At 46.2% G+C, this 115343-nt stretch carries 112 protein-coding genes and 2 pseudogenes (2 of these 114 only partly in view); 64 read left to right on the top strand and 50 right to left on the bottom strand.

The window, feature by feature from the left end; translation table 11 throughout:
* Nucleotides 1-828, bottom strand: partial view of a L,D-transpeptidase family protein gene (locus IPP74_11450; GenBank protein ID MBL0319886.1) — the 5' portion only. The gene continues 102 nt to the left of window position 1, outside the view; the window shows 828 of its 930 coding nt (coding positions 1-828); the start codon lies at nucleotides 826-828; its stop codon lies off the left edge, out of view.
* A 220-nt stretch (nucleotides 829-1048) separates the two neighbouring features.
* On the opposite strand from IPP74_11450, the gene IPP74_11445 reads away from it, so the two are divergent.
* The 3 genes from IPP74_11445 to IPP74_11435 all read left to right on the top strand — a co-directional run bounded on the left by IPP74_11445 (nucleotide 1049) and on the right by IPP74_11435 (nucleotide 2692).
* Nucleotides 1049-1600, top strand: a complete 552-nt coding sequence (locus IPP74_11445) for a DUF4402 domain-containing protein (GenBank protein ID MBL0319885.1) — start codon at nucleotides 1049-1051, stop codon at nucleotides 1598-1600.
* 99 nt (nucleotides 1601-1699) lie between these two features.
* Nucleotides 1700-2254 carry a DUF4402 domain-containing protein gene (locus IPP74_11440; GenBank protein MBL0319884.1) on the top strand — a complete coding sequence of 185 codons (555 nt, stop codon included), beginning with the start codon at nucleotides 1700-1702 and terminating at the stop codon, nucleotides 2252-2254.
* Nucleotides 2255-2338: 84 nt separating this feature from the next.
* Nucleotides 2339-2692, top strand: coding sequence for a DUF4402 domain-containing protein (locus tag IPP74_11435; GenBank protein MBL0319883.1), 354 nt, complete (start codon nucleotides 2339-2341; stop codon nucleotides 2690-2692).
* A 224-nt stretch (nucleotides 2693-2916) separates the two neighbouring features.
* Here the strand turns inward: IPP74_11435 and IPP74_11430 are convergent, their stop codons facing one another.
* Complete coding sequence (locus tag IPP74_11430) at nucleotides 2917-3468, bottom strand: DUF4402 domain-containing protein (protein MBL0319882.1); 552 nt, start codon at nucleotides 3466-3468, stop codon at nucleotides 2917-2919.
* A 183-nt stretch (nucleotides 3469-3651) separates the two neighbouring features.
* Here IPP74_11430 and IPP74_11425 point away from each other — a divergent pair, with 183 nt between their 5' ends.
* From IPP74_11425 to IPP74_11415, 3 genes are all read left to right on the top strand, one after another.
* Complete coding sequence (locus tag IPP74_11425; protein MBL0319881.1) at nucleotides 3652-4152, top strand: hypothetical protein; 501 nt, start codon at nucleotides 3652-3654, stop codon at nucleotides 4150-4152.
* A gap of 129 nt (nucleotides 4153-4281) precedes the next feature.
* Complete coding sequence (locus IPP74_11420; GenBank protein MBL0319880.1) at nucleotides 4282-5199, top strand: hypothetical protein; 918 nt, start codon at nucleotides 4282-4284, stop codon at nucleotides 5197-5199.
* Between the two features lie 2 nt (nucleotides 5200-5201).
* Nucleotides 5202-7976 carry a hypothetical protein gene (locus IPP74_11415; protein MBL0319879.1) on the top strand — a complete coding sequence of 925 codons (2775 nt, stop codon included), beginning with the start codon at nucleotides 5202-5204 and terminating at the stop codon, nucleotides 7974-7976.
* Nucleotides 7977-8072: 96 nt separating this feature from the next.
* Here the strand turns inward: IPP74_11415 and IPP74_11410 are convergent, their stop codons facing one another.
* On the bottom strand, nucleotides 8073-8726 hold the full coding sequence (locus IPP74_11410; GenBank protein MBL0319878.1) for a hypothetical protein: 654 nt from the start codon (nucleotides 8724-8726) through the stop codon (nucleotides 8073-8075).
* 386 nt (nucleotides 8727-9112) lie between these two features.
* On the opposite strand from IPP74_11410, the gene IPP74_11405 reads away from it, so the two are divergent.
* The 11 genes and pseudogenes from IPP74_11405 to IPP74_11355 all read left to right on the top strand — a co-directional run bounded on the left by IPP74_11405 (nucleotide 9113) and on the right by IPP74_11355 (nucleotide 21974).
* Entirely contained in the window at nucleotides 9113-11770 is a 2658-nt protein-coding gene (locus IPP74_11405; GenBank protein ID MBL0319877.1) for a filamentous hemagglutinin N-terminal domain-containing protein, read from the top strand.
* An 11-nt stretch (nucleotides 11771-11781) separates the two neighbouring features.
* Nucleotides 11782-11970 (top strand): hypothetical protein, encoded by a 189-nt coding sequence (locus IPP74_11400; protein ID MBL0319876.1) that lies wholly within the window; start codon nucleotides 11782-11784, stop codon nucleotides 11968-11970.
* Complete coding sequence (locus IPP74_11395) at nucleotides 11954-15199, top strand: hemagglutinin repeat-containing protein (GenBank protein MBL0319875.1); 3246 nt, start codon at nucleotides 11954-11956, stop codon at nucleotides 15197-15199. Before IPP74_11400 ends, IPP74_11395 begins: the two co-directional genes overlap by 17 nt.
* 21 nt (nucleotides 15200-15220) lie before the next feature.
* Nucleotides 15221-15940 (top strand): hypothetical protein, encoded by a 720-nt coding sequence (locus tag IPP74_11390; GenBank protein ID MBL0319874.1) that lies wholly within the window; start codon nucleotides 15221-15223, stop codon nucleotides 15938-15940.
* Nucleotides 15941-15951: 11 nt separating this feature from the next.
* Entirely contained in the window at nucleotides 15952-16179 is a 228-nt protein-coding gene (locus tag IPP74_11385) for a hypothetical protein (GenBank protein MBL0319873.1), read from the top strand.
* Nucleotides 16180-16202: 23 nt separating this feature from the next.
* Nucleotides 16203-17259 (top strand): annotated as a pseudogene (locus IPP74_11380) (IS3 family transposase).
* Nucleotides 17260-17413: 154 nt separating this feature from the next.
* Entirely contained in the window at nucleotides 17414-17815 is a 402-nt protein-coding gene (locus IPP74_11375; protein ID MBL0319872.1) for a hypothetical protein, read from the top strand.
* Nucleotides 17816-18574: 759 nt separating this feature from the next.
* Nucleotides 18575-19453, top strand: a complete 879-nt coding sequence (locus IPP74_11370) for a hypothetical protein (protein MBL0319871.1) — start codon at nucleotides 18575-18577, stop codon at nucleotides 19451-19453.
* A 10-nt stretch (nucleotides 19454-19463) separates the two neighbouring features.
* The gene (locus IPP74_11365; GenBank protein MBL0319870.1) at nucleotides 19464-19796 is read left to right on the top strand and encodes a hypothetical protein; all 333 of its coding nucleotides are present in this window, start codon (nucleotides 19464-19466) and stop codon (nucleotides 19794-19796) included.
* 44 nt (nucleotides 19797-19840) lie between these two features.
* On the top strand, nucleotides 19841-20527 hold the full coding sequence (locus IPP74_11360) for a hypothetical protein (protein MBL0319869.1): 687 nt from the start codon (nucleotides 19841-19843) through the stop codon (nucleotides 20525-20527).
* A gap of 664 nt (nucleotides 20528-21191) precedes the next feature.
* Nucleotides 21192-21974, top strand: a complete 783-nt coding sequence (locus IPP74_11355; protein ID MBL0319868.1) for a Crp/Fnr family transcriptional regulator — start codon at nucleotides 21192-21194, stop codon at nucleotides 21972-21974.
* On the opposite strand, the gene IPP74_11350 is transcribed toward IPP74_11355, so the two are convergent.
* Complete coding sequence (locus tag IPP74_11350; protein MBL0319867.1) at nucleotides 21934-23766, bottom strand: hypothetical protein; 1833 nt, start codon at nucleotides 23764-23766, stop codon at nucleotides 21934-21936. The two genes, IPP74_11355 and IPP74_11350, sit on opposite strands and share 41 nt — an antisense overlap.
* Nucleotides 23767-24019: 253 nt before the next feature.
* On the opposite strand from IPP74_11350, the gene IPP74_11345 reads away from it, so the two are divergent.
* From IPP74_11345 to IPP74_11315, 7 genes are read left to right on the top strand one after another with little or no spacing between them, the layout of a single operon-like run.
* Nucleotides 24020-25672, top strand: coding sequence for a hypothetical protein (locus IPP74_11345; GenBank protein MBL0319866.1), 1653 nt, complete (start codon nucleotides 24020-24022; stop codon nucleotides 25670-25672).
* 22 nt (nucleotides 25673-25694) lie between these two features.
* A complete protein-coding gene (locus IPP74_11340; GenBank protein MBL0319865.1) occupies nucleotides 25695-26102 on the top strand; it encodes a response regulator in 408 nt (135 codons plus the stop codon).
* Nucleotides 26103-26110: 8 nt separating this feature from the next.
* Nucleotides 26111-27313 carry a response regulator gene (locus IPP74_11335; protein ID MBL0319864.1) on the top strand — a complete coding sequence of 401 codons (1203 nt, stop codon included), beginning with the start codon at nucleotides 26111-26113 and terminating at the stop codon, nucleotides 27311-27313.
* A gap of 46 nt (nucleotides 27314-27359) precedes the next feature.
* The gene (locus tag IPP74_11330) at nucleotides 27360-28292 is read left to right on the top strand and encodes an NAD-dependent epimerase/dehydratase family protein (GenBank protein MBL0319863.1); all 933 of its coding nucleotides are present in this window, start codon (nucleotides 27360-27362) and stop codon (nucleotides 28290-28292) included.
* Complete coding sequence (locus IPP74_11325; GenBank protein MBL0319862.1) at nucleotides 28289-29167, top strand: hypothetical protein; 879 nt, start codon at nucleotides 28289-28291, stop codon at nucleotides 29165-29167. Before IPP74_11330 ends, IPP74_11325 begins: the two co-directional genes overlap by 4 nt.
* 1 nt (nucleotide 29168) lies before the next feature.
* Nucleotides 29169-31505 carry a hypothetical protein gene (locus tag IPP74_11320; GenBank protein ID MBL0319861.1) on the top strand — a complete coding sequence of 779 codons (2337 nt, stop codon included), beginning with the start codon at nucleotides 29169-29171 and terminating at the stop codon, nucleotides 31503-31505.
* On the top strand, nucleotides 31492-33840 hold the full coding sequence (locus IPP74_11315) for a hypothetical protein (GenBank protein ID MBL0319860.1): 2349 nt from the start codon (nucleotides 31492-31494) through the stop codon (nucleotides 33838-33840). The genes IPP74_11320 and IPP74_11315 overlap by 14 nt, the downstream gene beginning before the upstream one ends.
* Nucleotides 33841-33848: 8 nt before the next feature.
* Here the strand turns inward: IPP74_11315 and IPP74_11310 are convergent, their stop codons facing one another.
* From IPP74_11310 to IPP74_11295, 4 genes are all read right to left on the bottom strand, one after another.
* Nucleotides 33849-34241, bottom strand: a complete 393-nt coding sequence (locus tag IPP74_11310) for a type II toxin-antitoxin system VapC family toxin (GenBank protein MBL0319859.1) — start codon at nucleotides 34239-34241, stop codon at nucleotides 33849-33851.
* Nucleotides 34228-34440, bottom strand: a complete 213-nt coding sequence (locus tag IPP74_11305) for an AbrB/MazE/SpoVT family DNA-binding domain-containing protein (protein ID MBL0319858.1) — start codon at nucleotides 34438-34440, stop codon at nucleotides 34228-34230. Before IPP74_11305 ends, IPP74_11310 begins: the two co-directional genes overlap by 14 nt.
* 155 nt (nucleotides 34441-34595) lie before the next feature.
* Nucleotides 34596-35588 carry a quinolinate synthase NadA gene (gene nadA, locus IPP74_11300; GenBank protein MBL0319857.1) on the bottom strand — a complete coding sequence of 331 codons (993 nt, stop codon included), beginning with the start codon at nucleotides 35586-35588 and terminating at the stop codon, nucleotides 34596-34598.
* Nucleotides 35589-36023: 435 nt separating this feature from the next.
* Complete coding sequence (locus tag IPP74_11295) at nucleotides 36024-37580, bottom strand: prepilin-type N-terminal cleavage/methylation domain-containing protein (protein MBL0319856.1); 1557 nt, start codon at nucleotides 37578-37580, stop codon at nucleotides 36024-36026.
* Nucleotides 37581-37833: 253 nt separating this feature from the next.
* Here IPP74_11295 and sdhC point away from each other — a divergent pair, with 253 nt between their 5' ends.
* The 8 genes and pseudogenes from sdhC (at nucleotide 37834) to IPP74_11255 (ending at nucleotide 46698) form a co-directional block, all read left to right on the top strand.
* Nucleotides 37834-38253, top strand: a complete 420-nt coding sequence (sdhC, locus tag IPP74_11290; GenBank protein ID MBL0319855.1) for a succinate dehydrogenase, cytochrome b556 subunit — start codon at nucleotides 37834-37836, stop codon at nucleotides 38251-38253.
* 14 nt (nucleotides 38254-38267) lie between these two features.
* Nucleotides 38268-38650 (top strand): annotated as a pseudogene (gene sdhD, locus IPP74_11285) (succinate dehydrogenase, hydrophobic membrane anchor protein).
* 27 nt (nucleotides 38651-38677) lie between these two features.
* Entirely contained in the window at nucleotides 38678-40495 is a 1818-nt protein-coding gene (locus IPP74_11280; GenBank protein ID MBL0319854.1) for a succinate dehydrogenase flavoprotein subunit, read from the top strand.
* Between the two features lie 27 nt (nucleotides 40496-40522).
* The gene (locus IPP74_11275; GenBank protein MBL0319853.1) at nucleotides 40523-41317 is read left to right on the top strand and encodes a succinate dehydrogenase iron-sulfur subunit; all 795 of its coding nucleotides are present in this window, start codon (nucleotides 40523-40525) and stop codon (nucleotides 41315-41317) included.
* 433 nt (nucleotides 41318-41750) lie between these two features.
* Entirely contained in the window at nucleotides 41751-43010 is a 1260-nt protein-coding gene (locus IPP74_11270; GenBank protein ID MBL0319852.1) for an ATP-binding protein, read from the top strand.
* A gap of 77 nt (nucleotides 43011-43087) precedes the next feature.
* Nucleotides 43088-43954, top strand: a complete 867-nt coding sequence (locus IPP74_11265; GenBank protein MBL0319851.1) for a hypothetical protein — start codon at nucleotides 43088-43090, stop codon at nucleotides 43952-43954.
* Nucleotides 43955-44053: 99 nt separating this feature from the next.
* Nucleotides 44054-45547 carry a hypothetical protein gene (locus IPP74_11260; GenBank protein MBL0319850.1) on the top strand — a complete coding sequence of 498 codons (1494 nt, stop codon included), beginning with the start codon at nucleotides 44054-44056 and terminating at the stop codon, nucleotides 45545-45547.
* 788 nt (nucleotides 45548-46335) lie between these two features.
* Nucleotides 46336-46698: a hypothetical protein gene (locus IPP74_11255; GenBank protein ID MBL0319849.1), complete on the top strand. Its 363-nt coding sequence runs from the start codon at nucleotides 46336-46338 to the stop codon at nucleotides 46696-46698.
* A gap of 103 nt (nucleotides 46699-46801) precedes the next feature.
* Here the strand turns inward: IPP74_11255 and leuC are convergent, their stop codons facing one another.
* The 17 genes from leuC to alr form a co-directional block, all read right to left on the bottom strand.
* Nucleotides 46802-48223: a 3-isopropylmalate dehydratase large subunit gene (gene leuC / locus IPP74_11250; GenBank protein ID MBL0319848.1), complete on the bottom strand. Its 1422-nt coding sequence runs from the start codon at nucleotides 48221-48223 to the stop codon at nucleotides 46802-46804.
* 210 nt (nucleotides 48224-48433) lie between these two features.
* Nucleotides 48434-48832, bottom strand: a complete 399-nt coding sequence (gene rplS, locus IPP74_11245; protein ID MBL0319847.1) for a 50S ribosomal protein L19 — start codon at nucleotides 48830-48832, stop codon at nucleotides 48434-48436.
* 19 nt (nucleotides 48833-48851) lie between these two features.
* Nucleotides 48852-49631: a tRNA (guanosine(37)-N1)-methyltransferase TrmD gene (gene trmD / locus IPP74_11240; protein ID MBL0319846.1), complete on the bottom strand. Its 780-nt coding sequence runs from the start codon at nucleotides 49629-49631 to the stop codon at nucleotides 48852-48854.
* Nucleotides 49609-50139 (bottom strand): 16S rRNA processing protein RimM, encoded by a 531-nt coding sequence (gene rimM / locus IPP74_11235; GenBank protein ID MBL0319845.1) that lies wholly within the window; start codon nucleotides 50137-50139, stop codon nucleotides 49609-49611. The genes trmD and rimM overlap by 23 nt, the downstream gene beginning before the upstream one ends.
* Nucleotides 50140-50206: 67 nt before the next feature.
* Nucleotides 50207-50515: a 30S ribosomal protein S16 gene (gene rpsP, locus IPP74_11230; protein MBL0319844.1), complete on the bottom strand. Its 309-nt coding sequence runs from the start codon at nucleotides 50513-50515 to the stop codon at nucleotides 50207-50209.
* 23 nt (nucleotides 50516-50538) lie between these two features.
* Nucleotides 50539-50664 (bottom strand): 50S ribosomal protein L36, encoded by a 126-nt coding sequence (gene rpmJ / locus IPP74_11225; GenBank protein ID MBL0319843.1) that lies wholly within the window; start codon nucleotides 50662-50664, stop codon nucleotides 50539-50541.
* A 97-nt stretch (nucleotides 50665-50761) separates the two neighbouring features.
* Nucleotides 50762-51070: a transcriptional regulator gene (locus tag IPP74_11220; protein MBL0319842.1), complete on the bottom strand. Its 309-nt coding sequence runs from the start codon at nucleotides 51068-51070 to the stop codon at nucleotides 50762-50764.
* 28 nt (nucleotides 51071-51098) lie between these two features.
* Nucleotides 51099-52997, bottom strand: coding sequence for a glycosyltransferase (locus IPP74_11215; protein MBL0319841.1), 1899 nt, complete (start codon nucleotides 52995-52997; stop codon nucleotides 51099-51101).
* Nucleotides 52982-54010, bottom strand: a complete 1029-nt coding sequence (locus IPP74_11210; GenBank protein ID MBL0319840.1) for a hypothetical protein — start codon at nucleotides 54008-54010, stop codon at nucleotides 52982-52984. Before IPP74_11210 ends, IPP74_11215 begins: the two co-directional genes overlap by 16 nt.
* Nucleotides 54011-54018: 8 nt before the next feature.
* Nucleotides 54019-54516 carry an ATP F0F1 synthase subunit B gene (locus IPP74_11205; GenBank protein MBL0319839.1) on the bottom strand — a complete coding sequence of 166 codons (498 nt, stop codon included), beginning with the start codon at nucleotides 54514-54516 and terminating at the stop codon, nucleotides 54019-54021.
* Between the two features lies 1 nt (nucleotide 54517).
* The gene (locus IPP74_11200; protein MBL0319838.1) at nucleotides 54518-54997 is read right to left on the bottom strand and encodes a hypothetical protein; all 480 of its coding nucleotides are present in this window, start codon (nucleotides 54995-54997) and stop codon (nucleotides 54518-54520) included.
* 20 nt (nucleotides 54998-55017) lie between these two features.
* Nucleotides 55018-55242 carry a F0F1 ATP synthase subunit C gene (locus tag IPP74_11195; GenBank protein ID MBL0319837.1) on the bottom strand — a complete coding sequence of 75 codons (225 nt, stop codon included), beginning with the start codon at nucleotides 55240-55242 and terminating at the stop codon, nucleotides 55018-55020.
* 29 nt (nucleotides 55243-55271) lie between these two features.
* The gene (locus IPP74_11190) at nucleotides 55272-56018 is read right to left on the bottom strand and encodes a F0F1 ATP synthase subunit A (GenBank protein MBL0319836.1); all 747 of its coding nucleotides are present in this window, start codon (nucleotides 56016-56018) and stop codon (nucleotides 55272-55274) included.
* 27 nt (nucleotides 56019-56045) lie between these two features.
* Complete coding sequence (locus IPP74_11185; protein ID MBL0319835.1) at nucleotides 56046-56384, bottom strand: AtpZ/AtpI family protein; 339 nt, start codon at nucleotides 56382-56384, stop codon at nucleotides 56046-56048.
* 519 nt (nucleotides 56385-56903) lie between these two features.
* On the bottom strand, nucleotides 56904-57698 hold the full coding sequence (locus IPP74_11180; GenBank protein ID MBL0319834.1) for an ATP-binding cassette domain-containing protein: 795 nt from the start codon (nucleotides 57696-57698) through the stop codon (nucleotides 56904-56906).
* A 7-nt stretch (nucleotides 57699-57705) separates the two neighbouring features.
* A complete protein-coding gene (locus IPP74_11175; GenBank protein MBL0319833.1) occupies nucleotides 57706-58482 on the bottom strand; it encodes an ABC transporter permease in 777 nt (258 codons plus the stop codon).
* A 50-nt stretch (nucleotides 58483-58532) separates the two neighbouring features.
* Complete coding sequence (alr, locus tag IPP74_11170; GenBank protein ID MBL0319832.1) at nucleotides 58533-59675, bottom strand: alanine racemase; 1143 nt, start codon at nucleotides 59673-59675, stop codon at nucleotides 58533-58535.
* Nucleotides 59676-59852: 177 nt separating this feature from the next.
* Between alr and IPP74_11165 the strand changes: the two genes are divergently transcribed.
* The 3 genes from IPP74_11165 (at nucleotide 59853) to gshA (ending at nucleotide 62431) form a co-directional block, all read left to right on the top strand.
* The gene (locus IPP74_11165; GenBank protein ID MBL0319831.1) at nucleotides 59853-60374 is read left to right on the top strand and encodes a TrbC/VIRB2 family protein; all 522 of its coding nucleotides are present in this window, start codon (nucleotides 59853-59855) and stop codon (nucleotides 60372-60374) included.
* A gap of 66 nt (nucleotides 60375-60440) precedes the next feature.
* A complete protein-coding gene (locus IPP74_11160) occupies nucleotides 60441-61214 on the top strand; it encodes a 16S rRNA (uracil(1498)-N(3))-methyltransferase (protein MBL0319830.1) in 774 nt (257 codons plus the stop codon).
* 14 nt (nucleotides 61215-61228) lie between these two features.
* On the top strand, nucleotides 61229-62431 hold the full coding sequence (gshA, locus tag IPP74_11155) for a glutamate--cysteine ligase (protein MBL0319829.1): 1203 nt from the start codon (nucleotides 61229-61231) through the stop codon (nucleotides 62429-62431).
* Between the two features lie 169 nt (nucleotides 62432-62600).
* Here the strand turns inward: gshA and IPP74_11150 are convergent, their stop codons facing one another.
* The 3 genes from IPP74_11150 to IPP74_11140 all read right to left on the bottom strand — a co-directional run bounded on the left by IPP74_11150 (nucleotide 62601) and on the right by IPP74_11140 (nucleotide 66266).
* Nucleotides 62601-64010 carry a glutamate--tRNA ligase gene (locus IPP74_11150; GenBank protein MBL0319828.1) on the bottom strand — a complete coding sequence of 470 codons (1410 nt, stop codon included), beginning with the start codon at nucleotides 64008-64010 and terminating at the stop codon, nucleotides 62601-62603.
* A gap of 55 nt (nucleotides 64011-64065) precedes the next feature.
* Nucleotides 64066-64830, bottom strand: a complete 765-nt coding sequence (locus IPP74_11145) for a trypsin-like peptidase domain-containing protein (protein MBL0319827.1) — start codon at nucleotides 64828-64830, stop codon at nucleotides 64066-64068.
* Between the two features lie 443 nt (nucleotides 64831-65273).
* Nucleotides 65274-66266: a hypothetical protein gene (locus IPP74_11140; protein ID MBL0319826.1), complete on the bottom strand. Its 993-nt coding sequence runs from the start codon at nucleotides 66264-66266 to the stop codon at nucleotides 65274-65276.
* Nucleotides 66267-66492: 226 nt separating this feature from the next.
* On the opposite strand from IPP74_11140, the gene IPP74_11135 reads away from it, so the two are divergent.
* The 5 genes from IPP74_11135 to dapE all read left to right on the top strand — a co-directional run bounded on the left by IPP74_11135 (nucleotide 66493) and on the right by dapE (nucleotide 74735).
* Nucleotides 66493-67281 carry a DUF2793 domain-containing protein gene (locus IPP74_11135; GenBank protein ID MBL0319825.1) on the top strand — a complete coding sequence of 263 codons (789 nt, stop codon included), beginning with the start codon at nucleotides 66493-66495 and terminating at the stop codon, nucleotides 67279-67281.
* 1 nt (nucleotide 67282) lies between these two features.
* Nucleotides 67283-68428 (top strand): hypothetical protein, encoded by a 1146-nt coding sequence (locus tag IPP74_11130; protein ID MBL0319824.1) that lies wholly within the window; start codon nucleotides 67283-67285, stop codon nucleotides 68426-68428.
* 262 nt (nucleotides 68429-68690) lie between these two features.
* Nucleotides 68691-71033 (top strand): hypothetical protein, encoded by a 2343-nt coding sequence (locus IPP74_11125; GenBank protein MBL0319823.1) that lies wholly within the window; start codon nucleotides 68691-68693, stop codon nucleotides 71031-71033.
* A gap of 260 nt (nucleotides 71034-71293) precedes the next feature.
* Complete coding sequence (gene fliD / locus IPP74_11120) at nucleotides 71294-73399, top strand: flagellar filament capping protein FliD (GenBank protein ID MBL0319822.1); 2106 nt, start codon at nucleotides 71294-71296, stop codon at nucleotides 73397-73399.
* 190 nt (nucleotides 73400-73589) lie between these two features.
* On the top strand, nucleotides 73590-74735 hold the full coding sequence (dapE, locus tag IPP74_11115) for a succinyl-diaminopimelate desuccinylase (protein MBL0319821.1): 1146 nt from the start codon (nucleotides 73590-73592) through the stop codon (nucleotides 74733-74735).
* On the opposite strand, the gene IPP74_11110 is transcribed toward dapE, so the two are convergent.
* Both IPP74_11110 and IPP74_11105 read right to left on the bottom strand, forming a co-directional pair.
* Nucleotides 74719-76962, bottom strand: a complete 2244-nt coding sequence (locus IPP74_11110) for a hypothetical protein (GenBank protein MBL0319820.1) — start codon at nucleotides 76960-76962, stop codon at nucleotides 74719-74721. The two genes, dapE and IPP74_11110, sit on opposite strands and share 17 nt — an antisense overlap.
* Before the next feature lie 163 nt (nucleotides 76963-77125).
* On the bottom strand, nucleotides 77126-77533 hold the full coding sequence (locus tag IPP74_11105; GenBank protein MBL0319819.1) for a hypothetical protein: 408 nt from the start codon (nucleotides 77531-77533) through the stop codon (nucleotides 77126-77128).
* A 72-nt stretch (nucleotides 77534-77605) separates the two neighbouring features.
* Between IPP74_11105 and IPP74_11100 the strand changes: the two genes are divergently transcribed.
* The 4 genes from IPP74_11100 to terL all read left to right on the top strand — a co-directional run bounded on the left by IPP74_11100 (nucleotide 77606) and on the right by terL (nucleotide 81975).
* Nucleotides 77606-77890 (top strand): hypothetical protein, encoded by a 285-nt coding sequence (locus IPP74_11100; GenBank protein MBL0319818.1) that lies wholly within the window; start codon nucleotides 77606-77608, stop codon nucleotides 77888-77890.
* 34 nt (nucleotides 77891-77924) lie between these two features.
* Nucleotides 77925-79400, top strand: coding sequence for a hypothetical protein (locus tag IPP74_11095; protein ID MBL0319817.1), 1476 nt, complete (start codon nucleotides 77925-77927; stop codon nucleotides 79398-79400).
* 59 nt (nucleotides 79401-79459) lie between these two features.
* Entirely contained in the window at nucleotides 79460-80176 is a 717-nt protein-coding gene (locus IPP74_11090; protein MBL0319816.1) for a 1-acyl-sn-glycerol-3-phosphate acyltransferase, read from the top strand.
* A gap of 374 nt (nucleotides 80177-80550) precedes the next feature.
* On the top strand, nucleotides 80551-81975 hold the full coding sequence (gene terL / locus IPP74_11085) for a phage terminase large subunit (protein ID MBL0319815.1): 1425 nt from the start codon (nucleotides 80551-80553) through the stop codon (nucleotides 81973-81975).
* Nucleotides 81976-81999: 24 nt separating this feature from the next.
* Here the strand turns inward: terL and IPP74_11080 are convergent, their stop codons facing one another.
* On the bottom strand, nucleotides 82000-83055 hold the full coding sequence (locus tag IPP74_11080) for a hypothetical protein (GenBank protein ID MBL0319814.1): 1056 nt from the start codon (nucleotides 83053-83055) through the stop codon (nucleotides 82000-82002).
* A gap of 185 nt (nucleotides 83056-83240) precedes the next feature.
* Between IPP74_11080 and IPP74_11075 the strand changes: the two genes are divergently transcribed.
* Both IPP74_11075 and IPP74_11070 read left to right on the top strand, forming a co-directional pair.
* Complete coding sequence (locus IPP74_11075; protein MBL0319813.1) at nucleotides 83241-83951, top strand: TerC family protein; 711 nt, start codon at nucleotides 83241-83243, stop codon at nucleotides 83949-83951.
* Between the two features lie 4235 nt (nucleotides 83952-88186).
* On the top strand, nucleotides 88187-88684 hold the full coding sequence (locus IPP74_11070; GenBank protein MBL0319812.1) for a TIR domain-containing protein: 498 nt from the start codon (nucleotides 88187-88189) through the stop codon (nucleotides 88682-88684).
* Here the strand turns inward: IPP74_11070 and IPP74_11065 are convergent.
* The 9 genes from IPP74_11065 to IPP74_11025 all read right to left on the bottom strand — a co-directional run bounded on the left by IPP74_11065 (nucleotide 88681) and on the right by IPP74_11025 (nucleotide 95696).
* Nucleotides 88681-89271, bottom strand: coding sequence for a TIR domain-containing protein (locus IPP74_11065; GenBank protein ID MBL0319811.1), 591 nt, complete (start codon nucleotides 89269-89271; stop codon nucleotides 88681-88683). The genes IPP74_11070 and IPP74_11065 overlap by 4 nt on opposite strands.
* Before the next feature lie 2 nt (nucleotides 89272-89273).
* Nucleotides 89274-90698, bottom strand: a complete 1425-nt coding sequence (locus tag IPP74_11060) for an SIR2 family protein (GenBank protein ID MBL0319810.1) — start codon at nucleotides 90696-90698, stop codon at nucleotides 89274-89276.
* Between the two features lie 20 nt (nucleotides 90699-90718).
* On the bottom strand, nucleotides 90719-91450 hold the full coding sequence (locus IPP74_11055; GenBank protein MBL0319809.1) for a GIY-YIG nuclease family protein: 732 nt from the start codon (nucleotides 91448-91450) through the stop codon (nucleotides 90719-90721).
* Between the two features lie 45 nt (nucleotides 91451-91495).
* Nucleotides 91496-92653 carry a DNA cytosine methyltransferase gene (locus tag IPP74_11050; GenBank protein MBL0319808.1) on the bottom strand — a complete coding sequence of 386 codons (1158 nt, stop codon included), beginning with the start codon at nucleotides 92651-92653 and terminating at the stop codon, nucleotides 91496-91498.
* Nucleotides 92654-92712: 59 nt separating this feature from the next.
* Nucleotides 92713-93945, bottom strand: coding sequence for a tyrosine-type recombinase/integrase (locus IPP74_11045; protein MBL0319807.1), 1233 nt, complete (start codon nucleotides 93943-93945; stop codon nucleotides 92713-92715).
* Between the two features lie 86 nt (nucleotides 93946-94031).
* The gene (locus tag IPP74_11040) at nucleotides 94032-94391 is read right to left on the bottom strand and encodes a hypothetical protein (GenBank protein MBL0319806.1); all 360 of its coding nucleotides are present in this window, start codon (nucleotides 94389-94391) and stop codon (nucleotides 94032-94034) included.
* Between the two features lie 2 nt (nucleotides 94392-94393).
* A complete protein-coding gene (locus IPP74_11035) occupies nucleotides 94394-94762 on the bottom strand; it encodes a helix-turn-helix domain-containing protein (protein ID MBL0319805.1) in 369 nt (122 codons plus the stop codon).
* Complete coding sequence (locus IPP74_11030; protein MBL0319804.1) at nucleotides 94755-94985, bottom strand: hypothetical protein; 231 nt, start codon at nucleotides 94983-94985, stop codon at nucleotides 94755-94757. Before IPP74_11030 ends, IPP74_11035 begins: the two co-directional genes overlap by 8 nt.
* 126 nt (nucleotides 94986-95111) lie before the next feature.
* A complete protein-coding gene (locus IPP74_11025; protein MBL0319803.1) occupies nucleotides 95112-95696 on the bottom strand; it encodes a helix-turn-helix transcriptional regulator in 585 nt (194 codons plus the stop codon).
* Between the two features lie 94 nt (nucleotides 95697-95790).
* Here IPP74_11025 and IPP74_11020 point away from each other — a divergent pair, with 94 nt between their 5' ends.
* The 4 genes from IPP74_11020 to IPP74_11005 are packed head-to-tail and all read left to right on the top strand — an operon-like array spanning nucleotide 95791 to nucleotide 97734.
* Nucleotides 95791-96072 carry a helix-turn-helix transcriptional regulator gene (locus IPP74_11020; protein ID MBL0319802.1) on the top strand — a complete coding sequence of 94 codons (282 nt, stop codon included), beginning with the start codon at nucleotides 95791-95793 and terminating at the stop codon, nucleotides 96070-96072.
* Nucleotides 96069-96395 carry a ribonucleotide reductase gene (locus IPP74_11015; protein ID MBL0319801.1) on the top strand — a complete coding sequence of 109 codons (327 nt, stop codon included), beginning with the start codon at nucleotides 96069-96071 and terminating at the stop codon, nucleotides 96393-96395. The genes IPP74_11020 and IPP74_11015 overlap by 4 nt, the downstream gene beginning before the upstream one ends.
* A complete protein-coding gene (locus IPP74_11010; GenBank protein ID MBL0319800.1) occupies nucleotides 96392-97162 on the top strand; it encodes a YdaU family protein in 771 nt (256 codons plus the stop codon). Before IPP74_11015 ends, IPP74_11010 begins: the two co-directional genes overlap by 4 nt.
* Nucleotides 97162-97734, top strand: coding sequence for a hypothetical protein (locus IPP74_11005; protein ID MBL0319799.1), 573 nt, complete (start codon nucleotides 97162-97164; stop codon nucleotides 97732-97734). The genes IPP74_11010 and IPP74_11005 overlap by 1 nt, the downstream gene beginning before the upstream one ends.
* Before the next feature lie 44 nt (nucleotides 97735-97778).
* Here the strand turns inward: IPP74_11005 and IPP74_11000 are convergent, their stop codons facing one another.
* The 5 genes from IPP74_11000 to IPP74_10980 form a co-directional block, all read right to left on the bottom strand.
* The gene (locus IPP74_11000; protein ID MBL0319798.1) at nucleotides 97779-98087 is read right to left on the bottom strand and encodes a hypothetical protein; all 309 of its coding nucleotides are present in this window, start codon (nucleotides 98085-98087) and stop codon (nucleotides 97779-97781) included.
* Nucleotides 98088-98110: 23 nt separating this feature from the next.
* Nucleotides 98111-98776: a copper-binding protein gene (locus tag IPP74_10995; protein ID MBL0319797.1), complete on the bottom strand. Its 666-nt coding sequence runs from the start codon at nucleotides 98774-98776 to the stop codon at nucleotides 98111-98113.
* Nucleotides 98777-98801: 25 nt separating this feature from the next.
* On the bottom strand, nucleotides 98802-99536 hold the full coding sequence (locus IPP74_10990) for a copper resistance protein B (GenBank protein MBL0319796.1): 735 nt from the start codon (nucleotides 99534-99536) through the stop codon (nucleotides 98802-98804).
* The gene (locus tag IPP74_10985; protein ID MBL0319795.1) at nucleotides 99526-101127 is read right to left on the bottom strand and encodes a copper resistance system multicopper oxidase; all 1602 of its coding nucleotides are present in this window, start codon (nucleotides 101125-101127) and stop codon (nucleotides 99526-99528) included. The genes IPP74_10990 and IPP74_10985 overlap by 11 nt, the downstream gene beginning before the upstream one ends.
* A gap of 94 nt (nucleotides 101128-101221) precedes the next feature.
* Nucleotides 101222-101563: a hypothetical protein gene (locus IPP74_10980; protein ID MBL0319794.1), complete on the bottom strand. Its 342-nt coding sequence runs from the start codon at nucleotides 101561-101563 to the stop codon at nucleotides 101222-101224.
* A 391-nt stretch (nucleotides 101564-101954) separates the two neighbouring features.
* Between IPP74_10980 and IPP74_10975 the strand changes: the two genes are divergently transcribed.
* A complete protein-coding gene (locus IPP74_10975) occupies nucleotides 101955-103196 on the top strand; it encodes a site-specific DNA-methyltransferase (protein ID MBL0319793.1) in 1242 nt (413 codons plus the stop codon).
* A gap of 1 nt (nucleotide 103197) precedes the next feature.
* Here the strand turns inward: IPP74_10975 and IPP74_10970 are convergent, their stop codons facing one another.
* Nucleotides 103198-103662 (bottom strand): DUF3489 domain-containing protein, encoded by a 465-nt coding sequence (locus tag IPP74_10970; protein MBL0319792.1) that lies wholly within the window; start codon nucleotides 103660-103662, stop codon nucleotides 103198-103200.
* 147 nt (nucleotides 103663-103809) lie between these two features.
* Here IPP74_10970 and dcm point away from each other — a divergent pair, with 147 nt between their 5' ends.
* Nucleotides 103810-105060 carry a DNA (cytosine-5-)-methyltransferase gene (gene dcm / locus IPP74_10965; protein MBL0319791.1) on the top strand — a complete coding sequence of 417 codons (1251 nt, stop codon included), beginning with the start codon at nucleotides 103810-103812 and terminating at the stop codon, nucleotides 105058-105060.
* On the opposite strand, the gene IPP74_10960 is transcribed toward dcm, so the two are convergent.
* The 4 genes from IPP74_10960 to IPP74_10945 are packed head-to-tail and all read right to left on the bottom strand — an operon-like array spanning nucleotide 105057 to nucleotide 106055.
* Nucleotides 105057-105260 carry a hypothetical protein gene (locus tag IPP74_10960; GenBank protein ID MBL0319790.1) on the bottom strand — a complete coding sequence of 68 codons (204 nt, stop codon included), beginning with the start codon at nucleotides 105258-105260 and terminating at the stop codon, nucleotides 105057-105059. The genes dcm and IPP74_10960 overlap by 4 nt on opposite strands.
* 10 nt (nucleotides 105261-105270) lie before the next feature.
* A complete protein-coding gene (locus tag IPP74_10955) occupies nucleotides 105271-105525 on the bottom strand; it encodes a hypothetical protein (protein MBL0319789.1) in 255 nt (84 codons plus the stop codon).
* A 13-nt stretch (nucleotides 105526-105538) separates the two neighbouring features.
* On the bottom strand, nucleotides 105539-105859 hold the full coding sequence (locus IPP74_10950; protein MBL0319788.1) for a hypothetical protein: 321 nt from the start codon (nucleotides 105857-105859) through the stop codon (nucleotides 105539-105541).
* Between the two features lies 1 nt (nucleotide 105860).
* Nucleotides 105861-106055, bottom strand: coding sequence for a hypothetical protein (locus tag IPP74_10945; GenBank protein ID MBL0319787.1), 195 nt, complete (start codon nucleotides 106053-106055; stop codon nucleotides 105861-105863).
* Nucleotides 106056-106550: 495 nt separating this feature from the next.
* On the opposite strand from IPP74_10945, the gene IPP74_10940 reads away from it, so the two are divergent.
* From IPP74_10940 to IPP74_10885, 12 genes are all read left to right on the top strand, one after another.
* Nucleotides 106551-107093, top strand: coding sequence for an elements of external origin (locus IPP74_10940; protein ID MBL0319786.1), 543 nt, complete (start codon nucleotides 106551-106553; stop codon nucleotides 107091-107093).
* Nucleotides 107041-109056 (top strand): phage terminase large subunit family protein, encoded by a 2016-nt coding sequence (locus IPP74_10935; GenBank protein MBL0319785.1) that lies wholly within the window; start codon nucleotides 107041-107043, stop codon nucleotides 109054-109056. The genes IPP74_10940 and IPP74_10935 overlap by 53 nt, the downstream gene beginning before the upstream one ends.
* 9 nt (nucleotides 109057-109065) lie before the next feature.
* Nucleotides 109066-109299, top strand: coding sequence for a hypothetical protein (locus tag IPP74_10930; GenBank protein ID MBL0319784.1), 234 nt, complete (start codon nucleotides 109066-109068; stop codon nucleotides 109297-109299).
* A complete protein-coding gene (locus IPP74_10925; protein MBL0319783.1) occupies nucleotides 109292-110830 on the top strand; it encodes a phage portal protein in 1539 nt (512 codons plus the stop codon). Before IPP74_10930 ends, IPP74_10925 begins: the two co-directional genes overlap by 8 nt.
* Nucleotides 110802-112010: a S49 family peptidase gene (locus IPP74_10920; GenBank protein MBL0319782.1), complete on the top strand. Its 1209-nt coding sequence runs from the start codon at nucleotides 110802-110804 to the stop codon at nucleotides 112008-112010. The genes IPP74_10925 and IPP74_10920 overlap by 29 nt, the downstream gene beginning before the upstream one ends.
* Nucleotides 112011-112074: 64 nt before the next feature.
* On the top strand, nucleotides 112075-112449 hold the full coding sequence (locus IPP74_10915; GenBank protein ID MBL0319781.1) for a head decoration protein: 375 nt from the start codon (nucleotides 112075-112077) through the stop codon (nucleotides 112447-112449).
* A 2-nt stretch (nucleotides 112450-112451) separates the two neighbouring features.
* Complete coding sequence (locus IPP74_10910; protein MBL0319780.1) at nucleotides 112452-113489, top strand: major capsid protein; 1038 nt, start codon at nucleotides 112452-112454, stop codon at nucleotides 113487-113489.
* Nucleotides 113490-113501: 12 nt separating this feature from the next.
* The gene (locus IPP74_10905; GenBank protein ID MBL0319779.1) at nucleotides 113502-113747 is read left to right on the top strand and encodes a hypothetical protein; all 246 of its coding nucleotides are present in this window, start codon (nucleotides 113502-113504) and stop codon (nucleotides 113745-113747) included.
* The gene (locus tag IPP74_10900) at nucleotides 113744-114049 is read left to right on the top strand and encodes a hypothetical protein (GenBank protein ID MBL0319778.1); all 306 of its coding nucleotides are present in this window, start codon (nucleotides 113744-113746) and stop codon (nucleotides 114047-114049) included. The genes IPP74_10905 and IPP74_10900 overlap by 4 nt, the downstream gene beginning before the upstream one ends.
* On the top strand, nucleotides 114046-114705 hold the full coding sequence (locus IPP74_10895) for a hypothetical protein (protein ID MBL0319777.1): 660 nt from the start codon (nucleotides 114046-114048) through the stop codon (nucleotides 114703-114705). Before IPP74_10900 ends, IPP74_10895 begins: the two co-directional genes overlap by 4 nt.
* Nucleotides 114692-115132 (top strand): acyl-CoA transferase, encoded by a 441-nt coding sequence (locus IPP74_10890; protein ID MBL0319776.1) that lies wholly within the window; start codon nucleotides 114692-114694, stop codon nucleotides 115130-115132. The genes IPP74_10895 and IPP74_10890 overlap by 14 nt, the downstream gene beginning before the upstream one ends.
* A gap of 26 nt (nucleotides 115133-115158) precedes the next feature.
* Nucleotides 115159-115343: the beginning of a hypothetical protein gene (locus IPP74_10885; protein ID MBL0319775.1), read on the top strand. 490 nt of this gene lie beyond the right edge of the window; the window shows 185 of its 675 coding nt (coding positions 1-185); its start codon is at nucleotides 115159-115161; its stop codon lies beyond the right edge, outside the window.

Here is a 115343-nt window from a genome sequence, read left to right as displayed (position 1 = left end):
TGTATCGCCTTCGAGTTGTTTTACAGCAGCATAAATTGTCGGTGAATTGTTGGCTGAGTGAGGCTTACGATATTCGGCAATTTTATCGCCTTGGGTTTGTGTTGGTGTGACTTGTAAATATAAAGTGCCATTTTCCCATCCCAGCTTATAAGGAGTATCTATGATGGTGATGGGCGTACCTACCTTAACAGCCTTGAATAAGATTTCAATATCTTCTGGATAAAGGCGAATACAGCCATGGCTGGAGCGTTTACCAATACCATTGGGGCGGTTGGTCCCGTGAATAGCAAAACGGTTCCATCCAAGTGAAAGGGCGTATTGACCCATTGGGTTATCCGGTCCAGGTGGAACGATTTCGGGTAAATCAGGATTTTCATCACGGATTGATTGTGGTGGAATCCAGCTAGGGTTACTACGTTTATTGGTAATGGTGGTAACGCCAGTAGGGGTTTGCCAGCCATCGCGGCCGATACCAACTGGAAAAGTCATAACGGTATGGTCATCACTAAAATAGAATAACCTGAGTTCTGATAAATTCAGTACGATACCTTGCCGTTGCTCTGGCAGGATATGGGACGTGGTGAGTGAGAGAATAGTACCTGGTTTGGGAATCCAGGGATCGACTCCTGGATTAGCAACGAGGAGCTCGACGATACCAAGGTCAAAACGCCGGGCAATTGCATAGAGATTATCTTCTTTTTTCACAACGTAATGGTCGACATTGCCAATAACATCGCTTTCAACCGGATAGGTAGACGCATGGCTTGTGCTACCTAAAAACAGGAAATAATTAAAGCAAATAAAAAATAAATATGAGCGTATAACCATATTTCTATTTTATCATTTTATGTAATAACTGGTTTGATTGTAGTCAATTGTGGGTTTAAATAAATGGATTTCAATCAATGGGGCCACACAATTTCAAACAAAATAGAAAAACTCAATTTCATTGGCTTTTTATTAACTTTATTTTATTATACTGTTTAAATGTTGCTATTTAATACAAAATAGCAAAATAATATTGTTATCTGATTTAAAGGAGATGAAAATGCAATTATTAAAATCAAGCTTTTTAAGCAGCGCATGCGGTCTAGCTATGTTATCTTTCGTGGCTACTGCACATGCGGCAAGTATCACAACAGACGCTAACGTTAATATCGTTATTCCAGTATCCATCACTCAAGTAGCCGAAATGGATTTTGGTATCGTGGCTCGACCTAGCGGTGTGACTTCAAGTGTCGTATCACTCGGAACCAATGGTAGCAGGTCAATATCTGGCGGTACTGGAGCACTCGTTAGCGGTGGAACTCCCGCTGCAGCCAGTTATAATGTGTTTGGTACAAATACTTATCTCGTTGATATTAGCGTGAGCAACCTTTCACAACCTGGCACTGGCCTGACACTCAGTAACTTTATCGGTAAATTTAATGCCGGTTCTGATATTAATATTGATGTGGGTGACGGTGGACAGGCTACTTTGACTGCTTTGTCAGAAACCACGGGAGATCTCTTAAAAGTTGGCGCTGACTTGACTGTTGCGAACACCGCAACAGCTGGTGCGCATGTAGGGACTTTCGACCTTATCATTAATTATAACTAAACTGTAGGCCATTTATCAGGGAAAGGTTTTTACCTTCCCCTGATAGCCCTACTGCCAAAAATGCACTGAAATATCAATTCAAATAACGAGAGATGAAAAATGAACATTAAAACAAGACCTATCCTTTCTGCACTATTTTATGGTTATGCACTACTCTGCTGTGCACCGGAAGTGTACGCAGCTTCAATCGTCACCAACGTTGCGATCGATGTTTTATCGCCCATTAGCATAACCCAAACAACAGCTATGAATTTGGGTCGCGTTATGCGCCCCACAGGCGGAACCCCCAGCGCAGTTACCTTATCAACAGCCGGGGTAAGGAGCATTTCAGGTGGAAATGGAGCACTGGTATCAGGAGGCACCATCAATGCTGCAAGCTATAAAATATTTGGCTCAAGCACCTATCTGGTCAATCTTAGCGTGACATCCATAACAAATCCAGGAACTGGCTTAACATTAAGTAACTTCTTTGGAAAATTCAACGCCGGAAGTGACACGAATATTGATTCAGGCGCCGGCGGTCAAGCAACGCTGACAACATTGGCTGAAAGTACAGGGGATGTTTTAAGTGTGGGAGCTAAATTGACGTTAACTAGCTCGTCCATTGCGGGATCATATACAGGTAACTACACACTTAATGTTGACTACCCTTAATACGATATCGCACTCATAAATTATTAATAATATCGTGATATCATTTAATATAAATAATTATAAATAACGAACAATGGAAAACGAATGTTGCCCCGAGTAAGCTATTCTGTACTTAAAGTGATTGCGGTGTCCGGCTTGTTTTTATACACAAACGATGTTGGGGCAACTAACTTTACCGGAACGGGTGCTATTAATATAGCAGAACCGATTGTTTTAGCCAAAAATTCTGACCTTTCTTTTGGAAAAATATTACGCTCTAACACAAACTCCTGTATCGTAACGATTGATACTCTCAGTTCGCGCAGTATCTCAGCAACAAACTGTAGTTTATTGGGATCTACTTTTAATGCAGCGAATTATTCTTTCGTTGGTGCTGCCGGATTTCTGCTCAATATGAACATTAGCCCTATTTCTCCCCTGGATCAACTATCGCTTTAAGTAACTTTACGGTAAGATTTGCAGGTATTCAAGAATACGCATTGGGAACACCTTCTAATGGTATCATACTGTCGTTTCTTACGTCATCTGGTACGTTTTCTATTGGTGCGCGAGCAACCGTACCTAATAATGTTTCTGGTTTAAAAACGGGATCTTATACTTTAAATGTAAATTATTATTAACCACGCAGATGAAGATGCGCTAGCCGCATATTTCATGAAACATTATTGATAATTGATACTAATCGTATATGTAATTGCGTAGAAGCCTGCAACAACATTAGAACTCACTGTCACTCCTCCTCCAATATAATAGTTGCCGCTAACGATACCTGTTCCACCTACAGAATTATGCGTAAGCGAAGCAGAACTAGTGCATACAGGCAAGGCACCCGATGTTTCACTGCGGATCATGAAGTCAGCACAGACCCAAGAAAGCCCGGTAGGCGTTGCATTTGGTGTAATAGAAAAAGACAATAGTGCGCCATCATAAGCATTAACAGCTAATACCCCAACTCGGAAAGGATCAGAAATCGGTATCGTTCCACCATTTCCTGATCCTAGAATTTGCTTATTTCCGGTTACCGCATCTATAGTGATGCGATTGGAACCCGTGGTTGGCCTGATGATACTACCAAAATGAATGGGCTGCGTCTCAGAGATAGTGATAGGAGGGTATAGAACCACATTCCCATGTAGTACTGCAGAAACTGCATACGCTTCAGAATGAAGTTGGCTCACACAGAGAGCCAAGCATACGAAAAAACCCTTCTTCATAAAACACTCATGTCATATTAATTTAAATTTAACATTATATTTTAAAAGTAAATTTTTTATAAATATAATCACTTAAAAAATTATATATATTTTTAAATCACATTGCTTATTAGAAGCGAATAAATTAATCATTCAATAATGAATTCAATTTAATATACAATTATCAATATGGAGTGACGTGTTATGAAGATTGCAATCTCAATTATTTTTATCTTTGTATTGTTGTTATCCAATAACGCCTGGGCTACGCTCGCCTTTAATTCAGCGCTTCAAACAGAAATTAATTTTGGCGCAGCACTCCTCCCAACTTCTGGTACGACACAGATTGTCGTTACTCCCAACGGCACCCTGGGAGGCGGAACAACGGCAACGATGATATCGAGCCAGAGCGGTACCGTTACCAATGGAAGCATCTATATCTACCGCACCGCCGCCACCGCTAGCACCCTCATGCAAATTAGTTTTACGAATAATGGGAATGTGCCAGGGCTTACCCTATCTAATTTTACTGGCGTTTGGCGTGGTGTATCGTTCACAAACACAGGGACCAACCTCGTTATTCCCAGCACCAATTCGACCGGAGCAGCCAATCAATTAGTATGGGGCGCAACTCTAACCATAGCCAGCACCGCAGTTTCTGGACCACGAAGTCCTAATTACACGCTTGAAGCGCTTTATCAATAATACCTGACAACGATGATTGCACCATACCATCCGTTAATCTTAATATCCAAATAAAGTCATGAATAATTAATCATCTGCTAAAGAAATTATGAAATTATAATAATACCTTGAATGAACACGGAGACTTAAATGTTTAGCCATACGTATAAAACACCCTTCTTGTTGGCCCTGATCACTGCAATATCCGTAGCGCAATTCAGTATGGCCGAACCGGTAACGGATCAAGCCACACCGACAGTAGGTATTATTCCAAACGCTTCTGAGGCAGAAGCTGGAAAAGGTAGCTTATTATTGACTCCCGGGCGCATTGTGCTGGAAGGCAAGGAACGCACAGCTGAAATCACGTTAGCGAATAATGGATCTGGCCCTGCTGATTTTAGAATTAGCTTAGAAAACAAAAGAATGAAGGAAGATGGCTCAATCCTGCCAGCAGGTGAAACGCAAGAAGGTGATATGTTCGCTGATCAAATGATCCGTTTTGCTCCCAAGAAAGTACGGCTTGAACCAGGCAAGAGCCAAACTATTCTAGTTTCAGTAAGAAAACCCCGAGATTTGCCAGACGGTGAGTATCGAACCCATATGAAATTCATGCTTATTCCTGAGCACAAACCAGAAACAGAGGGCGGACCTGTAGATGATGATAAAAACGTCAGCATTTCCATTCAAGCCAATATCGGTATCACTATTCCTATTATTGTACGCCAAGGAAAACTGGACGCAACGGTTACGATGGACAAGCTTGCCTTAGGTCACGATGAAAGTGGTAAACCGACTATAGAGTTTTCTCTTAACCGGACAGGAGGCGCGTCTACTTATGGTGATCTCGCCATTCAGTATGTCAATAAATCAGGGAAAACGGTTTTATTAAGAAAATTGTCCGGTGCTGCTGTCTATACCCCCATCACCATCCGTACATTTAAATTTCCCCTGGATCTTCCTAATAATTTAAAGCTCTCTGACATGACAGCTTTAAAAGTTTCTTTTGTTACACATGCCAACAATGATGAATTAGGCGATGTGTTAGCATCACAACAAATCAAGTTATAGCTATGCCTCAACGCTCCATATCACTTTTGGTTATTTCTTGTCTTATCAGCTCTTCATGGCCTGCTTTTGGGTATGAAGAAACCGATAAGAATAAGAATGAAGCGGTAGAGACAAATAATTTTTCTGAAGATGACCTTTTAATTTTGTTTATTACACTCGATGGAACACCGATTAAACAAATGATTGACGCTTATCAGAGAGGCCCTGATTTCATGATCCCTTTGGGTGCCCTTGCCGAAGCATTAGATTTTCCTATTAAAGTAAATGCCAAAGAAGGAAAGGCCGAAGGTTGGTTTATCAAAGAGGATAAAACACTTCTCTTAGATATAAACGCTTCCCAAATAACGGTAGCAGGCCACAGATTTCCTCTACAAAAAGCAGATACGATTACGAAAGAAGATGAAATCTATATTGATTCCAAGAAATTGGATGAATGGCTAGGTATCCCGGCGGAGGTGAAACTCTCAGACGTGATGCTTGATCTCAAACCTAAAGAAAAATTACCGCTGCAATTAAAAATGCAGCGTATTTTGAAAGCAAACAATGAGCGTGCCCGCCCATCGGCGGAACAAGTTTTTGATCGCTTGCCAGAACCCTATAAACCCTATGATGTTCCCTTCATAGACCTGAATCTATCCGGTCAATACGCTAAAACAGCGACACCAGAATTCAGCCATAATTATTCTATTTTATCGCAAGGGGACTTAGCGTATATGACTTCCCGGTTTTTCGTTGCCGGTGACGAAAAAAAAACTCCCTCTGCTGTTAATTTTAATCTCAGCAAAGTCGATTTAGACGGGAACATGTTAGGTTTTATGAAAGCAAAACAAGTCTCCGTTGGTGATATTAACGCAGTTAATCACCATCTTGTAAGCTCATCCACTGAAGGAGTGGGATTTCAAATATCTAATATCGAACCGCAACGTAGTTTCCAGTTTGATACTAAAGATTTTATCGGGCAAATCCAGCCTGGATGGGATGTAGAACTTTATAGGAATGACCAGTTAATTGATCTCCAAACGAGTGGTCCTGATGGGCGTTATGAATTTAGAAATGTCGAGCTTGTTTTTGGTACCAATGATTTCCGCTTGCTCTTTTACGGACCCCAAGGTGAGATACGCGAAGAGCGATCAAGCTATACTATAGATGAAACGATTATCGCCAAAGGCAGCTTTGATTACGATCTATCTGTTGATAAAAAATCACAGTCCCTTTTTAATATCAATGAACGTGGGCAGACTCTCACTCATGATAATAGTGTTCGCTCTGTTTTTTCAGGAGCGTATGGATTAACGGAAAACATTACGGGAACATTCGGGTTTGCCCAATTGCCGATCGACAATACAACCAATGTAAGTAATTATCTTACCACGGGGATGCGTACCAGCTTAGGAGGATGGCTTACGAATGCCACGGCAGCATGGGATGCCGAGAACCATGGCTATGCCGCCGACCTGACAACCCATACCAGTATTAAGAATGTTAATATTCGTGCCGGACACAAGATCACTGATAATTATCTCAGTGAAACAGAAAGAGATCGTGACCTTAAATCCAGTTCCGACCTATTGTTGACGGGCACTTTAAATCCGAAAAGCTCTCACGCTGTGCAATATTCGCTTAACGGACGATACAACAGGTATGATGAGCGTAATGAATTACGGTTATCGAATCGGCTTTCCACCCTCTATTCGGGTTTATTATTTAGCCATAATATTGAATATGACAAAATCGACAAGAGTGACCTTACGTTTGGAGAAGCTAGCGTCCGAGGGATTTATAATCGTTATGTTATCCGGTCTGCCGCAAACTATGACCTCAAACCAGAAAAGAGATTCAAAGAACTTTCTCTAGGCCTCGACCGCAACCTCAATAATGATCTTATTATGCAATCTTCCATCCACAAACAGTTTGTTGATGAAAAAGCAACGTCATTTGATGGATCACTCACGAGAATATTTGACCATTATCGACTCTCAACCTCTTTTCAGGTAGATGATCAGGGAGGGGTAGGAGTAGGTGTGAGTCTATCGCTAGGGATAGGACGCGATCCACGCTCCAATAAATGGAATTTCTCAGGACGCCCTTTTGCCTCAACCGGAGCGGTGTCTGCTGCGGCCTACTTGGATAATAACTATAACAGCACATACGATGCCGGTGATGAATGGCTGGAAGATGTCGATTTTGATATACGTGGCAGGGCTAAATCTGTTTCAGATTCAGAGTCAGGTTCTAAAAATAAATTTGTTACGGAACTACCCCCTGGCAGAATTACCAATGCCGCCATTAATTCTTCATCACTGCCCGACCCTTATCTCGTGCCCACCAAGACTGGGTATGGGGTTTTACCGCGTCCGGGACATGTGACTATCCTTGATTATCCTGTCATTGCAACCGGCGAAATTGAGGGCACAATTTATAAGGAGAAGGATGGCGGAATATTAAAAGAGCTTGGCGGTGTTGAGATCGAACTACTCGATACGGAAGGCAAGCTTGCTTACGAAACGGTGTCCGATTTTGATGGAGCTTATTTATTCAGTAAAGTAAAACCTGGAACCTACCGGTTGAGCATAAAACAAGAGTATCTTTCGCTGAAGAAATTAACATTCAGTGCTATAGATGATATCCAACTAACCAGAGAAAAAGATAGCATAACAGGAATTGATATCCATCTCGTTCCAGAGGCTGTTGCAAAAGAGGTGTCAGCAACGGTTGACAATAATAATATAGTTTACCACCAGGCTGTGCCCACAGATGAAGGACCCCTTACACAATAAATAGGCTTTAACAGCTGCAAGACGGGCTGAAGCTTCCATCATATCCACCATACCCCACCATACGACCATTACCGCCACGTGAGAACAGGCTGAACACTAGGCGTGAACGGTAGTTTTACCGGTTTTAGTAAGCCTGAAATAGACATAAATCAATCCACTGATGGTTGCGGCAAATAAACACCAGACGGATACCAGGTTTTTATAGTAAAAATGAAATGCGATGGCAAAGGATAGAAGATTAGCTACACCAATCCATTGGATATTGCGTTGGCTGGAGACGAAAAAACACATACAGGTACAGATTAAATAGGCAATCAATACCTCATTGCCTACTGTAAGGGGGGAGTCATAAAGGACAGAATGGCTGGACACGCTGGATGTGATATTAAATTCTATGCTACTCTTGAGAGTATAAAGAGCAAAGCATCCACCCATGAGTATAAACGCGGCCATGATGTGTTTTCTCTTTGTTTCGGTTTCAATGTTCCACAGGCTGAACGCAGGCCATATTGGCCAGATCATACCGGCAAAAACCACATAAATATGTGTTAACCAAACGTGTTGCGTGCGTGATCCACCATATAACAACACTAACCATAATAAGCCTTCAATAAATTGCTGTGCCGCGAATAAAAGCGGCATCATCGCTAATGGCAATTCGTCTTTCGTGGTTGCCTTTTTTAAGGCTAGAACGCCAATTCCGGTTAGAAAAATACTTGAGGCAAAACTTATTTCTGGGGAAAAACACATGTATGGGCGCTCCAAAATAGTGGGTTACTCGTGAGCGGCCTCATTGATTTTCCTTGGGTTTCCGCCAAGGAGAGGGGCATCCCGTTTTGAATATAGACGATAGGTGTTCTTTTGCCTAATGGTTCTTTATTGGCATCTAGAATTCCTGTCTTCGTCAATGGGACACCCGAAAAAAGACTTTAGAGATCGATCGCCGATGGCAGGAATTCACGGGCAGAGATGTAATTCATGAAGAAGGAAAACAGACATTCGCTAACTTACATACAAAAATGCGCCAATCTCCCTTTTAACTTTCGGTTGAAAATAATCCCTTTGTTTCCAACTTTATACCATGGTATACAATTTCCCCTCTGTGGGAAATAGCCATTAATTCACATTCGGTGTTTATGAGAAAATTGGGACAAGAATTGCTAAGAAAATTACATCATTCTCTTGTATTGCTGCTGTCTGCGCTACTGGTTCTGCAGCCGATGTTAGCCCCCATCGTCTACGCACAAACGGTGATTACGCCAGACACCGCCGCGCCCATAGCCAATCAACCCGCGGTTGCAGAATCTCTTAATCACACACCGGTGGAAAACATTGCCACACCTAATGGAGGCGGAGTTTCTCACAATAAGATTGGGGAACTACAAGTTGGTAACGAGGGGTTGATTGTTAATAATTCAGCCAGTTCAGGAATATCAACGATTGGTAGCATTGTGGTTGGCAATGGCAACCTTACTTCCGGTAATGAAGCACGCATTATTATTAATGAAGTAACCGGAACGAATCCATCTTCCTTGCAAGGCCCAACGGAAATATTTGGCAGAGAAGCCGAGTATGTCGTAGCTAACCCCAACGGCATCAGCTGCAATGGCTGTGGGTTTCTCAAAACGCCTAAAGTCACGTTAACGACCGGAGTGCCCCATATGGATGGCGCAGGCAATATAGACCATATCACCGTTGATAAAGGGACTGTTTTAATCGAAGGCAATGGAGCTGATGCCAGCCAGACCGATTCCTTTGATATCATCGCCCGTGCTACACACATTCACGCTGCTATTTATGGCGGTAATACAGTGCGCGTCACAACGGGCCGCAACCAGGTCAATTATCAAACGGGTGTGGCCACTCCACTTGCTGCTACGCAACAATCCGAAGCAAGCAAGCCCACCATTGCGATTGATGCATCTGCTTTGGGTGGTATGTATGCAGGAAAGATTTATCTTAAAAGCACCGAAGCAGGCGTTGGTGTTAATAATGGCGGCATCTTGCAAGCCAGTAACGGTAATTTAGAAATCACCGCCGATGGTGAACTTGTGCAGGCCGGCACTGCTTCTGCTACTGCAGAAGTGAAGCTTACCTCAACAGCCAGCAAAGTGACCCATACCGGCAGAACCTCTGCTGGTGGTTCTGTAACCGTGAATGCACATAGTGATGCAACATTAGGTGGTCAATATATCTATGCTGGTGATCAGATTAATCTCACTGCCGGCGATCAACTCACCTTAGATGGCTCAGGCGCTGATTCAGGCTTTGCGTTTCTAAAAGCTACCAGCATAACAGGCAATGCAGCCGATATTAACGTAATGCGTGTACTCACAAGTGGTACTGAACAATCCATTTCGATGACAGCTGCCAGCCTCGATATAAGCGATAGCGATATACTGGCGAACTCGGTGGTGTTTATTTCCACTGGAGCAACCACTATCACGACCAGTCAGATTGTGGCTAATGACGGATTGTCCTTAACTAATGGCAGTTTCAGCGCCACGAACAGCACCTTACTAGCCGACACCCTCTTGCAAAACGTAAGCGGCAATTGGTTAAATGATACATCGATTATATCGATGCTGGGTGACTTGTCTTTAACAGTCGGTGGAACCTTTACCAATCAAGGAGAGCTCTCTTCGGCAACGCATATCGATATAAGCGCACACGATTTAAACAACTCCGCAACCGGTGTCGTCGCTTCCAACGGTGATGCGTTACTCGGTGCTACCCATAACCTGACAAACCAGGGTGTACTCTATACGCACGGCAATATGAACATAGAAGTTGGAAATCACCTCCTCAATGACCAGGGTTACATCCTGGCAGAAACGGGCAGTTTATGGATAGGCGGTTTAAACAATACCCGCATGGTCTTATTAGAAAACCAAAGCGGTTTAATTCAATCGGGTGGTTTAATGACCTTAGTCGCAGACACTCTCAGCAACCACCGCGTCGGGAATCCTTCCTTTATTGAGGATGCAGGCGATATCGAGTATTTTGATATCCGCTTAGGCCATGGCAATGACGATATGCTGGCACATACCGGCAGTGATAATCAATGGCTGATTTTTAATGCTGATCCGTATTTAGACGGCATTAAATTCATGGTCGATAATAACTCTACCTGGCAGGCCGATCCCAACCTTCCTCCAGGTGTAGCACGTCAGGTCATTACAGAAACAGAAGATTTTACCGAGCGGGCGGGCCAAATTATTTCTCAGGGCAACCTGGTAGTAGACGCCTCTACACTCAACCAGCAGGTCAGTTACATCAGCGCCAGCGGCGATGTTGATTTAGGCAATACTACTGTCACCAATACCGGGATGGATATCAACAGTATCTTGCGCTATACCTGCATGACTTCCGGCTGTTTACCGCATATCTATAATCCCGTCATCAATGAATATGACCTGGTTGGCTCGATCGCTCCACTTGAAACGTTTGACCTCGTCTATCAATCCGGCCATGTCGCCAGCACCATTGAAGCCGGTGGCACATTAACGTTGGGTGGTAATTTGGTGAATAACCAGACATCGCTTCCAATAAGCGGCGTATTAATTACCCCACGTATCGATCAATCTTCGGTGGTTTCCCCTGGAGTGAATGTCAGCGTAGGTGGTTTATTTGGAGTAGCATCTGATCCTAACTCGCCCTACTTGATCACCACCCAAATACCAAACATTAATCAAAATGGCTATGTGGGTTCCAGTTACTTATTAGATCAACTCGGTTATCAGCTTGACCACACCATCTTATTATTAGGCGATCCTTTTACGAAACGCAATTAATTGAAGATGCCTTGCTTAAAAAACTAGGCACACGTTTTATTACCCCTGGTATTACCGATGCTAACGCACAAATCACCCAGCTTTATGATAATGCCAAAGAGCAAATGGGTAGTTTAAATTTATCGGTTGGTATTGCCTTAACCGATTCACAGCAATCGCTTTTAACCAAAGATATTGTGGCTGGTGCAGCAAACCATTAACGGTAAACAAGTGTTAGTGCCTACTGTATATCTAGCCAGTAGCGATGCCCAATTAAAAGACATTGCACAAAACACCGGCGCAACATTAAACGGCCATGATATTGCCTTAACAGGCAACAGCATCACCAACCAAGGTGGTCTACAAGCTCAGCATAATCTAACCATCAACTCAAGCACCGTTTCAAACCAAGGTGGATTAATCAAAGCGGGTAATAATCTAGATATCACCGCAGACACAATCAGCAACAGCGCATCCGTAGGATCAAGCAGTTATGGCAAAAGCACTTTTGAAACACTGCAACATCAAGGAACCCTTGCCGCAGGAAACAACGTAAACCTCACCACCAGCGGCGATATCAATTTTAACGGCGGTGTGCTGGATGCCGGTGGAACCGGCAGCTTAACGTCGACCAACGGCAACATCATCATCGACAGCCAGGCCTTAAACAACCACACCGATGCGTCCTATCGCCACAGCCATTACACCAGCGACAGCACCTTGCAAATTGGCTCCTTATTAAGCGGCCAGCAGCTGGTGTTAAATGCCGCCAACGACATCACCATCAAAGGCAGCGATGCGCAAAGTGCTGGTGATATTAATTTAACCGCACAGAATGTCACCATCGGTGCCGAAACCGAAAGCTACCATTACCACGAAACCAGCAGCAGCAAAGGCTTTATGAGTTCTAGCAAGAAGGAGGTCAAACAGGATCAGGAAAGCTTGCGAGGTTCTACGTTAACGGCAGGAAATAACATTAACATCAATGCCAATGATAATATCAACGTTACCGCCTCTTACGCAGAAGCAGGTAACGATATCCATTTACTAGCCGATGCGGATAACAATGAAACGGGCGGCATTACCATAGAAGCTGGTAAAGGTTATGAATCCAGCTACGTGTATAAAAAGGACAGCGGTTTCACCGGTGGACTTTCTGGCATGAGTTTTGGGGTGAGCTACCAACAAACCAAAGACAGGATCAACAGCTACCAGGAAACCTTACCCTCGATGATGGTAGCCGGCCATGACATTACGATGGATGCCAGTGATGATATCAACATTCTCTCTAGCGTCGTGAATGCTGGCCATGATGTTATCCTCAACAGCGATAATAACATTAACCTGTTGGCACTGGATGCTGATAACAGCTACGCCGAATCGCATAAGATGACTAGCATCGGCGTAACCGTTGCTATTCAGGAAGGATTTACCGGCTTGATTGATTCTGTAAAAGGATTAGGCGATAAAGGTTCTGGCAGCTATGCAGGAATTCAAACGGCGGCGGATGCCTATAAGGGAGCTTCGCAATTTGCATCGATGTATAACGCCAGCAAAGGCTTTACTGACCCATCACAATTACTGCCTAGCATTTCTGTCAGCCTCGGCATCTCCAGCAGCTCCTCTAAATATGAAACTAGCGGCAGCAATTTTACGCAGACGCAAATTACCGCCGGACATGATTTTATTAGCCATAGCGGTAAGGACACGACTGTAAAGGGAGCGAATATTCTGGCACAGAATGTGAATATGGATGTAGGCGGCGACCTCACCGTAGAATCAGTACAAAACACCCAGGAAACCAGTAAAAGCGAACATAGCGGCGGCATGAGTGTGGGTATTAGTTATGGTGTTAATGGTCTATCACCAACATTTGGTGCGAATGCTTATAGCGGCAGCGGTGATGGGCACAGGAAGTGGACGGATAATGTCACATCGATTATTGGCACGAACTCAGTTGATATTGATGTCACCGGTAAAACAACCCTAACAGGTGCTATGATCGCGCAAGCAACTCCACAAGAAGACGGCACTTACATAGACGGCGGCAACCTCACCTTAAACACAGGCTCACTGGAAGTGAGCGATTTAACCGATGAAGATATTTGGCATTATGAAGGCGCTGGAATGGCCGTTGGCTTTGGCGGCCCTCCAGGACAACCGGTCTTTGGATCAGGTTCTAACTTATCCTCATCCTATACCCCATCCTTAAAGATCGAAGATGACACCAAAATCGGCGTCACCCACGCCACCATCGGTGCAGGAACCATCACCATAGCAGGCCAGGCGGCAACCGATGACCAACTGAATGGCGTTAACCGCGATGTAAACAAGGTTCAGGAAATCCTGGTGGATGAGCATGATCATCTAGATATAGAAATCCCGCTGAGTGGGTTTAAAGATATTACAGATATGGTGAATGATATTGCGGCTAAAATTAAAGCTGGCGCGACCAAAGCAGAGATTGCTAAAATACTGGCCGATTCTGGATTAACACCTGAAAAGAAACAGGAAGCTTTGATTCAAGCACTTGCAGGGGCAGCGATTAGTGAGAAGGATTTAAAGGAAGCTAAAGCACTTACGAACGATTTGATGCAAAATGGTGTGAGCGAAACAGGAGTGAGCAAAGAAATAAATGACCAGATTAATGGTATGGGTCTTACAGATCGCTTGGCACTTTACCTTGCATTAAAAGATTATGGTAATAATGACCCCAAAGCTGTAGCGTTACGGCTAGCAGTAATCGGTACTTTTTCGGATAATCAGATCAGTGGGTTTTATGATGCACAAGGAAAAAAAATCCCCGATCTTTCCGAGCGGCTTGTGGATAATTTGAAAAACAATCAGACATTTATTAATAGTTCACAGAATTTTAAAAATTTATCCGATGATGATATAATAGAGTTGGCAAGGCTCGTTTCAAACGATATGGCATCCATATTAGGGATGCCTGCCATCGGTAAAATAGTGATATCAGAAAAAAATAATGAAGGGGATATGAATTATCTTGATGATACAGTAACAATTGATCGAGATTTTTTGTTGAAAAATCCAGATTTCTCTACATTTGTTTCAATGATATCGCATGAAACAACACACGCTTATCAACATAATGCAGAGGTGAGTCTTTTGAGTAGTGATTATGGTTATACCAAAACAAACATTGCCTGTACGTCTTTGGGATTATTTTGCAGCAATGCCTCTCCGTATTCATCCATTGATGATTCTTCCTTGAATTCTGATGCGATGCTGCAGGCCGTTATTTTTGGAATTAATCAAGATAGTCATAATTATATCAAGCTGTTAAAAGAGCCTAATTCAGGTGATGAAATAAGCAAAGATGAGTATGAAAAAAGCAAAGCTGATTACGAAAAACAGCCTATTGAGTCAACGGCGTATAAAGTACAGTCTGATGTAAAAAAAGCAGTTAGCGCATGGTTGAAGCCTTAAATAAATGGAGCTAAATAACAAATGAATAAATTTATAAAAATCATTAATTCTCTTGTTATAATATTTGTTATATGCATATGCAGAAACTCTTTTTCTGAGGAAAGATATTCTTATTTTGTGGAAAAACAAACAAGCTATATTTATCCAGTAAAAATTGGGATTAGATATTGGGGTAATCTTATATATGGAATACCTGGAAAAAATAGCGATGATTACTTAAAAGAAGAATTGAAACAACCAAGAAGTTATTTACTTAAAGATAAACAGAGGTTAATGAACCTAAAGAAGACAGATTCAAAAGACCAAATTCTAGGAACTTATAAGGGATTTAGAGGGGGATATTATGAATATTTGATGCGTCCTGATAGCGGGAATGAAGGATACGAAAATTGGGAAATGGATGGTCCATTGGATTGTGGTTATCTTATCATCGATAAAGATGGTTTTATTTGGCCTTTTCTTAAGAAGGGACCCGCTGAATGGCTGTTATACAGTGACATAAGTCTTATCAATCGATCCGGTTCGGTTAGTCGTCATTTTCCATTGTCAACCTATGACCAGAACGGGAAACTTATACCAAGAGAAGGACTTGATCAACATAGCCATTATGCTGGCCAAACATTCGAATCTAAAGATCCTTATTTTGCACATGGTGTTATTGGATATTTAAAAGATAGAGATTTTGAAATAACAGGCGTAGAGGAGAATGTTGATTTTAATCCTAAAGATTTCAAGGAATAATAACACTTCTTTTGAATCTCAATCAGCCTTTTAAGTTATCACAAGATGGTACTAATTATATCAAGCTGTTAAAAGAGCCTAATTCAGGTGATGAAAAAAGCCTAGCTGATTACGAAAAACAGCCTATTGAGTCAACGGCGTACCAAGTGCAAGGTAGTGTCAAGGCAGCAGTTAACGCATGGTTAGATCCTTTGACGTGCTCCCCAAAAATTGGTCCACAAAAAAGTAGAGTCTGTTAACTTTAACCTAAAAGGAGCAGACTATGAAAAAGCGTTACACGGAAGATCAAATCATTCGCATACTTCACGAGCATGAAAGCGGTACTGGAACAGGAGATTTATGCCGGAAATATGGGATAAGTTCAGCAACATTTTATAAATGGAAATCGAAGTACGGTGGGCTTGGTGTATCGGAAGCAAGCAGATTGAAGGCGCTTGATGAAGAGAACCGTCGTTTGAAGAAGCTTTAGCTGAGGCTGAATTAGACAAAGCGATATTGAAGGAAGCCCTGTCAAAAAAGTGGTAAAGCCTGCATCTCGGCGTTTGTTGGTAGAAGATATCTGCCAAACGAAAGGTTTATCAGAGCGTCGCGTTTGCAGGCTATTAGGATTTGCTCGCAGCACCCACCGTCATAAGTGGAAGCATGATGATAGTGAGCTGCTTGCCGTCCTAAAGAAACTTGCGCACGAGCGTTGCCGTTTTGGTTACCGTCGTTTGGCTATTTTATTGAAACGATAAGGTTATGTTATCAATTTGAAGAAAGTTTACCGATTATACCGAGAAGAAGATTTATCTGTTAAACGTCGCAAGGGCAGGAAACGCGCATTGGGAAGCCGCGTTCCCTTGCCATGCTCTCGCCGATTGCACGAAGTGTGGTCACTTGATTTTATGAGTGATGCTTTAGCAGATGGCAGAAGATTCCGTATCCTTGGGATTATGGATCACTATAGCCGCCAATGCCTTAACCTCGTTGCAGACCTGTCGATTGGTGGTCACCGGGTTGTACGTGAACTTGACGTTCTGATAAAGCGGTATGGGAAGCCCGGGACAATCATCAGTGATAATGGTACGGAATTGACAAGTAAAGCGGTGTTAATGTGGGCAGAGCATCATGGGATCAAATGGCACTATATCCGTCCTGGAAAGCCTTCAGAGAATGGTTTTACAGAAAGTTTAAATGGGAGGATCAGAGATGAATGTTTAAATGAACATTGGTTCACGAGTTTGCGGGAGGCACGGGTAATGATTGAAGAATGGAGGCAGGATTATAACCATGTGCGCCCCCATTCCAGCCTGGGTTACCAGACACCCGCACAATTCGCCGCGATCAACACCGCATTGGGCATGCCCAATGCGGTGTTGATCGCGAAACCAAAAGCAGTTATAAAGAACTCAAGACCCTACTTCTAACTGGTACAACAATTGGGAGCACCTCAAAAATATCAGCAGGTGGACGGTCAATGGAGAAGAAATAATGTTTAATTCGTTGATTGAAGATATAAAAAGGAACTTTAATTTTCTTATATTGAATTATGGATTTAAAATTGATGAAGTGAGATATGATGAAACTGATTTTGGAAACGCATATGTAGAATATAAGAATCAGGATATAACTATTCGGATTATCCGTGAAAGAGGAGAATATTTTATGGATATAAATAAGAATAGAACTGATGAGTGGTTCTCGTTTTTTTATTTTATTAAATTGATCTCGCCTCAAGAACTAGTTAGCAAAAATATTGATATACTTTCAATTCAACTTAGTGAACATATAAATCAAATTATTATCCAAATGAATGAAAATAATTATAATGCAACATCTGAATCCTTGAAAAGAATAACATCAGAATACACAAGCGCGATGTTTAAACATTGATTAAGGCATTGGCGGCTATAGTAATCCATAATCCAAAGGATACGGAATCTTCGATCATCCACTAAAGCATCACTCATAAAATCAAGTGACCATATTTCGTGCAATCGGCGAGAGCATGGCAAGGGAACACGGCGTCCCAATGCGCGTTTCCTGCCCTTGCGACGTTTAACGGATAAGTTTTCTTCTCGGTATAATCGGTAAACTTTCTTCAGATGTATGGCATTATAGTGGTGCTGGCCTTGCTGCAGGTTGGAGCTTTGGCGGCAATAATGGTGGCACTGGCACACCGGCAAAACCGGTAGCGGGCACCAACACGTCTCTACCTTCGTCATTAACCTCTTCTGTACGTATTGATGATGATAAGACAATTGGTATAACCCATGCCACGGTTGGTGAAGGAACCATTACGATTAATGGCGAACCAGCAACCACTGATGAACTTAACGATTTAAATCGTGATGTAAATAAGGTTCAGGAAATTGTTAAAGATGAACATAATTCCCTCGATATTGAGATACCGATTGATGGAAAAACATTAACCATAGCCGTCACGTTTATAGGTGATGCTGCGGCATCACTAAGTGACAAACTATCTGCTGTGTTTGACCAAGCGATTGATCAGGCTGTGGATCAAAACATGTTAAATGCAAACAGCAAAGACAATGTTAAAGCCGTGATGGAAGCTTTAAAGATGGTGAAATCACACCTGAACAGCTTACTGGATGTGACGAGGTTAGTTTTAATATCCGAAGCCTCTTTGTGGCAGACGCATATGCCGCCAGTATGTGCCATATTGAGTTGAAGAGCGGCACGATTGTTATCAGTAAAAGTGATCAAGACTTTGCGAATAAACTTTATCAGGAAACACTTAAAACACCGAGTATCGGATCACTTTATGCAGATGAGGGATTGATCGCATTCGACAATGTCTGCAATGCCGATCCTACCTGTCGTGTGGCCAATCAGGATGCAAGCTTCAAAGCACTAGCATTAGCAGGAATAACCGTATCGGTTTTTGGGGTAGCGGGATTAGCCGGAGGCGGAGCAGCCGGTACCGATGGTTTTTTACTGGGTGAAGGTGATGGACTTTTCTTAAGCGCACAACAGCTGGAATTAAAGATTCAAACAAGCGCTGCCAGTTTAGCTCAATTTTTAACGAATGCGTATATAACAAATACCCTGAGTGGCCTCGATCCCAACAATCCAATGATGGGAACAAGCGGCAATAACGGTATCGATTTAGAGGGTTACAGCTCTCATGACGGCAGCACCCTTCCGAAAGATCCTGGATTAAGTTTCCCTGGGTATGATAATACATTACCTGGGTTTGAGATACCGGATGTTGATGGGATTGATGTGTTTACGAGTCAGTTACCCGATGATTGGAGAAATACTGTAAAACTTAATGATACGCAAACCTGGCCAATTCCTCCAATATCGGGAGAATTTATAGAAGGAGATCCTTCAAGAGCGAAACCACTATCAAGAGGAGAAAAAAGTCTGTATGATCAAAACGGAGGGGAATGGAGATGCTTCCCTGGAGATAAATATCATAATCCGCATTGGGACTATAAGCCCTCTGGTTTAAATCAGGCTTGGCAAAATGTTCCAATAGGTAATTTGCCAACCAGAAAATAGTAGCTTGACTATGTTAAAAATAAAGTACATAGAAAATTTTAAAGAAAATCATCCCTATCTACTTATAGTAAGCACGAAAGAAGGATTTTTAAATGCTTCTAATTTTTTTATTAACAAAAAAGGAGTATTTTTAAATGATAAGAATATCACGGGAATTTGTGATATAGGTTCCTTAAATAATAGTAATTTATTACTAACCGAAGATGAATGTAAGAAAATTTCCGAATGTTTCAAGCAAGTCGTATATGCTGGCGAGCCCCGGCATATATATATTGATATTAACGCATTGGCTGATGTAGAGATCATTATTTCATATTTGGAATATGATGATTTATTTGCATAGTTATATAATGTATACGACAAACTTTTAGCAGATGGAGGATACTAATGAAAATAACTATTAATCTTCTGTTATGTGCAATTATAACATTTATTGATATTCAATCCTCTTATTCTTCTGGTATAAAAGAAGATACGTGGTGGAAAAATGAAGAAAGAGATCTAATACATCCAGTAAGAATCTCGGTCATTTATTTGGGATACCCTATTCCAGGAAGGCCGTTGACACATCAAGAAAATTATACAAAGAAATTATTAGGCCTAATTAAGAAAGTAATTTTAAGGGACGTTGACGATTTAAATAATTCAACCGTGAATAAAACTCTTTCAAATGAATACTTGTTATATTTAAAAAGTGACATCGCTGGAAAAGAAAATTTTGAAATTGATAATCCTCAATTACCTCTAGATTGTGGTTACATTGTTATTGACAAGAATAATCACATAGATTCATTTCCGTTGGACAATCCCTGCAAATGGCTACTATATTCTTTTGTTAGACGAACAAATAGGGATAAGGGTCTCACTTTGTATTTATGGAGTGGTGTAAGACCAATCCCAGAAGTTAAGGGAAGAACCATGAGGGGAGTTCCTAATGAATATTTTGATAACAAGGATCCTTATTATGTCCAAGGTTTAATTCGATACTTACAGCAAAATGGTTTCAGGGTTACCATGGTTGAAGAAGGTGTCAAATTTGATTCCAACGATGTTATCCGTAATGAAGATCAATAATTTGATATCCTTGACATAGAGGTGTCCTTTAATAAAAGTTAGGTTTAGTCGCTGTTATGCATCGTTACGTTCGCTACGCTCACTACACGATGCATAACAGCTTTTTGCTTAACTTGCTATCAAGTGACACAGTTATTTAAACACTCCCGAGCCTTTAAACAGGTATGGGGCAAATAACGTCTTATGGGTCTTTCCTCATTCCAAGTCAAGTATGGCATGAGGATCGACCCTAGTATTAATACTGTATCTGTGCGTTAGTCTAGATCCGTGGAGATGAGTTACCATCTTTTTGTTTATCATCTTTGCGGTGTTGTCGATCGGATGGTTTGAATCTCTGAGATCGTGAAACAGCTTGGCTGGGGATACTAAGGCTACCGCTCTTGTTCTTCTAGGATCGCATGTACATCAAAGGAACATACAAAATTTCCTCTGGACACCCAAATCGAATTTTCTCAATCAATAACATATTGATTTATAATGATCTGAAATTTCAAATCTCAGTAGCCGACGAAAACAAGACGATAGGTGCTCTTTTGCCTAATGGTTCTTTATTGGCATCTAGAATTCTGTGACTAAACTTCTTAGGAAATAAAAGATTTCATTCATCGAACATTAAGCTATTTGCAATTAAGCTTAGGGTTGGATTTAGTTTTAGTGAGAGTGTATGCCTCTGACAATTTCTGCTGATGTTGTCAGGATGATTCCATTGTTTTCTGGTGTTCCTGAACAGGATAAAGAGACGTTACTGAGCGGTGGGTATGTGCGACAATGTGCCCGCGGAGACATGTTATTTGCACATGGTGAACCGGTGACGCATTTTTATATCATCATCAGCGGTATGATTCGCCTGTTTAGAACCAGTCCTGATGGTAAGGAGAAAACGATCAATGTACTAACCATGGGGCAGACACTGTGTGAAAGCGAGATTTTCGATGTGTGTCGGAGCCATCGTGTGAATGCTATGCCAGTCGAAGAATCGGCCGTGATAGAATTTCCTATAGAATGGTTTAAGGACGCGATCAGGCAGCATAGTCATGTTGCTCTCAACCTGTTCTCCCTCATTGCCCATCAGGCACATATGGCTGAAATTGAGGCTGAACATCAGGCAACCATGTCTGCGGCACAGCTGGTAGCCTGTTTTCTGCAGCGGCTTTGTGTGTTATATGATCTAAATTTGCATGATTTTGAATTACCGTATAGTAAAACGTTAATTGCATCCAGGCTTGGTATGGAGTTGGAAACTTTCTCACGTGCAGTAACCAAACTCAAAGAATATGGGATGAGTGTACGAGGAACCAGCGTGGCGATTCATGATGTAAAGCGTCTTGGGGGGTATGTTTGCAGCTCATGTTCGGTATCGGGCGAATGTGAGGCCTATCATTCCTTACATCGGCGCCAGGATTATATTATTCTTCACGCTGAGGGGATGAAGATCCAGAAATTTTAAGGCGCGATCTGGGGAAGTGGCAAAAAACGGTCGTGCCTTTCCCCGGTGTGCTTTCAATGTCGAGAACCCCCTGGTGAAGTGTTTCAATAATCAATTTAACATTATAAAGGCCATATGAGGAAGCACCCAGCGTGCTAATGTGAGCCGCAAAGTGCTGCGGGGGCTTAAGGGTTTCTTCGATGTTTTCAATGCCATATCCTTCGTCACGGATTAAGATCGACATTTGGCGGTCATTAATATGGCTGTTAATCCAAATCCGCTTATTGGCGTGGCTTGGGCTAAATTTAATTGCATTGGTTATAAGTTGATCAAATGCCCTGAATAATTCCTGACGGCTGCCAGACACCAGGTATTTATATTCTGAATCTATGTCTGGGATTATCTGCACATTTTTTAGTTTAGCATAGGAACTGTGAAGCCCTATAATATCACGAAGTAATTCGCCAATATCAACGGATTCATCGAGCTTAACAGGTGTAAAATCAGTGTGCGATGGTAGTGAAGAAAGCATTGAATCAACGGCTTCTGATGCTTTCTGTAAATAAAGGGATATTTGAGCGTTATTCTGGTCAGGCTCAGAGGAGGCGTCTGAGCTGTCTTGAAGCAAGGTTTTATGGGTATGCTGTGCCTGGTTAATTGATGTCTTAATATCATGAGCAAGGATATGCCGCAACTGAACTAATTCGTATTTGGTGTGGGTGGAATCACATTCGGATCTTTTATACTCTTCCTGGCTTAAATGATAAAGCGACCGATATTGTCGATAGAGCCGTTTATAGACATGAAGTCTTACTAGTTTTTTGATGATGGTACGAAGCTCTTTGCTCTGTGGTCGAGGGATATTAAGTAAGCGTATTTTTTCAGTATGTTCCAGGCGGTGGCTAAGCAGTACTATCTCGTGAATAGGTTTAATAAACAAACGAACAATGGCCAATACAACGAGTATCACCATAAAAACAAATAAAGCGCTCATCATCCCTAGAAAATTGAGATCATTCCAGATGATATCGTAAAACGAAGACCGGCTATAGCCGGTTAATATGGTGAAAGGGGTATTGGATATATGTGTGAAATATTGATAATTAATGCCCTTAAAGCTAACAGGGCGATTCAGGAAACCGGATGGTCGAGCTTGAATTTCTTGAGTAAGTTGTGCGTACGAAATGGGAAAATCAGAGGAGGTGATATTTATGGACGAAGCGACTATTTTAAGATGGTCATTAAATACCACGTAACTGATACCGAGTCCTTTGTTTGATGCATCAATCTTGCTGATGATTTTGAGAATATCAAATCCCATACTAATCGTACCAAGATAGCGCCCTTTGGGTAACGCAATACCCATTCCAGCAGGAATAACAAGTTGGCCGCTAGGAATGCCGATAGTGGGATCTGAAAATAGCAGGTTCCATGGTTGTTTATGAGCCTGCTGGACATAGCTGCGATGAGACATCGGGTTTTGTTTTTGTAAGATACCATGCCGGGTACTAACGGTCATTATATCATGGGCATTAATCCAGTCAAAGAGGGACCATGAGAATAATTCCATTCGCTCAGATGAAAAACTGGGGACATTTTGAAAGGCATCTTTAATGGCTGTGGGGGAGGTGTCCGGTTGAGATAAAATGATGTTACCCAGATAAGAGACAAGACCCGAAGCATAATTAAACGATTCATCAAAAATGCGTTGGATGTGATTGGCACCAACTACAAGGTTTTCATCAAGCTGCTCTTTCTTTTGCAAGTATGATTGGTAAAGAAGTAGGGATACTAATAAGGAACATATTCCCACAAACCCTACTAAAATAAGAGAGATATAGGAGGGCTTTATTCTTTTAAAAAAATTTTGAGCGTTCATGCTTTTAATATAAAAAAGTGCCTTTGTATTCATGAGGCATATTGTATCATAAATTATGATAGATACCAGAGTGCATTAATTCATCCGAATGTTTGGGGTAGTTAGGAACTTATTAACCCTGTTTTGCTAGGGTGGCCTGGATGTTTAATGTAAAATATGGGATCTACGGCGGATGGAAAGTACTTCGATGGCTCAAATGCCCCCAGTAAGCGGAACTGCCGGTAAGCAGTCATTTATAAGATGGGTCATCTATGGGACTGCGATTGCCTGTGTTTTGCCATTTATCCTTAATCTTGCCGGGATTAGCCTGGGGCTTCCCTACCAATATATTAACCTAACGTTGCTCTTAAAAATGACACCTTTAGAGCAAATGACCTTTGTCCAGAAATCGCTTCTGGGGGCTAATTTCTACGCCTTAGTGGAGTGGATAGCCTGTATGTTGGCCGCAGTAGCGATGGTCTTTTCTGTCTCTTATTATAATTATTCCAAGCATTTTCTGTTATTCTGGTTATCGTTCTTGCTGATGATATCCGGTATTTGGAATGGATTATCGGCATTGCTGAGTATCCAGTATTATGACACTATTTATACACAAAAAATATCATTGATCCTGGTTTGGCTTTTGGGGCAATGCTGTGTTGCTTTGATAGCGTTATTGGCTGGTATCTGGTATGTCAAAAAACCACATCAGATGATTGTCGTTAATCGTAAGTTATTTAGCTTGTTATTAATAAAGGTCAGCATCATCTGCTTTATATGTATGGCGGCACTATTAGCTACCGATGCTTTTCATATCATATCACGGTCGTTTCAAGGGGTTGAACATGCAATAGACACGCTATCGTTGTTATTATTCATCGGCAATACGGTTCTCTATGTCTATATTCATCATAAGACCAAAGATCTTGTGTCGTTTTCGCTTATATTATGGAGCTTTATAGGTGTGCTTCATGAAATTGTGGTTGCATTTTCTCCCGACGAATTATATGGAAACGGGATGTATGTGGCGACCTATTTGAAAATTATTTCTTATATAGCCTTGCTTATTATGTTGATTAAAGAATACCATCGTATCCACCAAAGTTCTATTTGTGATATTGGCTCTGCTATTGAGCGGTATCAACAGGAAATCATCCATTATACCCACGAATTGCAGCGTAGTAATCAGGAACTTGATGATTTTTGCTATGTCGTTTCACATGACCTCAAGGAGCCTCTGCGGGGTATTCACAATTATTCAACGTTCCTGCAGCAAGATTATGGCGATAAAATGGATGAAAATGGTAATCGTATGCTGAACTCCATTACGCGTTTATCCTCGCGTATGGAAGGATTGCTGGAAGCTCTTTTATATTATTCTCAGGTTGGGCGTGTTGAGCTTGCTGTTAAAGAGACGGATATCAATGAGATTGTTGATAAGGTGCTGGAAACCCTGGAGCCGCTGATTGAAGAAAAAAAGATTGAGTTAAAAATTCCTCGTCATTTTCCGATTATAAGATGTGATCATATCCGTGTGGCAGAAGTCTTTCGAAATCTTGTTGTGAATGCGATCAAATATAATGACAAAGAGCATAAAAGCCTGGAAATCGGGTGGTTGGATAAGAAGCGGGATAATAAGACCGTATTCTACGTTAAAGATAATGGTATTGGCATTAATAAGGATCAATTTGAAGCGATCTTTAAGATTTTTAAACGTTTGCATGGACAAGAACAATTCGGTGGTGGAACTGGTTCGGGCTTAACGATCATTAAAAAAATTCTGGAGCGAATGAACAATATTATCTGGTTAGAATCTGAAGTGGGAAAGGGAACAACATTCTTTTTCACCTTAGGTGAATGAAGATTTAGTAAGGAATATGGGGATGAATCAACCAAAAAAATATCAGATCATGGTGATTGAAGATAGCGATGATGATTTCTACGCGACCAAAAGGGCGCTGCAATCGAGTCAATCGCAATCGGAGTTAATTCGTTTTGTGAGTGCAGAAGATGGAATTCGTCATCTTTTTCAAGCGGTGAACATGCCAGATTTAATCTTAATGGATTTAAATTTACCTGGACAGAGTGGTATTGAAGCAACACGAAAAATTAAATCGCAAAATACCTATAAAGACATACCAATTGTGATGCTCTCATCGTCACCCAACGCCAAGGATATTGAAGAGGCATACCGGGCAGGTGTCGTGCAATATCTGCATAAAAGTTTTGATGTGAATGTATATTTCAATCACATACGTGATGTAACGCGTCAATGTTTAGACAGTAAATAGGAGTGGTGATGTTTAAAATATTAATCGTGGATGATAGTGCTGCTGACAGAGAAGCGTATATCCGCTTTTTACGTCAGGATACCGATCATGACTATGTTTATTTTGAGGCCGAATCCGGAATGGAAGGTATCCAATTCTATAAAGCAGAAAGGCCCGACTGTGTCTTACTTGATTATCTTTTGCCTGATATTGATGGTGCCCAAGTGGTAACCGAATTAAGGCGGTTGGAAGAGCATGTTCCCATCGTAATCTTGACTGGACATGGAAGTGACCAGGTGGCCAAGGATACGATGGCCAAAGGTGCCCAGGATTACCTGGTTAAAGGTGTCATCACGGCATCGGCGATGCGTCGTGTGGTGAATAACACCATTGAGCGGATTCAATTATTTAGAAAAATCACCGATCAAAACAAAGAGCTTAAAAAGGAAATCGAAGAACGCATTGACGCGCAAAAGAAGCTTCAAGCCTATACCAAAGAGTTAGAAATTGCCCGTGATATCGCGCAGGAAGCCTCGCGGGAAAAAAGTAATTTCTTGGCGAATATGAGTCATGAAATCCGGACGCCAATGAATGGTGTCATTGGTATGACCGAACTGATGTTAAATACTCAGCTTACCGAAAAGCAGATGAAATATGCTAAAACCATCTATAACTCGGGAGAAGTATTGCTGGGCATTATCAATAACATTCTTGATTTTTCTAAAATTGAAGCAGGAGAACTGAAATTATTATCTGAAACGGTTGTACTAAATGATATTGCTAAGGCTTCGGTAGAGTTGATGACACCCAATGCAGAGAAAAATAAAAATATCCTTAAATTAGAATATAACCCAGATCAACCGTATAAGGTTATGAGTGATTCACTGCGTTTAAGCCAGGTATTTAATAATTTGATTGGCAATGCCGTGAAGTTTACCAAAGATGGGACGGTAACCGTTCGCATTTCCGAAGTGTCGCGTCAACGTGATCAGGTAACAGTGTTATTCGAATTTATCGATACAGGGGTAGGGATTGCAGCCGACAAAATGGATAAAATGTTTGGACATTTTGTTCAGGCAGAAATGTCTACAACCAAGACATTTGGCGGGACCGGATTGGGTCTTGCTATTTGCCAGCGTTTAGTTGGTTTAATGGGGAGCGTTATCAAAATTGACAGTGAGTTGGGAAAGGGGTCTCGTTTCTATTTTGAACTGACTCTGCCAACGGCTTAAACAAGGATGTAACGCATAAAAATGTATCAGCATGAGGGGGGATTTCATGCGCTATTTAGTAACGGGTGGGTGTGGATTTATCGGATCTCATTTGGTGGATGCTTTGATTAAGCAGGGCCATGACGTGGATATTCTTGATAATTTATCAACGGGAAAACGTGAGAATGCGCATAAGCAAGCCAATGTTATTGTCGGCGATATCTGCGATGAAATATTGGTAGCAAGTTTAGTACGCAATGCCGATGGCTGTTTTCACCTGGCGGCGGTTGCGTCTGTTCAGAAATCGGTAGAAGCCTGGTTGAGTACCCATAAAACTAATGCCAGTGGCACGGTTACGATTTTTGATGCAATTGCTCATCAAAAAACGCAGATACCGGTGGTTTATGCATCCTCTGCTGCGGTCTATGGCGATAATCCTAAAATGCCCCTTACCGAGGACACGCCCGTGAATCCCATTACGGCGTATGGCGCGGATAAATATAGTTGTGAGGTTAATGGTAAGGTAGCGTATTTGGTCCATGGTATTCCAACACTTGGTTTGCGGTTTTTTAATGTCTATGGCCCAAGACAAGATCCTAAATCGCCATATTCCGGGGTTATTTCAATTTTCTCTAATCATATTGCTGACAATAAACCCATCAAAGTATTCGGTGATGGTGAACAGATGCGTGATTTTATCTATGTACAGGATGTGGTGGAAACCATGATGCGGGGAATGAGTCAATTATCATCGCGCAAAGGCGCTTGGGTTCTCAATGTTTGTACAGGCCAAGGAACAACATTGAACCGATTGATTCATACACTGGAAGAGGTAGCAGGACAGCGGGCAATCAGTGAATATTGTCCATCTCGTGCCGGCGATATCCGTGTGTCACTGGGGGATAATCATCAGTTGCAGCGGTTTTTGGATCATCGGCCTTCTATTGAACTGCACCAAGGCCTTTCCTCACTTATTTTAGAATTAAAAGGGCATGTATGAAAAAAAAGATCGTTACATGGGCTATCCTCGTTATTCCTGTTTTGCTGGTTGTCATATTAGGCTCTATGATGGGTTTTTCATTTGCCAGCACAAAAACAAACAAGCCTGTACTTAGTGATTCGACTTCACAATGGGGTGCTTTTCTTCATCACGAAACCATTCCCGAAGATCTTGAAAAAGCAAACCCACTTGTATTTTCCTATGAAACTCATCCACCCCTTCAATCCTACATCGACCGGAATAAAACATTACTAGCAGAATTAAATGTGATCGATGTTGCTTCTGGAGAACTTGGCTATGAACGGGCTGAAGATAGTAAATTAATGATGGGGCCCAGCAATCGGGATGCCTCTCACATGTTGGTGGATATACGTAAAGCCGATTGGAAGCAATATCTGATTGAAAGCAAACTTCAGTCATTATTATTGCGAAGATTCCAAGGCGTGTACATCGATAGCCTGCATGAAGCACGGGAACTAGAAGCCAGAGATCCTAAACGTTATGCTGGCATGGTCGCATCGGTGGTCGAAGTGATCAAGGCGATACGTTATCAATATCCATCGGTTATCATCGCCGTTGATTATGATGAAACACTGACCCCCCAATTATTACCGGTTGTTCAATATGTGATTGCTGATTCGATCATCACCACACCGGATGCAATAGCGAGGCCGGCTCAAGAATCGATGCGTGCCTTACGACTTCTAGGCCAATGGAAACATCAATATCCTCAGTTGACGGTCTTAGTAAAAGAGCAGTGGAATCAGGATGATAGCAAAGGCCAAGCTGATTTGGCGAATAAAATCAGACAAAATGGATTTGTTCCTTTTGTTAGAAGGATGGCCGACCCTAAGGTCGTACTGAGAGGAAAGTAATATGATATCTCACCTGAAAAAGTTTCTTATCGGATGCTTCGTTGCGGTAGGGTGTCAGTGGATGATGCCACATGATGCGTTTGCTCAGCCTGTTCCACGGGTGGTGATCGCCCTTTATAATGGTGAGGGGATTGATGGTGTCCGCTTTTCTCCTACCCATCGATTTGCAGAAATGCCGTTAAACCAAGTGGGATTGGTCGTTGAACATTATGATGTTCGCAAAGGATTACCGGATATCAAAGGCCGCAAGGACGTACGCGGAGTGTTGACATGGTATTCTTCTGGAACACGCATGAAAAACCCACAGGCATATTTGAAATGGGCTGAGGATGTCATTAATTCTGACAAAAAATTAGTGATTCTGGGAGATCCTGGTTTTTATGTTGATAGTCAAAATCATGAAACGCCAGTCTATCAAATTAACCATTTATATTCCAAGTTAGGCATTCAAGATAATGATGAATGGGTGAATGTCATACGCAATGTGGTGTTTATCAAAAAAGATTTGGAGATGGTTGATTTTGAACGGCAGCTGACCAAATTTTTATTTCCTTACCAAAGAATTAGTGTGGTTGGCAAGGATACAACATCTTATTTAACGGTTCAGCAAGGCGATGATACAAATACGCGCAGCCACCTGGTCGTGACCAATCCGCATGGCGGGTTTGTGGCTGAAAATTACGCGTTTTATTTACACGAAGAATATGATGGTGCAGGTAGGAAGCCTATCGAAATTGGCGGTGATACCTCCATGACCAATAAAGAAATCCGCATGTGGAATATTAATCCCTTCGCGTTTTTTAGCAAAGCGTTTCAAACCGATGATTTACCCAAACCCGATGCATCAACGCTGGCTGGGCGCAGAATTTATTACAGTCATATCGACGGGGATGGCTGGAATAATGTGACCTATGTTGAAAAATACCGTCACCAGGACGTGCTTTCATCGCAAGTGATTATGGATAATGCGATTAAAGCTTATCCAGACCTACCCATTACCGTTGCTCCTATTGCCGCTGAAATGGATTTGAGCTGGGCTGGCATTCCCGACGGTATTCGCGTTGCTAAACAATTATTTGCCCTGCCTCACGTTGAAGTGGGTTCGCATACATTTACGCACCCTTACGAGTGGCAGTTTTTTGAACATTATAACCGTGAATTAGAAAAAGGTTATAGCCCTATGGGTAAGCGTTATAATCCAAATGCGTCGCCCCTTTACGTCAAAATAGCCAATTTGATTTCTAAAACGCAAGCACGCGTACAAGGTTATAAGGGGAGATGGCGTGAAGGCTCTCTGTATGAAATGCCACGGGCTTATTTGGAGAAATCCTTTGATCTAAACAGGGAAGTTGCTGGTTCAATTCAGGCAATTCAAAAAGTAGCGCCTAAAAATAAGCCGGTCAACATATTGATGTGGTCTGGAAATACTATGCCGTATGAAGAGGCGATTAAAAAAGTAAGGGAAGCAGGCATTGCTAATATCAATGGTGGTGACAGCCGCTATGACCGTGAATATCCCTCCTATGGTTGGGTTTCACCTCTTGGTCTAAGACGCGGCAACGAATTGCAGGTTTACTCTTCAAGCAGTAATGAAAACACCTATACCGACTTATGGACGGGGCGGTATCATGGTTTTAAATATTTATTATCGACGATAAAGAACACGGATTTTCCGATGCGTGTGAAACCCTTTAATATCTATTACCATATGTATACCGGAGAAAAAGAAGCAAGCCTGGATGCCCTAAAACAAAATCTTGATTATGCCATGCAACAGGATATCACGCCGGTAGAAGCCAGTGAATACTCACGTATTGTTCAAGGATTTTATCGTGTGCAGTTAGAAGAATTGCCCGGTAATGCCTGGATTGTCAGAAATAGAGGAGAACTACAGACGATACGGTTTGATAAGGCATCCAAAAAGGCAATCGATTTTGAGCGATCAAGAGGGGTTATTGGTGAGCGGCAATTTCAAGGATCGCTCTATGTTTACCTGGATGCAAACGAACCCGATCCGGTTATTACATTAAAAACGCTCTCATCGTTTATGGGACCTGCAAATGAAGATCGTCCCTACCTGGTGGACAGCCGCTGGTTAATCAATCATTTAAAAATCGGTGATTCAGGTTATGCCTTTAGTACACGAGGCTATGGTCGTGGCGAAATGAAATGGTATGTCCCTGATGAGGGCAATTACCAAATTGAAGTCCATGGAACATCCACACCGTTTATAACCCATGCAAAACGACAATCTGATGGAACCATACGTTTTGTATTGCCCAAACAAGATAGTTTGCAACCCATTGAGGTAAAGGTAACTAACCGTGACAAGGGGTAATCGAATCATCAGGTATGGGCATCGATTTATTTCCAACGTGAGCCGTTTGGGCGTGGTTGTGTGCCTGTTTATGGCAATCTGTTTGCCTGGCTTCGTGTGGGCACAGCCGATTCCTCGTGTGGTCATTGGCTTATATAATGGCGAAGGGGTCGAAGGCGTACGTTATTCACCGACCCATCGATTGGCCGAAATGCCGTTGAATCAATTGGGCCTAACCATGGAGCATTACGATATCCGCAAGGGGTTGCCTAATATTAAAGGCCGTCACGATGTGCGTGGTGTTATCACCTGGTTTTCACCCGGTACTCATATGGGCAACCCAGCGGATTACCTTAAATGGGCCTCAGAAGTGATCGATTCGGGTAAAAAATTTGTGATCATTGGCGACCCTGGATTTTATGAAGATAAATTGGGAAAAGAAACGCCGGTCTATTTGATCAATCAGTTTCTTGCAAAGATTGGTCTTCGTGATGAAGATGAATGGGTTAATCTCACCTATCATGTGAAATACATCAAGAAAGATTTGGAGATGGTTGATTTTGAGCGCTTGCTTACCGGGTTCTTAATGCCCTATCAGCGGATGATGGCTATTAGTAAAGATACGGTCTCGCACCTGGTGGTAGAGCAAGGCGATAATGAATCTACCCGCAGTCACCTGGTGGTAAGCCATCCTAACGGTGGTTATGTGGCAGATAATTATGGTTTTTATTTCCAGGAAACGCCTGAAGATCTAGGCCGCAGTAAGGCGGTACAGGCTGGTGTCGATACATCCATGCGTGGACATGAAATACGGATGTGGTACATCAATCCATTTGTCTATTTTGGAAAAGTATTTCAAACCGATAACATGCCAAGGCCCGATGTAACCACGATCGCAGGCAGGCGAATTTATTACAGCCATATCGATGGCGATGGCTGGAATAATATTTCATCGGTTGAAGAGTATCGTGGTAATGAAGTCTTATCGTCGGAAGTGGTGATGGAGCATGCCATTAAAGCGTATCCCGACTTACCGGTGACGGTATCACCCATCGCTGCTGATATTGATACTCAATGGGTTGGTACTGAAGAAAGCAGAAGGGTTGCGAAGGAATTATTAGCCTTACCTCAAGTGGAAGTGGCGACTCATACCTACAGCCATCCCTATGAGTGGGAATTTTTTGAACAGTATAGTAAAGAAAAAGAATCGCCTTATATGCCCTTATATCGACGGGTTAGCCGTAATGCTTCCCCTCTGTTTGTTAAGCTCTATCAAAAATTAGCCAAAACTCAGGAACGCGTTCAGCGTAAAGAAAATAAGATAATTGATTACGAAATTCCACGCGCTTTTGCCGATAAGCCTTTTGATTTGGCTAACGAAATTAAGGGCTCTGTGAATAAAATAAAAGCCTTAGCACCCGCGGACAAACCTGTAACCATGCTTATGTGGTCTGGTAATACGGCTCCTTTTAAAACCGCCTTTGAAAAAGTCAAAGAAGCAGGATTGCGTAATATCAATGGTGGCGATAGTCGCTATGACCGCGAGTATCCTTCCTATGGCTGGGTGGCACCTGTGGGGATTAAAATCGGTGATTACGTACAGGTTTATTCATCCAATAGTAATGAGAATACCTATACCGATTTATGGACAGGACGTTTCCATGGGTTCAGATTTTTAATTACGACGCTAAAAAATACAGAATTTCCTATGCGCGTAAAACCGCTTAATATCTATTACCATATGTATTCTGGTGAAAAAGATGCAAGTCTGATCGCGCTGGAAGATAATTTCAATTATGCAATGGCCAATGAGATTGCGCCCATTGAGGCGAGTCTGTATGCGGGCATTATTGAAGGATTCTATCACCTACAAGTGGAAGCCGTCCCCGGAGATGGCTGGCTGGTTAAAAATCGTGGAGATTTACAGACGATCCGCTTTGACAAAGCATCGATGAAGGGGGTTGATTTTTCTAAATCTAAGGGCATCATTGGCGAACGTCATTATCAAGGTTCCCTCTATATTTACCTCGATGCTGCAGAGAGTGAGCCTGTTATTTATCTTAAAGCATTGCCAACTTTATTGGGTTCTCCAACGGATGCGAAGCCGTATCTTATCTCTAGCCGTTGGCTTATTCATCATACGCATTATCAAGGAAAGAGTGTTGAGTTTACCGCCCGGGGATATGGTTTGGGTGAAATGCAATGGTCTATACCTCAAGGAACCCATGCTAAAGTGAGTATAGCTGGAATTAATAAGGTTATGGATGTCGTTCGTCAGCAAGATGGAACAATCCGTTTCTGGTTGCCAAAACAATATGGCGCCAAGCCGATCCAGGTTAAAATTGAATGGTTATAAGCTAACAATCACGAAAAAGGGTGAATCAGTTTAACACGGGGGAAGTATGCTCGATAGTGATGAATATCCCGTGTGATCAGAGGAATATCTAAAATTGCTGCATGGGCACCTATAAAAAAATCAGGCAGAGGAGTCTCTTTTTTTCCACCCAGGGTGCGGTATTTTAGAAAGGCTTTTCCAGCAAGAAATGCAGCTTCGTAAGGTAAGTCCAATCGTTTAAACGGTTGAATGGCTTCGTCTAATGGTTCCATCTGTTCATATTTAACAGAGATTTCGGCATAGATGATGGGGTTGATTGCAATCGTATCAAGTTGTGAGTCCACAATATTAAATGACCATTCTCCCCATACGGGATTTTCGGTCATGATATCAATAATGACATTGCTATCAATGAGAATCATCGCGTGTGAGTTCCATAATTTCTTCTGTGGTAAATTTACCTCTAGCAATGCCGCGAAGCTTTGTCAATCTTGATTGTGTTTTTTTTATGTAAACTTTGCCATCTTCCTCTACAAAAGCAATGTCTGTGTGGGGGAAGAATCCATACTTTTCACGGATATCTTGGGGAATCGTAACTTGTCCTTTTTGGGTGATCATCATAAAAACAACCTCCAGTAGTATTACTCTTACTAGTAATGGTAATACTACTGGGGTAAATTGTCAAGCAATGCGTAAAGACAATCAAAAATTGCATGGGGCGTGGGAGTAATGCGTATTATTGGACTCTGCCCCTTTTTTGAGGGGGGCTACGCTTCCTAAGACATTTCGAGCATGCGTACTAGCGGAATTTTTGCCTGGTCTAACAGTGCCATGTCCACCTGTAGGGCAGGCGTTTGGTCGCGCAGGCATAGATAGAGTTTTTCGATGGTATTGAGTCTCATGAATGGACAATGGTTACAGGAGGTGCATGAACCTTCCGAACCCGCTACGTCATAAAAACGACTTCCCGGAGAGAGTTTTTTCATCTGGTGGATGATGCCAGCTTCGGTGAGGACGATAAAATCAGATCCAGGATGTCTTCCGGTAAAGCTTAGCAGCGAACTGGTGGAGCCAATATGGCTGGCATGTCTGAGTAAATGCTCGGGGCATTCAGGATGGGCAATGACGTGGGCTGCTGGATGTTGGGTTTTAAGCTGAATTAAAGACCGTTCAGAAAATTGCTCATGGACAATACAGGTTCCTTGCCATAAAACCATATCACGACCGGTTTTTTTAGCCAGGTAAGCGCCCAGATATTTATCAGGGGCAAACAGGATGGGTTGATCTTTCGGGATCTGGTTGATGATTCGTTCAGCATTAGAGGAGGTTACAATGATATCAGACATTGCCTTGATCTCAGCTGAGGAGTTTATATAAGTCAAAACCAGATGGTCTGGATATTTTTTGCGGAAGAAATCAAATGCCTGCGGCTGGCACGATTCTTCTAATGAGCAACCGGCTTGAAGGTCGGGGATCAGTACGGTTTTATGGGGATTAAGGATTTTAGCGACTTCACCCATAAAAGTAACACCACAAAAAACAATGGTGCTGGCATCTGTTGACGCCGCTTTACGAGAGAGCTCAAGGGAATCTCCGACGAAATCGGCGATATCCTGAATTTCGCTGTCCTGATAATAGTGGGCAAGGATGACCGCATTGCGTTCTTTACGCAAGGCTTCAATCTCGGCAAACACGTCAAGGGTGCTATCGATTAGAAAAGGATCGGGTTTGTGTGTCTGCGTCAGAGGTGAAAGAGTCGGTGTAACCATAGTTTTAGCGTTTTGTGTGAGCAAGGATGATAGCATAATATGTGTTATAAAGCAAATAGAGACGGGAGTTGAAACGAGGCTTATAACTCGGTATTCCAAGATCAAAACTGGGGAGGGGCTAAAGATAACCATAAAATCGCTGTTTTGTTTCTTAAAGCCTGTGTGACGTGAAGGATATGGAATTGCGCTAGTCGCGCAATACGTGTTGTGCTGGATACCCACCTCTTTTAATCAGCACTCGCCTACGGCTCATACTGATTAAAAAAGGTGAGTATGACGGTGTGTATGGGTAAAAATCCATCCCAAAAAACGCCGTTCTCCTCGGTTGTTAGATGAGCGGTGAGCCGTAAGCGAGCGCTCATCTAACAACCGAGGATCCAGAACAACACGAATTGCGCGACTAGCGCAATTCCAAATTCATCTCGCGTTAGAAGGCTAAGGCGTACAGTTTGAATAATCCCTGGCCCATGTCCCATCTTCCTGGCATATTTCAAGTACAGTCCCTGAGTGGCCTGAAGGGCATTCGCCTCCCGAAGAGACATCTCCTTCAACCAGTCTGTACGAACCGATAGTCTCACCACCGCATTTTTTGGCAATACAGGTATTAGACGTGGTTACCCAGTTTGCACCGGATGATGGGCAGGTTTGAAGCATGGCTCCAGCTTCACCATCAGGGCAACTGAGAGTTTGAGTAGCACCCGGAGTTGAGCATGGGCTGCTGGCCTGACATGTATTGGTGATGGCTTTCCACTGCTTGCCAGAGCGTTGATCGATGGTACAGACGCTCGTGTATTCGCCGGACGTAAAGCTACCACTGCAGGTTTTAACCGTTGTTGAAATATAGCCGATATTGCGGGGAGTGCCGCTTTCAGAACACGTGATAGGAACGCAGCTGGATGTCACTGGTGTATCATAAACACCATTGGTACACGTTTGGCTGATACTGCCGGTGTATCCTATGGGACACGGTAAACTGCGTGCTGACGAGCATGAATCCCCAGCTTTTGCCGAGCATGGGAAGGTGCTTGGATTTTGTGTTTCCCAGACGGCCCCTTGGGTGCAAATTTCTTTGTATGTTCCTGTATAAGCGCTTGGACAGGTTAGATTTCGGGTCTCTTGATACGTGTTACCACCATAGCAGCGGATAATTTCACAGCGTTTCTCTATTTCCCAGCTGCCATTTGCCTGGCACACTCTCAAGACTTTCCCTTCATAACCATCGGGACATTGGTTACCGGTAGTGCTGTCAACCTGCACTTCACCTTCGACGCCGGTGGGGCTGGAACAGGTAGCCAACGTTCCTGGTGTTTCGGTTTTGGATTGAGCACGGCCTAATATTTTAAGAATGCAGACGTCATTATCATTGGCGATATTATATTTGCCTGATAAAACGCAGCCCGTTCCAGAGCCACGTACGCGTCCTTTGTTCGGGTCGCTATCATCAACGCGTTGATCAATGTTGGCGGCTTGATCTGGAGTTAAAACACCATTTGATTCGGCGTTAGGTGAGGTGGAAAAACCAGCTATTTCAAAATACAGCCCTAACGTGGAGTCTTTGCGAACTTTATAGCCGCTATTGCGGAAGGGGGCTACAGGCACCCCTTTGCCTGGTTCATAGCGGCTGGTTCCATCAAATTTAGCAGCAGTAAAAATAGAGGCTGCCTGCAAATGATGCCAGAATAATAAATCTTCATTGCCGGTTGCGCTGATACTGCTGTCACCATTACCATTGGTTTCGCCGGGAAAGAATGTATCAAAATTGGTAATATCTCCCGGGGGGGCACCATAGATTTTTTCAAAGTCTTCGGCCATGTCAGTAAAATGTTGAACATCTTCAATCATACGGTTTGCTTTAGCACCTTTGAGCAATGCCGAAGCCCCGACAACGGCTAAAATAAGCAAGCCAATAATAACCAGTACCACGCTCATTTCTACGAGTGTAAAGCCTTTCAAGCTGTTATGAAATTTAAGGATACCTCTACCGTTGGGCATGAGCAAACATCTCCGTGCAAACACCATTGCTATCCTTCTAGTGTAACACAGGGTATATTAATGGTTTATGAAGAATTGCAAAGTAGATATAAAAGTATATATAGTAGTGTCTATCGAACATTGATGACGGCATGTTGCAAGAGACTAAACAGGCTGTTCCAGGCCTTCAATTACAACTTGACCCTAACGTAAAACTCCGCTATTGCTAGGAACATATAACTTTAAGTATGTTTGTTTTAACGCAAGGAACATTATGTCGTCTCCGTCTCCAAGCAGTTCTTCGAGCAGCTCTTCACGCAAGCGGCCTTTGTCGCCGCATTTGTCTATTTATAAACCACAGATCACCTCGACACTTTCTATCCTTCACCGTATAACGGGAGTGATTATTTATACTGGGCTGGTTGGCTTGGTGTGGTTGTTTGTGTTTGCCGCATATGGCTATTCTATTGAAGGGGTTGCAGGCATATTGCGCTCACCAGTGGGTTTAGTTGTGTTGTTGGGATGGGCTTTTTGTTTGTATTATCATCTCTGCAATGGTATTCGCCATTTGTTTTGGGATATGGGCAAGGGCTATGCACTTACCACAGTCACCAAAAGTGGTATCGCAGCGCTTGTTGGAGCTAGTGTGTTGACACTGGCCAGCGCTGTCTATGTGTTTAAAATCGGGATGTAGAGTAAGAGGTTTATATGTCACTGCAAACTCCACTGGGGCGCGTTAAAGGTTTGGGTTCAGCAAGGCATGGCGTAAAGCATTGGCTTGCGCAGCGTGTGACGGCGGTTGCCTTGGTTCCACTTGTTGTCTGGTTTGTGCTTGCTGCATTATGTTTTGCGCTAAATGGGCAGGGGCTGATGCCATATTTGCAAAATCCATTTCGTGCTGTTATTGCATGACGTTTGTTGCGGTAAGCCTTTACCACGGAAGTTTAGGGCTGCAGGTGGTTATCGAAGATTATGTGCATTGCCATAAGGGACGTGCAATTCTGATTTACACCATGCGTTTTTTGACTCTGCTTACGATGATCGCTGGCGTGTTAGCCATACTTAAATTACACCTGAATGGTGGAGCGTAAAACTACTTCTGAAATTGGATGATTTCTATGACAAAGACACAAGGTTATAAAATTATTGACCATACCTATGATGTGGTTGTTGTTGGTGCTGGTGGCGCAGGATTGCGTGCTACATTTGGCATGGCAGAAAAAGGCCTTAAAACCGCATGTATATCCAAAGTATTCCCAACACGTAGCCACACGGTGGCAGCGCAGGGTGGTATCAGCGCGGCGCTTGGAAATATGGGTGAAGATGATTGGCGTTGGCATTTTTATGATACTATTAAAGGATCAGACTGGTTAGGTGACCAGGACGCTATCGAGTATATGTGCAAGGAAGCGCTTCCGGCTATTTTAGAGCTCGAACATTATGGCGTTCCTTTTTCGCGCACGGAAGCCGGAAAAATTTATCAACGTCCATTTGGTGGGATGACCACGCATTATGGTCAGGGTAAAGCAGCACAACGTACCTGTGCAGCGGCCGACAGAACGGGACATGCTATTTTGCATACGCTGTACCAGCAATCGCTGAAACATAAAGCTGAGTTTTTTATCGAATATTTTGCCCTTGATCTGATTATGGATGATGAAGGTGCCTGCTGTGGCGTGATTGCCTGGAATTTAGACGATGGCACCATCCATCGTTTCCGTGCTCATTTAGTGGTAATGGCAACCGGTGGATATGGGCGTTCGTACTTTTCCTGTACATCGGCGCATACCTGTACGGGCGATGGCAATGCGATGGCGCTGCGTGCTGGTTTACCGCTTCAGGACATGGAATTTGTGCAGTTTCATCCAACCGGTATTTACGGTTCGGGGTGCTTGATTACCGAAGGCGTGCGTGGCGAAGGTGGTTACCTGGTAAATTATGAAGGTGAACGTTTTATGGAACGTTACGCGCCTTCTGCTAAAGACCTGGCGTCACGCGATGTGGTTAGCCGAGCGATGACCATCGAAATTCGCGAAGGGCGGGGAGTTGGTCCGCTTAAAGACCATATCTATCTGCACCTCGATCATCTGGATCCCGAGATTATCCATGCGCGTTTGCCGGGGATTGCCGAAACCGCACGGGTATTTGCAGGGGTGGATGTCACCAAACAACCTATTCCCGTATTACCGACCGTGCATTATAACATGGGTGGTGTACCTACCAATTATCATGGTGAGGTTGTTACGATTAAAGGTAACGATACGGATGCCGTGGTGCCAGGATTAATGGCTATCGGTGAAGCGGCCTGCGTATCGGTGCATGGTGCAAATCGTTTAGGGTCAAACTCCTTGTTAGATCTGGTGGTATTTGGCCGTGCGGCAGCAAACAGGGCTGCACAGGTGGTAAAACCTGGTCAGGCGCATCGTCCGTTTCCAGCGAATGCCGGTCAGGATACCTTGGCGCGTTTTGATGCGCTGCGTCATTCATCTGGGCCATTATCGGCATCGCATATTCGTTCTGAGATGCAGAAAACCATGCAAAATTATGCGGCAGTATTCCGGGTTCATGATTCATTGGATGAAGGCACGAAGCTGATGCATAAAACATTTGAATCGTTCAAAGATATTGGCATTCAGGATCGTGGCTTGGTATGGAATAGTGACCTGGTGGAAGCCTGGGAGTTATATAATCTTTTGCCGCAAGCATTGGTGACCATTGAATGTGCATTGAATCGTCCAGAAAGCCGTGGCGCTCACGCACGTGAGGATTATCCCGATCGTGATGATAAAAATTGGTTAAAACATACCGTTGCCTGGATCAATACAGACGAATCCGCTAAGAATACGGGTGAGGCAACCATTGATTATAGGCCGGTGCATCTTTATACATTGACCAACGAAGTACAAGTGGTTGCGCCAAAGAAACGTGTATACTAAACTTTAAAGAGATAAAACGGGTAGCATATGGTTGAGTTTCGTTTACCAGAGAATTCAGTAGTCAGGGAAGGGCGTTATTATAAAGCCCCAGAAGGTGCCAAAACCATTCGGAAATTCCGCATTTACCGTTGGGATCCCGAGACCGGTGAAAATCCACATTGGGATACCTATGAGGTCGATACCGCCGTGTGTGGGCCAATGATCCTGGATGCGTTGATCTGGATTAAAAATAACATCGATTCCACCCTGACTTTCCGCCGTTCGTGCCGTGAAGGGATTTGTGGCAGTTGTTCGATGAATATTGGTGATGGTAAGGGGACGAATACGCTTGCTTGTATTAAAGGGATTGATGAGTTTAAAGAGACAATCACCATCAGCCCATTGCCGCATATGCAAGTGGTTAAGGATCTCGTCCCTGACCTGACGCATTTCTATGCGCAATATGAATCGATTGAGCCGTGGCTTAAAAGCTCTTCGGCGGCGCCTGCCAGCAGCGAACGTTTGCAAAGCCCAGAAGACCGTGAAAAGTTAGATGGCCTTTATGAATGTATTTTATGCGCCTGTTGTTCAACCAGTTGCCCAAGCTATTGGTGGAACAGTGAGCAGTATCTAGGTCCTGCTGTTTTACTGCAAGCCTATCGCTGGTTGATTGATAGCCGCGATGAGACCACTGGCGACCGCTTAGACCAGCTGGAAGATCCATTCCGCCTCTATCGCTGCCACACCATCATGAATTGCGCCAAAACCTGCCCTAAAGGCTTAAATCCTGCTAAGGCCATTGGTGAGATTAAAAAGATGATTGCTGTGAGGCATGGCGAGTAATAAAGAAAGCTGAAAATTCGGGTAACTATTTTGTGAAAGTAGCGTTCTTTAACTGCCGACCTTGGAACGAGTGTTTAGTGAGCAGCTTGGTGATATTGTTACAGTGTAAACCGTACATGCATTTGTATCTATAAGAAACTAATTTTTCTACATTGGGTGTGGAGGCATGACGAGAATATGGATGTTTTAGCATTAAGTGTATTTAAATGCATAGTAACAATTTGTTTTTGTGAATTATTTACAAAAAAATAGCTCTACTAGTCTTGTGCTTGGAAGATCGTTAATATCAAAATTGACGGAGTCCAAACTTAAAAATAGTGTGATATCAAATATCAAAATAGTGAGGGTTCAACTTGTAAAATAGTGGAGCTTCTGTTAGACTGATAGGAGGTGGTCTCCTGGGGCCATCGTGATCGTTCGAGAGAAAGCCATCATGACTTTACCTACTGTCAAATATGCACGTTGGCAATACAACAAAATTGAACAAGGCTTGATTTTCAGGCGGGTTTTGGTTTTGGAGGGAGCCAGGCAATCAGGCAAGACGACCCTGGCTAAAGAGCTTTCCGGGGCGGATGCGATTTATTATACGTTAGATGATATTACTTTACTGAAGTCAGCACTGGATGATCCGCATGGGTTTGTCAGCCATGGCAAAGGTGCGATGATTATTGATGAAATACAACGTGCGCCGATTTTACTTCAAGCCATCAAGAAAGATGTTGATGAAAACCAGGAGCCTGGACGATTTTTCTTAACCGGATCGGCGGACATAGGGCTGTTACCAGGCGTGACGGAATCATTGGCAGGGCGTATTATGAAAATACGGTTGCGCCCTCTGGCGTTGGGAGAGATTGATGGCCATTTACCCCATTTCTTAACTCATGCATTTCAGGGGCAGTTTTCCTTTTTTAAACATCAACTTCAAACAGGTGCTGTTTTAAACAAGGATGATTATATCCAAGAAGCCCTCAAAGGAGGGTATCCAGAAGCGCGGCGATTAGGTGAGAAAATGTCGAGGCGCTGGCATAAAGATTATCTTGATGCCCTTATGGATCGTGATTTAAAAGATATTGCCAATATCAAGCGTCACGATTCCATGCGCAAGTTAATTGAAGTGTTGGCCGCGTGGTCGAGTAAATTAATGGATGTTTCGGCGATAGGTTCGCAGCTGGCGTTAGCAAGGCCAACGTTGGATTCCTATATTAATGCATTAGAAACACTTTATCTGGTGGAACGGGTACCCGCATGGTCTAAAACAGATTTTAACCGTGTTGGCAAGCAGGACAAATTCTTCATGAGCGATACCGGGCTGATGGCTAGCATTTTGCGCTGGCGGTTGGAAGATATCCGCCTGGATGGTGAAAGGCATGGAAAGTTACTTGAAACATTGGTTTTTACACAATTAGCCGCTCAGATTGATGCCCAGGAAGAGGATTATCATTTGTATCATTACCGCGACCGGGACAAGCGTGAAATTGATTTTATAGTTGAAAACGAAAACGGTGATTTATTAGGCATTGAAGTCAAAGCCGGTTCTTCCATCAGTCATGACCATTTTAAACATTTGAAATGGTTTAAGGAACATAGTGCCAAGGACCAAGCCTTTACAGGTATTGTTCTCTATACAGGTGAGCATATCGTGCCATTTGGTGAACAAATGTGGGCTGTGCCCATGCGTGTGTTGTGGTTATAAAAAGATTAAATATTAACACTATATTATAACTTATAAAATATAATCAAATAAATAGTGGTTATATTGAGTAGGTTTTTGTGTCAAAAGCATCACCAGAAAACAGAGCTAATCAGATTGATTTTGGAAATAACCCCAAAGCAGCACTCAACCAGTTTATGGATGCAGTGAAGGATGAATTTGGGCTTTCGCAGGAGCAATTTAACGAATTTCGAAAAGGCCTTCAGAGTGGCGTGATGCACTTGTCGTGGATGGAAATAAACATCGAAAAAGGCGGCAGGGAAGTTGAGGATATTAATAGCGATAAACTGGGTAAAGTTAAAATAGAGAATCTAGGCGTTGATAGTAAAGATCTCAAAAAAGAATTAGAAACCCTACCTCCGGAACAAAGGTCAGCGCGCTTAGTAGAGGTGTATACGCAGGCATTGAATCAATCGTTAGATAAGGCCGTACCAGGTACGGAATTGCCGAAGAAAGAGGCAAAAAGCCAGGCTAACCAAGAGAGACAGAATAAGCAACCGGCTGCGGGTAAGGACGAAAAATCATCACAGAGTGATCGCTCATCGCAACGTGCAAAGCCTGAGAAAAAATCAATCTTAGAAAGGGTTACCCAGTGGCTTGAGAAAACAGTGGCTGCAATCACGACACTTTTTTCGGGTTCTCCTAGTTATAAAACCAAAAATAAAGAATCGCATGAAGAAAACATTGCGCTTCAATCAGCGCAACAGGTAGCGAAGCAGGCCAAGATAAAGGGCAAGGAGACAACCAAACGTCAAACAATATTGATGGGCGGTAAACCACCTTTGTCGGAAACGGATATGACGGAAGCTAGAAAAACCTTAAAGCAAATTGTTCAAAAACACCATAGCGGTGAGGTACGTGTGAATGACCATCGTTTCGGTCATTCACAGCATAGGAATAAATCAATGAATAAAATTTCTAAATAATTGAAGTTTTGTTTGTTTAAATAAGTAATTGATTAATTCTTATTTGTTAAAATGATGAGTGGGTAAGTAGTAATAAAAAGGGTTGGAGGTTTTTGGGTTATGAAGAATTATAATATAGATTTTGGGATTGCTAATCGAGTTACTGCCAATGATATCTTAAATGCAAGGTTAGATGAAATGGCTGGGGATGCAGGAATCCCAAACGGTGATGCCCATGTTGCCGATAGAAATGATTTTAAGTTACAAATGCGTACTACTCTGGCTCGTGCATATCCCCAACTGTTTAATGGTGCCGAAGTAAACTTAGCACATGATCGACCGAACTTCATAAGAGAAAATAATTATAGGCACTGTCGAATTTCATTTTCAGCAGATCCAACAAAAGATGCTGCGCGAACAGATATAGGTTTACCCGCTCTTGGAGGAGACGTGGTTGAATTACGGACCCATACTCGCATCAAAGCGGATAGATTTGTCCCAGCAATTCGTGGAAATGGGAATAAAATATTTTTGGTTAATCCTTCAGATCAGTCAATAGATCCGCTTTTAGAATCTTTGGGGTACTCCGATGAAGAGATCACTGCGGTTAAGACAGCGATGGGCAATGTCGAATCTATAAAAAAACTCGCTGCTCGAGAGGTAGGGGCTAATGGTGCAGCTAAGCTTGATGCATTAACAACACGGCGTGAGATTAGTATTGATATTAAAGCGGACCAACTTTATACCGATCAAGGAGTACGGAAGGAAGACGATCAGCTTGCGGCTAACAAAATTACTATTAATGCAAAAGTAGAAACAGCCGTTAAAGAACTTGGAACCAAATTTAAGTGTCCACCAGGCAAGGTCTTGGATACATATTTAACCAATTCTGGAATAGCGGTTGATGCTGACAATGCAGCGGAGATTAAAGTTAAATTGATGGACCGGTTGGAAAAAAAAGGTACTAGCTTTAAGGGAAAATCTCCCGCTCAGATAGAAGCAATAATTCTGGAGAAAGGATTTGATATTACCTCCGATAGGAAAGATGGTGACATAGTCAAATCAATTGCCGATGGAATTGCGAAAGCTAATGGCGGATTAATCAAAACTAAGTCTGAGCAAGCTGCTGACATAGTTACTGAAACTGCTCAAAAATATAAGGAAGAAAAAGAAAGATACAAAGATCAAGACAAACCTGAGCCCGCTTCGTGGGGGTCAGCTGCTAAAGATGCGGTTATGTCTAAATGGGGTTTGGTTGCGGCTGCTATTATTGCGGTGGCGCTCGTTGCGGTCATCGCTGCGCCTATGTTAGGCGTAGTGCTTCCCATTTCTGGTCCGTTGCTCGTTATCGGTGCCGTTGCTGTTGCTGGTTTAGTTGTAGGAGGAAAAGCCTCAATGAATCATACTGAGGCTGAAAAAGCCAATTTAAAGACATTTAAGGATGAACAACTTCAAGTAAAATTGGCAAAGGCGGGAGGTAAGGTTCAGGAGCCTGAAAAACTGTTGCATCAGGTTTTGGATAAAAATAACGAACTTGAAAAAAAGGCTAATAAATTTCAAGAAAAATATAAAGCAGAAAAGGCAAAAAATAAAGGAGTGAGGGCGATTGAATAAATGGTTTGAGACTGTTCATAATTCGGTACCGCCACAAAATTACATCATCCCCAGCCCCCGTGAGCTGGGGATCGAGCTTTGTCCAATATAATTTTTCTGCCTATTTTTTTAGTAGTACATTTCCCCCAAACTCCGTCATCTTCAACCTTTTAAAGTCGTATGAGCCGCTATTTGCTGCTCGTGAAACCGATACTGATGCCTGTGGGAATAAGGATGGAAGTATTAAGAAGAAGCCTAGATCTCCAGCCCTTTTTTCCGTGCTCGCCTGCGGCTCACACTCCAAAAAGGTCTGAAGATGACGGAGTTTGTGGAAACAGCCCACATTCAAAAACAAGATAGTTTTTCTGTCTGTTTTTTTAGTATTACATTTCCCCCAAACCACGGCAAGATCAACCTTTAAAGTCGTATGAGCCGCTATTTGCTGCTCGTGAAACCGATACTGATGCCTGTGGGAATAAGGATGGAAGTATTAAGAAGAAGCCTGGATCTCCAGCCCTTTTTTCCGTGCTCGCCTGCGGCTCACACTCCAAAAAGGTCTGAAGATGACGGAGTTTGTGGAAACAGCCCAATTCAAAAACAAGATAGTTTTTCTGTCTGTTTTTTTAGTATTACATTTCCCCAAACTCCGTCATCTTCAACCTTTTAAAGTCGTATGAGCCGCTATTTGCTGCTCGTGAAACCGATACTGATGCCTGTGGGAATAAGGATGGAAGTATTAAGAAGAAGCCTGGATCTCCAGCCCTTTTTTCCGTGCTCGCCTGCGGCTCACACTCCAAAAAGGTCTGAAGATGACGGAGTTTGTGGAAACAGCCCACATTCAAAAACAAGATAGTTTTTCTGTCTGTTCTTTTAGTATTACATTTCCCCCAAACTCCGTCATCTTCAACCTTTTAAAGTCGTATGAGCCGCTATTTGCTGCTCGTGAAACCGATACTGAAGCCTGTGGGAATAAGGATGGAAGTATTAAGAAGAAGCCTGGATCTCCAGCCCTTTTTCCCGTGCTCGCCTGCGGCTCACACTCCAAAAGGTCTGAAGATGACGGAGTTTGTGAAACAGCCCACATTCAAAAACAAGATAGTTTTTCTGTCTGTTCTTTTAGTATTACATTTCCCCCAAACTCCGTCATCTTCAATCTTTTAAAAGTAGTATGAGCCGCAGGCGAGTACTGCTTTAAAAGGTTGGAGACCCAGCACAACACCGATTGCGCGACGAGCGCAATTCCATTTTTTACTTCCCCAAAAAATCAGAATTCTATTAGCTTAGAAAATCCCTAACATCCGCTAATTTCCCCTTAATCGCTGCCGCTGTGGCCATACCTGGGCTCATCAAATGCGTGCGTCCACCACGGCCTTGACGGCCTTCAAAGTTACGGTTGGAGGTCGAGGCACAGCGTTCACCCGGTTCTAATTTATCGGCATTCATGGCCAGGCACATAGAACAACCTGGCTCACGCCATTCAAACCCAGCTTCGATGAAAATTTTATCAAGGCCTTCGGCTTCGGCTTGTTCTTTTACTTCACCCGATCCTGGAACGATCATCGCAAGGCTGACATTCGAAGCTACTTTATGCCCTTTGGCAATGGCAGCTACCTCACGCAAATCTTCAATCCGGCCATTGGTGCACGAACCGATAAAAACTTTATCGATGGTGATATCCTGCAATAAAGTACCCGGTTCTAATCCCATATAGTTCAACGCACGTTCAACCGAGCTGCGTTGCATATCATCATGGATATGGGCAGGGTTAGGAACCGTACCGGTAATAGGCAATACTTCTTCAGGGCTGGTTCCCCAGGTCACTTGTGGAACGATATCATGGGCGTTTAAGGTAATTTCCTTGCTGTAGGTCGCTCCAGGGTCAGAAGGCAGGGTACGCCAATAAGCAACCGCTTGATCCCATAAAGCACCTGCTGGCGCCTTCGGGCGGCCTTTTAAATAATCAAAGGTGATGTCATCCGGGGCGATCAAACCAGCGCGCGCACCTGCTTCAATGGTCATGTTACACAACGTCATGCGTGCTTCCATCGACAGATTGCGAATGGCTTCACCTGCATATTCAATCACATAACCCGTACCACCGGCGGTACCAATATGGCCAATAATCGCCAAGGCAATATCCTTTGCGGTAACACCGGCTGGCAATTGGCCATCGACAGTGATGCGCATGTTTTTAGCGTGTTTTTGAATCAATGTTTGCGTGGCAAGCACATGCTCCACTTCACTGGTTCCAATACCAAATGCAAGGGCACCAAATGCTCCATGGGTAGAGGTATGGCTGTCGCCGCAGACCATGGTGGTCCCTGGTAAGGAGAATCCTTGTTCAGGGCCAACAATATGCACAATCCCCTGACGCCTGTCCATCAGTGAAAAATATTCTACGCCAAAATCGTGGCAGTTATGTTCAAGCGTGTCCACCTGGATACGCGAGGTTTCGTCCTTAATACCATGGCTCCGGTCGGTGGTTGGTACATTATGGTCGGCAACCGCTAAATGACATTCTAACCGGCGTACCTTGCGCTTTGCAAGACGCAGGCCCTCAAACGCTTGCGGGCTGGTGACCTCATGGATCATATGACGGTCGATATAGAGCAATACCGTATCTTCGGATTGCGGTGCGACAACGTGGCTGTCCCAGATTTTATCGAATAAGGTGCGAGGCTTGTTGGCTAATGTCATAAAGAGTGCTCAATGCTGTTAGAATAAGGACTCGGGGCTGTTAGAATAAAGACTCGGGTTCACACGGCTCATGGGAGGAGTGTGAGATTCGTGCCTTTAAGACGGGGGGGGGGAAGGATAAATACACATCCATGTTACTGAATCTGTTGCCTTCACACCACCCCGGCCTTCGGCCACCACTCCTTTTCAGGAGTAGGAAAGATAGTGTTATTAGTTAGAGGCAGCTTCAGACGTGTTGGTATCCCACTCGCGTTTTTCAGTAATACGCGCAGCTTTACCACGAAGTTCACGCAGATAATAAAGTTTAGCGCGGCGTACAGCACCACGACGAACCAATTTAATGCTTTCAACGCTTGGTGAATAAAGAGGGAACACACGCTCAACACCAACGCCATCACTGATTTTACGAACAGTGAAGTTAGAATTGAAACCATCATTTTTACGGGCAATGCATACGCCAGTGAATTTCTGAATACGGCTTTTTTGACCCTCAACTACGACTACAGCTACTTCGACCGTGTCGCCAGGAGCAAAATCAGGGATCTCAGCTTTATTCGCTGATAATTGTTCGATATAGGCTTTATCAATGGACTGCATGATCGTAGACATTTGGTGGCTCCTTCAAAAACTATTTTTTCTTTTTATTCTCGTTATTCTTTTTATTCTCGCCCGCTTGCTTTTCCTGATAGTGTTGCCACAAATCGGGGCGCCGCAGAGCGGTGATCTGTTGCGCTTGTTCGAGGCGCCATTTGGCAATTGCCGCATGGTTGCCTGATACTAGAACATCAGGAACCGGGTGATCTTTCCATACAGGGGGCCTGGTATAATGGGGATATTCTAATAATCCCGATAATTGGCCAGAACTGACAAAGCTTTCTTCACCTAGTGCCTCTGAAGATTGGATAACCCCTGGTAATAAACGGATGCACGCATCGAGCATACACAGGGCCGCCGGCTCGCCTCCTGATAACACAAAGTCACCCAAACTGATTTCTTCACATGGGTACTCAGCAAGCAATCTGGCGTCAATTCCTTCAAAACGCCCGCACAGTATAGCAACATGTGGACGGTTAATCAACTGGTAAGCGAGATTTTGATCAAAGACTTTTCCACGGGGGGTTAAGTAGATTAAATGCGGCTTCATTGGATGCTCTAAAGCCTCATCAATGGCTGGTCCTACGGCATCTGGGCGCATTAACATTCCAGTGCCGCCTCCATAGGGTTTATCATCAACGGTACCGTGTTTGTTGATTGCATGTTTGCGGATATCAATGGTTTGATAATTCCATATACCATCAGCCAGAGCTTTCCCTGCCAGCGAATGGCCTAAAGACCCGGGAAACATTTCAGGAAAAAGAGTTAATAACGTGATAAGCCAGGGCTGGTTATTCACCAAGTTCGATTTCATAGGTTTCAGGTGGGTTGAAGATAACAAAATGATGGTTGAGATCAATGGTGGGAATCGTTGCTTTGGTAAACGGCAACATCACGGATTGATGTTGGTTGTTGAATTTGATTTCAATTATATCACCCGCACCAAAATTATGCAAAGCAACGACCACGCCCTGATCAACACCCTGGTCGTTTTTAACGGCTAAGCCGATGAGGTCCGTGTGATAAAATTCGTCTTCGTCTATGTCGGGCATCTCGTCGCGGGTGATATACAGTTGCACTTGGCGTAATGTTTCAGCTTCATTGCGGTTGGTGATCCCTTCAATACGGGCAATAACGAGATCATCGGCAATCACTTGACGAATAGTCACCTTATAGGATGGTGCACCAGAGCCATTTAAAAGCGGGCTATATTCTTCGATAGTCTCTGGATATTCGGTGTGGGTACGGATTTTGACTTCACCACGGATACCGTGAGGAGCAATAATCGTAGCAACGCAAATAAGGTGAGGCGATGAGTGCATACTGTACTTCAATATAAAAAAAGCGGCACAAAGCCGCTTTTCATATTCTGGTTTGCAAGCTAACGGATTAGCTTGCTTTTTTCTTTTTAGCGGCTTTAGGCTTTTCAGCTTGTTCCGGCTTTTTGGCGGTAATGCCTGCTCTTTCCAAGAACAATGCAACACGGTCCGTAGGTTCAGCACCAACGCTTAACCAATGAACTACGCGCTCATTTTGAAGGACAACACGCAATGGGTTGTCTTGCTCAAGGAGCGGATTATAGGTGCCTAATTTCTCGATAAAGCGACCATCACGTGGAGAACGAGAATCGGCGACAACAATCCAATAAAACGGACGTTTTTTTGCACCATTTCTAGCTAAACGAATTTTAACTGCCATTGCACTAGTTTCCTTCTTAAAAATTAACCCTGACGCGCTTTAAAGCGAGGCTCTTTCTTGTTAATAACATAAACCTTGCCTTTACGCTTTACGATTGTGTTACCTTTGTGGCGCTTTTTAGCGCTTTTTAATGAACTCACGATTTTCATACATGTATCCTTCGTTAAAGAGCATAGATAATCCTACATCTAGCCGCGGCTGTCAAGTACTTTTCGCGCAAAGAATGAGGATAAACGATTAGAGGGCTCAAGCGGTCTTAATGGTGTGAAGAACAACCTCTGGATAATGCTCTATCACTTTAAGCAGGACCCTGGCAGCACCATCAGGGATCCTTCGATGGTGTTCCCCATGCCTGGTAGCACGTTTACTGAAGCCAAATAGAGAGAATTGTTCTTGTGTCATCTGTAATTTGTCGCGGATGGCTTTAACATCGACTTCTTCAGGAGTAGGCGTTTTATAGCGGTAGATACGGACACCATCGTCCGCAGTCAATAGGCTTTTTTCAGATTGGATAACATCGTTTAGTCCTTTAATAATATCTTTCCCTAGTGTCATAAAAGGTTCCTATAAGCTTTCTAGTTGTTCAAGTTTTTCTCTTTGATTCGATGAAGGTTCGGCACCCAGCATGTGGGGTTTTGTTCCAGTGAAATGGTCGATGGATTAATTCAATGAAGGCAATGAAGGCGGCGATTGCATGCAGTAGCCAGTAAAAGGGGAAGGTGATGATCGCAAGATAATCTTTTATATGACGTGGTGGGTGGGCACACCAGGCCATGAAGGCCTGAAGGATTAAACCAATACCCAAGACGGCCACAGTCAGTCTATGAAGAACAAGAGGCAGGTCGGGGAAATGAAACAGGTGTGATAACATGGGATAGCCTATCCCCGCCAGCCATAATATGGGTACCATCATATGGCCAATACAGGGGAGGCCGATAAAGAGATTGAGCCAGAGAAATCCTTTGAATCCCAGATGATGAAACAGGATGTCGGGGGATTGCATATGAACCAGATAGGTTTGCAGATGTCCTTTAATCCAGCGGCTGCGTTGTTTGAGCCAGGTACGCAGATGAAGGGGGGCTTCTTCTAAGGTGAGTGTTTTGCTTAAGGCCGTGCGGTAACCCAGTCTGGCCAGGCGTACACCGATATCAGCATCTTCTGTTACATTATAAGGATCCCAGGCTCCTATTTCACGCAGGACCATGGTACGGAAAAAATTACTGCTGCCACCTAAGGGGATCGGTGCTTTAGCGTGCCAAAGACCGGGAAGCAAATAATCAAACCACAGTGTGTATTCGAGTGAAAACATGCGGGTCAGCCAGTTTTGTTGGGCATTATAATAATTAAGCCGGCATTGAATGGCGGCGGTAATCGTCGGTTCTTGGGCAAATTGCATGACTACCCTGTTTAGATGTTGTGGATCAATGAGATCATCCGCATCAAAGATTCCCACCAGATCATGAATGACATAGTGCAGAGCAAAGTTGCAGGCTTTGCCTTTTGTTCGTGGGATTGAAGGCGGTACGTAGAGGGGGATAATATGAGGTGGGAGTAAATGGTTGTGGAGGGCCTCGATGGTAGAAGCATCATCAGCCTCAACCGGGATTAAAATCTGCAGATGGCTTAAGGGGAAGTCAATGGTTTGCAGATTGCGTAGCAATTGAGGGATAATGGCGGCTTCATCGCGTAATGGGATGATAAGCGATACTGACAGGGGAGGGTGTGATGGTGAAGCAGACGATGGCTTGTTTGACGTTAAAAGCGATGGAGCTATGGGCATGGCCTTCATGGTCTGATTACGTTTAAGCATTAAATAAAGTTTGGAACCCAGCATCACCAGATAAAACACATTCATCACAGCGAGGAAAAAAAAGAAAATTCCACACGGAAACAGCAAAAAGAAAATAATCAAGCTTGTGAACACACACATCAGCAGCATGCTGTGATGACCAATCCATCCGCCTGGTTGATGGTACCATGCATAAAACGAAAATTCTTGGTGATGGGTGGTTAGATGCGAAACAGCATGCTGAATATCGGCTTTGGCGTAACTCATCCTTAAATTTTCAAAGATGTGTTGCGGACGTGCTAGCACAAATCGGATGCGCCGGCGAACAGAGAAGCATTTTTCTGCCCAATGTTTGATTGCGGGGGTATAGCGGGAGGTTGCAATCGTTAATTCGTGAGGGTCTTTTCGCCAGGGAATACAGCCATGGCGCATATAGTCCCAGCGATTATTATCTGATTCGATAATAACCGTGCTTTGATGTTCAATCAGATCGACATAGTGAGCCTGTGCCTGGGTGTCGAGGGCTTCCTCTAACTGGGAGCGGGTGATGTATCCCTGACAGATTAATGTTTCGCCGATAAGGTTAGGGCATTGGTTCTGAATCAGCAGGGCCGTTTCCAAATCACATGGTCTTACGTACCCCATCCACACTAATATTTCTCCAAGTTTTGCTTTGCCTAAAATTGAAACCATATGCTTGTCATAACCCCCGTTTTAAAGTTGCCAGTGTGTGGATCAAACCCAACCATCACCCCTGAGAGTTTGTGGCGATTAGGGTGTTTCGTTGTGGATTTGACCACCGAAAGAGAAAGTGAGATTTCATCGTATGGACTAAAATGCTCGCTATGATCAGGAGCAAACGGAATGCCATAATAAGCAAGTTGTGATGCCGCTGCCGTCACGCCATGCGAAGAAAAATCATGATGAGTCCAATGGGGCATGTGCCATTTAATGGCGGTTTGTGCTTGCCACATCCAGTGTTTTTTTACAGGTTCACCCCATGTTGCTTCAATGGAGATACCACCCAACTCCGGGATCAGCGGTTGATGGAGTTGGGTGTCTAGTTGGTAGAAACCAAAACGCTTCCCTACCTTAAACGATTGTCCCCAGGCAATGCCTGCATTCAATTTACTTTCTTCAGGAAGCCAACTAAAGGAATGGTCTGCGTATTGAATACGCAGAGGAGGGATGCTCCAACCCAATTGATAACTGGCAACAGAAATAGCATTTTTCGATAATTGGCTTTGAATAAAGACGCTGGGTTTAAGCTGGACATAATCATTTTCCAATGCCACAGCAATGGAACCTAGGTTCGTATCGTAAGCAAAATGATGAAGTTCTTTTACATCCTCAGCGCTTAGGCTCAGCGATAAGGTGGTCGTGGCGCTGATGCCAATGTCACCACGAAGCGTAGCAAAGTAGCGTTGTTGATCAACCCGGTGTGTTTGTTGGATAATAGGACCCAAGGTTAATACAGGATTCTGGGCTATATCAGCACGTGTACCAACGGGTAAGTCAAGGGAAGCTGTATCAAGGAAAGAATAAGAGGTGTTTTGTTCCGACTCAGGAGAAAGGGTGGTAAGATACCATGTCGACAGCCCTTGATTTTCAAGCCACGGAGACGAAAAAGTAACCGTAGGTTTATTAAAAATCAGGAGGCTTGTTGCTACCGAAATCGGTAGCAACTTAGCCTCCTGTTTTTTCATAGTTGTTCCTAGTTAGTGGGCGGATTATCCAGCAGGAGTTGTTTTAAGTCGGCCTCTGCCTGGTCGATAGACTGCGTGGCAAAATTGGCTTGCTGCTGCAATAACAATTTATGCGCAATGGCAATGGCTTCATGGACTGCTTGTTTCTTTACATCGGCGATGAGCCCAATTTCTAACTGGGCGATTTTTTTCTCGGCCACATTTAAACGCTTCTCAACATGTTGTTTCAAATCGTTTCGTGCACGTATTAAATAAGCCTCCGCCTGTTGCTTGGCGTGGGCGACGATTTCTTCAGCCTCAATGACGGCAGCTTGCTGACGTTCTTTGTAAGAAGCAAGAACGGCCTCAGCTTCATCACGAAGGCGTTTTGCTTCGTTCAATTCTTTTTCAATAGCGTTGCTGCGCGTATCAAGCGATTTAACAACGACAGTTCCAACGGGTTTGGCAATGAGGGCAAGAAAGGCAATCGTTGCCGAGCCAACCCAAAATACTTGGTCAAATACCATGTTATTCAACCTCCTGCAAAAGTGCGCGCAGTGATTGCGAATTAGCGTCAAAACCTGCGATTGTTTTGACAACCGTTTGAGCGATGGAAAGCGATGCTTCTTTAGCAGAAGCCAGGGCTTTTTCGCGAGTGGCAGTCAGCGATTTTTCAGCTTGTGCCAATCTGGTTTCAATATCTTTTTCTACCGATGCTAACGTCTCGGCAGATTCTTTCTGGAACAGAAGTGCAGCTTCCTGCATGATTTTAGCGCCTTCGCTTCGAGAATCGCTCATGGTTGATTGATAATCAAACAACGCAGATTCTGCGAGGTCACGAAAGGCACGTGCTTCAGCTAGCCCAGCCTCAATGGTTGATTGACGGTGTTCAAGGATACCACGGATACGCGGTAACAAAAACACTGACAACACGACGAATAATAAACTAAACGTCAATGCTAACCAAAAGAGCTGTGATGCAAAAGAGGATGGGTCTAACTGAGGCATGTTTTAACCTATGTAGCTGATTAACGGAACAGGATCAGCAAAGCGATAACCAGAGCAAAAAGGCCCATAGCTTCTGAAAGGCCTGCGCCTACGTACACATATTTAGCAAGTTTAGGCTCTGCTCCAGGATTACGTGCAACACCATTAAGCATGGCTGCAAAAATATTTCCTACTCCGAGTGCGGCACCCAACATACCAAAAGCTGTAAGACCAATACCTACATATTTCAAAGCGTCGTTTTCCATGTTTTATCCTTTAGAAATGGTTGAACAAATTAGTGTAAGTGAATTGCATCATTAAGATAGACACAAGTCAATACGGTAAAAATATAAGCCTGTAAGACTGCCACAAAGATCTCAAACCCACTAAGGACCATCAGGAAAGCAAATGGTAGCCATCCACCTATGAGCCCAAGGGAGAGAACGAACCCTGCAATCACTTTCAGCATGGTGTGACCGGCTAACATATTAGCGGCCAAACGGACAGAAAGGCTCACAGGACGTGCTAAGTAAGCAAATAACTCAATGAAGAACATAAGTGGAGCCATCCACCATGGTGTTCCTGCAGGCAAAAATAAACTGAAGAAATGCAGGCCGTGACGGGCAAAACCAATAATAGTCACAGCCAGAAAAACAAGCATAGCTAACGCAAATGTAACGATAATATGGCTGGTAACGGTAAAGCTGTAATAAGGCATTAAACCAAGGAGGTTACAGAAAAGAACGAAGGTGAAGAGCGTAAATACGAACGGGAAATATTTTTTGCCCTGATCGCCTACGTTATCTTTTACGACGCCTGCCACAAATTGGTACATCATCTCGGAGACCGACTGCCAGCGTCCAGGTACGATTGCTTTTTTGGTGGTGGTTAAGAACAGAAGCGCGATAACGCACGATATTGCTAGTACCATGAACAATGAAGCGTTGGTAAAGCTCAAGCCAAGTCCACCTACTCCGTTAACCGGAATCGATACAAGAGGTTCAACCACAAACTGGGCTAATGGACTATGATGACCTGACATAAAAAACCTATCACTTTATAATTCTTCTTATAATTTTTCGCTTCCTTTTGGCGTGCGACTTTTTTTTGCACGCTTAGGGGCGTTTCTGGGGATCCCCTGCGACATACGGTAGATATTCCAAAAACCGCCGGCAAACCCCAAAAGGATACAGATAATAAGAAAAATGGGTTTTGTATTAAGCCATTTATCGGCCCAGAAGCCAATTAGAAAACCTACGACGACACCGGATACTAACTCAATAGCAACGCGGCCTGCGCTACCAGAAGAAGGTCCTTCATCTGGCGTTGGTTTTCTGGCTCTTTCAGCCTCGTCTATTTTTGAAGATAACTCATCAAGAGACGGAAGCGGATCAGAGTTTTTGGGCATAAATATAAAACCACGGGATTCTTAAAATCGCGCCAGCAATCTACTGTGATTAATGGATGATGTCAAGGTGTTTTGAAAGAGAGATTTTTGTTTTTTAGTAGTACTCTCGAACACCCCGCCTCCGAGAGCGCGGGTGACCCGTATAATTTTTGATTGATCGATCAAGCTTCACCTTTGTTTTTGACTGTGGAGTGTTGCCACACATTCCGTCATCTTCAGATCTTTTGGGAGTGTGAACCGTAGGCGAGCACGGAAAAGGTCTGGAGACCGAGGCCTCTTCTTAATACTTCCATCCTTACTAATACAGGCTTGAGTGTCGGTTTCATAGGTAGCAAATAATGGAATTGCGCTGGTCGCGTAATGAGTGTTGTGCTGGATCTCCACCCTTTTAAAGCAGTACTCGCCTACGGCTCATACTCCTTTTAAAGGGTGAAGATGACGGAGTTTGTGGGAAATTCTATACTAAAAAACAGGCAGAGCAGGACTACCCAACTCCTTTCTTGTCGAAGCAGGGTACTATCAATGATCTTGGAGTTTTACTTCTATCGGCCCAATGCTGGTGCCATGGATGAATTGTTCGACAAATGGGTTGCCGCTATCTTCAAGCGTGTCTACCGCACCAGTCCAGATTAATGTACCCTGATAGAGCATGGCGACATCGTCGGCAATGGCTTTGGCACTGTGCATATCGTGGGTGATGGTGATGGTGGTTGCGCCTAATTCCTCTGAGCACTTTACGATCAATTCATTAATGATGGCCGCCATAATCGGGTCAAGTCCCGTGGTTGGTTCATCAAATAAAATAATGTCTGGATTCATACAGATAGCCCGCGCTAATGCAACACGTTTTTGCATTCCTCCCGATAATTCAGATGGATAAAGACGTGAGACATCGGCTCCTAAACCAACCGAATTTAATTTGGAAACGGCGATTTCTTTGGCCTGCTCACGGTTTATTTTTTCCTGTTGGCGTAACGCAAATGTTATATTTTCCCAGACTGGCAAACTGTCAAACAACGCACCGCCTTGGAATAACATGCCAAATTTAAGCATAACACGGTCGCGCTGTGCGCCACTTATACGGGTGGTTTCTTCCCCATCAATGAAGATTGCCCCTTTATCAGGCAGCATAATACCGAGTAAACTTTTTAAAATAACGGATTTTCCTGAACCGGAGCCGCCGATAATAACCAAAGATTTGCCTTTTTCTAAGGTGAAATTCACACCCTGGAGAACTTTCTTACTCGCAAAGCCCTTATGTACATCGTTGAATTCAATTTTGGTATTGGAGGATGGGGAGGGTGTTTGTTTCATATGGTTATTATTCAGTTGCAAAGAAAATTTCAGTAACAATATAATTACAGAAGAGGATTAGAATGGAGGCGCTAACAACGGCATTGGTTGTTGCGTTACCAACCCCCTGGGCGCCGCCACGTGAACGGTATCCGTGATAGCATCCCATCAGCGAGACAATAAAGCCAAAAACACCGGCTTTTACCAGTCCTGAAACAACATCGCGGGTTTTTAAATAGAGGAAAGTGCTGTAAAGATATGGACCTGGGCTAAAACCAAGCTTATGGATGCTGACCAGATAACCACCAAAGACCCCAATAATGTCGCCCACTAAAACAAGACATGGCAACATGGCAAGCCCAGCCCATAAACGGGGAGCGACCAGGTATTTAAACGGGTTGGTAGCCAATGTGGTAAGTGCATCAATTTGCTCAGTAACACGCATGGTGCCAATTTCGGCAGCCATAGCCGCCCCAACGCGCCCGGCCACCATCAACCCAGCAAGAACCGGACCTAATTCGCGCGTGATAGAAATAATAACAACGGCAGCAATAGAACTTTCGGCATTAAAGCGCGAAAAACCAGTATAAGTCTGTAACGCGAGTACGGCTCCTGTAAAAATGGCAGTCATCCCCACCACAGGTAGCGAATAATAACCTATTTCTAACATTTGCCGTCCCAGCATACGTGCGTACAAAGGGGGGCGGAGCATAGAAAGGATTGCCTGACCGGTAAAGATAGCTAAATGTCCCACTGCGTTAAGGAAACCCAGGAAGACACTGCCAATAAGCTGTAAGATATTCATAATAAACAACAACATCCGTTAATACTAAACGCTGTAACGATAGGAATATCTTAGGCTTGCGTCAAGATATTTTGTTTTGCTGGAGCTGCATCTGAAACATATTCCCGTTTAAAACGGTTACCAAGGCAGGTAATCATTTCGTAAGCAATGGTTCCAGCAGCCTGGGCTGTTTCTTCTAATGGAATATCTCCTCCCATCAGCTGCACTTCTTTTCCGGGTTGGCAGAGTTCGTGGGGAATGTGTGAGACATCAATCATAATTGAATCCATAGTGACCACCCCAATAATGGGAGCTCGATGACCGCCGATACTAACGATGGACGGCCTGTTGCTCAGGGAACGAAGGTAGCCATCGGCATATCCTATAGGTACAATTGCAATACGAGCCCCGGGCTCAACCTGGTGGGTGCCGCTGTAGCTAACTGTTCCGGGCTCATTGACATAGCGATGTTGAATAATTTTCCCTTTGAGTGAAACTACTGGCTTCATGGGATTTTGTGCGTAAGGCGTAGGATTAATTCCATAGAGTGCCGCTCCAGGCCTTACTGAATGGAATAAATAATTCTTTCCAAGAAAAATACCTGAAGAGTTAGCCAGCGATCCTTTAATAAATGGAAAGAGTCTCCGTGCCTGCTGAAATTGCTCTAACTGGTGTTTGTTAAGTGTATGGTTTGGATTATCGGCACAGGCCAGATGGCTCATCAGATAAAGCCATTTTATGCCTTCGGCTTGACGGATCTTACTAAGGTTTGTTTTTAATTCTTCAAATGTCATCCCTAAACGGTTCATACCGGTATCGATATGTAGGAAGGCAGGAAGGACATTAGCGATATCCATACCATAGTTGTTCCAGGTATGGAACTGTTCCAGGCTATTGATCACTGGAATCATGTTATAGACTCTAAAGGCTTCCTTATTATGGTTGTTAGGACCGTGAAATACATGGATTGCGATATCGGGAAGGAGATGGCGAAGGGCAATACCTTCATCAGCAGTCGCCACAAAAAATTGTTTACAGCCAGCCTTGGCAAGGGCTAAAACAATTTTGTCGGCCCCGAGCCCATAAGCGTCAGCTTTGACAACCGGAACACAATCAATTCCTTGTATTACATTGCGAATTAAGTTATAGTTATCTATGAGGTTAGTCAGATTTATCGAAAGTTGTACTTCAGCGTAGGTGTTTTCTATGGTCATGGCCTTCCTCGTCGTTAAATTTAGCTGTGAATGGTCTTTGGATATTAAACCAGTAAAGAGGTAAAGAAACATTTAAATGTGCCAATCGCCAGATTTTCATAAAAACGTAACATATTTATAGTACAATCGACATATAGGTTTTCAGCTCTGAGACGGAAAATGAAAAAAATAATATCTATGTCATTTAAAAGCACGATTTTATCGCTTATGTTAGCGGTGTGTGGCTTTTTTTCATTGTCTTGCACAAGTATTTCATACGCCAGTGATACCAATGATGGCTTGATGGTTCAATGCGATAATCAAAGCCGTACCTGCGAGGAAACCTGCACCCGTGATAACAATACCAACGGCGGAAATAACAGCGCGTTAAGCACGTGTTTGAGTAATTGCCATAACCAACATAATGATTGTCTTAACAATGCAGAGTCATCCAGTTCCGGTGGGGATGCATTAAGCGATACATTATGCTGTATCATTGCGTTATTGTTGGGGGTAACTGGCCGGGTGATTGCGACTATCGCTATATTTTTTGGTGGAGTGGCTACCTTCCTGGGGAAAATGAATTGGGGGACTGCCCTGGTTATTTGCCTCAGCATTACCGGTATGTTTGGTGCTGTGGATGTGGTGAAGTGGTTTACCGGTTATCAGGCCTGTGAAGGATATACCTTTGATGGCAGGGCCTGTACTCAGCATGATTAAATACCGTAACACTGAAAATTCATAATTAAGGTTTTCTTTGGCGCGTCCTTCGTTTATTATGTTGCCATGAAAACGTCTCATAAAAACACACCTCTTTCTCGTATTTATACGCACAGCGCTTTGTCCCAGCAGGAGGTTCTCTTGTTGGGGGATGCTGATTTTCATTATCTCATCCATGTTATGCGTAAACAGCTTCATGATGAGGTTATCGTCTTTAATGGTAGGGATGGAGAATGGTTGGCGAGCATTGATTCTATCACTAAACGTTCGCTTGGCCTCTGTATAAAAAGGCAGTTACGGCCACAACAGGTTGAAGTTGAAACCGATATATGGCTGTTATTTGCTCCGCCGCGTGGCGGCAGGCTGGATACGATTATCGAGAAAACAACAGAGCTTGGAGTATCCAGGCTGGTACCGGTGCTGATGCGACGAAGCGTTGTTGATAAAATAAACCTCGATAAATGTCAGCTGCATGCTAAAGAAGCTGCCGAGCAATGCGAACGGCTTTCTATTCCTGAGATAGCCCCTATAATCGGTCTTGAAGATGTTCTTACTCACTGGGATCCACAGCGGCTTTTGTTGGTATGCGATGAAACTGGAGGGGGAGAAACAATTCATAGTGTCCTTCAATACCTTAAGCACAAACCATTGGCGTTCCTTATTGGTCCAGAGGGTGGGTTTTCTCCAGAAGAGCTGCAAACATTATCTATTCTGCCGTTTGTTAAACGTATTACCATGGGGCCGCGTATATTAAGGGTAGACACAGCCTGCATTGCCGCATTAGTATGTTGGCAAGCCTCTATTGGAGACTGGAATCTAAAACCCCATTTCAAAGCCTAATCTCAAAGGAATATATGACTATTAAAGCTATTTTGATTGAATTGGTTAAGTCGTCAGCATCTTCTATCCAGGATTGGTTTGAAGCGCAATATGCACAATCGGGTGGAGTACCCTATGTCTACCATTCGGTCGATATTCGTTATGCGGGTTATAAAATAGCACCGGTTGACACGAATTTATTTCCAGCAGGATTTAATAATCTATCCGAAGCTAGTCGTGAAAAGGCGGTACTCAGGGCTAAGTTATATTTGGAAAAATATTATCCGGGTGCTAGAAACATAGCGATCATTCCTGAGAATCATACCCGTAATTATTATTACCTTGAAAACCTAGCTGTTTTAAAAGAGATTTTTTTAACAGCAGGTTATAACACCAGGATTGGTCGTACCAGTGCCGATGCTCAGGCTGTGCAGGAAGTGCTTTCGGTGACGGGCAAAATGGTGCATATTGAACCTTTCCACACCAATGGACGTAACATTGAGACCCAGGATGGATTTCGTCCTGACATGATTATCCTCAATAATGATTGCACCAGCGGTGTTCCCACTATTATCGAAAATATCGATATTCCGGTAACTCCTCCTTCTGCCCTTGGGTGGCATGTACGCAAAAAATCATCCCATTTTAAAGCCTATAATGCGGTTGTTGGACAATTTGCCAAGGATTTTAATATTGATCCATGGCTTATCTCGACGATTTTCGAAGAATGTGACCATGTGAATTTTAAAGAAGAACTGGGGCTAGGTTGCGTCGCTAAACATGTGGACAGGATTGTGGCTAAAATTGCTGACAAATATGCTGATTACGGCATTAAGGAAACGCCTTATGTGTTTGTTAAAGCAGATCGTGGAACCTATGGCATGGGAGTGATGACGGCGATGTCGGGTTCTGAGGTGCTGGAAATCAACAAAAAAATCCGCAATAAAATGAGCATGATCAAAGGCAATACTGAGGTGCATGAAGTTATTATCCAAGAAGGGGTGCCTACCATTGAAACCGTAGACGGGCATCCTGCCGAATCATTGCTGTATCTTTTAGGTGGTAAAGGCGTCGGCTGTATTCACCGTGTCCACCAAGGCCGCGACCCTTACACCAACCTGAATGCCTCTGGTATGGTGTTTTCTGATAAAGCCGATAATAAAGAGAGTGATTTATGTCCGGTAGAAAAATTAGTGGCTGAGTTAGCCGCTTTGGCGACGATGGCGGAGCATTATTAAGGACGGCAGAACGGCAAAACGGCAGAGGATCTTTCGATGGAGCGTTATCGGTAAGCAGATCTCGCCGTAGGATGCCGTTGGTTCGGGCTCCTTAAAAGGGAGAGGGATGAGAACAACGCTCTACACTCCGCGATTTAAATGGTGCCCTATCCCAACCCGCTCATTTGTCTTAGATTTCAAATATAAATGCCGTCTGTAATCGCTTTAGACTTAATGCTTTTCCTAGGGCCGCCATCATTTCAAATACGCTGGGTGAGGTCGTGCGTCCAGCAAGAGCTACACGTAAGGGAGCTGCAGCCTGTCCCAGTTTGAGGCCTTTGCTTTCCGCATAACGCTGTACGCGGTCATGCAGGTTTGTTTCACTCCAGCCAGATTCATCGGTTAATAATTCTATCACATCCTTCAATATTGGTTTTCCATCCATCAATTGCTGCCTTGCTTTGTCGTCCATGATTGAAAGAATGGGTTCGGCTACGTAAACATCGGCCTGTTCGGCAATTTCAATGATGGTTTTTGCACGTTGCTTAAGTCCATTCATACCATGTAAGAGTATTTCAGATTGTTGTGGCAAAAGGGAAGTCAAATGTTTGCGCTCAATGAAAGGTCTGGCAAGCTCCAGTAAACGGGCATTATCAGCTTGCTTGATGTAATGGGCATTGAGGTTCTTTAATTTTTCGATATCAAAACGTGATGGCGATTTACCGATACCTTTGATATCAAACCACTCAATGGCTTTTTCGTTGGAAATAATTTCTTCATCGCCATAAGCCCAACCTAAACGTAGTAAGTAATTGCAAATGGCTTCGGGCAGTAATCCCATATCACGGTAGGCATCGACTCCCAGTGCTCCGTGACGTTTAGACAATTTAGCTCCATCGGCACCATGGATAAGCGGTATATGTGAGAAATGAGGAAGTTCCCAATGCATGGCGCGATAGATAACCATTTGCCTGAAGGTATTGGTTAAATGATCGTCACCCCTGATGATATGGCTGACACCCATGTCATGATCATCCACCACCACCGCCAGCATATAGGTAGGTGTACCATCAGAACGCAGCAGGATAAAATCATCCAGTGTATTATTGGGTACAACAACGCGGCCTTGTACGCCATCTTCCAGGATTGTTTCGCCCTCAAGTGGTGATTTGATACGTACCACTGGATTAACACCCACAGGGGCTTGATCCGTTGGGCGGTCACGCCAGATGCGTGGGTACTGAAAATGCTTCTTATTGGCCTGCGCTTCCTGCTTCATGCGATCTAATTCTTCAGGGGTGCAATAGCAGTAATACGCTCGGCCTTGCTGAACGAGCTCATGTGCTATTTCGGCATGGCGATCGCGGCGGGCAAACTGGAAAACGGGCTCCTGGTCGGGAATGATACCCAGCCAGTTTAAACCATCATGGATAGCGCGTACGGCATCTTCGGTTGAGCGTTCGCGGTCGGTATCTTCGATGCGCAATAGAAATTGCCCATTACAGTGTTTGGCGTACAGATAGCTAAAAAGTGCGGTGCGTGCAGAACCAATATGTAAATAACCGGTAGGTGAGGGCGCAAAACGGGTGACGATATTCATGGTAGAACTCTCATATTTTTACGATAAGATACCGTGAAAAACCCGGAGAATCAATTTATTCAGACATCACACAGTGAATATTAACGATATAATGTTTAGCTTCATTTTCAATGTTATGATAGACGATCGAATGGCCGGTGTTGTTGCGCTCATAATAAATATGATTGCGGTCGAGGAATGTCCGTAAGGTTGGCAGATTAATCGCAATCCCGGTTGTTTTAACGGGTTTGGCATCAGAATGTTGTTTTAGGTCAACATCCATTTCGTAATAATTGACTTTGCCAACAACGACACCGATAATATTACCGCTTTCATCAATCAAGGGGCCACCGCTATTGCCTTTTTCGACCATGTCAGAAAATTGGATACGGTTGTCATCGCGCAGGGGGCCTGAAAGATCAAGTACTTTGCCTCGGGCGGTGGTGTAGTCGCCAGTAAGGCCATGTTCTTTGGGGTAGCCAATGACTGACACCGGTTCGCCAATGCTGATCTCGCTGTTACTGCGTAGCGAAGCAATGGCTTCTGGTTGGGCATCGGTTTTAAGTAAGGCTAAGTCATTACGGGTATCTGAGGCAATCACCATGGCTGGTTTAAAACCGTCTTTACGACGCAAGGCAATGGTCTGGCATGATTCCACAACATGGTTATTGGTTATGACGTAATTGGGCTGGACGTAGAAGCCCGTACCACTGGAGATATGATAGGTCGTTACATTGGGATCGTTGTCACGTGAGGGAGTCGTTCCATCATCAGATGCAGAGGAAAGTGGTGCCGCGGCACACAAAACCGTAGCGATGAACAGTGCTTTTATGACATTCATGCCTATTTCCATTACTAGATGTACTATATATTACTATAGTATATATTGTATAATATTTAGCTAATATTTGCTGCGTGTGAACCGGATACAGATGCCTGTCGTAAAAAGGATGGAAAGATTAAGAAGAAGGCCTGGTTCTCCAGCCCTTCTTTCCGTGCTCGCCTACGGCTCACACTCCAAAAAGGTCTGAAGATGATGGAGTGGGTGGGAACAGCCAATATTCAAAAACAAGGGTGAAACTCGATCAATCAAAAATTATATTGGGTTCCCTCCAAACTCCATCATCTTCAACCTGTTAAAGGAGTATGAGCCGTAGGGGATTACTGCTCCAGAAGTCTTTGAATGGCGCTTACGAATTGTATAGTCACGCAATCGTTGTTGTATGGCTCTCATAGTCAATGCAGACGAATCACGTCGTTATTGCGCATGGCATAAAGGGGCGATCAAGGCTTATTCTCCTCATGAGAGAGTATCTTATTATACATTTCTGTCGTGATAGGATACGGCGCTTTATTACTGGTGCGTTTATCAGGGGTTTCCCGTTGTTCGAGGGGAACATTTTGACTGTCTGTGGTGAGTTCTCTTATCCGTTGATTACGCAGGTGCATTTGCTGTTCTTTATACGCTACAGACCCCTTCGCCAGCTCATGTTCTTTTCTTCGGCGATGCAGGGGGTTATTTAGGTTATCGACAAAATCTCTTATTTCTTGAGCTCTATCAAAGGCCCTTTTGGCAGAACGCGACAACGTTGATGTATCTTGCGAACCTGACTGCATAAATCGGCGCACTTCTTCTGCATCTGAAGCTGCGATCCCCTGCCAATAAATATTGGCAGGGAGCGGCTTACTAAAATCAACATCATCAAGACCTGTCGGTGGAATGCGATAATTATTGCTGTAACGGTAACGCACAAACCTTCTGGCTTCAGGGGATAAATCTTTGAAGACTACCTTTTTGTCGTTATTTATAAATTTGCGAACAAGTGCCTGGTCTGCATCTGGTAAGCTATGGATCGAAGCAGGGGTTGGTTTGGGGGTGCTGAGCAAACTGCGTTTGGCCTGCTGGGCATAGGGATTGGTATCGGCGATTCTGTTTTCGTAGACTTTGCGTTGTTCGGGCGTTAGCGATTTAAGGTAGCGGTTCCAATTATCGCGTGCAGCTTGTTTCTTGGCATCCATTTCTGGTGACCGTGCATCAATGGTCAAGACGCGGTGGGTTGGTGGGTTTTGAGGAGCAGGTCGTTGAGCTGGGACTTCAGAGGAAGGAAGCTGTCGTGGTACGGGAGCCTCTTCAGCTGGTGGGTTTTTGGCCCGTTCTTCAGCGCGTATAGACGTCAAGGTCTTGCCGCGCATCATATCTTCATAGCCTGCATAAGCAGAGGAAACCGACACGCATGCCGATATTAAAACACACCAAGAGACAAGACGTTGTTTCATAAATTTGAACCACTTATATACCCCATCATATCACAAAAAATAAACAAAAGGTGAAGCATGAAAAGTGAATTTGAAAAAAAAATTCATTTCCGTCTTTTTTTGTTATAAAAATTCTTTTTTATCTTTTATGGATCAATGGGTTGTTGAGTTGTGAATGTTTGTTTTTCTGAGACTTGCCTTTAGCAAATGTCGTAGCCTAGAATTTTTTTAGGCTAGGGAGACGATTATGGAGACCACACCACACGTACAATTGCCGTTGCTTTATACACAGCAGGCGCAGAAAGAATTAACCGTGAATGAGGCATTGAGCCGTATTGATGTGTTACTCAATACAGGTGCAAGAAGCCAGCATATCCAAAATCCTCCGGTGGAACCCATGATCGGAGATGTTTATATTGTGGCAAAGACGGCTGCTGGTTTGTGGAGCAACCAGGATGGGAAGATTGCTTATTTTAATCAGCTCTGGCGATTTATCATTCCTCGCGAAGGCATGACCATGTGGGTTATGGACCAGGATAAATTGATTACGTTTGACGGCAATGAGTGGATTGACACACTGCAAGTGGAGGCGTCACCCCCTCCTGGACCTACGACCCTATCAGGATTGACAGATTGTGCTGTTGTCTTGCCACAATCAAACCAGTTGCTCTCCTATAACGGGTCTAAATGGAGCAATATTGCCATAGCATCAATCCGGCCAATGCTGGGACAAATGGTGGAGGTCTTGGCAGGCACTATTGATGTTCCTGTGATCCAAGGATATCCGTTATTACTGAGTGTGCCTATTCCAATTCAATTGACCCAGATAGCGGTGCAAACCAAAGCGGGAACAGCCAGCTGCTTAATTAAAGTGAATGGTGTTGATATTGGTTTAACTATCGGTTCTACATCAAGTTTATCAACCTATACGCTTGCTGTTAATTTACAGGTGGGAGACCGGTTAGCGCTGGGAGTCAGTGCGACAACAAACTGTGAAGGCTTGAGTTTTCAGATCACTAGCGTAAGGGGAATATAGTATGTTGTATCGATATATTAACTTTAATAAAAAACCTATTGTTTTATCTGTTGATTGGCATGGTTACGATGGTCATTTAGATTCGGTAGCGATGACGTATGCTAATAATCCTCAATTTCAGGTAATCGTTCCATTTTCTGCATCTGGGATATTGCTTGGATATCGTCGTGGTGCCAATAATGATGTCGTACTCAGGGTGGTTACGGTGGATGCTTCTGGAGTGAATGTTTTAGGTGCAGAAATTATTATTTATAACGGAACTATAACGGCAATGGATATAGCAGTTGATCCGGCATCAGGCAATGGTGTTATCCTTTTGCGCACAGCGCCGTCGCATTATCCTAAATCAATTGTGTTTAAAATCAGTAACTCGAATACGCTTACTATTGGATTAAGTGTACAGCTCTTTGCCGGGGCTATCCATTATCCATCTGTGGTGATGCTTGATTCGTTAACCGTTTTATTTGCCTTTCAATCAACGAAAGATAATGCAGGTCAAATGATGAGGGGAATGTTGGATATGAGTCATTTAACCATAAGCTGGGATCCAAAGACGACTTTTGAAGCGTTGTCTATGCCTTTGTATTGCCAGCTGACTAAGCTGAATTCACAGCAGGTTATTCTCTGTTACCGTTCCGGTTTATCCGGCACGTATTTGAAGGCGCAATTGATTCACATCAATGGTGCAACCATCACTTTAGGAAATGTGGTGACGGTCGTAAATAGTGCGGTAGGCATGCTAAAATCATGTTTAATGGCACCTGGTCAATTAGTGGTGGCCTACCGGCATAATGCTCATGTTACGGGTGAAGTGGTGCTACTAACGATCACTAATAACATGATTAACATAGGCGGAAGCGCAATATTTTATACGGAGTCTGTCGCGGCATTGGGTGAAGTAGTACTTACATGTCCGCAAGCGTCATCTGTCCTGATTCACTACACGGTACTTAATCTTGCATGGCGTAGTGCATTGATCGATGTATCGACATCCGTACCGCGTTTGGTTGGAACTGTGGATCATTTAACGCAGCCCGTCAATATCGACTCTATGGCGGCACTATCTGTCAATGCAAGGCAAGTGATGGTGACTGTACGTAATCATGGATTAGGGGATACAGGGCAGTATATAAAATTGAATGTATGACGTATACGATTCATTTTCATGTGTGCTTGCTGAGTCGAAGCTCTTTGCTAAAGTGAGGCCTTCAGAGGTGCGGTTAAACGTCTATTGGCGGCATTTTATACATTTAATAACCGATTTTGTTAAACGAATTTTAAAGGTCGCCCGCTATTCTTAGCTGTAACCTGAGTGGTCGGCGTTGCTGGCTTCGGGGATTATGTGCAAGGTGCGCATAATCAATAGCGGGCAAGTAGCCCATTAATTTTAATCCAAGTAGGAGTTTTCTATGTCAACAGGTTCAATTAATACCAATATTTCGGCCATGTACGGCCACGCAAATCTCGGTAAAGCTTCTGAGAGCGCCCAACTTTCGGTTGCTCGTTTATCAAGCGGTAGCCGCATTATCCGTGCATCGGACGATGCTGCTGGTCTTGCTGTAGGTACTGGTTTGAAAACAGACGTTTCAACCTTACGTACTGCTTTAACCAACGCTTCTCAGGCTAACAGCCTTCTTTCGGTAGCTGATGGTGCGCTGTCGAGCGTCGGTGATATTTTGCAACGTCAAAAAGCGCTGGCATCGCAAGCGAACTCAGGTTCGATTTCTAATTCTCAACGTGCATTCCTTGACCAAGAGTTCCAAAATCTCTCAAAAGAGGTTGACCGTATTGCTGCAAGCACCAACTTCAACGGCATTAAATTGATTGACGGTGGATTAAGTGACGTAACGAAACTTGAAGCCAATGCCTCAGGAACAAAAGCGTCTGGTACGATCACCATCTCTACCAATCCATCAAACAACGATACAGCGGTGATCAACGGTACGACTTTCACGTTCACAACAGCAGCTTCTGTAAGCCCAACTACGGTTCAAATCGGTGGTTCTGCTGGTTCAACACTTGATAACTTGCTGGGTAAATTGCAAAGCAACACCAGCTCTGCGGTGAGTGCTGCTACCTATGCTAAAGTAGGTTCGGGTAATACTGCTCAGATCGTCGTGACCTATAATGAAGCTGGACGTGGTGGTAACTCATTCTCCATGGCAAACGGTACCGGTACCGGCCTTACGTTCTCTGCTGCTGCCTTACAAGGTGGTTCAGATAATTCATTGGTCGAAGGTGGCGTGACTTCAAGCGGAACTATTTCTGACAGTATCTTAAGCAGCTTGTCTGGTACAAAGGCTTCTGCTGCTATTACCTTTGCTGGTACACCTGCAAACGGTGACTCTCTGAAAGTAAACGGTGAAACGATTACGTTTAAAACAACCTTAACGGGTGCGGCTAACGAAGTATTGGTTGGTGCTACCCAAGCTGAGTCTTTAGACAATTTAGTTTCTGTGTTGAACAACTCAAACAAAGAAGCCATTGCTAAAGCAACCTATTCGCATGTGGCTGGTTCTGCAGTTTTGGATGTAAGCTATAAAGGTGAGACAACCGATGGTAACTCATTTGTGATTGAAGATGGTACCAACACTCCAATCGGTACGGCCGTGACGACTCTCGCGGGTGGTGCTGTAGGTGGTGTTGATACGCATTTGATCAAAAATAATGCATCGTTCACGGGTAAAATTTCTGGATTTAGTGCTCAATATTCTGGTCTTCCTGATCAAGCTAATGTGAGCATTAAAGTGGGTGATTATACCTATAAAGCTTCTATTACCGATACAACCGCAACAGCAAATACGTTTGTGACGTTCACAGCGGATAATGCTGCTGGGGGATCTTTCAGCATTGAGCTGGCAGCTAACCAAGGTCAATCGGTCAATAACCAATCGGAAGCGAATGTACTTGCTGATCGTTTAAATAAAGCGTTGGATAAAGTTCAATTTTCTCAAAATCGTACCATCAGCAGCTATAGCGGCACTGGTAATATTTTGGATGGAAACGTCAAAACTGGTACATTGAATGGTTCATATCTTGAATTAAACAAAAGCAATTTTGATAGTTTGCAAGTCGACAGTGTGAAGGTTACTGCTCCTAAAACAGGAAGCTCTGACTTCAACCTGCAAATCAAAGTGAATGGCCAAACGTATGAAACCTCTAGTGGCATAGGTACTTCGATTGTTCGTGGAAGCCGCTTAACATTGACTAATACCGATGATCCAACAAGCACATTGACCTTCGTTGCTGGTGGTATTACGGGTGATACTACAGATGATATCAGTGTGTCTACCGATTCCAAAGCAGCAGCATTTGAGAATGCTTTAGGTTCTGCTTTTGGTATTGGTAAAGGTGGTGGCGGTATCAACTTCCAGGTGGGTGTTGCTTCGAGTGACGTCATTCAAGTATCGCTGTCTAGTGCTAAAACTGATTCACTGTATGGCGGAAAATCGTTAAATGTCCTTACGGTTGATTCTTCTGTAGAAGCTGGTAAAGCGCTCGATGATGCTATTAGCAAAGTAACTTCATTACGCGCAGGTATTGGTGCATTGCAATCTCGTTTTGATTTTGCTTCGGCTAACTTGGAAACCAGTATTCAAAATACAGATGCGGCTCGCGCTGACTTCTTGGATGCTAACGTTGCTGAAGAATCTACTAAGTTTGCTCAAGCACAAGTACGTATCCAAGCATCTATTTCTGTTACTGCACAAGCGAACCAATTACCTCAATCACTCCTCAAATTGATTGGTTAATTGAAACATTCTTATGTGCCATCTTTCCTTCATTGGAAGGGTGGCACATATTCTACAGGCCCTTGGGGGGTCTAGGCGTATCGAACAAAGTGTGGATGTGTTGATAACCTGGATCTCCCAAGGGTTTGTTTTATGCTGGAGCTTAACTAAAAATTTACGTGTTCCTATTAAGGTAAACAACGTTGATGTTTGTCTACTCTCCTTGTCGAGGCGGGGTGGATTCACCTCGTGTTGGCATAGAATAATTATAAGGTAGCGTTATGGTTGGGATTAATTTAGGTAGTTTCACAAAAATTGGTGACAAAACGGTATCCAATGGGATTTTGTCGGGGCTTGATACGCAATCATTGATTAATGGATTGGTGAAGGCCAGGCAGGTACCTGTGACGAACTTAACCGATAAAGTGACGCTTACCGATGATAAATTAACAGCCTACAGCGAATTACAGAACTTACTCAAGAATCTCAGCAATGCGTCTAAAGCGTTGCAGAATCCTCCTGGATTTGGCAATGATCAGGAAAATGCGTTCAATTACCGCGATGTCTTTTTAACCTCGAATGATGGATCCACGGCAAACAGCTTTGTGGGTGTTTCGGCCGAACCAGGTGCACAGGCGGGAAAATACAGTTTGCAAGTTGGCCAATTGGCGCAAGCGCAATCCGATCGCAGTCTTACGTTTGCCAAACAGGATCAAAATTTAGGATTAGGTGACGGTAGTTTTGATATTATCGTAGCTGGCAAACATACGACGATCGCGCTTCAGCAAGGTGATACGTTGATTGATGTGGCATCACGCATTAACCAAAACAAAAATGAAACCGGGGTAGCTGCCACCATCGTTAAAGTGAGCGATAACGATTTTCGCCTGGTATTGGATAGTAAGAATACCGGCGCCGACAATGCTTTCAGTTATGATTTTACGGCAACGCCCTCATTAGAGTCTGCCTTTACATTTACGACTAATAAAACGGCGAAAGATGCGATTATCGATTTAAATGGCCTGACCATTCATCGTTCATCTAATAACATTAATGATGTGATTAAAGGGGTAACGTTTTCGCTGTATCAAACCACCAGTAATTTTCAGCAGGTCAATGCATCGGTACTTAATGTAGAAGTCGATAACGGCGTTACGACCGCGCATGACAGCATTACCACGTTTGTGAATGCCTATAATGATTTTCGTTTTTTCGTAGGTCGCCAACAGGAAAGAGACAAAGACGGCAATTTTGTTAAAACAGCAGTGCTGCATCAGGATTCAACGCTGCAATCAATCGCTAATCAGGTTACCAGTGGTGTAAATGGCCTTATTAAAGGGCTTTCCAGCGGTAAAGCAAACTCATTAGCCGATATTGGTATTACCTTTACCGACTTTGCTGGCGATGATACCAATCCACCCGTTGCCAATATCTTATTGGTTGATGACACCAAGCTGACGAACCTGCTTACCAGTAATTTTGATGATGTCAAAAACCTTTTTGAATTTAATCTCACGACATCGTCTAATAAATTAAGCGTCTATCAACGCGGTAATAATTTACCGATTACAGGGTTTAGTGTTGATATCGACCAAACACGTGCCAGCGGTGATAAGGCCAGGGTAACCTACACGGATGATACGGGTAGTCATACGGTGAATATGGATTATGTTGCAACTAAAGATAAATCAATCAGTAAGGATATTACCACCACATCTATCTTAGGGGCCGCAACGGTGACGGATACCTTTGCTGCTACGGATGGCGACCGGTTTAAGATTACGGTGACCGACGAAAATGGCACAGCAACCGAGTATACCTTAACCTATGACAGCTCAAATACTGGGCTGAGCCGTTTTAAGAATCTTACAGATTTAACAGCAGCGATTAATAATACAGTTACGGGTGTGAGTGCAAGCATTAGCGGTGGCCAGTTGGTGATTACTCCAGATGATGGTGGAAAAACCATTTCTTTTAGTAATGGTGATACGACTGATTTCAGGGGGGCGCTTGGTTTAAATGACACCTCGGTCATTGGTGGTTCGCTTAAAGGACAATCCGGTACTATTTTTGATGGTTATACGTTTATTTATACGGGGGATGGATCGGACTCGATTGATGCGACCCTAAGTCAGGGAGTCGCGGATCGTTTGTTTAATAATTTAAATCCTATATTAAGCAGTACCGGTACGTTACAAAATACTGTTGATAGTTTGACGGAGAGAAAATCGAACACGCAGGAGGATATAACTCGTCTCAATTCGCAAATAGACCGTTACCGCAATGCGTTACTCAATCAATATTCGCGCTTAGAACAGGCCGTTGCTTCTGCCAATTCTATTTTGCAGTTGCTGGATTCGCAACAACAAGCGCAGTCATCTGATTAACCTGAGTTTGGGATAGGGACGGTGGTGATACTGCTTAAAAAGGGTGAAGATGACGCCCTACACTCCGTCATCTTCAGCGCAAAACTATTTAGCGACAAGCAAAATTCCACAATGCTGTGATTCAGGCACCGATGAGAAGGAATTGCGTTCGTCGTGCAATTCCTTATAATGGATCCAAAAAGGATTTATGATGACGATACACCCCCTAGACCCGATTGAGATTGCCAAAGCATTGATTGCCTGCCCGAGTGTAACACCTATAGAAGGTGGTGCGTTGGACTATCTGGAATCTGTACTTACGCCACTGGGCTTTACCTGTCATCGGTTGCCATTTCAGGATCAAGGCACGGAGCGTGTTGATAATCTCTATGCCCGACTTGGTCATGATGGTTATAATCTGTGCTTTGCAGGGCATACCGATGTTGTCCCTGCCGGTAATGAAACGGAATGGACAACGCTACCCTTTTCGCCCAGCATTCGCGATGGCAAGCTCTATGGCAGGGGAGTGGTCGATATGAAAGGAGCCATTGCTGCCTGGGTTGCTGCGGTTTCGCAATGTTTGGCATCAGGGCAAAAACCTAAAGGGTCTTTAAGCCTGTTAATTACCGGCGATGAAGAAGGGGTGGCTATTAATGGTACCCAAAAAGTACTGCAATGGTTACGTGATAAAGGTGAAACCATTGATGCTTGTATCGTGGGGGAACCCACCAACCCCAAGCATTTGGGTGAGATGATTAAAATTGGTCGCCGCGGCAGTGTGACGTTCCATTTGCAAGTGGATGGCACCCAGGGCCATGCAGCTTATCCGGCATTAGCCGATAATCCAGTGAAGAGGCTGATCGAAATTGTCCATAATCTGCAAAACACAGTACTGGATGAAGGAACCCCGTATTTTCAGCCTTCTAACCTTGAAGTGACAAGCATTGATGTAGGCAACAAAGCCGATAACGTCATCCCGGCTCATGCACGCGCACATTTCAATATTCGTTTTAACGACCGCCATCAATCCAAATCATTGATTGAGTGGGTGAGGCGGGTCTGTCATCAATATGCACCCAAGCACGAATTGACGGTGTTTGTAACGGGTGAGTCGTTTTTAACAGAGCCGGGTGAATTAGCGTATCAGGTCGTTGATGCTGTGAAAGAAGTAACGGGCAAAACACCAGAGCTAAGTACCAGCGGTGGCACCAGTGATGCGCGATTTATCAAGGACATGTGCCCGGTGGTGGAGTGTGGATTGATTAATGCGACGGCGCATAAGGTGGATGAGCATTGCGAGGTGGAGGCGATTAGGGCGTTAACACAGATTTATATAAAGATTATGATCTGCTTATAGCCGTTCGTTTACCCGTTTGTACTCCAACAGCTGCAGCAACTTTTTTCTCATTACTTACATCTAATGGTTTGGCATCAGGTACTTCATATGTGATATCGTCATCCAACATTCCGTAATGTCTCTGTAGGAGAAGAACATAATTATCTGAATTCTCAGGTGCTAAATATCGAGGAAAATCTCTTACCAACGTTTCAAACAGCGTTAGTTGCGAGGCATTCTTTCCTCCATCCATAAGGCACAAAGCATTTAGAAATTCATATCGATTCATGGGGTCGTCTAAGTCTGAATAAAAGATTTCTTCAAACGTTTTTAGTTTATAGTTGTCCGGTGAATTTGGTTTTTTTGTAGGTATAGTACTCATATCTTGTTGTCTTGCCACTGCTATTTTGTGGATAGTATTCCACTGTTCTCTAGCAATGTTAAATGGACTATCGGAGCGTGGACCTTGGATAATATCCAAATTGGTCATATCATCTTTTGAGCTAAACATAGCGACTGAAGTAGCACTATGGCTCATTGCCATGCTCGCAACTTTATTCCTTTTCGCTTTTGATTTGTCATAAGTTTCATTTTCAGGATAATTCATCTTACTATTGGCAAGCATATCAAGCCTAAAGGCTTTCAATATGGTGCCCATCCTGTCACCAGAAATTTTTGCTATTTTTTTCTCCTGAGCTTCCCTCTCCAGTCTCTCTCTTGCGGGCTCTTTCTTAGCTATTATTCTGAAATACGACTCTCGTTCTTGGTATCCTTCCTGAGCTTTCCTTTCCAGAGCTTCCCTCTCGAATATCACTCGTTCCTGAGCTTTCCTTTCCAGAACTTCCCTCTCGCGTCTCTCCCTTTTTCGGTATTCCTGAGCTTTCCTTTCCAGAGCTTCCCTCTCCAGTCTCTCTCTTGCGGGCTCTTTCTTAGCTATTATTCTGAAATACGACTCTCGTTCTTGGTATCCTTCCTGAGCTTTCCTTTCCAGAGCTTCCCTCTCGAATATCACTCGTTCCTGAGCTTTCCTTTCCAGAACTTCCCTCTCGCGTCTCTCCCTTTTTCGGTATTCCTGAGCTTTCCTTTCCAGAGCTTCCCTCTCGTGTCTTTCTCTTTCTTGGTGTTCCAGAGCTTCCCTTTCCAGAGTTTCCCTCGTAGATATGATACTAGGTCCAGGTCCAGGTCTAGGGTTAGGCCTAGGGCTACTATCTGAATCGGAAGAACTACTATATATCCAAGTTTCACGAGGAATTCTTATAGGAGGATTACTTAATATAGGAGTTCTACCTATTTTAGTACTCGTCGCCGGAGGGTAATGAGGGATATTGTATTGCTGGGGTTGAGTGGGAGTCGGGGCGGCTTTTATTAGCGTGTTGAACCTCGATTCCTTTTTCTTCGGTTGGGTTTGTTCTTTTTTCTTCTCAGGTAATGGGTCGAAGCCGATATTGATTCTCTCCCGTTCTGGCTTTTCTCCGCCTCTGGTTGCCCAAGCAGACGCCGTATTGACGAGGTTTGCTCCGCCTGTAATTGCTGTAATAACTCCTCCAAAGGTGGTTTCTTTTAGGTGGGTCTTGTCTCCATTCGATTTTTGACTTATTTCCTTCAGCCCTTTGTCAAGGGGTCTGTTAGGGTATTCAGGTCTGTGCGTAGCAACACCACCTTTCCATGAGTGATAAAGACTGCCGCCAAACTTAATATCTTTCTTTTTTCTATCGGTTTGTTTCTTTTTCGGTTTTTCAGAGATTTCTATGCTTTTAAGTGCCCTATCGGTATTATGTTCCGGTATCTTGAGAGTGTTTGTTCTAGCCGTTTTAACGTTTGTTCTTTTCGGATGGACCCGAGTTTTATTTCCATCGGCCTCATCACGATTTGCAGCGTGAGAAATGGGAACGGGCGCATTAGTAACATAAACAAGGTCAGGAATAAAAGGTGCTGGTTTATAACGTGTATGGGGGCTATATCGGTTTGACTGAGGTACACGGGTGGTGCGGGGATTAGACGAGGAATAGCGTGACCTACGGGGATATGAAGAATTGCGGTCTTCCTCTGAGTCGCTCCCTGAGTCTAAATTATTACGGTCTTCCTCTGAGTCGCTCCCTGAGCCTTCATTATAGACGGGGCGCTTGTTTAAAAGGACCGGGACTTTTTCTAAATATTCGAGGCATTGTTTATAATCATTAATTTTTTCTTCATCCGAGCTATCGCTTGATTCCATCTTGCCCTGATAATAGTATCTCTTTCTACTCACACTTATCCCTTGCTTTAATCTAGTGGATTACCGTTAATTCAAGAGATATACCATAATTCTCCTTATAATTCAATGCCTATTGCTAAGAAAAGTGATGATTTTATTCGTTTTATTTTATATGGTTTCTGGTTTTGTTGATGGGGTAATAAAAATCAAACGTCACTTAACGTGAAACAGCGCCACCTGCTTTCGTAACCAGAGGGGTATGAGGTGGTGGAGTTAACGTGGCCTGCGAGGGGGTGCTTTGCTTAAGTGAGGCGGTCATCTGTTCGGCGCTTTCGTGCGGAGTGGAAACAGGCTCTTTAGGGGATTCCTTGTGTTTAGAACCCGCGGCATGATAAATTTTCCGGCCACCATTCACTATATCCGTTAGGATAAAAAGGGGGGCAAGGATGAGCAGCTTTGCAAAACTTATCTCATTGACAGGAACGGGCTTTTTGGAGGGGTCTGCATCAACAACCCGGCCCACCGCATTTCCCAGGTTTAAATGTTTGGACTTAGAGGCTGCAAACTCCCAAAAACTTACGGCTCTCTGCCCTACGTTAAGTTCTTTTTTCTTTTCTTTGCCCATACACGTACTCCTAAAAATGAAAAGCCAGGATAGCATAAAGCCTTACTTAGTTCAACCACCGGAGGTAATACCATGCAACCGCATCCAGAAAAGCCACTTGAAAATAAAAACCTGACCATAGTAGAGGAATTACGCAACAGGCTCTATGATTTTATCGTGACCTCAGAGGATGACTCAGACAAAGCCTGGGCACAAAAACTCAGGGTCATCAACCAGCTCTGTAAAGTGATTGAACTTGAAACTAAATTAAGGGATAGAGATGGATCCAAAGATTTAGAAATCGTATCACCACTGGATTTAAACCAGGAAGATAAAAACATTATTGAACGATTTAAGGTTACACTCGCGCGGTGTTAACTTTTTACTAACCCCCTCTTGATTGAATAGAATAATGATGATGAGCCCCTACACGATCACTGCCTTAGAATCTGAAAACCAATTGCTGCAGCAGCTTTGGAGCCGCTGGTTTAGCGATATTCACAGCCAAAAGGCGTTTCATGCGCTACTGGAGTTTTTCCCAGTACAGGTCTTTGATGAAAATCAGTTAGTGCCAACATTTCATGATGTGCGCAGGGCGTTTGACCGCGAATTGATCCAGTATGCAGTTAAAGCAAATCCTCGGGCAGTGCCCCTATTGGCAAAGGCCGGATGCCAGTTTGAGGTGGCAAGTGAGGGGGAGATAGAATTACTTCGCCGTCATGGTGTTGTGATGGCCTCCGTCCTTTATACAAACCCATCGCGTTCGAGCCTGGAAAATAAACTAGCGATTAAGGCGGGCATTCGCCGTTTTGTCTGTCATGGCAGGGAAGGGTTAGAAAGTTTAAGGGAAGGGCTTGATCAGGCTATTAGCTATGCCAGGGAGCATCAGTTGGCAGAAGGTCATCCAGCGTATGTTGATCCTCATACCGAACTGGATATTCTAATACGGCTTGAAGTCGATAAGCACGGGGTGGTTTCAACGGGAGCTGGTATTTCCAATGTGCGTTTTGGTACCAATCCTGAGCATGCGGTAGAGTTAATGATTCAATGTGCCCAACCTGTAAGCGCCGGTGGCTTTGGGTTTAAACCTTATGGGGTAAGCTTCCATGTGGGAAGCGATGAACAAAATCCTGAAGTCTGGCGTATCCCGATTGAGCATGCTTTTTATGTCTTTGACGAATCCTATAAGCGTGCGGGTATTCTATTAAAGGAAGTGGACATTGGCGGTGGCTTGCCATTTCAACGTCGAGGAGTCAAAAAACATCGCGCATTTGCTTTAGCCATCAGGGGCTATTTTCAAGAGTATTTTGGCAAGGACTATGACAACAACATACTGGTTTCACTTGAGCCTGGACGGGCACTGGCATCGTCGGCTGGGGTTACATTTACCAAAATTATTGATATAAAAAAACGGCAGATCCATAAACAAGATGGAACGAAGGGGGATGTCCTGGTGGTCACCGAAAATGGCGGATGGGTCAATGCTGGCCTGGTTGCTTTTGGCTATAAAACCTACGCGTTTACCTTTGAAGACCAGCAAGGATTTTGTGATTGCCCAGGAAGTGAGATGGCTCTTGCCAAAACCTACGGCGAAACCTGCACAGACTTTGATAATTCAGGAGAACATACGCTGCATGCGTCGATAAAGCGGGGTGATAATCTGGTGTTTTTGGGAACCGGAGTGTATGCAAATGAATTCAAATCCCATCTATGCAGCCTGCAGCCGCCTCTAGTTATCTGGGTTAAGGAAGGGGAAGCCTTTCCCAGTTTTAGAGACTTTACAGCGCAGGTCAAGCAGCGTATGCACACATTAGAGCGTAGCCATGTTATGTTGCGCGAAGAGATTAACGAACTCTATTCCCTGTTTGATATGGCTACTAAAAATTAAGTAATCTATGTTAATGATGGTAGTAGTAAGGGATAATGGCACGGCCATAAACGGAAACTATGAAAACAAACTCGGCTGAAATTCACGCAGAAATACCCAAAGAACCAGGCGCTTCCCCGGCAAGGATCCATGAACTAAAAGGGTTTGAAAAAGTCTTAGAAAAATTCTTCAGTTTTTGCGCACGGATGATCGTCAAAGCTACCTATAAACTGGAATATATCGATTTTGATAAAATTCCCAAAGATGGACCGGCTATTTTAATTGCCAATCATATTACCTATATGGATGGTTTATTGATTCATGGCCAATTGCGGCGGCGGGTGCATTTTTTAATTGATGAATTTATTTATAAGCTTCCGCTGGTTAATTTCTTTATGCGCCTAGACCAGGCCATTCCTATTGCCCCTAACCGCGTCAGTGTGAGTATGGCGCTGGATATGATGACGGATGTTTTGGCCAAAGGAGATATACTCTGCCTGTTCCCCGAAGGGCAGCTTACCTATACGGGCCATTTAGGGCATTTTAAGCCAGGGATAGAATGGATTATCAAACGTTACCCGGTAAAAGTATACCCGGTGGTAATTGAAGGTATGTGGGGCAGCGTATTCAGCCGTAAGTACCGTAAATCCAAGTCGCGCTGGATTCCTCGCAGTTTTCGCCGCAAAGTAACAATTATGTGCGGCGATCCTGTAACACCTGATAATATTAAGGCCTATCATTTACAAACCATTATCAATGAAATGCGGCAGATGTTGCATGATAATGAAGGGCAATGATGCGGTTGAGAGGCGTTGTTTTTTAACAAAGAATGTGCCTCCACGGTTTAACCTTGTCTTGCGACAACTGCTTGAATAATGCGTTGAATGATATGGTATTGCGCGGGGCGCGCAATACGTGTTGTGCTGGTTCCCCGATTTTTAGAGGAGCGCTCGCCTATGGCTCACCACTCATCTAAAAACCGAGGATGACGCCCCACACTCCGTCATTTTCACTTTTTTTAAGCAGTATGGGCCGTAGCGAGTGCTGCTTAAAAAAGGTGAGAACCCAGCGCAATTCCATATCATTCAACGCATGAGCGTATGCCTTATCCAAATCTAAGGTTTAATAATAAAAACAACTTATTTATTTATACAATTTTAGGAGTGTTGGTATGTCAGGTCCCACGTTATCGCCGACCCGTTTACTGGAGGCTGTATTGCGCCAGGATTTGTCTTCCTTTATTGCCAAAAGCTTTCATACGCTTAATCCCGGTATAGAGTATCAACCGAATTGGCATATTGACCTGATCGCTGCTTATTTAGAAGCCGTGACACAAGGCGAGATTAAACGGTTAATTATCAATATGCCGCCACGTGCGTTAAAATCGGTTACGGTTACCGTATCGTGGCCAGCTTGGTTATTGGGACGAAATCCTGCCACACGTATTATTGCGGCCAGCTATAGCCAGGCGCTTAGCACCAAACATTCGGTTGATTGTCGTGCTTTAATACAAAGCCCGTGGTACCGCCAATTATTTCCAGATACCCAATTAAGCAAAACCCATAATCAAAAGCAAAAATTTATGACCAGCCAGCATGGATTTCGTTTTGCCACTTCCGTTGGAGGAACCGCTACGGGAGAGGGGGCCGATATCTTGATTATTGATGATCCCCTGAGCGCGGCACAGGCGCAAAGTGCTACGCGGCGGATGAGGGCGATTGAATGGTTTGAGCAAACCTTTATGAGCCGCTTAAATGACAAAAGCAAAGGGGCGGTGGTGATGGTGATGCAGCGTTTGCATCCTGATGATCTAACGGGTTATTTGCTGCAAAAACCCGAACATCCCTGGACGGTGCTATCACTTCCTGCCATATGTCCATACACCCACTCTATTCAGCAGGGGCGAGTGAGCCGCCTATGGCAGGAAGGCGAATTATTGCAAAGCACGCGTGAGAGCAAGGCAATCCTTGATCGGCTCTGTGCAGAAATGGGAAGTTATGTTTTTAGCGCCCAGTATTTGCAAAAGCCGTTAGTCAGTGAAGGCGGAATGGTCGATGCTAAATGGTTTGTCTACCGTAGCCAGGAACTGATAGATGCGCTGGAATTTGATGCCGTGGTGCAAAGTTGGGATACGGCTATTAAAGCTGTACAGGTTAATGATTATTCGGTCTGTATGACATGGGGAATCTGTGACTTGGGCCTTGTGTTATTGGATGTTGCGCGTTTTCAATTAGAGTATCCCGAATTAAAACGAACATGCTTATTATTGGCTGGAAAATGGAAGCCAGTTGCACTGTTGATTGAGGATACCGCAAGCGGCCAGTCATTGCTACAGGACATCAGGCGGGAAACACAACTTGCGTGCGTAGGCATCCGTCCAAAGGGCGATAAAATATCACGCCTGGCCGCCGTTACGCCTATCATTGAGGCTGGTAGGGTTGTGTTTCCCAAAAATGCACCATGGCTACATACCTTAGAGCAGGAACTATTAGCTTTCCCTCACGCAAAGCACGATGACCAGGTGGATGCACTAAGCCAATTTTTAACATGGTCAAAACAAAAATCCGCCAGAATACGCATTCGTTCCTGGGGATAATAAACCTAAGAATAACAGGCCATATTATCTCTCTTTCGGAAAATGTTGTGATTGAGATGCTATTATTTTTTCGGCATGCGTGCTTGAAGCTGGAGGTGTTTGAATGGGGGCTACGGTAGGCAATTTTTCGTTATCGATAGGTTGTTTATGAAGGGTATTAGGGTTGCCCACCACATTCATGCAAAGCTGTTTGGCCGTGTAATTGGTGATCGCTGCCCATAAAATTCGTGGAAATAAAGCCGGAGCAGAACGGCCAAATTCTTTGTACGAATTGCGGCTGAATGTTTGGCGAAGAATCTCAAGATAGGAAGGTGGTTTTTGTACCCCATCCAGAGGATGATCATGGAGCCTTGTTTTTGCATAGACAATATGAAACGTTAATAGGACTTCAAGTGGAGCCAGTACCGCTGCTTTTTGTAATGAAGAACCTAGCGTGGGTTGCGCAACATTGGCCCATTGGTCATATTTTTTATCCACCATAACGAACATGCCCCAAGGCAAAAAATACTGCGCAAACGTAAACGGAACCGAGCGCAAATGGGTTGACGCAAAATATTTCCATCCATGCTCTGCGGTTAGATTTCGGTAAAATGCGGCATCGTTATGGTGTTTCAGTGCATAAATGGCTTTGGCTTCAGGAATGCTATACAGTAACGTATCAAATAGACTTAAGGTGAGAATGAGTTTAATCGGTTCGTCTGTGCCAATAAAACCAAATGCAGGACCTCTATAACTTTTTCTAGCTAATTTTTGTGCATTATGCTTCCAGCCCTTCATGGTTCCTGCTAATCCGCCCTCGTGAATAAGATGATTGAATGATGATACGGGCCCTAGTCCTTTGTTTATCGCTGTTGTGAATATATTTTGGAACACCGTATAAACAGGGGCTGATGCTATTTGTACACCGGCCATCACGCCCGTTGATGCTAACAAGCGTCCAGAGGGCGATGTTTTAACGGAATCTATTAAATCGCTATAGTTGACAAGCCCTCTACCCAAGGCAGGATTGGAGCTGTTTGCAGAAAAAGTGGGCTCAACGTTTGGAGCCGGATTAGGATTTTTATTATCAGAATGTGGCATAGATACTCCTAAGAATTTTCTGCACTATATAAAATTATATTCGAATGTCAAAAAATTTAATTATTTCTGTCAAATTTTATGTTTATTTATTAAAATTAATTAATGCGAAAGGGATTGCTCCTTAAGGGTTGACGTTGGTGGGCAAGCTAGGCTAATTTAGTAACATATTTTTTTACAGGTAACGTATGCAATGGATTTTTGACTATCAAATATGGGCTGGTTTAATAACGCTGACCGGGCTTGAGATTGTGCTTGGGGTGGATAATGTTATTTTCATCGCCTTGATTGTGTCGAGCCTTCCTCCCAAAATGGGGGCTAAGGCGCGCACGCTTGGTTTAATACTGGCGATGGTTATCCGCATTCTTTTCCTGCTTTGTTTGGCATGGGTGATTGGATTGACCAAACCGTTGGTTAATGTATGGGGATTGATGTTGTCGGGTAAGGATCTACTGATGTTGCTGGGTGGATTATTCCTGATTATCAAGGCAACGGGCAGTATCCACGAGGAAATAACCCATGACCGGCAAAAAGAATTTAAGAATCTTCGCCAGGGGTTTGCCGCCGCTATTGCCCAGATTGTCCTGATCGACTTTATTTTTTCGTTTGATTCGGTGATTACGGCTGTAGGGCTTACCCCCAATATTCCAGTGATTATAGCGGCGATGGTTATTGCCATGCTGGTGATGATTTTTTCATCTGGGATGGTGTCGGGGTTCATCAACCGCTATCCTACCCTTAAAATTCTGGCCCTTGCTTTTATTTTAATCATTGGGTTGTTTTTAGTGGTTGAAAGTTTTGGCATCCATGTTCCGCGCGGGTATATTTACTTTGCGATGTTATTTTCGCTGGCGGTAGAAATGTTGAATATTAAATCATCGAAAAAGGTGAGGGGATAGGGACGCATTTCTGTAGGGTTTGTGGCGGTTTTGTAGGGAGCGGATAACGCCCCACACGCCGTGTGAAACAGGCACCGATGAGGCTGCTTAGTAAGGGTGAGAAAGCCGCCCCCAGCCTCCGTCATCTTCAGCCCATGTAGCGTAAGCGTAATGGGCTGGAGATCCAGCGCAACACTATTTTGCGACTAGCAAAATTCCATACTACTGTGAAACAGGCACCGAAGCGAATGAATTGCGCTGGTCGCGCAATCAGTATTGTGCTGGATTCCCACCCTTTTTAAGCAGCACTCGCCTGCGGCTCATACTGCTTAAAAAGGATGAGAATGACGTCCCGCGCCACCGTTCGTGTGAAACAGGCACCGATGAGGCTGCTTAGAAAGGGTAAGAAAGCCGTCCTACGCCACCCTCCGTGTGAAACAGGCACCGATGAGGCTGCTTAGAAAGGGTAAGAAAGCCGCCCCCAGCCTCCGTCATCTTCAGCCCATGTAGCGTAAGCGTAATGGGCTGGAGATCCAGCGCAACACTATTTTGCGACTAGCAAAATTCCATACTACTGTGATTCAGGCACCGAAGCGAATGAATTGCGCTGGTCGCGCAATCAGTATTGCGCTGGATTCCCACCCTTTTTAAGCAGCACTCGCCTGCGGCTCATACTGCTTAAAAAGGGTGAGAATGACGTCCCGCGCCACAGTTCGTGTGAAACAGGCACCGATGAGGCTGCTTAGTAAGGGTAAGAAAGCCGCCCCCAGCCTCCGTCATCTTCAGCCCATGTAGCGTAAGCGTAATGGGCTGGAGATCCAGCGCAACACTATTTTGCGACTAGCAAAATTCCATACTACTGTGATTCAGGCACCGAAGCGAATGAATTGCGCTGGTCGCGCAATCAGTATTGTGCTGGATTCCCACCCTTTTTAAGCAGCACTCGCCTGCGGCTCATACTGCTTAAAAAGGATGAGAATGACGTCCTGCGCCACCGTTCGTGTGAAACAGGCACCGATGAGGCTGCTTAGTAAGGGTAAGAAAGCCGCCCCAGCCTCCGTCATCTTCAGCCCATGTAGCGTAAGCGTAATGGGCTGGAGATCCAGCGCAACACTATTTTGCGACTAGCAAAATTCCATACTACTGTGATTCAGGCACCGAAGTGAATGAATTGCGCTGGTCGCGCAATCAGTATTGTGCTGGATTCCCACCCTTTTTAAGCAGCACTCGCCTGCGGCTCATACTGCTTAAAAAGGGTGAGAATGACGTCCTACGCCACCGTTCGTGTGAAACAGGCACCGATGAGGCTGCTTAGTAAGGGTAAGAAAGCCGCCCCAGCCTCCGTCATCTTCAGCCCATGTAGCGTAAGCGTAATGGGCTGGAGATCCAGCGCAACACTATTTTGCGACTAGCAAAATTCCATACTACTGTGAAACAGGCACCGAAGCGAATGAATTGCGCTGGTCGCGCAATCAGTGTTGCGCTGGATTCCCACCCTTTTTAAGCAGCACTCGCCTGCGGCTCATACTGCTTAAAAGGATGAGAATGACGTCCTGCGCCACCGTTCGTGTGAAACAGGCACCGATGAGGCTGCTTAGTAAGGGTAAGAAAGCCGCCCCCAGCCTCCGTCATCTTCAGCCCATGTAGCGTAAGCGTAATGGGCTGAGATCCAGCGCAACACTATTTTGCGACTAGCAAAATTCCATACTACTGTGATTCAGGCACCGAAGTGAATGAATTGCGCTGGTCGCGCAATCAGTATTGTGCTGGATTCCCACCCTTTTTAAGCAGCACTCGCCTGCGGCTCATACTGCTAAAAAGGGTGAGAATGACGTCCCGCGCCACCGTTCGTGTGAAACAGGCACCGATGAGGCTGCTTAGTAAGGGTAAGAAAGCCGCCCCCAGCCTCCGTCATCTTCAGCCTATGTAGCGTAAGCGTAATGGGCTGGAGATCCAGCGCAACACTATTTTGCGACTAGCAAAATTCCATACTACTGTGAAACAGGCACCGAAGCGAATGAATTGCGCTGGTCGCGCAATCAGTATTGTGCTGGATTCCCACCCTTTTTAAGCAGCACTCGCCTGCGGCTCATACTGCTTAAAAAGGGTGAGAATGACGTCCTACGCCACCCTTCGTGTGAAACAGGCACCGATGAGGCTGCTTAGTAAGGGTAAGAAAGCCGCCCCAGCCTCCGTCATCTTCAGCCCATGTAGCGTAAGCGTAATGGGCTGGAGATCCAGCGCAACACTATTTTGCGACTAGCAAAATTCCATACTACTGTGAAACAGGCACCGAAGCGAATGAATTGCGCTGGTCGCGCAATCAGTATTGTGCTGGATTCCCACCCTTTTTAAGCAGCACTCGCCTGCGGCTCATACTGCTTAAAAAGGGTGAGAATGACGTCCTACGCCACCGTTCGTGTGAAACAGGCACCGATGAGGCTGCTTAGTAAGGGTGAGAAAGACGCCCCCAGCCTCCGTCATCTTCAGCCTATGTAGCGTAAGCGTAATGGGCTGGAGATCCAGCGCAACACTATTTTGCGACTAGCAAAATTCCATACTACTGTGAAACAGGCACCGAAGCGAATGAATTGCGCTGGTCGCGCAATCAGTATTGTGCTGGATTCCCCACCCTTTTTAAGCAGCACTCGCCTGCGGCTCATACTGCTTAAAAAGGGTGAGAATGACGTCCTACGCCACCCTTCGTGTGAAACAGGCACCGATGAGGCTGCTTAGTAAGGGTAAGAAAGCCGCCCCCAGCCTCCGTCATCTTCAGCCCATGTAGCGTAAGCGTAATGGGCTGGAGATCCAGCGCAACACTATTTTGCGACTAGCAAAATTCCATACTACTGTGAAACAGGCACCGAAGCGAATGAATTGCGCTGGTCGCGCAATCAGTATTGTGCTGGATTCCCACCCTTTTTAAGCAGCACTCGCCTGCGGCTCATACTGCTTAAAAAGGGTGAGAATGACGTCCTACGCCACCGTTCGTGTGAAACAGGCACCGATGAGGCTGCTTAGTAAGGGTAAGAAAGACGCCCCCAGCCTCCGTCATCTTCAGCCCATGTAGCGTAAGCGTAATGGGCTGGAGATCCAGCGCAACACTATTTTGCGACTAGCAAAATTCCATACTACTGTGAAACAGGCACCGAAGCGAATGAATTGCGCTGGTCGCGCAATCAGTGTTGCGCTGGATTCCCACCCTTTTTAAGCAGCACTCGCCTGCGGCTCATACTGCTTAAAAAGGGTGAGAATGACGTCCTGCGCCACCGTTCGTGTGAAACAGGCACCGATGAGGCTGCTTAGTAAGGGTAAGAAAGCCGCCCCCAGCCTCCGTCATCTTCAGCCCATGTAGCGTAAGCGTAATGGGCTGGAGATCCAGCGCAACACTATTTTGCGACTAGCAAAATTCCATACTACTGTGATTCAGGCACGGAAGCGAGCGAATGAATTGCGCTGGTCGCGCAATCAGTGTTGTGCTGGATTCCCACCCTTTTTAAGCAGCACTCGCCTGCGGCTCATACTGCTTAAAAAGGGTGAGAATGACGTCCTGCGCCACCGTTCGTGTGAAACAGGCACCGATGAGGCTGCTTAGTAAGGGTAAGAAAGCCGCCCCCAGCCTCCGTCATCTTCAGCCCATGTAGCGTAAGCGTAATGGGCTGGAGATCCAGCGCAACACTATTTTGCGACTAGCAAAATTCCATACTACTGTGATTCAGGCACCGAAGCGAATGAATTGCGCTGGTCGCGCAATCAGTATTGTGCTGGATTCCACCTTTTTAAGCAGCACTCGCCTGCGGCTCATACTGCTTAAAAAGGGTGAGAATGACGTCCTACGCCAAACTTCGTGTGAAACAGGCACCGATGAGGCTGCTTAAAAAGGGCAAGAATGACGGTGCTTTTTTCGTATGGGGGGCTGCGCCACCCGAAGCTCGTAAGAGTGTAGGGTGGTGCCGAAGAGAGGAATCGAACCTCCGACCTACGGGTTACGAAAGCCATTTAAGTTATTGATTTACAATAACAATAAATGCCAAACAATACCAAAATCAGCGGGTTTCAGCCCTTAGCAGCACGATGCCAATCTACGCACATTTCCAAACATTTCCAAGCCTGTTGTTGATATGGCGCTGACATGACCGCGTGTGCATCTGTTCTGTGCTGATATGGAACACGGCTAAATGCAATTTGCCAAATGAAATCTTTGCGACTAATTTATCTGTAAATGTATAAAACAATATAGCATTCTGAGGTAGTTTATGGGTCGCAAGGTTTTTTTTAGTTTTCACTATAAGCCCGATAACTGGCGCGCATCGCAAGTTAGAAATATGGGCGTTGTAGAGGGCAACCAAGCCGTCTCCGATAACGATTGGGAAAGCGTAACCAAAGGCGGTGACTCTGCAATCGAGACATGGATTGATGAGCAAATGAAAGGCAAGTCCTGCATTGTCGTTTTAATCGGCAATGACACTGCAGGTCGGAAATGGATAAAACACGAAATCAAGAAAGCATGGGATGCAAAAAAAGGAGTCGTTGGTATTTACGTGCACAATCTAAAAGATAAAGACAGTGCGCAATCCACTAAAGGCTCCAACCCGTTTGACAGTGTCATAATCGATGGGAAAAAACTTTCCGATACGGTGAAGGCCTACGATCCGCCATACTCCATCAGTACAAATGTGTACGATGACATCAAGACCAACATTGATGCATGGGTAGAAAAAGCAGTCGAGATTAGAGACAACTACAAGGCTTAACGGCCAGCTTGTCGGGCAGCGGCTTCCACCCACTTCCCAAAGTTATTATAGCCATCGTTGTCGACCCAATCGTAGATGCTGAAGAGACTGCTCAGTACAGGTTTGTCTGTACCCTGAAGATAAGGTGCCGCCGCCGTTGTGATGAGTGATTGATACGGCGCATCCTGCCAACCATCTTTATATTGAATCATGGGCCGCAATTTTCCGTCTTTAGTGCCATACCCCAAAAAGGAGAAGGGACTGCCCCCAGCACTGTCTGCACCAGTTTTTGGATCTTTGATCTGGTGGATGCGGATGCCAAATACACCCATGCCTAATTCCACAGCTTTCAATATCTCATAATCCACCCAGCGGCGGGTATAGGTTTCCTGACCGATGAGTACGCAAAGCACGCTGGAGCCGACAAGGCCGTTATCGATCAATCGCCGCACTGCTTGATCACCCTCTTTCTTGGCTTTCTCTTCCAGCGATCCGTCAAAGAAACCGGCAGTGGTATAGCTGCCTTTGGTGATGTGATGATTTTTGATCACCTGCACACGCATGACGTCGCGTTGATAATGAAAGCTGAAGAATACGCTACGCGGCATCGCTATTCCTTTTTCAAAATATCCAGCAGCGTGATCACCGCCTTAATGTGATTGCCCTTGAGGTCGCTCAATTCTGCAAAGGCCGCTTTGAAAGCGTCTGTCGCGCCGGGATAAAAAGCATTTATGTTTCCGTTGATCTCCTCCCAAAGCTCGTGCGCCATGTAGCCTGTGGCTCCAATGGGAATGAGCTTTAATCCTTGCGCCTTGGCGATTTCGAACTCGGAGTGCATGCCATTAGAGAGGACGATCTTGCCATCCTTATCGACTTTATTTCCAAACAGGAAGATGGCGACACCAGCGTACCCGATCATGTCCTTGCGGTAGGCTTCCCAAGTCTCTTGACCTTTTTCGCCCTGCGGGAATGGGCGAAGCAGCAGCTGGTCATGCAGCTTCTGGCGGTTGTTTTCGTAAATGTGTTGTAGAACACCAGTAATGACATGGCTGCCAACGCCCAGCCCGAAGCCGGAAACGATCTTGTAGTCCTTCAGGATAATCTCGCGGCTGAGATTACGGATGAATTCTTCAGCTGATGCGGCAGTATGGTCGCCATATTCATGGGCAGCACCAGATATAAAAATGGTGCGCTGACGGAAACGATCTTCGATACGCCGCAGGATTGCAGTCAAATCCTCGTACCGCTCGATTTGCAGTGTTTGTACGCCGAAGCGCTTTAGATCATTGATCTGCAAGTTCAACTTTAGTGTAGCGTACTGAAAAGTAGTATCGTCAGGATATTCGTCGCGCAGCGGACGCTTCAGAATGCAGTAATGCTGACGCGGCTTATCTTGTAGGCTGAGGCGCACACGGCTAAGAATGTAGTCGAGGTTGGGGTCGGTGAAGCTGAAGCCAAGAAACAGAAAGGTTTTAGAAACCAGATCGCCGCGCAATGCGGTGGCGAACGGCTCACGCGTTGAACTATAGCGCTCGTAGTCATCCTTGGTTAGTACCGCATCGTCTGGATGGTCGATATCACCATGCATCTTATAGACCAATGCATCGCGCTTAGGCTTGGTGTTTTTAAGCTGATCAACGGTGTATTTGACATCGGGAATCTTACCAACACTGGTGAGCGTGTCTTCAATCAGCTTATCGTAGTTTGTTGTCCAATAGGTCTTGATCGGCAACCGTGCAAGAATGCGATGATTATCGCTCGCTACATGACCGCGCGAGAATTGCTCTATCAATTCCTGATTAAGATCAGAGCGGCTCTGTTTTTCATTCAAATGGTACTGAGCGATGGAAATTAAATCCGTTTCGGCATCGATATTCAGACCCAGTGCGTGTGCGATAGGTGTAAGCAAACCCTTCCAGCTAACAAAACCCGCAGAAATAGAGAGGCCCGCACCCGCAAAAATGGCGGCGTTTTCCTCCTCCAGCTCTTTCACGAATTTGTTTATGAAAATGTCGATGTCGCGTGCTGCATTCATTAAGTTAACTCCTGCAGGGCTTAATCATCATCTTTGGTGGCATCTTCCGCGATGGCTTGCGCCTCGAACGGCTTATAACGCTCTTTGGCAAGCCACAGGAGCCGTTCGGCTTGAACCAGCAACGTGCGGCGCAAGCCGGGCTGGACGTCGCCGCGTTCACAGATCACCTGCGACAGGCGGGCAATGGTGGCAGCGCGGCGCGCAAGGCGTACATCAGGATGCCCACGAATTTCCCGCACCTCATCACTGATGATCACACCCTTAAAAGGCTTGGGCGGTTTGATTGCTTTGCCGAAAAGTGGAATTTTCTCATTCAACACAGCGCTGAATTTTGATTCTTTCATCAGCTGATTGAACACGGCAGCTTCGAGCGCATTAAGGTGCGCTTTCACCTCCGCATCACTGCCCGAACGCGCTTCGAATTCTGGCAACGGCCATACTGCCACGGCATAAACCTCGTAAGGATCAAGCACATTCATTGCCACCGCATCGGTGCGCTGGTTGGTGAGATGCCTGCCGATGCGACCAGAAAGTTTCTCGCGGGTCTGGCCGACATAAATTGGCTCATCATCATAATCGTAAAACGCATACACGCCGAACTTATAGCCGCCCAAACGTTTGACGCTGGGCGCGCGCGGATCACTCACCGTCTGGTCGAGGAATGCCTTTAAGCCTTTGCGCAGAGCATTGGTGTCGAAAGGCATTTCGACAGTATCGATGGCGGAGGATGGCGAACGTGAGTTTGATGACATAATCGGCAGAGATTAACCGATTTATTTTCAGTCCGCTACAACGGATTATGCAGTTGCTAAAACTGAGGAATTCTTGGCTTCCGATGCGTCAATCCGCGCCAATACCGGCTCAAATACTGTCTTTGCGAGGAAACGCACGACCGGTACTGCTACACCATCGCCGCAGAGCTGGTACGCATCATTATATTTTTGCGGCAATTTATAGTGATCCGGCAGTCCCATGAGGCGTGCGGCCTCACGCGGCGCAAGCAACCGTGAGCGAACTTCCTGACCTTCCACGATCATGACGGTTTGGCGGCTGCTGCCGCCAGTGGCAGTACGCAGACATCCGGCGATGCCATCGAACCGCACCTCCGCGCGTTGTTCACCGTTGCGAACGCGTTTGTACAACGTGCCGATGGATCGTTTGCCAGTGGCCTGTTGTTCGCGGAGTTTGCGACGGTTTTCTTCTGACATCATGCTAATCAGCCGGTTGGTCTGCTCGGCGGTATGCCACTCTACGCCCTCAGCCTGATCGGTGATGATATCTTCAAGCGTCAGTCGTTTTGCGGAAGGCTTTGGCATTTCGAGCCAGAACCATTTGTCCCGCGCGCGCTTAGTGAGATGTTCATAGGCACGCAGCATAGATTCTGGATGCCAGTAAGGATTTGGGGATTTTGAAACGATGGTACCGAGATGACGCTTATCAAGCCGGATACCGACCACAAAAAGACGCTCACGGCTCTGTGGCAAGAAATCTGAAGCATCGATCACTGCCGATCCGATCCAATAACCAGCTTTTGCCAGCGCCTCACAAATAGCTGCGAAATCGGTGCCTGCATTGGAGGTTAGCAACCCACGCACATTTTCCACGCATACGATATCGAACGGTTTTCCAGCATTGGCCATGCCTTCGACTATACGCATCCATGCCCAAAACATGCCACTGCGCTCACCAGCAAGTCCGGCATATCCGCCTGCCAGCGACGTATCCTGACAAGGAAAACTTGCCCAAGCAAGGCGCGCAGGCTTTGCACCAAGTACATTCACATTGGCGATATCGCCTTCATACAGATGATCGTCACCGAAGTTTTCCCGGTATGCGCGGCATTTCTTAACATCAATGTCGCAGCCGCGAACGCATTGCCACGCATCGCCCAAGCCGAGCCGAGCCATGCCCGATCCGCTGAAATCCTCGTGGAATGTGTATTTACTTTTAGCCATGCGCGAAGATTACCATCTGTCTGTTAAAAAGTCAGCAAGAACCAAATAGTTTATGCCACTCACTTCACCATCCGCAAATTTGCTCGTGGTTTGTCGTGCGGTGGCATGGGGCTGGTGGTTTGGGCAACGTTGGCGATGCGGTTGCTGATATCCTCTGCCGCTTTGCGCAGGTGGTCGGTTGCCAGATGGGCGTAACGCAGTGTTGTTTGCGCCTGCGTGTGGCCGAGCAACGCACCTATCATCGGCAGTGAGTAGCCCAGCGCGTTGGCCATGCTGGCATGGCTGTGCCGCAAATCATGCAGATGTAATTCCGTGGTGATGCCCGCTGCCTTTTTGATGCGATCCCACGGTTTTTTTACATCCATAATCGGCTTGCCGTCATTGCGTTCGCTCACCACCACATAGGGATTACCCTCCATGCGGCGGATATTTTTCAGCACTCCCTCGATATAGGGCGTGATGAAGAGCGTCTTCGGGCGTTTTTCCTTGGTGGCTTCTTTGGGCAGACGGATGACGCGGTTAGCCAAATCGACATAATCCCATTTCAGGTGGCGCGCTTCGCCAGGGCGGCAGCCCGTGTGCATCATGATGCGGAACATGGCCAGCACATGCGGGCTTTCCGTTAAATTGCGCTCGGCACGTTGCATCGCCGACTCAAGTGCGGCAAATTCCTGTTCGTTCAGGAACCTCTCGCGGCGATTTTCAGGGAAGCGTTCTACACCGAAGCACGGATTGCTGTTGCGGTCGCGGTAGCCCCATAGCTCTGCCTTGCTCATGATGGAGGACATCGCGGCGAGTGAGCGGTTGGCACCGATGGGGCGATGTCGGTTTTTGGCGAGGTAATCGTAAATATCCTTGCGCTCGATGGAGCGGATTTTCATCTTGCCAAAATGCGGCAGAACCATGTGCGCTAGAATTTGTATATTACTGGCGTGCGTCGCAGGACGGCTGCGTATGGAGCTATGGTCATCGAGAAAACGCTGTGCTACCTCAGCGAATGTGGGCTGGCTGCGCTGCATCTCGTCCTGTTGCACCGGGTCTTCACCTTTGACGATGCGGTAGGTCAATTCGCGGGCAAAATCCCGCGCCTGTTCAACGGTCAGATGACCATACTTGCCGATGGTTTTTCGCCGTGAGCGGTTGTCCTGGTTGCGGTAATTGAGAATGAAGGATTTGCTGCCAGCGGGTGTGATAACCACCCCGAATCCCTTCACCTCCATATCCCACAGATATTCCAGTTTGCCGGTTGCCTCAAATGCGTCGATGGCTTTTTTGGTAAGTTTTGCTGTCATGGTTCGCTCCTTTCAGTGGTTATGACAGGGTCACTACCGCTCTTAAGGGGTTGAACATCAACGTATTTATGAGCTATTCCAGCCATCTAAACCGCTTGACTCCTGCCGCTTTCGCTGGATGCCGCCAACCGTTGCGATTCCTCGGTGGTGGAGCGGAAACACCGCTGCTGCTCAAACTCCAGCACACCGCCCGCACCGAGGATGGGATAACGCACATTCGCTTTCGGGCCGGGGCCGGTTTTAATGTAGATCGGCCCGCCACCAGTGAAACGCCAGTTGTTGAGGCAGCTGATCGATAGCTCCCACCGCTGCGCCAGATGCTCCGGCTTCAGGAAGAGATTGTCCGTCACCACCGTGATGCCATGCGCCATGAAAAAACGGTGCAATGCGTTGAGCGTGGGCGTGATGTCAGTGGCTTGAAGATTATCGAGGTCGATGGTTGCCATGCTCATTCCTCCACATCGTCGCGGGTGGTGATATTGGCGATGGCTTTAACTACCTGATACACGTCATCGTAACATTCTGCAGGAATGCGCGTGAGCAGACGGATGATCCGCATGGTGGGTGGCGGCAAGGGTTCGGTGGATTGGCAATCACCGCGCGGCGGGTAAAAAACAAGGATCGACACATCGAACGCCTCGGCAAACTGCATGGCCTTGCCGACCGACAGACGATTATGGCCGCGTTCGTATTTCTGAACCTGTTGCGGCGATAGCTCGACTTCCTCGCCCAGCCGCTTCTGGCTGATGCCAGTGGTCTGGCGAAGCATGAGTAGCTGGCGCGCAGCGTACTGGTTGATGTCATTTTCATCAATCATGGCTGCCTCCATCCGCTTTGCAACTGGGGTACAGCCACTCAGGAATACATACGCCGCCTTCGCAGCACCCGCTGATCCAATTGATAATCAGCCAGTCAAAGAAAGCTGCAAATAACAGCATGAAGAAGCTGGCGATGATGAAGTGGAAGGCTTGTCGCCATGTCAGCCGCGTAAGCCATTTTTGCAATTTTTCTTTTATAGCCATCGGTGTTTTACCTCCCATAAAGTTGCCTATGGGTAGGATTCGGTAGCAGATAGCGCAATTATTTGTCTATAGAAAAATTGCAATCAAAGAAAATATTTCACTGAAATAACAGTGGTTTATTGCCGCTTCGGCAAAGAATCAGGATTAAGCGCGTTTGATGTGCAGGATGGGGTGCGCTGCAAGAATTTTGACATCCATCATCAGCGTTCCGCCTTGCGGATGCAGGATGTAACGACCTTCCTTGCCGCCCTTGGAAACCCAAGCCAGCAAACGCTCACCACGCTTCTTGGTGTCGAGCGTCAGGACGCATTCGCGGTCTAGGAAGAGTCGCTCGTTTCGCTGAGGTGCGCCGTCGAAATACAGAAGGTCGTTCGCCCCATGATACGGCACGAGATCGGAAGTCTTGATTTTAAGCACCTCTGCCGTCTCTGGCAGTCCGGGGATGGCATCCACGGTCTCGCGCTGTTTTTCAGCGATTTCCTTGATGAAGGTCTTGTATTTAATAAAGCCGGTGATGGGTGTGCTGGGCAGGTCAAGCTCAGGCGCGTCCAGCGCTTCCGGGGCGCAGCTGAGCGCCTTGGCAAGCAATGCGCGATACTTCTCAAAGCCCTCAGTTTCGCCCGTCTCAATGCGATTCAGGGTGGAGGCCGGAATGCCGATCATATCGGCCAGCCGCTTTTGCGTGAGATTCCGCCGCCTGCGTAGGTATGCGATGTTGTTTGTGGTCATAGTCCCGCTTTTTACCGTAACGGCAAAATCCTGTCAAGTCCTTAGCGGAAAAATCCCATTGACAGAAAATTGCATTTAGTGCGAATTAGTGGTCATGAAATTGCACCATTGGCTCAAATTAGTGGGAATGAAGCAATCCGAACTCGCATCGATGGTCGGCTGCTCTGTCTCGACCATTAATCGGCACATCAAGCATGGACGCATTCTAGACCCAGACGTGGTGGTGCGCATTTACTTCATCACGATGGGTGCCGTCCGCCCCGATGATTATTACGATCTCGAAAATGTTCCCCCCGATGTGCAGGCATTGCTCGATCCACGGTTCGCGCTCCGCAAACGTTTCCTGCCAGCGAAAGAAAAAGCGGATGCAGCATGAACGACGAGCGCCAGCCACTCTCCCCCCGCAGGAAAAACCAGAGCATGGAGCTGGTGTTCGATGGCGTGCGCTATCAACTGACCATCGGCTTTTACACAAACGGGCGGATCGGCGAGGTCTGGCTGAACGGGCCGCGACCTGACAGCGCCCTCTACCATATTACCCAGGATGCGTGCGTACTGATCTCACACCTGCTGCAGCGTTTTACCTCACCGCACACGCTGTATGATTCCCTGCCGCGCAAGGCAGATGGATCGTCTGCGTCGGTGATCGGCGCGATCATTGAACTGCTCATCTCGCTTCCCGAAGTGGAGGTGCCATGACCAAGCATTTTTACATGCCGTTTTTTACCGAAGCGTATCTGGCTGACACGCAGCATTTGTCGCTGGAAGAGCAAGGCGCGTATATGCGGCTGCTCTGCTTCATGTGGATGCGTGGTGGATACTTACGCGATGACGACAAAGAATTATCCCGACTGCTTGGTTTGCATGTGAATAAGTGGAAGAAGATACGCGAAACCCTGGGGGCATTTTTGCAAAAACACCCCCCACACTTACTCACTCAGAAGCGTTTAATCCATGAATACCAAAAGGCCGAAGCAAAGCGCGATAGCAAACGGCAAAATGCCAATGCCAGATGGCAGGGTGAATCCAATAAAAACAATCAGATAGCAAATGCGGATGCATCGCTGCCGCATATGCAAAGCGCATACGAACCATCGTTGTTCGCAGATGCGGGGGTGGATGCGAACCACATCACTTCTCACCTGCTATCTATATCTATATCTAAATTTAAGAATAATAGATCAGATAGGCTCGGCAGAAACTGTGGACAACTTCGCCATCCATTCAACGAACAGGACGCTGGGGCATTCAGTGCCAAGCTCGTAGAAATATTCACGCAGCACAAACTTCAGCCGCCCGGCGACTACGAAATCATCCGCCAATGGATTGATAGCGGCATTGATCCCTTCCAGCACATCCTGCCCGTCATTGCCGAACTGCTGATGCGTAACCTGCAGACGCATAGCGAGCCGCCGCGCAGCTGGAAGTATTTTGCCAAAGAAGTCTATGCAATGGGGCTTCGGTGATGGGAAAAAAGCAACGCAAACCACGCCAACGCACGCACGCCATCCAACTGGAGGCGGATCGCGGCACGCCGGAGTTTCAGGCAAAGGTGAAGCTGGAGACGGTGTATCTCGACCGCAAGACCACGGCCACGCGGGTGCGTGATAAACGCCCCATCGATAAATACCACCGCCTCTACAAGATTGATGAGGAGAACGGCGTGCGCGAGGCTGACCGGCGCGGCATCAACGACGCGCAATACCGTGCTGCCGACCGCATTGCCTGCAACCATGAGAAGACGCACCCGCGCCTGTCGCGTGAGCTGGTGCCAATGGTGTTCGATAAAGGCATCAACCCCGGCGCATACCCGCTGGAGATACAGATCGAGGCCGTGCATCTGCACGACCGTCTGCTCAGGCCGCTCAATAATGAATCACGCAGCATGGTGCGGCAGATCTGTTGCTACGGGGAATGCCTCAACGAGTACGAGGCTGCCAGACGGTGGCGCAAAGGTTACGGGATGATCCGCCTGCGTGAGGCACTCGATGAGTTGGTGGAGTCATTTAGAAAAACAAAGAATTCATATACCTTCTGATATTAGTAAGTAGGCAGGGCTGTAAACAGCCCTGCCTACTACCTTTAATGCTTCATTCCTTCATGCTTCTTTTGCATCGATTCTTTTTCAGATTTAGCGCAGATTTCGCATTGCTCACCTTCTTTCATGGAAGACATGCCTTCCATTTTACCCATACACATTTTGCACATGCCGTCTTTACAGCATTTGCATTCGCCAGATTTGCAGCACTCACCGCATTTTCCGTCCTTGCAACACTCACATTTTTCACAGCATGGCATTTTCATGTCCATACCAGACATTGAACCACCCTTCGTGTTGGCACAGGCAGTTACAAAAACGAGCAGAATGATAGGCAATAGTTTCTTAAACATAACAAATCTCCTTTGGTTGGTGGTTAGTTCTTTTTGATAGTTGAAATCGTGTAGTCATCCTTGCCCGCTGGCTTCAGCGTAAAGGAAACGGCATCACCTTCTTTGACGTTGGACAAGTCAACGCCACTATCCGCAGTGAATGTCATCGTCATCACTGGCCAACCCAACGATTTAATCGGATCATGCTTGATTTTGATGGTATGTTTTGCTTCGTCAGCACTCACTACTTTTCCAGTAGCGACAACGCCACCGCCTGCAGGTGCTGCTTCGCCACTTTCCAACTTCTTCGTCAGCTTGTGGTGATCCACATTTTTGGTTTCACCTGCCTTTGAAGGCGCACCCACAATCAGCACCCCATCCATGCCGAGTGCTTCATGCGGGTGGCAGTGATATTTATAGGTTCCTGGCACGGTGAAAGTGTAGGTGAACTTGTCGCCTTTCTTTTCCTGCATCGGTGACATAATCATTTCATCCACGCCCTTGGGAACGCTCACAAACATCACCTGATGTGCTTCATCCTGCGCGTTTTCAAACGTGACAGTATCACCAGGCTGGATAGTCAGTTTATCAGGTGAGAAGAAGTTTTGTTTCTTCGCATCATAGTCTGTGACTTCCTTGATGGTGAATTCAGCCGCGAATGCAGGTGTTGTTGCCAGCATTAGCGCGGTAGTGAGTAGTAGCTTTTTCATAAGATTTTCCTTTATAGTTAGTTGATTAAAACATCAGTCGCAGGCCGAAAGAGCCAACTAGCTCGTCGTTATTTTCCCCGTTACTTTTGGCAATGGAGGAGGTTTCACCGAATTTTCGGCCATAGTGGACATCCACATACGGTGCGAATTTTCGGGTGAATTCGTAGCGCGTTTGCAAGCCTATCTGCCCGTCTGTCACGCCCGCACCAATGTCCTGTTCGTGGACATCTTGTGCTGAGAGATTGACTTCAACATAAGGCTGCAAAATCAGCTTTTGTGTCAGAAGAAGGTCGTTTTCCTGCCGCAGCCGCGCTGTGACATCGCCATGTTCACTGACGAAAAGATGTGCTTCAGTTTCAAACCATTGCTGGGCAAGCCCGTTAATCCCAAGTGTCAGGTATGCAGTAGATTCGGGCTTGGTATCGTAGCGAATCCCTGCCTGTGCATCCCAGAATGTCGAGATGTTGCGGCTATAGAGTGCCAAAAACTCAGCACTTTCCAGCTTGCTATCGGCACGCTCACCCTCTGATTTTATCCAGAGCTTGTTTTCATCCGTACCGATCCACCCATCCAAATCCCAGCTTTGAAGCGGCGTTCCATCGGTATTGCTCCCAGCATCGGTTTCCAAACGGAACATGTGGAAGATCCCGCCGCCATGCTCTGCAGCCATATCTGCGTGGGCAGAATGATCCGCCGCGAATGCAGGCTGTGCGAGTGCAGTAGTGAGGCTGAGTGCCATAAGTAAACGCTTATTGTGCATGGTGGCCTCCATTGGCTTTGGTTTCTGTAGCAGGCACATCCGCCGCATCGAGCTTGGCGACGACGACCTGACGCATCATGCCGCTGGCCATGTGATAGAGCAGATGGCAGTGGAACGCCCATTCGCCGATTTCATCCGCTGTCACCAGCACAGAGTATGACCCACCTGGTGGCACAATCACCGTATGCTTGTTGGGTAGCTTTGCCGCAGGCTGGCCGTTCTCCAACTGCACAAACATGCCATGCAGGTGCATCGGGTGCGCCATCATGGTTTCGTTGGTGAAGTTGAGGCGTACACGCTCGCCATATTTCAGGCGGATGGGTTCGGCCTCCGAGAATTTCTTTTCGTTAATCGTCCAGATGTAGCGTTCCATATTACCGCCCAAACGCACGTCGATGGTGCGCTGCGGCTGGCGTTGGTCTTTCTGCACACCCGCGTAGCGCAAGTCAGCGTATGAAAGTGCTTTCTGGCCTTCAGGCATTCCCGTTTTCGCCCAGCCGCTAATCATATCGGCGGGTGTCATTTCCATATCGGGGTCGTCCTTCATCATCATCTCCATGTTCATATCGGCCATAGAGAGCAATGCGCGGGGACGGGCTGGCGGGATTTCTCCCTTCATGCCTTCGCGAGTGGCAAGCGTGCCAATGGCGAAGCCCGTGCGGTCAATCGGCTCGGCAGCGATGGTGTAGGCTTTATCGTCCTTCGGCGTGACAATCACATCGTAGGTTTCTGCAGGCGCGAAACGGAATTCATCCACTGTAACAGGCTCGATGCCCTGACCATCAGCTTGCACCACGCTCATCTTTAACCCAGGAATCCGCACATCGAAGAATGACATGGCCGAGGCATTGATAAAGCGCAGACGCACTTTCTCACCTGGCTTGAAAAGCCCCGTCCAGTTTTGTTTTGGCGATTTGCCATTGGTGAGGAACGTGTAGCCTGTGACATCAGCCAGATCGGTACGCATCATCCGCATATCGCCCCAGTCTTTGGCATCTTTGAACGCCTTGTCCCACCCACGCTCCTTTATATCCGCGAAGAAATCACCAACCGTGAGCCGCGCATTGGCGTAATAATCCGACGACTTTTTGAGATTCGCCATGATGTCGCTGGAATGTTCTTCGGAGAAATCGGAAAGCACCACGACATAATCGCGATCCGCCGCAATCGGGTCTTTGCCTTTAGGCGAAGTGATAATCGAGCCATATAACCCGTCCTGTTCCTGACCGCTGGTATGCGAGTGATACCAGTAAGTGCCAGTTTGCCTTACGGGGAAACGGTAGGTGAAGGTCGTCCCTGGCTCTATCGCCTTATAGCCTCCAAACCCTGTTACACCGTCCATTGCGTCGGGCAGTAGCAGGCCGTGCCAATGGATAGAGGTTGGTTCATCCATTTTATTGGTGACGTGGATCACCGCTTCATCGCCTTCGGTGAAGCGAAGCGTGGGGGCTGGGATGCTCCCATTCACGGTGATTTTCTCGATTGGTTTGCCAGTAATGTTTACAGGCAACCGCTCAATCGTAAGCGTGTATTCTGATGTTTTGGCGTGTGCAGGAGTGGCTAGAAACCCTACCATCAGCAACGCCATCATCAGGGGATGATGTGTTCGCATAACTAATCCTTGATTTGCATTGAAAATAGTCGCCACGCGCGAAAGCGCTTGGGCGTCATACAGACAATAGGACTCAAGCTTTGGGAGGGCGTTTTAAGCGATTGGAAAGCGCGGATTCCACCACATCATTGGTGAAGCCGAAGCTGCTTTTGCTGGCAGTTAAACGAAAGAGTGATTCACTGCCGTTGCCAAAAATCTTTGACAGGCCGCTATGACAGGTGCTTCCGATGCACTTGCACATACCTTTATCACAGCATTTTCCAGATTCTTTATCGTTCTGTGCTGTTTTATCGGATTGCTCGGCCTTAGCCTGTTTGTGGCAATCACCATGTTCTGAGGATGCTTCGGCTTTCTCTACCTTCGCAGAATCATGAGGCATCATTGCATGAGACGCGGTTGGAAAGCTCGTTGCCATAACGAGTGCCAGAACCATAAACATGCTGATGAAGATTCTCATGAGGATAGCATACACGCTGTTAAGTTTTAATTCAATGTGTAGATGAGGGTAATAAATTAATCCTGCGAACCTTGTCGTTGACAGTAGGTGCACCTAGATGCTATACATTTTTACATCATCCAAGAATTGTTTCTACACAACCTGCTCACCGAGCGGGTTTTTTATTGTTCACTCCCTGCCGCTCGGCGCGGCTTTCCGCCCATCTCCCGCTATCCCACGTCGCATCGGCAAGCCACGGGTCCTCCCCGTGCATAGAACGTATGCGGGGGGCAAAGCCGCGCCACTTTTTTAGCGATAGGCATAAAATCCGGGTTCGCAGTTCGCGCCTCGGTTCGCACCTGAGAACACCATGACCGATCTTACCATCCACACCATCGCTACCGAGCGATTGATTCCGTATGCCCGCAATGCGCGCACCCATTCGGAAGAACAGATCGCACAGATCATGGCCTCCATCGCGGAGTTTGGATTCATTAATCCAATCCTCGTCGATAAGGAGCATGGCATCATCGCTGGGCATGGCAGGTTGATCGCCGCCCAACGGCTTGGCATGAAAGATGTGCCGGTGATCGCCATTTCGCATTTGAGCGAAACGCAAAAACGTGCGCTGGTCATTGCCGATAACCGCATCGCCATGAATGCGGGATGGGATGAAGATATGCTGCGGCTGGAACTGACCGAACTGCAGGAAGAAAATTACAACCTCGACATCATGGGCTTCAGCGAAGACGAACTGGATAAGCTGCTCGCGCCCATGACGGAGGAAGGCAACACCGAAGACGACGCCGTGCCGGAGGTGGAGGCAACCGCCATCAGTCAGCCCGGAGATCTGTGGCTGCTCGGTTCGCATCGTTTGCTCTGCGGTGATTCCACCAAGCTCGATGTGGTAGAACGCGTACTAGGCGGCAGCCTCGCCGATATGGTATTTACCGATCCGCCCTACAATGTGAATTATGGTGCCACCGCAAAAGACAAAATGCGCGGGAACAAACGCACGATAAAAAATGACAATCTCGGCGCCGAGTTTGAAGAGTTCCTGCTGGAGGCATGCACCAATTTCGTCGCCGTGTGCAAGGGCGCAATTTACATCTGCATGTCGTCATCGGAATTAGACACGTTGCAAAGCGCCTTCCGCAAGGCAGGTGGGCATTGGTCAACCTTCATCATCTGGGCGAAGAATACGTTCACGATGGGTCGTGCGGATTACCAGCGGCAATACGAACCGATCCTCTATGGCTGGAAGGAAGGCACCGCGCATTTCTGGTGCGGCGCGCGCAATCAGGGCGATGTGTGGTTTTTTAATAAGCCGGTATCGAACGACCTCCACCCCACCATGAAGCCAGTGGAGCTAGTGCAGCGTGCAGTGGAAAATTCCAGCAAGAGCCGCGATATCGTGCTTGACCCTTTCGGTGGCTCCGGCTCGACGCTCATCGCCTGCGAGAAGACCGGCCGCTCGGCCTGTCTGATTGAACTCGACCCCAAATATTGTGATGTCATCATTCGCCGCTGGCAGGAATTTACAGGCAAGGAAGCCACCCACGAAGAAGAAGGCCGGACATTCGCCGACCTTCATTCCAAGCGCGCTGGCTAATTCACGCGATTTTGTATGTACGTTCGCCGTCACGGTTCTTGCCGGATGCGATGGCAAGGCCGAGCTTCTTTTTCAGCACACCCGCCATCGCGCCATGCACCGAATGCTTTTGCCAACCCGTGGCGGCAACCAGTTGCTGAAGCGTGGCACCTTCCTCGCGCTTTAAGAGTTCAATCATGATGGACTGTTTGGATTGTTTTTGTGCAGGTTCGCTGTGCTTGGGCTGCTCCTCGGCGGCGGCTTTACCAATCGCGGCATAACCCATGTCGCTGACCAGGGTGGGTTTGCCGCCATCATCGTCATGGCGGATTTCGAGCAGTCCACGCTTTAGCATCCCCTTGATAATGTTTTCGCGGATAGGCGGTGCCAGTCGTTTAAGTGCCGCCAGTTCGCGCACATCGTTGCATTTTATGTTGGATGCTTCTTCGAGGATGGCGCGTTGGTTTTCGGTAAGTTGGATAATCATACATGCTCCTTTGCGTTTGCGGTTAATGTCCATGCGGACAAGTGCATGAATGCTTCGAATGCGAAGGATAGCAACGCTTATAAGCACTTAATCGCATTATAAATCAATGTGCTAACCAACTAATTCCGTTGACTTCGTATATGCCCTATGGATGCCAAACCCATTCGCTATCTGTCGGTATGTTCCGGCATTGAGGCAGCAACAGTGGCGTGGCATCCGCTCGGATTTGAGGCGGCAGGATTTTCCGAAATTGAACCCTTCGCCCGCGCGGTGCTTTCGCATCATTATCCTGATGTGCCTCTCTTCGGTGATTTCACGACACTCACGGAAAATGACTATGGAGCAATTGACCTTCTGGTCGGAGGCACACCTTGCCAGTCCTTCAGTATCGCCGGACTTCGCAAAGGATTTGCTGACGACAGAGGCAACCTCGCACTCGGATTTATTCACCTTGCTCAAAGCGCAAAGCCACGATGGGTGGTTTGGGAAAATGTCCCCGGTGTGCTGTCGATTGACAGAGGACGGACATTTGGCACCTTCCTCGGCGCGTTGGCGGAATGCGGGTATGGGTTCGCCTACCGCATTCTTGACGCTCAGTATTTCGGAGTGCCACAGCGGCGCAGGCGTGTGTTCGTTATCGGATATCTTGGGGACTGGCGACCTGCCGCAGCGGTATTATTTGAGCGCGAAAGCCTGCAGCGGGATATTACGCCGCGCCGAGAAACGCGGGAAGAAGTTGCCGGAACATTTAAAAGTCGCGCTTCAAGCGGTGGCTGGGGAGCCGATGTCGATCTCGCCAGCAGCGGCTACATGCGCCCCGTCGCAGGAGCACTCGGTGCCAGAACCTGCTTAAGCCGTGGTGCGCAGGATGCGGATTGCGGCCATTTAATCGCCCGCACATTGATGTCGCGCTATAATAAGCATGACCCGGAGCTTGAAACCTACGTCCCGCAAGCCAGAGCTTACAACGTTACCTGCTGCGATGCCAATGGCAGACGCAAAGACCGCCCGAACGGCGGCATGTATGTAAACGAAACCGAGCAATCTAAAACCGTCACCGCTGGTGGCGACCGTTCCACCTACATCGCCTTCGAGCCTGGAAGCATCGCACGAAACGCAGGGCCGACCGATTTGCGGGAAACCTGCTCAACGCTACGTGCGGAGATGGGAGATAATCAACCTGCTGTGTTGGCGGATATGGCGGTGCGGCGGTTAACGCCGCGTGAGTGTGAACGGCTGCAGGGATTTCCCGATGATTATACGTTGATTCCCTATCGTGGAAAATCCGCAGCCGATGGGCCGCGCTACAAGGCGTTGGGCAACAGCATGCACACCGGCACGATGCGCTGGCTGGGTGAGCGAATTAAAAAAGTGAATGCGATGATATGCGCCCCCTAATCGATATCGAACCACTCCATGCAGGTATTCAGCAGGTGATTGTAATCGCCTGATTTTGCCACCTGCATGAAAGCGTCGATTTCGGATTTTGGAAGCCCCGCATTATTTGCAGCGCGTTGGCAGAGACCAAGAATCATAAAGGCATTGCCATCCTGACCGACCAACTGCACATGCACGTTGGGATATTTGGGTGTTGTCATACAATGCTCCTTATGCGTTGAGTTCAGCGAGTGAGATGGTAAATGCGTTACTTCTGTTTTGCAGCGTGACGATGCCGTTATCGATACTGGTCTTCCACCGGAAGCCTTGCTCGCAGGTGAAATCCTCGCTGCGGTTAATCGCCGCCAAATGCTCTGGGTGGATGATGCAGGTATAGGCGTTGCCCATGCGCAAGGTGCGCAATTCGCCCCAGCTGTAGCTTTGTTTGTGGTAGGTTTGCCGATTGTTATGCGTAAAAGATGTCATGGTTTGATTCCTTTCAGTTGTTGGTTTCGTTGAGGCTGGTGCCGATATAGCGTGCGTAGCTGTAGCCTTCGGGATTGGCGTAAAGCGTTTCGCGCTCCGGCGCGGTGATTGCCACCACTTGGCGGATGCTGTTACGGTCGCCACCCCGACCATCGAGCCAAGGCCAGTCCTTGTAAATCAGGCGCGTAAAGGTGTCGTACTCCTCGGTGGTGAGCGTGACTGTTTCGGCGATTTCGCATTTTGCGACCTCGCAGCCGTGGCTGTTAATCTCGGCTTGCATTTCCTGCAGGCTGCTTGGCTTGCGGGCAAATCGGACGGTTACAAAGTTGCTCATGTTACGCTCCTTTCCGTTTGGCGCTGGCTCTGCCTGCGGCGTATGCAGCTTCGAGGGCGGCTTTGACATTGAGCACTCCGACATCCTTAAAATCGAGGCTGTCGGATTTGCGTTCTTCGAGCGTCTCAAAATTGAGATGCGTAAGCGCGATGTTGGTAAGTATCTCGTCTTTGCTTTTCGGCGTGGTGTAGGGAATCAGCTTGCCCGTCTCTTCGCGGATGGCTTTTTCAAAATGCCTACGCCAGCCTTTATCGGCGTTGCGTTTTTCGAGGTGGTTTGCAACCGCCTCCGCCGTTGCTGGGCCGCCGTTGATGAAGCTCAAGTCATCCGCAAGGTGGCGACCGAAACGCGCATCGAGCAACGTGCGGGTTTCTTCGGGCGTAAGGTTAAAGGTTTTGGCAAAAAAGCGGCTGGCGGTATCCCAGGTCATTGCGGCATCGTAGCCGTTGCTGACGCTGGTTCCCCAAAAGCCCCATTCTTCGTTGTTGGTAGGTAGCGGTTCGTTTTTCATATGCATTCCTTTCGGTTGGTTGTTGTCCCCTGTGGACACCCCCATGAATGCTTCGAACTGCATCTTAATCAACCAGAAAAAGCAATAATTCGCATTATTTATCAATATATTAAACGTCTATTTGGCTTGACTGGAGGTGTGTCTTGGACATGGCAGTTTTATGGGGTTTTGGGGGCTGATATGGGCATGTCAATTCGTGCCTATGGTCGCCATCGCGGGGTCAGCGATGCGGCGGTAAGAAAGGCGATAAAATCAGGACGCATACGGCTGGAGGCGGACGGCAGCATCGGTGCGGATAAAGCCGATGCGCTCTGGAAAATTAACACCGATGTCGCCCAGCAACGTGGATCGCAAACGGTGAAGCCGGTGCCGGATGCGGCGCTCGATGCGGTGCGCGATACGCTCAAAGAAAATGGCGCACCCGCAAATGGTGGCACCACTTACATGCAGGCACGCACTGCGAATGAAGTATTGAAGGCGCAAACCAATCGTGTGCGGCTGCAAAAACTTAAAGGCGAGTTAATCGACAGGGCGAAAGTTATGGCGCATGTATTCAAGCTGGGACGGCAGGAACGCGATGCATGGCTTAACTGGCCTGCACGCGTCTCCGCGCAAATGGCAGCGGAGCTGGGTGCTGATCCACACACCACGCATGTGACGCTGGAAACCTATGTCAGACAGCATCTCTCAGAGCTTGCCGAATTCCGCGCAGGCGTCGACTGAATTTTACGAAGGTGCGGATGCGGTAGAGAACCAGTGGCGCAGTGGATTAACGCCAGAATCGTTCCTCGCCGTTTCCGAGTGGGCGGATCGCTATCGGATGTTGTCTTCTAAATCCGCCGCCGAGCCAGGGCGGTGGCGTACCAGCCGCACGCCTTATCTGAAGCAGATCATGGATAATCTCTCGCCGCACTCGCCGGTGCAGCGGATCATTTTCATGAAAGGCGCGCAGATCGGCGGCACAGAATGCGGCAATAACTGGATCGGCTATGTCATCCATATGGCACCAGGGCCGATGATGGCGGTGGCACCGACGGTGGAGTTGGCGAAACGTAACTCGAAGCAGCGTATCGATCCGCAGATCGATGAAACGCCGGAGCTGCGCGAATTGGTGAAGCCCGCCCGCGCGCGTGATTCAGGCAACACCATCCTGAGCAAGGAATTTCGCGGAGGCATTCTGGTGATGACGGGTGCCAACTCGGCGGTGGGACTCCGTTCCATGCCAGCGCGGTATTTGTTTATGGATGAGGTCGATGGGTATCCGGGCGATGTGGAGGGCGAAGGCGATCCAATCCTGCTTGCCGAACGCCGCTCCGCCACCTTCCAGAAGCGGCGGAAGATTTTTCTGGTGAGTACGCCCACCACCAAGGGTATCTCGCGCATCCAGCGTGAATTCGACGGCAGCGACCAGCGGTATTTCCATGTGCCGTGTCCGCATTGCGATCATTTCCAGCCATTGCGATTCACGCAGCTGCGCTGGCATGAGGGCAAACCACAAGAGGCGCAATATGCCTGCGAGGAATGCGGCGCGTTGATCGATGAGCATCATAAAACGCAGATGCTGGCGCGTGGACGCTGGGTTGCCACTGCTGAAACGGATGGCCGCACGATTGGCTACCATCTCTCTTCGCTTTACAGCCCAGTGGGTTGGTTTTCGTGGGGTGATGCGGCGGAGATGTTCGAAAACGCACAGGCGAATCCTGAGCTGATGAAGGGGTTTGTCAATACGGTGCTGGGCGAGCCGTATGAAGAAGAATACGAAGCTCCCGAATGGAAACGGCTCTATGAACGCCGTGAACCATACCCAATGGGCGTGGTGCCAAATGGTGGATTATTTCTTACCGCTGGCGCGGACGTGCAGAAAGACCGCATCGAATGCGAAGTGGTGGCATGGGGCCGCCATAAAGAAAGCTGGTCGGTCGATTACCATGTCCTCATGGGCGATACCGCCATGCCGGAAGTGTGGGAAAAGCTCGAAGCATTGCTCAGGCGCGATTGGCACCATGCAGGTGGTGGCACATTGCCCATCCGCGTGCTGGCGGTGGATAGCGGTTACGCGACGCAGGATGTGTATGGCTGGGTAAAAACTCACCCGCAAGCGAGCTGGGGTGGTGCGGGTGCGCGCGCATCGTCCCCGCGCACGGTGGTCGCGGTGAAAGGCCGCGATAGTGAAACCGCACTGATTTTGAGCGTGTCGAAAGCCGATGTCGGCAGCAAACGGCGTGGGCTTCGCGTCTGGAATGTCAGCGGGCCGGTTGCCAAGATGGAGCTGTATCGCTGGCTGAAACTTGACCGTCCGACCAAGGAAGATGAACCGTTCCCGCCCGGAACATGCCACTTCCCAGAATATGCCGAGGAATATTTTAAGCAGCTGACGGCGGAAAAGCGTGTGATCAAATTGCACAAAGGCTTCCCCCGTGCCAGCTGGGAAAAAGACCCGACGCGCAATAACGAGGCACTCGATTGCCGCGTCTATGCACGCACGGCGGCAAGCCTTTACGGTCTCGACCGTTTTTCCGAGCGGCAATGGCAGCAGATGGAAGTGTCGCTCGGTAAGCAGCGTAACGTTCCTTATGCGGATACTTACGCGCCATCGCCGCAGCAAACTGCTGAAACAACTGCACCGACGCGCACGGCAGCCATTAGCCAGCGCACCACTATGGCGGCGGATGATCCGTATCTATGAGGATTCACTATGACCGATCTTACCACGTTGCAAACCCGCCTTGCAGAAGCGGAAGAAGCACAGCACCAGCTGATGATGGGCGCGAAAGAAGTGAGCGTGTCGATAGGAAATTATGGCTCCACTACCTACGCGCAGGCCAATGCCGAAAAGCTCGAACAATATATCGAAAAACTCAAAAGCCAGATCGCCCGCTTAAGCGGTACCGCGCGTCGTGGCGTGATCAAGGTGGTATTCGATGAGTGATACTTCACATCGTGCCGCATCGCTAACTGCGCGCGAACTCTCCAGCTGGCTGCCTGGTAACGGCTCGGCGGATGGTGATCTGCTGGGTGAATTACCCACGCTGGTGGGTCGTTCGCGTGATCTCATCCGTAACCACGGCGTGGCAGCGGGCGCGGCACAGACGATGGTGGATAATGTTGTCGGCACGGGACTCAGGCTGGTGGCCTTGCCTGATTACCGCGCACTTGGAAATACCAAAGAATGGGCGGATGATTGGGCGCGTGATGTTGAATCCCTCTGGCGCGGATGGGCGGAAGGGTTTGAGTGCGATGCGGCTTTGTCACTCAATTTTGCGGGGCTGACTACGCAGGTGTTCCGCTCCGGTTTTATCAATGGCGAGGCATTGGCCTTACCGCTCTGGCTGCCAGAACGTGGTGGTGCATTTGCGACCACGATTCAGCTGGTGGAACCGGATCGCCTGAGTAATCCGGGCGGCAAGCCAGACGATAAAACACTCCGCGCAGGAATTGAGATCGATGATTACGGCGCGCCGCTGGCGTACCATATTCGAAAAACCCATCCTGGCGATGTGTTTATGCCGTTTGCATCTTCAGCAGATGAATGGCAGCGCGTTCCCTCGCGCACCCCGTTCGGTCGCAGGCGTGTGCTGCATATCCATGATAAGGAGCGCAGTGGCCAGAACCGTGGCAAGCCCGCACTCACCTCTGTCATGCCGATGTTTAAAATGCTCGATCATTATGAACGTTCGGAGCTGCAAGCGGCGGTAGTAAACGCCATGATCGCGGCCTTTATCGAAACGCCGCTCGATGCAGAAACCGTGGTTGAAATGTTTGGTGGCAGTTACGAGGATTACGACACAAAGCGCAAAGAATGGAAGGCCAAGCTCGCGGGAGGCTCCATCATCACCACATTCCCTGGTGACAAGCTGTCGCCGTTTACGCCGAGCCGCCCGAATTCTGCTTACGGTGCGTTTGTCGAGAATATCCTACGTCATATTGGGACAGGCCTCAATCTGCCCTTCGAACTTCTAATGAAGGATTTTTCAAAGACAAATTATTCGAGTGCCCGCGCCGCATTGCTCGAAGCATGGCGGTTTTTCTCAGGCCGCAGGCAGTGGCTCGCCACCTATTGGGCGAAGCCCGTGTATGAGCTGTGGCTGGAAGAAGCGATTAATAGCAGCAAGATCGAGGCGCCAGATTTTTACATCAACCGTGCCGCATGGTCGCGCTGCAAATGGATTGGTCCCGGTCGCGGCTGGGTTGACCCGGTCAAAGAAGCGCAAGCCTCACAAATCCGCATGGAGGCTGGTCTTTCCACCCTCGAAGATGAATGCGCTATGCAGGGGCTTGATTGGGAAGAAGTGCTGGAGCAGCGTGCGCGCGAAAAAGCCAAGATGCAGGAGCTTGGGTTGGGTGATTTGACCCCCAGCATTGCGGTTAAATCGCTCCCAGGCCAAGGCAAAGATAGTGGAAATGACAACAGCAATAATCAGGAGGATGACAATGCGAGCATGGAACAAAGCGACCAGTGAACCGTGGGCAATCACGGAATCAGCCTTGCAGACGATTTTAGAAATCGCCGAGCGCGAAAATGAAAAACCCGAAGCGGTGGCGGCGCGGCTGGGAAAAGAATTGCAAAACACCCATACCGTGACCGAACGTGATGGTGTGGCGGTCATTCCCGTCACCGGCCCGCTCTTTCGCTACGCCAATTTGTTCACAGCCATCAGCGGTGCCACCTCCTATGAAATACTGGCGCAGGATTTTACCGCCGCCATCGAAAACCCCGACATCAATGCCATCATTCTTAATATTGACTCTCCTGGTGGTGAGGTAAATGGCTGCTCGGAACTGGCCAATATGATTTTTGCGGCACGCGGCAAAAAACCGATCATCGCTTATGCCTCCGGTGATGCTGCGTCGGGTGCGTACTGGATTGCCAGCGCTGCCGATCAGGTAGTCGCCTCCGAAACCTCCGGCCTCGGCTCTATCGGCGTAGTGGCGGTGTATCGCGGTGCCAAACCCGATAAAAATGCGCCCACCACCATCGAAATTGTCTCTTCACAAAGCCCGTTTAAGCGCCTCAACCCCGAAAGTGATGAAGGCCGTGCCAAGCTACAGACGCGCATCGACGCGATGGCGGAAGTATTTGTGAACACCCTCGCGCGCAATCGCGGCATTGAAGCTACGCAAGTGTTAGAGCAGTTCGGTGGCGGCGACATCTTGATCGGCGCGCACGCCGTGAATGCTGGTCTTGCCGACCGCATTGGCTCTCTCGAAAAACTGATCGCGGAATTTTCCGCCAGTTCAAACCCCGCCCTCCAGCGGGGTTTTTTATTACCCGCAACCACTCAACAGAAGGAGACCGCCATGAATTTAGAAACACTCGCCCAAGAACATCCTGAATTGCTCGCGCAAGTGCAAAGCGATGCGAGGGCATCTGAACGATCACGCATCCAGACCATCCTTGCATCCGAGGAAGCCAAGGATCGTGGCGATCTCGCCCAGCACCTATCCTTTGCCACCGATATGGCAGCGGATAGCGCGGTCGCAATGCTCGCTAAGGCACCAAAAATTCAACCCGAACCAAAAACCAACGGCTTCGATGCGGCCATGCGCGATCTCGGCAATCCGAAAATCACTCCAGCAAGTGCCGAAGCCGAGGAAGACTCCATCGACAGCGTGGCTAAACGCCTCGCTGCGGCTTCATGAACCAACCCCTTATGACCTGCAATCCATTGATAACCCAACCCTAGAACCCAAAGGAGATAACGCTATGCCAGTATCAGGCTTTACCAATCAGGGCACTTATACCCCTGACAATCTAATCGCCGGTGAGTTTCCACGCGTTGCACGCAAGGTAACCATCGCAACCCCAGCCAATCTTTTACGTGGAGCGGTATTGGGGCGCATCACCGCCAGCGGAAAATATATCCTCAGCGCCTCAGCGGCGGTGGATGGATCGCAAACGCCGGAGGCTATTCTCGGAGAAGATACCGATGCCTCTGGAGGAGACAAGGAAGCGATTGTTTACCTGTCGGGTGAGTTCAATGAACTCGCTCTGACGCTTGGCGCTGGCCACACCGCAGCCTCCATCTCACTTGGCCTGCGGAATAAATCCATCTTCTTAACCAAAAACCAAGGAGCTTAACCATGCCTGTCGATATTTTTTCTACGCAAGTGCTGAACAAGACCGTCGAATATCTCGACCGTCCAGCCTCATTCCTGCTCGATACATTTTTCGGGCAGGTGCAAACCGCCGATACCGAAGAAATTTTCTTCGATATCGATAAATCGAAACCGCGCCTCACGCCGTTTGTGTCACCGCTGGTTGCGGGTAAAGTCGTCGCTGATTCGGGCTATGAAACCAAAAGTTTCAAGCCAGCCTATGCCAAGGATAAGCGCCGCTTTGACCCCAGCGCTCCCCTCAAACGCACTATCGGAGAAAGAATCGGTGGCACGCTCACGCCCCAACAGCGACGGGATGCGGCACTGAATCGCTCGCTGACCAACCAGCTGGAAAATCTCACACGCCGAGAGGAAGTGATGGCTTCTGAAGCACTGAGGCTGGGACAAGTGACCGTTTCTGGAGATAACTACCCGACCGTGGTGGTGAATTTTCAGCGCGATGCGGCACTCACAGTGACACTCACGGGCGTAAACCGCTGGGGTCAGGCTGGAATCAAGCCTCTGGATAATCTGGAGGATTGGGCAAGCCTTGTGCAAACCAAGTCTGGCGCAGCAGCCAAAACGGTGATCATGGACCCTGCCGCATGGCGACTGTTCCGAAACAGCGACGATGTGAAAGCGTTGCTCACCATCTACCGTGGCACCAATTCGGCTTTCCAGGTAGATCCGCTAGTGCGTGGCCAAGGTAATGAGAAGGCGCGTTTCATCGGCACCATCGGTGATTTTGACATCTGGATTTACAACGATGTCTATACCGATGATCTGGGCAACACCGTACCGATGCTTCCCACCAACACGGTGATTGTGGGCAGCCCCGTCAATGTGGAAGGAACACGCTGCTACGGCGTGATTCAGGACGAAAAAGCGGCATACCGCGCACAGCGTTATTTCAGTAAATCATGGCTGGAAGAAGACCCTGCAGTGCGTTGGCTGCTTTTGCAGTCGGCACCACTTGTCGTGCCGTATCGCCCGAATGCCTGCTTCTGTGCAACCGTCAATTAATGGAGGACACTCATGAAAATCACATCACACACGACACTTGTTGTTGGTAAAGCCGGAAAAACGGAGGAAGTGCCTCCTGGTGCGCCGGTCGATATCGATGACGATGAAGCCAAAGACCTTATCGCACGCGGTATCGCCGTGAGGGTTGGAAAATCGGATAAATCTGCGGAGAAGGAAACAAAAGAGCCGCAGGGTAGCAAACCACCTGCAGAAGGAGGTAACAGCAAACCACCCGTCGATGGCGGAAAACAACCATGACGGCGTTTTCCCGCTCCGTCGATTCGCTCTTTGCCAAACTGGGGGTGGCGGCAACATTCCAGCCACGCATCGGCATGAACCGTGCCGTCACCCTTATTCCCAAGCGCCCTGACGAAATCATTGGCCTTAGACAGAGCGACATCAGCAGCGAAGTCACGCTGTTCGATCTGCGGATCAACGAAGTAGCAGATCCGAAGGCCGATGATGTGGTGATTTATCAGGGTGAAGAGTATCGCATCATCGGTGAACCGAGGCGCGACATACATCGTCTGATCTGGACGGTGGAGGCAGTAAAGCGATGAGGCTGGAAGCGGCAATCCGTGGCGATCTGCAAAAGATCATGAAGCAGGAAGCCGCCGCCGCTGAAAAAGCTGTGACGCTGGGTGTTACGGAAGCCGCAACGGGTCTCAGGGATGAACTTAAATCGCAGGTGTTACGGGCTGGCCTTGGTGAAAAAATGGCGCGCACCTGGCGGTTCAAACGCTATCCTGCCAGTGGCTTTTCGCTTGGCACTGCGGGGCTGGTCTACAGCAAAGCTCCGCTGATCATTCGCGCCTTCAGCGAAGGAGCCGTTATTAAAAGCGACAAAGGCATGTTTCTTGCCATCCCCACCGCCGCCGCTCCCAAGCGAGGGGTCGGCGGAAAACGCATTAACCCGGATAATTTTCCTGAACATTCGCTGGGACGATTGCGTTTTGTGTATCGCAAGGGCGCACCGTCTCTGTTGGTAGTGGATAATCTGCGCGCTGGCACGGGCAAACGCGGTGGCTACCGCAAAGCCTCGGAGAGTGCCCTTAAAACAGGGCGTGGCCTTGCCACGGTGGTGATGTTCATTCTGCTGCCGCAGGTGATGCTCAAGAAACGGCTGGATGTCGATGGGGCAATGCAGCGCTGGCGCGACAAACTCCCCCAACTCATTTTGCAGAATTTTACGGAGACAAACGATGCCGAGCGTTAGAGAGCAGATCATAGCAGCATTCTTTGCCGAGCTTAAAACGCTGGAAAGCAGCCGGATCAAGGTGTTGCGTAACCCTGATAAGCTGATGAAGGTGCCAGCGGACGGCGCGATCATCGTTCTGCGTGATGGCGAAAGCGGCGATCCCGAAGTGTTGCTCTCACCGCTCACCTATATTTACGAGCAGGTCGCCACGCTCGAAATCATGATCGACAATGCCTACGCGCAAAGCCAGCAGACCAGTCTCGATGATCTGCTGATGATCATCGGCAACCTGATCGACAATAACCGCAGCATGAACGGCCTCGCCGAATGGATGGAAGCGCAGGCACCAGAGTTTTTGCAGGAAGCGGTTGAAGGCGCACCCGCCATCCGTACCGCCACCGTCAATGTGCTGATGCGGTTTAATACCACCAGTCCGCTTCGTTAATTTTTTAACCCAACAAGGAGACTAATATGGCTCGATCCTATGGTTCGGCAGCGACACTGCTTGCGCTTAAAGAAGCTAGTTACGGGGTAAAACCACCCGGCAACTGGGAGAAATTTGCATTTGTTTCGTCCGATATCGGCGCAGAGCAGAACCTGCTGTCCTCCGAATTGCTCGGTCAGGGACGTGAGCCACGCGCGCCGTTTCGTGATGT

The organism is Alphaproteobacteria bacterium (assembly GCA_016722515.1).
Classification (GTDB): Bacteria; Pseudomonadota; Alphaproteobacteria; order Rickettsiales; family JADKJE01; genus JADKJE01.
Note: the sequence above shows the minus strand (reverse complement) of the source record. Positions and strands in the feature narration are given on the sequence as shown.

Bases quoted from the DNA above. Each gene is read 5' to 3' on its own strand.
- IPP74_11445 (MBL0319885.1), top strand. From the start codon at position 1,049: ATGCAATTATTAAAATCAAGCTTTTTAAGCAGCGCATGCGGTCTAGCT.
- IPP74_11440 (MBL0319884.1), top strand. From the start codon at position 1,700: ATGAACATTAAAACAAGACCTATCCTTTCTGCACTATTTTATGGTTAT.
- IPP74_11435 (MBL0319883.1), top strand. From the start codon at position 2,339: ATGTTGCCCCGAGTAAGCTATTCTGTACTTAAAGTGATTGCGGTGTCC.
- IPP74_11430 (MBL0319882.1), bottom strand. From the start codon at position 3,468: ATGAAGAAGGGTTTTTTCGTATGCTTGGCTCTCTGTGTGAGCCAACTT.
- IPP74_11425 (MBL0319881.1), top strand. From the start codon at position 3,652: ATGAAGATTGCAATCTCAATTATTTTTATCTTTGTATTGTTGTTATCC.
- IPP74_11420 (MBL0319880.1), top strand. From the start codon at position 4,282: ATGTTTAGCCATACGTATAAAACACCCTTCTTGTTGGCCCTGATCACT.
- IPP74_11415 (MBL0319879.1), top strand. From the start codon at position 5,202: ATGCCTCAACGCTCCATATCACTTTTGGTTATTTCTTGTCTTATCAGC.
- IPP74_11410 (MBL0319878.1), bottom strand. From the start codon at position 8,726: ATGTGTTTTTCCCCAGAAATAAGTTTTGCCTCAAGTATTTTTCTAACC.
- IPP74_11405 (MBL0319877.1), top strand. From the start codon at position 9,113: ATGAGAAAATTGGGACAAGAATTGCTAAGAAAATTACATCATTCTCTT.
- IPP74_11390 (MBL0319874.1), top strand. From the start codon at position 15,221: ATGAATAAATTTATAAAAATCATTAATTCTCTTGTTATAATATTTGTT.
- IPP74_11375 (MBL0319872.1), top strand. From the start codon at position 17,414: ATGTTTAATTCGTTGATTGAAGATATAAAAAGGAACTTTAATTTTCTT.
- IPP74_11365 (MBL0319870.1), top strand. From the start codon at position 19,464: ATGTTAAAAATAAAGTACATAGAAAATTTTAAAGAAAATCATCCCTAT.
- IPP74_11360 (MBL0319869.1), top strand. From the start codon at position 19,841: ATGAAAATAACTATTAATCTTCTGTTATGTGCAATTATAACATTTATT.
- IPP74_11355 (MBL0319868.1), top strand. From the start codon at position 21,192: ATGCCTCTGACAATTTCTGCTGATGTTGTCAGGATGATTCCATTGTTT.
- IPP74_11345 (MBL0319866.1), top strand. From the start codon at position 24,020: ATGGCTCAAATGCCCCCAGTAAGCGGAACTGCCGGTAAGCAGTCATTT.
- IPP74_11340 (MBL0319865.1), top strand. From the start codon at position 25,695: ATGAATCAACCAAAAAAATATCAGATCATGGTGATTGAAGATAGCGAT.
- IPP74_11335 (MBL0319864.1), top strand. From the start codon at position 26,111: ATGTTTAAAATATTAATCGTGGATGATAGTGCTGCTGACAGAGAAGCG.
- IPP74_11330 (MBL0319863.1), top strand. From the start codon at position 27,360: ATGCGCTATTTAGTAACGGGTGGGTGTGGATTTATCGGATCTCATTTG.
- IPP74_11325 (MBL0319862.1), top strand. From the start codon at position 28,289: ATGAAAAAAAAGATCGTTACATGGGCTATCCTCGTTATTCCTGTTTTG.
- IPP74_11320 (MBL0319861.1), top strand. From the start codon at position 29,169: ATGATATCTCACCTGAAAAAGTTTCTTATCGGATGCTTCGTTGCGGTA.
- IPP74_11310 (MBL0319859.1), bottom strand. From the start codon at position 34,241: ATGATTCTCATTGATAGCAATGTCATTATTGATATCATGACCGAAAAT.
- IPP74_11305 (MBL0319858.1), bottom strand. From the start codon at position 34,440: ATGATGATCACCCAAAAAGGACAAGTTACGATTCCCCAAGATATCCGT.
- nadA (MBL0319857.1), bottom strand. From the start codon at position 35,588: ATGGTTACACCGACTCTTTCACCTCTGACGCAGACACACAAACCCGAT.
- IPP74_11295 (MBL0319856.1), bottom strand. From the start codon at position 37,580: ATGCCCAACGGTAGAGGTATCCTTAAATTTCATAACAGCTTGAAAGGC.
- sdhC (MBL0319855.1), top strand. From the start codon at position 37,834: ATGTCGTCTCCGTCTCCAAGCAGTTCTTCGAGCAGCTCTTCACGCAAG.
- IPP74_11280 (MBL0319854.1), top strand. From the start codon at position 38,678: ATGACAAAGACACAAGGTTATAAAATTATTGACCATACCTATGATGTG.
- IPP74_11275 (MBL0319853.1), top strand. From the start codon at position 40,523: ATGGTTGAGTTTCGTTTACCAGAGAATTCAGTAGTCAGGGAAGGGCGT.
- IPP74_11270 (MBL0319852.1), top strand. From the start codon at position 41,751: ATGACTTTACCTACTGTCAAATATGCACGTTGGCAATACAACAAAATT.
- IPP74_11260 (MBL0319850.1), top strand. From the start codon at position 44,054: ATGAAGAATTATAATATAGATTTTGGGATTGCTAATCGAGTTACTGCC.
- IPP74_11255 (MBL0319849.1), top strand. From the start codon at position 46,336: ATGACGGAGTTTGTGGAAACAGCCCACATTCAAAAACAAGATAGTTTT.
- leuC (MBL0319848.1), bottom strand. From the start codon at position 48,223: ATGACATTAGCCAACAAGCCTCGCACCTTATTCGATAAAATCTGGGAC.
- rplS (MBL0319847.1), bottom strand. From the start codon at position 48,832: ATGTCTACGATCATGCAGTCCATTGATAAAGCCTATATCGAACAATTA.
- trmD (MBL0319846.1), bottom strand. From the start codon at position 49,631: ATGAAATCGAACTTGGTGAATAACCAGCCCTGGCTTATCACGTTATTA.
- rimM (MBL0319845.1), bottom strand. From the start codon at position 50,139: ATGCACTCATCGCCTCACCTTATTTGCGTTGCTACGATTATTGCTCCT.
- rpsP (MBL0319844.1), bottom strand. From the start codon at position 50,515: ATGGCAGTTAAAATTCGTTTAGCTAGAAATGGTGCAAAAAAACGTCCG.
- rpmJ (MBL0319843.1), bottom strand. From the start codon at position 50,664: ATGAAAATCGTGAGTTCATTAAAAAGCGCTAAAAAGCGCCACAAAGGT.
- IPP74_11220 (MBL0319842.1), bottom strand. From the start codon at position 51,070: ATGACACTAGGGAAAGATATTATTAAAGGACTAAACGATGTTATCCAA.
- IPP74_11215 (MBL0319841.1), bottom strand. From the start codon at position 52,997: ATGGTTTCAATTTTAGGCAAAGCAAAACTTGGAGAAATATTAGTGTGG.
- IPP74_11210 (MBL0319840.1), bottom strand. From the start codon at position 54,010: ATGAAAAAACAGGAGGCTAAGTTGCTACCGATTTCGGTAGCAACAAGC.
- IPP74_11205 (MBL0319839.1), bottom strand. From the start codon at position 54,516: ATGGTATTTGACCAAGTATTTTGGGTTGGCTCGGCAACGATTGCCTTT.
- IPP74_11200 (MBL0319838.1), bottom strand. From the start codon at position 54,997: ATGCCTCAGTTAGACCCATCCTCTTTTGCATCACAGCTCTTTTGGTTA.
- IPP74_11195 (MBL0319837.1), bottom strand. From the start codon at position 55,242: ATGGAAAACGACGCTTTGAAATATGTAGGTATTGGTCTTACAGCTTTT.
- IPP74_11190 (MBL0319836.1), bottom strand. From the start codon at position 56,018: ATGTCAGGTCATCATAGTCCATTAGCCCAGTTTGTGGTTGAACCTCTT.
- IPP74_11185 (MBL0319835.1), bottom strand. From the start codon at position 56,384: ATGCCCAAAAACTCTGATCCGCTTCCGTCTCTTGATGAGTTATCTTCA.
- IPP74_11180 (MBL0319834.1), bottom strand. From the start codon at position 57,698: ATGAAACAAACACCCTCCCCATCCTCCAATACCAAAATTGAATTCAAC.
- IPP74_11175 (MBL0319833.1), bottom strand. From the start codon at position 58,482: ATGAATATCTTACAGCTTATTGGCAGTGTCTTCCTGGGTTTCCTTAAC.
- alr (MBL0319832.1), bottom strand. From the start codon at position 59,675: ATGACCATAGAAAACACCTACGCTGAAGTACAACTTTCGATAAATCTG.
- IPP74_11165 (MBL0319831.1), top strand. From the start codon at position 59,853: ATGTCATTTAAAAGCACGATTTTATCGCTTATGTTAGCGGTGTGTGGC.
- IPP74_11160 (MBL0319830.1), top strand. From the start codon at position 60,441: ATGAAAACGTCTCATAAAAACACACCTCTTTCTCGTATTTATACGCAC.
- gshA (MBL0319829.1), top strand. From the start codon at position 61,229: ATGACTATTAAAGCTATTTTGATTGAATTGGTTAAGTCGTCAGCATCT.
- IPP74_11150 (MBL0319828.1), bottom strand. From the start codon at position 64,010: ATGAATATCGTCACCCGTTTTGCGCCCTCACCTACCGGTTATTTACAT.
- IPP74_11145 (MBL0319827.1), bottom strand. From the start codon at position 64,830: ATGAATGTCATAAAAGCACTGTTCATCGCTACGGTTTTGTGTGCCGCG.
- IPP74_11140 (MBL0319826.1), bottom strand. From the start codon at position 66,266: ATGAAACAACGTCTTGTCTCTTGGTGTGTTTTAATATCGGCATGCGTG.
- IPP74_11135 (MBL0319825.1), top strand. From the start codon at position 66,493: ATGGAGACCACACCACACGTACAATTGCCGTTGCTTTATACACAGCAG.
- IPP74_11130 (MBL0319824.1), top strand. From the start codon at position 67,283: ATGTTGTATCGATATATTAACTTTAATAAAAAACCTATTGTTTTATCT.
- IPP74_11125 (MBL0319823.1), top strand. From the start codon at position 68,691: ATGTCAACAGGTTCAATTAATACCAATATTTCGGCCATGTACGGCCAC.
- fliD (MBL0319822.1), top strand. From the start codon at position 71,294: ATGGTTGGGATTAATTTAGGTAGTTTCACAAAAATTGGTGACAAAACG.
- dapE (MBL0319821.1), top strand. From the start codon at position 73,590: ATGACGATACACCCCCTAGACCCGATTGAGATTGCCAAAGCATTGATT.
- IPP74_11105 (MBL0319819.1), bottom strand. From the start codon at position 77,533: ATGGGCAAAGAAAAGAAAAAAGAACTTAACGTAGGGCAGAGAGCCGTA.
- IPP74_11100 (MBL0319818.1), top strand. From the start codon at position 77,606: ATGCAACCGCATCCAGAAAAGCCACTTGAAAATAAAAACCTGACCATA.
- IPP74_11095 (MBL0319817.1), top strand. From the start codon at position 77,925: ATGATGATGAGCCCCTACACGATCACTGCCTTAGAATCTGAAAACCAA.
- IPP74_11090 (MBL0319816.1), top strand. From the start codon at position 79,460: ATGAAAACAAACTCGGCTGAAATTCACGCAGAAATACCCAAAGAACCA.
- terL (MBL0319815.1), top strand. From the start codon at position 80,551: ATGTCAGGTCCCACGTTATCGCCGACCCGTTTACTGGAGGCTGTATTG.
- IPP74_11080 (MBL0319814.1), bottom strand. From the start codon at position 83,055: ATGCCACATTCTGATAATAAAAATCCTAATCCGGCTCCAAACGTTGAG.
- IPP74_11075 (MBL0319813.1), top strand. From the start codon at position 83,241: ATGCAATGGATTTTTGACTATCAAATATGGGCTGGTTTAATAACGCTG.
- IPP74_11070 (MBL0319812.1), top strand. From the start codon at position 88,187: ATGGGTCGCAAGGTTTTTTTTAGTTTTCACTATAAGCCCGATAACTGG.
- IPP74_11065 (MBL0319811.1), bottom strand. From the start codon at position 89,271: ATGCCGCGTAGCGTATTCTTCAGCTTTCATTATCAACGCGACGTCATG.
- IPP74_11060 (MBL0319810.1), bottom strand. From the start codon at position 90,698: ATGAATGCAGCACGCGACATCGACATTTTCATAAACAAATTCGTGAAA.
- IPP74_11055 (MBL0319809.1), bottom strand. From the start codon at position 91,450: ATGTCATCAAACTCACGTTCGCCATCCTCCGCCATCGATACTGTCGAA.
- IPP74_11050 (MBL0319808.1), bottom strand. From the start codon at position 92,653: ATGGCTAAAAGTAAATACACATTCCACGAGGATTTCAGCGGATCGGGC.
- IPP74_11045 (MBL0319807.1), bottom strand. From the start codon at position 93,945: ATGACAGCAAAACTTACCAAAAAAGCCATCGACGCATTTGAGGCAACC.
- IPP74_11040 (MBL0319806.1), bottom strand. From the start codon at position 94,391: ATGGCAACCATCGACCTCGATAATCTTCAAGCCACTGACATCACGCCC.
- IPP74_11035 (MBL0319805.1), bottom strand. From the start codon at position 94,762: ATGATTGATGAAAATGACATCAACCAGTACGCTGCGCGCCAGCTACTC.
- IPP74_11030 (MBL0319804.1), bottom strand. From the start codon at position 94,985: ATGGGAGGTAAAACACCGATGGCTATAAAAGAAAAATTGCAAAAATGG.
- IPP74_11025 (MBL0319803.1), bottom strand. From the start codon at position 95,696: ATGACCACAAACAACATCGCATACCTACGCAGGCGGCGGAATCTCACG.
- IPP74_11020 (MBL0319802.1), top strand. From the start codon at position 95,791: ATGAAATTGCACCATTGGCTCAAATTAGTGGGAATGAAGCAATCCGAA.
- IPP74_11015 (MBL0319801.1), top strand. From the start codon at position 96,069: ATGAACGACGAGCGCCAGCCACTCTCCCCCCGCAGGAAAAACCAGAGC.
- IPP74_11010 (MBL0319800.1), top strand. From the start codon at position 96,392: ATGACCAAGCATTTTTACATGCCGTTTTTTACCGAAGCGTATCTGGCT.
- IPP74_11005 (MBL0319799.1), top strand. From the start codon at position 97,162: ATGGGAAAAAAGCAACGCAAACCACGCCAACGCACGCACGCCATCCAA.
- IPP74_11000 (MBL0319798.1), bottom strand. From the start codon at position 98,087: ATGTTTAAGAAACTATTGCCTATCATTCTGCTCGTTTTTGTAACTGCC.
- IPP74_10995 (MBL0319797.1), bottom strand. From the start codon at position 98,776: ATGAAAAAGCTACTACTCACTACCGCGCTAATGCTGGCAACAACACCT.
- IPP74_10990 (MBL0319796.1), bottom strand. From the start codon at position 99,536: ATGCACAATAAGCGTTTACTTATGGCACTCAGCCTCACTACTGCACTC.
- IPP74_10985 (MBL0319795.1), bottom strand. From the start codon at position 101,127: ATGATGGCGTTGCTGATGGTAGGGTTTCTAGCCACTCCTGCACACGCC.
- IPP74_10980 (MBL0319794.1), bottom strand. From the start codon at position 101,563: ATGGCAACGAGCTTTCCAACCGCGTCTCATGCAATGATGCCTCATGAT.
- IPP74_10975 (MBL0319793.1), top strand. From the start codon at position 101,955: ATGACCGATCTTACCATCCACACCATCGCTACCGAGCGATTGATTCCG.
- IPP74_10970 (MBL0319792.1), bottom strand. From the start codon at position 103,662: ATGATTATCCAACTTACCGAAAACCAACGCGCCATCCTCGAAGAAGCA.
- dcm (MBL0319791.1), top strand. From the start codon at position 103,810: ATGGATGCCAAACCCATTCGCTATCTGTCGGTATGTTCCGGCATTGAG.
- IPP74_10960 (MBL0319790.1), bottom strand. From the start codon at position 105,260: ATGACAACACCCAAATATCCCAACGTGCATGTGCAGTTGGTCGGTCAG.
- IPP74_10955 (MBL0319789.1), bottom strand. From the start codon at position 105,525: ATGACATCTTTTACGCATAACAATCGGCAAACCTACCACAAACAAAGC.
- IPP74_10950 (MBL0319788.1), bottom strand. From the start codon at position 105,859: ATGAGCAACTTTGTAACCGTCCGATTTGCCCGCAAGCCAAGCAGCCTG.
- IPP74_10940 (MBL0319786.1), top strand. From the start codon at position 106,551: ATGGGCATGTCAATTCGTGCCTATGGTCGCCATCGCGGGGTCAGCGAT.
- IPP74_10935 (MBL0319785.1), top strand. From the start codon at position 107,041: ATGTCAGACAGCATCTCTCAGAGCTTGCCGAATTCCGCGCAGGCGTCG.
- IPP74_10930 (MBL0319784.1), top strand. From the start codon at position 109,066: ATGACCGATCTTACCACGTTGCAAACCCGCCTTGCAGAAGCGGAAGAA.
- IPP74_10925 (MBL0319783.1), top strand. From the start codon at position 109,292: ATGAGTGATACTTCACATCGTGCCGCATCGCTAACTGCGCGCGAACTC.
- IPP74_10920 (MBL0319782.1), top strand. From the start codon at position 110,802: ATGCGAGCATGGAACAAAGCGACCAGTGAACCGTGGGCAATCACGGAA.
- IPP74_10915 (MBL0319781.1), top strand. From the start codon at position 112,075: ATGCCAGTATCAGGCTTTACCAATCAGGGCACTTATACCCCTGACAAT.
- IPP74_10910 (MBL0319780.1), top strand. From the start codon at position 112,452: ATGCCTGTCGATATTTTTTCTACGCAAGTGCTGAACAAGACCGTCGAA.
- IPP74_10905 (MBL0319779.1), top strand. From the start codon at position 113,502: ATGAAAATCACATCACACACGACACTTGTTGTTGGTAAAGCCGGAAAA.
- IPP74_10900 (MBL0319778.1), top strand. From the start codon at position 113,744: ATGACGGCGTTTTCCCGCTCCGTCGATTCGCTCTTTGCCAAACTGGGG.
- IPP74_10895 (MBL0319777.1), top strand. From the start codon at position 114,046: ATGAGGCTGGAAGCGGCAATCCGTGGCGATCTGCAAAAGATCATGAAG.
- IPP74_10890 (MBL0319776.1), top strand. From the start codon at position 114,692: ATGCCGAGCGTTAGAGAGCAGATCATAGCAGCATTCTTTGCCGAGCTT.